General features: G+C 73.7%; 93 protein-coding genes, 2 pseudogenes and 2 riboswitches (1 of these 97 running past the window's edge). Of the genes and pseudogenes, 46 read left to right on the forward strand and 49 right to left on the reverse strand.

Going from position 1 to position 115,343, the window contains the following annotated elements; translation table 11 throughout:
• Window positions 1-1,291: pseudogene (locus tag AB0J24_RS15135) on the reverse strand (LuxR family transcriptional regulator); the annotation flags it as partial.
• 38 nt (window positions 1,292-1,329) lie between these two features.
• Here AB0J24_RS15135 and AB0J24_RS15140 point away from each other — a divergent pair.
• Complete coding sequence (locus AB0J24_RS15140; protein ID WP_358681097.1) at window positions 1,330-1,608, forward strand: transposase; 279 nt, start codon at window positions 1,330-1,332, stop codon at window positions 1,606-1,608.
• A gap of 87 nt (window positions 1,609-1,695) precedes the next feature.
• On the forward strand, window positions 1,696-2,346 hold the full coding sequence (locus tag AB0J24_RS15145; RefSeq protein ID WP_358681100.1) for a 2OG-Fe(II) oxygenase family protein: 651 nt from the start codon (window positions 1,696-1,698) through the stop codon (window positions 2,344-2,346).
• On the opposite strand, the gene AB0J24_RS15150 is transcribed toward AB0J24_RS15145, so the two are convergent.
• The 4 genes from AB0J24_RS15150 to AB0J24_RS15165 form a co-directional block, all read right to left on the reverse strand.
• Window positions 2,322-2,576 carry a hypothetical protein gene (locus AB0J24_RS15150; protein WP_358681103.1) on the reverse strand — a complete coding sequence of 85 codons (255 nt, stop codon included), beginning with the start codon at window positions 2,574-2,576 and terminating at the stop codon, window positions 2,322-2,324. The genes AB0J24_RS15145 and AB0J24_RS15150 overlap by 25 nt on opposite strands.
• Window positions 2,577-2,671: 95 nt before the next feature.
• A complete protein-coding gene (locus AB0J24_RS15155) occupies window positions 2,672-3,343 on the reverse strand; it encodes a DUF4386 domain-containing protein (protein WP_358681105.1) in 672 nt (223 codons plus the stop codon).
• A 59-nt stretch (window positions 3,344-3,402) separates the two neighbouring features.
• A complete protein-coding gene (locus AB0J24_RS15160) occupies window positions 3,403-3,636 on the reverse strand; it encodes a helix-turn-helix transcriptional regulator (protein ID WP_358681108.1) in 234 nt (77 codons plus the stop codon).
• Window positions 3,629-4,102: a hypothetical protein gene (locus tag AB0J24_RS15165; protein ID WP_358681111.1), complete on the reverse strand. Its 474-nt coding sequence runs from the start codon at window positions 4,100-4,102 to the stop codon at window positions 3,629-3,631. The genes AB0J24_RS15160 and AB0J24_RS15165 overlap by 8 nt, the downstream gene beginning before the upstream one ends.
• A gap of 666 nt (window positions 4,103-4,768) precedes the next feature.
• On the opposite strand from AB0J24_RS15165, the gene AB0J24_RS15170 reads away from it, so the two are divergent.
• Together AB0J24_RS15170 and AB0J24_RS15175 are read left to right on the forward strand one after the other, a co-directional pair.
• Window positions 4,769-5,509, forward strand: coding sequence for an ANTAR domain-containing protein (locus tag AB0J24_RS15170; RefSeq protein WP_358681114.1), 741 nt, complete (start codon window positions 4,769-4,771; stop codon window positions 5,507-5,509).
• A 144-nt stretch (window positions 5,510-5,653) separates the two neighbouring features.
• Window positions 5,654-9,097 (forward strand): ABC transporter ATP-binding protein, encoded by a 3,444-nt coding sequence (locus AB0J24_RS15175; RefSeq protein ID WP_358681117.1) that lies wholly within the window; start codon window positions 5,654-5,656, stop codon window positions 9,095-9,097.
• A 153-nt stretch (window positions 9,098-9,250) separates the two neighbouring features.
• Here AB0J24_RS15175 and AB0J24_RS15180 read toward each other — a convergent pair whose 3' ends face one another.
• The 6 genes from AB0J24_RS15180 to AB0J24_RS15205 all read right to left on the reverse strand — a co-directional run bounded on the left by AB0J24_RS15180 (window position 9,251) and on the right by AB0J24_RS15205 (window position 17,544).
• On the reverse strand, window positions 9,251-10,057 hold the full coding sequence (locus AB0J24_RS15180; RefSeq protein WP_358681120.1) for an alpha/beta fold hydrolase: 807 nt from the start codon (window positions 10,055-10,057) through the stop codon (window positions 9,251-9,253).
• Window positions 10,058-10,088: 31 nt separating this feature from the next.
• Window positions 10,089-10,997, reverse strand: coding sequence for a cation diffusion facilitator family transporter (locus AB0J24_RS15185; RefSeq protein WP_358681123.1), 909 nt, complete (start codon window positions 10,995-10,997; stop codon window positions 10,089-10,091).
• A gap of 75 nt (window positions 10,998-11,072) precedes the next feature.
• Window positions 11,073-13,565: an ATP-dependent Clp protease ATP-binding subunit gene (locus AB0J24_RS15190; protein ID WP_358681126.1), complete on the reverse strand. Its 2,493-nt coding sequence runs from the start codon at window positions 13,563-13,565 to the stop codon at window positions 11,073-11,075.
• Window positions 13,566-13,641: 76 nt separating this feature from the next.
• Window positions 13,642-14,820 (reverse strand): hypothetical protein, encoded by a 1,179-nt coding sequence (locus AB0J24_RS15195; protein ID WP_358681129.1) that lies wholly within the window; start codon window positions 14,818-14,820, stop codon window positions 13,642-13,644.
• A 77-nt stretch (window positions 14,821-14,897) separates the two neighbouring features.
• On the reverse strand, window positions 14,898-16,169 hold the full coding sequence (locus tag AB0J24_RS15200; RefSeq protein ID WP_358681132.1) for an FAD-dependent monooxygenase: 1,272 nt from the start codon (window positions 16,167-16,169) through the stop codon (window positions 14,898-14,900).
• Window positions 16,170-16,299: 130 nt separating this feature from the next.
• Window positions 16,300-17,544: an FAD-dependent monooxygenase gene (locus tag AB0J24_RS15205; protein WP_358681135.1), complete on the reverse strand. Its 1,245-nt coding sequence runs from the start codon at window positions 17,542-17,544 to the stop codon at window positions 16,300-16,302.
• Window positions 17,545-17,748: 204 nt separating this feature from the next.
• On the opposite strand from AB0J24_RS15205, the gene AB0J24_RS15210 reads away from it, so the two are divergent.
• Entirely contained in the window at window positions 17,749-19,218 is a 1,470-nt protein-coding gene (locus AB0J24_RS15210) for an oligosaccharide flippase family protein (protein ID WP_358681138.1), read from the forward strand.
• A gap of 4 nt (window positions 19,219-19,222) precedes the next feature.
• Here the strand turns inward: AB0J24_RS15210 and AB0J24_RS15215 are convergent, their stop codons facing one another.
• Complete coding sequence (locus AB0J24_RS15215) at window positions 19,223-20,113, reverse strand: ATP-grasp fold amidoligase family protein (protein ID WP_358681141.1); 891 nt, start codon at window positions 20,111-20,113, stop codon at window positions 19,223-19,225.
• A gap of 239 nt (window positions 20,114-20,352) precedes the next feature.
• Between AB0J24_RS15215 and AB0J24_RS15220 the strand changes: the two genes are divergently transcribed.
• The 5 genes from AB0J24_RS15220 (at window position 20,353) to AB0J24_RS15240 (ending at window position 26,780) form a co-directional block, all read left to right on the forward strand.
• Entirely contained in the window at window positions 20,353-21,363 is a 1,011-nt protein-coding gene (locus AB0J24_RS15220; RefSeq protein WP_358681144.1) for a glycosyltransferase family A protein, read from the forward strand.
• A 34-nt stretch (window positions 21,364-21,397) separates the two neighbouring features.
• On the forward strand, window positions 21,398-22,624 hold the full coding sequence (locus AB0J24_RS15225; RefSeq protein WP_358681147.1) for an MFS transporter: 1,227 nt from the start codon (window positions 21,398-21,400) through the stop codon (window positions 22,622-22,624).
• A gap of 127 nt (window positions 22,625-22,751) precedes the next feature.
• Entirely contained in the window at window positions 22,752-24,056 is a 1,305-nt protein-coding gene (locus AB0J24_RS15230) for an MFS transporter (protein WP_358681150.1), read from the forward strand.
• 100 nt (window positions 24,057-24,156) lie between these two features.
• Window positions 24,157-25,227, forward strand: a complete 1,071-nt coding sequence (locus tag AB0J24_RS15235) for a tartrate dehydrogenase (RefSeq protein WP_358681153.1) — start codon at window positions 24,157-24,159, stop codon at window positions 25,225-25,227.
• Window positions 25,224-26,780 carry an acetolactate synthase large subunit gene (locus tag AB0J24_RS15240; RefSeq protein WP_358681155.1) on the forward strand — a complete coding sequence of 519 codons (1,557 nt, stop codon included), beginning with the start codon at window positions 25,224-25,226 and terminating at the stop codon, window positions 26,778-26,780. The genes AB0J24_RS15235 and AB0J24_RS15240 overlap by 4 nt, the downstream gene beginning before the upstream one ends.
• 4 nt (window positions 26,781-26,784) lie before the next feature.
• Here AB0J24_RS15240 and AB0J24_RS15245 read toward each other — a convergent pair whose 3' ends face one another.
• Together AB0J24_RS15245 and AB0J24_RS15250 are read right to left on the reverse strand one after the other, a co-directional pair.
• Complete coding sequence (locus tag AB0J24_RS15245; protein WP_358681158.1) at window positions 26,785-27,678, reverse strand: hypothetical protein; 894 nt, start codon at window positions 27,676-27,678, stop codon at window positions 26,785-26,787.
• Complete coding sequence (locus AB0J24_RS15250) at window positions 27,675-28,337, reverse strand: hypothetical protein (protein WP_358681161.1); 663 nt, start codon at window positions 28,335-28,337, stop codon at window positions 27,675-27,677. The genes AB0J24_RS15245 and AB0J24_RS15250 overlap by 4 nt, the downstream gene beginning before the upstream one ends.
• A 116-nt stretch (window positions 28,338-28,453) precedes the next feature.
• Between AB0J24_RS15250 and AB0J24_RS15255 the strand changes: the two genes are divergently transcribed.
• Window positions 28,454-29,821: an MFS transporter gene (locus AB0J24_RS15255; RefSeq protein ID WP_358681164.1), complete on the forward strand. Its 1,368-nt coding sequence runs from the start codon at window positions 28,454-28,456 to the stop codon at window positions 29,819-29,821.
• A gap of 170 nt (window positions 29,822-29,991) precedes the next feature.
• The gene (locus AB0J24_RS15260) at window positions 29,992-31,104 is read left to right on the forward strand and encodes an alpha/beta hydrolase fold domain-containing protein (RefSeq protein ID WP_358681167.1); all 1,113 of its coding nucleotides are present in this window, start codon (window positions 29,992-29,994) and stop codon (window positions 31,102-31,104) included.
• On the opposite strand, the gene atzF is transcribed toward AB0J24_RS15260, so the two are convergent.
• The 11 genes from atzF to AB0J24_RS15315 form a co-directional block, all read right to left on the reverse strand.
• Window positions 31,083-32,807, reverse strand: coding sequence for an allophanate hydrolase (gene atzF / locus AB0J24_RS15265; protein WP_358681170.1), 1,725 nt, complete (start codon window positions 32,805-32,807; stop codon window positions 31,083-31,085). The two genes, AB0J24_RS15260 and atzF, sit on opposite strands and share 22 nt — an antisense overlap.
• Window positions 32,804-36,394, reverse strand: coding sequence for an urea carboxylase (gene uca / locus AB0J24_RS15270; RefSeq protein ID WP_358681172.1), 3,591 nt, complete (start codon window positions 36,392-36,394; stop codon window positions 32,804-32,806). Before uca ends, atzF begins: the two co-directional genes overlap by 4 nt.
• A gap of 10 nt (window positions 36,395-36,404) precedes the next feature.
• Window positions 36,405-37,139, reverse strand: a complete 735-nt coding sequence (locus tag AB0J24_RS15275; RefSeq protein ID WP_358681175.1) for a GntR family transcriptional regulator — start codon at window positions 37,137-37,139, stop codon at window positions 36,405-36,407.
• A 16-nt stretch (window positions 37,140-37,155) separates the two neighbouring features.
• Window positions 37,156-37,860: an urea ABC transporter ATP-binding subunit UrtE gene (gene urtE / locus AB0J24_RS15280; RefSeq protein WP_358681178.1), complete on the reverse strand. Its 705-nt coding sequence runs from the start codon at window positions 37,858-37,860 to the stop codon at window positions 37,156-37,158.
• A complete protein-coding gene (urtD, locus tag AB0J24_RS15285; protein ID WP_358681181.1) occupies window positions 37,860-38,636 on the reverse strand; it encodes an urea ABC transporter ATP-binding protein UrtD in 777 nt (258 codons plus the stop codon). Before urtD ends, urtE begins: the two co-directional genes overlap by 1 nt.
• The gene (gene urtC, locus AB0J24_RS15290) at window positions 38,633-39,730 is read right to left on the reverse strand and encodes an urea ABC transporter permease subunit UrtC (RefSeq protein WP_358681184.1); all 1,098 of its coding nucleotides are present in this window, start codon (window positions 39,728-39,730) and stop codon (window positions 38,633-38,635) included. Before urtC ends, urtD begins: the two co-directional genes overlap by 4 nt.
• Window positions 39,727-40,611 carry an urea ABC transporter permease subunit UrtB gene (urtB, locus tag AB0J24_RS15295; protein WP_358681187.1) on the reverse strand — a complete coding sequence of 295 codons (885 nt, stop codon included), beginning with the start codon at window positions 40,609-40,611 and terminating at the stop codon, window positions 39,727-39,729. The genes urtC and urtB overlap by 4 nt, the downstream gene beginning before the upstream one ends.
• A 66-nt stretch (window positions 40,612-40,677) precedes the next feature.
• Window positions 40,678-41,928, reverse strand: a complete 1,251-nt coding sequence (urtA, locus tag AB0J24_RS15300; RefSeq protein ID WP_358681190.1) for an urea ABC transporter substrate-binding protein — start codon at window positions 41,926-41,928, stop codon at window positions 40,678-40,680.
• Between the two features lie 777 nt (window positions 41,929-42,705).
• Window positions 42,706-43,953 carry a formamidase gene (gene fmdA / locus AB0J24_RS15305; protein ID WP_358681192.1) on the reverse strand — a complete coding sequence of 416 codons (1,248 nt, stop codon included), beginning with the start codon at window positions 43,951-43,953 and terminating at the stop codon, window positions 42,706-42,708.
• Between the two features lie 26 nt (window positions 43,954-43,979).
• On the reverse strand, window positions 43,980-44,264 hold the full coding sequence (locus AB0J24_RS15310; RefSeq protein WP_358681194.1) for a zinc ribbon domain-containing protein: 285 nt from the start codon (window positions 44,262-44,264) through the stop codon (window positions 43,980-43,982).
• Between the two features lie 53 nt (window positions 44,265-44,317).
• Window positions 44,318-45,391, reverse strand: coding sequence for a substrate-binding domain-containing protein (locus tag AB0J24_RS15315; RefSeq protein WP_358681197.1), 1,074 nt, complete (start codon window positions 45,389-45,391; stop codon window positions 44,318-44,320).
• Window positions 45,392-45,479: 88 nt separating this feature from the next.
• Between AB0J24_RS15315 and AB0J24_RS15320 the strand changes: the two genes are divergently transcribed.
• Window positions 45,480-45,905 carry a MarR family transcriptional regulator gene (locus tag AB0J24_RS15320; protein ID WP_358681200.1) on the forward strand — a complete coding sequence of 142 codons (426 nt, stop codon included), beginning with the start codon at window positions 45,480-45,482 and terminating at the stop codon, window positions 45,903-45,905.
• A 244-nt stretch (window positions 45,906-46,149) separates the two neighbouring features.
• Entirely contained in the window at window positions 46,150-46,401 is a 252-nt protein-coding gene (locus AB0J24_RS15325) for a hypothetical protein (protein ID WP_358681203.1), read from the forward strand.
• Window positions 46,402-46,408: 7 nt separating this feature from the next.
• Here the strand turns inward: AB0J24_RS15325 and cobN are convergent, their stop codons facing one another.
• Window positions 46,409-50,053 (reverse strand): cobaltochelatase subunit CobN, encoded by a 3,645-nt coding sequence (gene cobN, locus AB0J24_RS15330; protein WP_358681206.1) that lies wholly within the window; start codon window positions 50,051-50,053, stop codon window positions 46,409-46,411.
• Window positions 50,054-50,141: 88 nt separating this feature from the next.
• Window positions 50,142-50,207, reverse strand: a riboswitch (cobalamin riboswitch).
• Window positions 50,208-50,386: 179 nt separating this feature from the next.
• Between cobN and AB0J24_RS15335 the strand changes: the two genes are divergently transcribed.
• On the forward strand, window positions 50,387-51,421 hold the full coding sequence (locus tag AB0J24_RS15335; protein ID WP_358681209.1) for a DUF4073 domain-containing protein: 1,035 nt from the start codon (window positions 50,387-50,389) through the stop codon (window positions 51,419-51,421).
• Between the two features lie 14 nt (window positions 51,422-51,435).
• Here AB0J24_RS15335 and AB0J24_RS15340 read toward each other — a convergent pair whose 3' ends face one another.
• Window positions 51,436-52,701, reverse strand: a complete 1,266-nt coding sequence (locus AB0J24_RS15340) for a DUF222 domain-containing protein (protein ID WP_358681212.1) — start codon at window positions 52,699-52,701, stop codon at window positions 51,436-51,438.
• 212 nt (window positions 52,702-52,913) lie between these two features.
• On the opposite strand from AB0J24_RS15340, the gene AB0J24_RS15345 reads away from it, so the two are divergent.
• The 6 genes from AB0J24_RS15345 to AB0J24_RS15370 all read left to right on the forward strand — a co-directional run bounded on the left by AB0J24_RS15345 (window position 52,914) and on the right by AB0J24_RS15370 (window position 59,145).
• A complete protein-coding gene (locus AB0J24_RS15345; RefSeq protein WP_358681215.1) occupies window positions 52,914-53,936 on the forward strand; it encodes an NlpC/P60 family protein in 1,023 nt (340 codons plus the stop codon).
• An 80-nt stretch (window positions 53,937-54,016) separates the two neighbouring features.
• Window positions 54,017-55,222 (forward strand): precorrin-3B synthase, encoded by a 1,206-nt coding sequence (locus AB0J24_RS15350; protein ID WP_358681218.1) that lies wholly within the window; start codon window positions 54,017-54,019, stop codon window positions 55,220-55,222.
• Entirely contained in the window at window positions 55,219-55,857 is a 639-nt protein-coding gene (locus AB0J24_RS15355; protein WP_358681531.1) for a precorrin-8X methylmutase, read from the forward strand. Before AB0J24_RS15350 ends, AB0J24_RS15355 begins: the two co-directional genes overlap by 4 nt.
• Window positions 55,854-57,404, forward strand: a complete 1,551-nt coding sequence (locus AB0J24_RS15360; protein WP_358681221.1) for a precorrin-2 C(20)-methyltransferase — start codon at window positions 55,854-55,856, stop codon at window positions 57,402-57,404. The genes AB0J24_RS15355 and AB0J24_RS15360 overlap by 4 nt, the downstream gene beginning before the upstream one ends.
• Window positions 57,405-57,447: 43 nt before the next feature.
• Window positions 57,448-57,921, forward strand: a complete 474-nt coding sequence (locus AB0J24_RS15365) for a GNAT family N-acetyltransferase (RefSeq protein ID WP_358681224.1) — start codon at window positions 57,448-57,450, stop codon at window positions 57,919-57,921.
• A 132-nt stretch (window positions 57,922-58,053) separates the two neighbouring features.
• Window positions 58,054-59,145 carry an alanine racemase gene (locus tag AB0J24_RS15370; protein ID WP_358681227.1) on the forward strand — a complete coding sequence of 364 codons (1,092 nt, stop codon included), beginning with the start codon at window positions 58,054-58,056 and terminating at the stop codon, window positions 59,143-59,145.
• 21 nt (window positions 59,146-59,166) lie between these two features.
• On the opposite strand, the gene AB0J24_RS15375 is transcribed toward AB0J24_RS15370, so the two are convergent.
• The 8 genes from AB0J24_RS15375 to AB0J24_RS15410 form a co-directional block, all read right to left on the reverse strand.
• Complete coding sequence (locus tag AB0J24_RS15375) at window positions 59,167-59,916, reverse strand: cobalt-precorrin-6A reductase (protein WP_358681230.1); 750 nt, start codon at window positions 59,914-59,916, stop codon at window positions 59,167-59,169.
• A 25-nt stretch (window positions 59,917-59,941) separates the two neighbouring features.
• Complete coding sequence (locus AB0J24_RS15380; protein ID WP_358681534.1) at window positions 59,942-61,123, reverse strand: ROK family transcriptional regulator; 1,182 nt, start codon at window positions 61,121-61,123, stop codon at window positions 59,942-59,944.
• Entirely contained in the window at window positions 61,123-62,490 is a 1,368-nt protein-coding gene (locus AB0J24_RS15385; protein WP_358681537.1) for an ABC transporter permease, read from the reverse strand. Before AB0J24_RS15385 ends, AB0J24_RS15380 begins: the two co-directional genes overlap by 1 nt.
• A 157-nt stretch (window positions 62,491-62,647) precedes the next feature.
• A complete protein-coding gene (locus tag AB0J24_RS15390) occupies window positions 62,648-63,421 on the reverse strand; it encodes an ATP-binding cassette domain-containing protein (protein WP_358681233.1) in 774 nt (257 codons plus the stop codon).
• Window positions 63,422-63,537: 116 nt separating this feature from the next.
• Window positions 63,538-64,608, reverse strand: a complete 1,071-nt coding sequence (locus tag AB0J24_RS15395) for a substrate-binding domain-containing protein (RefSeq protein ID WP_358681236.1) — start codon at window positions 64,606-64,608, stop codon at window positions 63,538-63,540.
• Between the two features lie 244 nt (window positions 64,609-64,852).
• Window positions 64,853-65,590, reverse strand: a complete 738-nt coding sequence (locus tag AB0J24_RS15400) for an ABC transporter ATP-binding protein (protein ID WP_358681239.1) — start codon at window positions 65,588-65,590, stop codon at window positions 64,853-64,855.
• Window positions 65,587-66,339, reverse strand: coding sequence for an ABC transporter permease (locus tag AB0J24_RS15405; RefSeq protein ID WP_358681243.1), 753 nt, complete (start codon window positions 66,337-66,339; stop codon window positions 65,587-65,589). Before AB0J24_RS15405 ends, AB0J24_RS15400 begins: the two co-directional genes overlap by 4 nt.
• Window positions 66,336-67,343, reverse strand: a complete 1,008-nt coding sequence (locus AB0J24_RS15410; protein ID WP_358681246.1) for an ABC transporter substrate-binding protein — start codon at window positions 67,341-67,343, stop codon at window positions 66,336-66,338. Before AB0J24_RS15410 ends, AB0J24_RS15405 begins: the two co-directional genes overlap by 4 nt.
• 8 nt (window positions 67,344-67,351) lie before the next feature.
• Window positions 67,352-67,441, reverse strand: a riboswitch (TPP riboswitch).
• A gap of 92 nt (window positions 67,442-67,533) precedes the next feature.
• Here AB0J24_RS15410 and AB0J24_RS15415 point away from each other — a divergent pair.
• Window positions 67,534-68,430 (forward strand): GAF domain-containing protein, encoded by an 897-nt coding sequence (locus AB0J24_RS15415; protein WP_358681249.1) that lies wholly within the window; start codon window positions 67,534-67,536, stop codon window positions 68,428-68,430.
• Window positions 68,431-68,448: 18 nt separating this feature from the next.
• On the opposite strand, the gene AB0J24_RS15420 is transcribed toward AB0J24_RS15415, so the two are convergent.
• Window positions 68,449-68,868: a hypothetical protein gene (locus tag AB0J24_RS15420; protein WP_358681252.1), complete on the reverse strand. Its 420-nt coding sequence runs from the start codon at window positions 68,866-68,868 to the stop codon at window positions 68,449-68,451.
• A 141-nt stretch (window positions 68,869-69,009) separates the two neighbouring features.
• Here AB0J24_RS15420 and AB0J24_RS15425 point away from each other — a divergent pair, with 141 nt between their 5' ends.
• The gene (locus AB0J24_RS15425; protein ID WP_358681255.1) at window positions 69,010-70,719 is read left to right on the forward strand and encodes a choline dehydrogenase; all 1,710 of its coding nucleotides are present in this window, start codon (window positions 69,010-69,012) and stop codon (window positions 70,717-70,719) included.
• Between the two features lie 90 nt (window positions 70,720-70,809).
• On the opposite strand, the gene AB0J24_RS15430 is transcribed toward AB0J24_RS15425, so the two are convergent.
• Complete coding sequence (locus AB0J24_RS15430) at window positions 70,810-70,995, reverse strand: hypothetical protein (RefSeq protein WP_358681258.1); 186 nt, start codon at window positions 70,993-70,995, stop codon at window positions 70,810-70,812.
• 366 nt (window positions 70,996-71,361) lie between these two features.
• On the opposite strand from AB0J24_RS15430, the gene AB0J24_RS15435 reads away from it, so the two are divergent.
• The 4 genes from AB0J24_RS15435 to AB0J24_RS15450 all read left to right on the forward strand — a co-directional run bounded on the left by AB0J24_RS15435 (window position 71,362) and on the right by AB0J24_RS15450 (window position 76,404).
• Window positions 71,362-72,219 carry an EamA family transporter gene (locus AB0J24_RS15435; protein ID WP_358681540.1) on the forward strand — a complete coding sequence of 286 codons (858 nt, stop codon included), beginning with the start codon at window positions 71,362-71,364 and terminating at the stop codon, window positions 72,217-72,219.
• 864 nt (window positions 72,220-73,083) lie between these two features.
• The gene (locus tag AB0J24_RS15440) at window positions 73,084-74,340 is read left to right on the forward strand and encodes an acyl-CoA dehydrogenase family protein (RefSeq protein WP_358681261.1); all 1,257 of its coding nucleotides are present in this window, start codon (window positions 73,084-73,086) and stop codon (window positions 74,338-74,340) included.
• Window positions 74,341-74,382: 42 nt separating this feature from the next.
• Window positions 74,383-74,787 (forward strand): nuclear transport factor 2 family protein, encoded by a 405-nt coding sequence (locus tag AB0J24_RS15445; RefSeq protein WP_358681264.1) that lies wholly within the window; start codon window positions 74,383-74,385, stop codon window positions 74,785-74,787.
• 285 nt (window positions 74,788-75,072) lie between these two features.
• Window positions 75,073-76,404 carry a helix-turn-helix domain-containing protein gene (locus tag AB0J24_RS15450; protein WP_358681267.1) on the forward strand — a complete coding sequence of 444 codons (1,332 nt, stop codon included), beginning with the start codon at window positions 75,073-75,075 and terminating at the stop codon, window positions 76,402-76,404.
• A 458-nt stretch (window positions 76,405-76,862) separates the two neighbouring features.
• Here the strand turns inward: AB0J24_RS15450 and AB0J24_RS15455 are convergent, their stop codons facing one another.
• Window positions 76,863-78,587 carry a DEAD/DEAH box helicase gene (locus AB0J24_RS15455; RefSeq protein WP_358681270.1) on the reverse strand — a complete coding sequence of 575 codons (1,725 nt, stop codon included), beginning with the start codon at window positions 78,585-78,587 and terminating at the stop codon, window positions 76,863-76,865.
• Between the two features lie 156 nt (window positions 78,588-78,743).
• Window positions 78,744-79,340, reverse strand: coding sequence for an SAM-dependent methyltransferase (locus AB0J24_RS15460; protein WP_358681273.1), 597 nt, complete (start codon window positions 79,338-79,340; stop codon window positions 78,744-78,746).
• Window positions 79,341-79,459: 119 nt separating this feature from the next.
• Here AB0J24_RS15460 and AB0J24_RS15465 point away from each other — a divergent pair, with 119 nt between their 5' ends.
• Together AB0J24_RS15465 and AB0J24_RS15470 are read left to right on the forward strand one after the other, a co-directional pair.
• On the forward strand, window positions 79,460-81,205 hold the full coding sequence (locus AB0J24_RS15465) for a hypothetical protein (protein ID WP_358681276.1): 1,746 nt from the start codon (window positions 79,460-79,462) through the stop codon (window positions 81,203-81,205).
• Window positions 81,205-82,041 (forward strand): alpha/beta fold hydrolase, encoded by an 837-nt coding sequence (locus AB0J24_RS15470; RefSeq protein WP_358681279.1) that lies wholly within the window; start codon window positions 81,205-81,207, stop codon window positions 82,039-82,041. The genes AB0J24_RS15465 and AB0J24_RS15470 overlap by 1 nt, the downstream gene beginning before the upstream one ends.
• Here the strand turns inward: AB0J24_RS15470 and AB0J24_RS15475 are convergent.
• Both AB0J24_RS15475 and AB0J24_RS15480 read right to left on the reverse strand, forming a co-directional pair.
• A complete protein-coding gene (locus AB0J24_RS15475) occupies window positions 81,963-82,295 on the reverse strand; it encodes a hypothetical protein (protein WP_358681282.1) in 333 nt (110 codons plus the stop codon). The two genes, AB0J24_RS15470 and AB0J24_RS15475, sit on opposite strands and share 79 nt — an antisense overlap.
• A 385-nt stretch (window positions 82,296-82,680) precedes the next feature.
• Window positions 82,681-84,039 carry a dicarboxylate/amino acid:cation symporter gene (locus AB0J24_RS15480; RefSeq protein ID WP_358681284.1) on the reverse strand — a complete coding sequence of 453 codons (1,359 nt, stop codon included), beginning with the start codon at window positions 84,037-84,039 and terminating at the stop codon, window positions 82,681-82,683.
• Window positions 84,040-84,426: 387 nt separating this feature from the next.
• Between AB0J24_RS15480 and AB0J24_RS15485 the strand changes: the two genes are divergently transcribed.
• Both AB0J24_RS15485 and AB0J24_RS15490 read left to right on the forward strand, forming a co-directional pair.
• Window positions 84,427-84,834, forward strand: a complete 408-nt coding sequence (locus tag AB0J24_RS15485; RefSeq protein WP_358681287.1) for an Lsr2 family protein — start codon at window positions 84,427-84,429, stop codon at window positions 84,832-84,834.
• 256 nt (window positions 84,835-85,090) lie between these two features.
• Entirely contained in the window at window positions 85,091-86,569 is a 1,479-nt protein-coding gene (locus tag AB0J24_RS15490) for an alkaline phosphatase D family protein (RefSeq protein ID WP_358681543.1), read from the forward strand.
• Here AB0J24_RS15490 and AB0J24_RS15495 read toward each other — a convergent pair.
• Window positions 86,526-87,572: pseudogene (locus AB0J24_RS15495) on the reverse strand (acyl-CoA dehydrogenase family protein); the annotation flags it as partial. The gene AB0J24_RS15490 and the pseudogene AB0J24_RS15495 sit on opposite strands and share 44 nt — an antisense overlap.
• On the reverse strand, window positions 87,565-88,776 hold the full coding sequence (locus AB0J24_RS15500) for an acyl-CoA dehydrogenase family protein (RefSeq protein ID WP_358681290.1): 1,212 nt from the start codon (window positions 88,774-88,776) through the stop codon (window positions 87,565-87,567). The pseudogene AB0J24_RS15495 and the gene AB0J24_RS15500, both read right to left, overlap by 8 nt.
• Before the next feature lie 168 nt (window positions 88,777-88,944).
• On the opposite strand from AB0J24_RS15500, the gene AB0J24_RS15505 reads away from it, so the two are divergent.
• Both AB0J24_RS15505 and hrpB read left to right on the forward strand, forming a co-directional pair.
• Window positions 88,945-89,082 (forward strand): hypothetical protein, encoded by a 138-nt coding sequence (locus tag AB0J24_RS15505; RefSeq protein WP_358681293.1) that lies wholly within the window; start codon window positions 88,945-88,947, stop codon window positions 89,080-89,082.
• 22 nt (window positions 89,083-89,104) lie between these two features.
• Entirely contained in the window at window positions 89,105-91,603 is a 2,499-nt protein-coding gene (gene hrpB / locus AB0J24_RS15510) for an ATP-dependent helicase HrpB (RefSeq protein ID WP_358681296.1), read from the forward strand.
• 13 nt (window positions 91,604-91,616) lie between these two features.
• On the opposite strand, the gene AB0J24_RS15515 is transcribed toward hrpB, so the two are convergent.
• Entirely contained in the window at window positions 91,617-92,363 is a 747-nt protein-coding gene (locus AB0J24_RS15515) for a class F sortase (protein ID WP_358681299.1), read from the reverse strand.
• Between the two features lie 13 nt (window positions 92,364-92,376).
• A complete protein-coding gene (locus AB0J24_RS15520) occupies window positions 92,377-92,751 on the reverse strand; it encodes an excalibur calcium-binding domain-containing protein (RefSeq protein WP_358681302.1) in 375 nt (124 codons plus the stop codon).
• Window positions 92,752-92,885: 134 nt separating this feature from the next.
• Between AB0J24_RS15520 and AB0J24_RS15525 the strand changes: the two genes are divergently transcribed.
• Window positions 92,886-93,872: a threo-3-hydroxy-L-aspartate ammonia-lyase gene (locus tag AB0J24_RS15525; RefSeq protein ID WP_358681305.1), complete on the forward strand. Its 987-nt coding sequence runs from the start codon at window positions 92,886-92,888 to the stop codon at window positions 93,870-93,872.
• Between the two features lie 94 nt (window positions 93,873-93,966).
• Here AB0J24_RS15525 and AB0J24_RS15530 read toward each other — a convergent pair whose 3' ends face one another.
• Complete coding sequence (locus tag AB0J24_RS15530) at window positions 93,967-94,803, reverse strand: type II CAAX endopeptidase family protein (protein WP_358681308.1); 837 nt, start codon at window positions 94,801-94,803, stop codon at window positions 93,967-93,969.
• Between the two features lie 182 nt (window positions 94,804-94,985).
• Here AB0J24_RS15530 and AB0J24_RS15535 point away from each other — a divergent pair, with 182 nt between their 5' ends.
• On the forward strand, window positions 94,986-95,345 hold the full coding sequence (locus AB0J24_RS15535) for a DUF6319 family protein (protein WP_358681546.1): 360 nt from the start codon (window positions 94,986-94,988) through the stop codon (window positions 95,343-95,345).
• 4 nt (window positions 95,346-95,349) lie between these two features.
• Here the strand turns inward: AB0J24_RS15535 and AB0J24_RS15540 are convergent, their stop codons facing one another.
• Complete coding sequence (locus AB0J24_RS15540; RefSeq protein WP_358681311.1) at window positions 95,350-96,096, reverse strand: IclR family transcriptional regulator C-terminal domain-containing protein; 747 nt, start codon at window positions 96,094-96,096, stop codon at window positions 95,350-95,352.
• Window positions 96,093-97,499 (reverse strand): APC family permease, encoded by a 1,407-nt coding sequence (locus AB0J24_RS15545; protein WP_358681314.1) that lies wholly within the window; start codon window positions 97,497-97,499, stop codon window positions 96,093-96,095. Before AB0J24_RS15545 ends, AB0J24_RS15540 begins: the two co-directional genes overlap by 4 nt.
• A 277-nt stretch (window positions 97,500-97,776) precedes the next feature.
• Between AB0J24_RS15545 and AB0J24_RS15550 the strand changes: the two genes are divergently transcribed.
• The 10 genes from AB0J24_RS15550 (at window position 97,777) to AB0J24_RS15595 (ending at window position 113,968) form a co-directional block, all read left to right on the forward strand.
• The gene (locus AB0J24_RS15550; RefSeq protein WP_358681317.1) at window positions 97,777-99,672 is read left to right on the forward strand and encodes a primary-amine oxidase; all 1,896 of its coding nucleotides are present in this window, start codon (window positions 97,777-97,779) and stop codon (window positions 99,670-99,672) included.
• A gap of 191 nt (window positions 99,673-99,863) precedes the next feature.
• A complete protein-coding gene (locus AB0J24_RS15555) occupies window positions 99,864-100,325 on the forward strand; it encodes a GreA/GreB family elongation factor (protein ID WP_358681320.1) in 462 nt (153 codons plus the stop codon).
• A gap of 12 nt (window positions 100,326-100,337) precedes the next feature.
• Window positions 100,338-101,561 (forward strand): helix-turn-helix domain-containing protein, encoded by a 1,224-nt coding sequence (locus tag AB0J24_RS15560; RefSeq protein ID WP_358681323.1) that lies wholly within the window; start codon window positions 100,338-100,340, stop codon window positions 101,559-101,561.
• A gap of 57 nt (window positions 101,562-101,618) precedes the next feature.
• On the forward strand, window positions 101,619-102,104 hold the full coding sequence (locus AB0J24_RS15565; RefSeq protein ID WP_358681326.1) for a peroxiredoxin: 486 nt from the start codon (window positions 101,619-101,621) through the stop codon (window positions 102,102-102,104).
• A 40-nt stretch (window positions 102,105-102,144) separates the two neighbouring features.
• The gene (locus AB0J24_RS15570; protein ID WP_358681329.1) at window positions 102,145-102,753 is read left to right on the forward strand and encodes a TetR/AcrR family transcriptional regulator; all 609 of its coding nucleotides are present in this window, start codon (window positions 102,145-102,147) and stop codon (window positions 102,751-102,753) included.
• 92 nt (window positions 102,754-102,845) lie between these two features.
• Window positions 102,846-103,520, forward strand: a complete 675-nt coding sequence (locus tag AB0J24_RS15575) for a biliverdin-producing heme oxygenase (RefSeq protein WP_358681331.1) — start codon at window positions 102,846-102,848, stop codon at window positions 103,518-103,520.
• A 16-nt stretch (window positions 103,521-103,536) separates the two neighbouring features.
• On the forward strand, window positions 103,537-104,985 hold the full coding sequence (locus AB0J24_RS15580) for an SDR family NAD(P)-dependent oxidoreductase (RefSeq protein WP_358681333.1): 1,449 nt from the start codon (window positions 103,537-103,539) through the stop codon (window positions 104,983-104,985).
• A gap of 45 nt (window positions 104,986-105,030) precedes the next feature.
• Entirely contained in the window at window positions 105,031-108,402 is a 3,372-nt protein-coding gene (recC, locus tag AB0J24_RS15585) for an exodeoxyribonuclease V subunit gamma (RefSeq protein ID WP_358681335.1), read from the forward strand.
• Window positions 108,399-111,869 carry a UvrD-helicase domain-containing protein gene (locus AB0J24_RS15590; protein WP_358681337.1) on the forward strand — a complete coding sequence of 1,157 codons (3,471 nt, stop codon included), beginning with the start codon at window positions 108,399-108,401 and terminating at the stop codon, window positions 111,867-111,869. Before recC ends, AB0J24_RS15590 begins: the two co-directional genes overlap by 4 nt.
• Window positions 111,866-113,968, forward strand: coding sequence for an AAA family ATPase (locus AB0J24_RS15595; protein ID WP_358681339.1), 2,103 nt, complete (start codon window positions 111,866-111,868; stop codon window positions 113,966-113,968). Before AB0J24_RS15590 ends, AB0J24_RS15595 begins: the two co-directional genes overlap by 4 nt.
• A gap of 15 nt (window positions 113,969-113,983) precedes the next feature.
• Here the strand turns inward: AB0J24_RS15595 and AB0J24_RS15600 are convergent, their stop codons facing one another.
• Window positions 113,984-114,763, reverse strand: coding sequence for a VTT domain-containing protein (locus AB0J24_RS15600; protein ID WP_358681341.1), 780 nt, complete (start codon window positions 114,761-114,763; stop codon window positions 113,984-113,986).
• A gap of 311 nt (window positions 114,764-115,074) precedes the next feature.
• On the opposite strand from AB0J24_RS15600, the gene AB0J24_RS15605 reads away from it, so the two are divergent.
• A protein-coding gene (locus AB0J24_RS15605) for a GNAT family N-acetyltransferase (protein WP_358681343.1) crosses the window boundary here: on the forward strand, window positions 115,075-115,343 show its 5' end (the start). Its footprint extends 343 nt past the window's final position; 269 of the gene's 612 nt are visible here — the first part of the coding sequence; its start codon is at window positions 115,075-115,077; its stop codon lies off the right edge, out of view.

Raw genomic sequence — 115,343 nt, forward strand, 5'->3', positions numbered from 1 at the left:
GGCCATGGTGCTGACCGGCAAGCACTCGCTGGACTTCTCCGGCGGTGTCTCCGCCGAGGACAACTTCGGCATCGGTGGCTACGACCGGATCATGGCTGGCGTGGGCCCGCCCGCTGAGCCGTTCGGCCGCGGCGGCGGCCCGGTCCGGTTCTCCCGAGCGGACGGCCGCCTCGACCAGCTCGGGCAGGGCGACGCTGCTGTAGGCCAGCTCGTCGTACTCGCACGCCGCCGTCGCGGCGGCCAGCGCGGCGTCGTAGTCGCCCACGCCGTTGTACAGGTACGCCAGCGCCACCTCGGCCATGCCGACCGTCGCACCCTCCCCCCGTGCCGTCGCGTCGGCGATCACGGTGGCGTACAGCTCGCGGGTCTCGCTCCGCCGGCCGGACCAGGAGGCGAGCGTGAGCCGGGCGTTGGGCAGGCGCGGGGCCCCCGTGATCTCGGCTATCGCCTGCTCCTCGGCGATCAGCTCGGCGGCGCGGGCGAACTCCCCGGTCAGCACGAGCGTCGAGGACAGGGCGTTGACCGCGGCCGGGAGCGTGGCCAGCGCGCCCGCAGCACGACCGAGCCGGACATCGCGCTCGGCCAGCGCATGGATCGCCTCGTCGTCCCACAACGTCGCCGCGACGTGGCAGGCCAGCCACAGCCAGCGGCGGTTGTCGTCGTCGGTGTCGGCGTGCAGCATCGTCAGCGCACGCTGGAGGACGGGGACACCGGCCTCGTAGCCGTGCCGGAACGTCGTCGCCAGTCCCTCGATCAGGACGTCGACCGGCCGTGGCGGCGTCGCGGCCGTCGGAGCGGCCAGGCCGGCCTCTGCCGCCTCCAGCAACCCGCGGTCGCGACCGAGTCGGCCCGCGTGGAAGGACGCTTCGATCGCCTGCAGGTAGGTCTCCCGGGCCAGCGCGGCATCCAGCGGCACCAGCGTCGCGGCGGCGTCCATCAGCATCGCCGGGGCGTCGCTCCCGCGCGTGGTCCGGAACGCGATCTGGGCGCGCAGCAGCTGGAGGCGGGCGCGGCGCAGGGCGTCGAGCGGTCCGGCCGCCGCCATCGCGGACAGCTCCCGGGCCGCATCGGTCGCGCCGGCCTCGTGCGCGGCCTCCAGCGCCCGCCCGGCACGGGCGGCCGGCTCGGCGGAGATCTCCGCGGCGCGCCGGAGGAACGCGGCCGCGGCCGCGGACCCGCCGCGGGCGCGGGCCCGGGCGGCCGAGCGCTCCAGCTCCGCCGCGGCTGTCTCGTGCCGGGTTTGATGGAGGGCAGCAACTCCAGCGAGGATGAGAAGCGATGGCTGCCCCACGGAAGTACCCCGACGAGCTGCGGGAACGAGCGGTCCGGATGGTCCGCGACATCAAGGTCGAGCCCGGCGGTAGCGCCAAAGGCGCCTGCCGGCGAGTCGGCGACCAACTCTGCATCGACCCCGAAACGCTGCGGGGATGGGTCAACCAGGCCGAGATCGACGACGGCGACCGGCCGGGGGTGGGCACCGATCAGGCCACCCGGTTGGCCGAGCTCGAACGCGAAAACCGCGAGCTGCGTCGGGCGAACGCGATCCTGAAATCTGCGTCCGGCTGTTCTTCGCGCTACCTCTCGAACAGAAGCGCCGGGTCGCGATGACCAGCGACAACTACGGTCGCGGTTACGAGGAAGTCGGCGGCCAGACCCTCGAGGGGTGCCCCTCCGGACCTCAAGGAGGGCTACTACATGGGCCGCGAGTTCCGGACCGACGGCACCGTGCCCGAGGGCGACGCGGGTATGGGCTTCGGCCCGAACCTGTGGCCGGAGCGGGCCGAGTTCCGGGAGGTGCTCACCGAGTACCACCGCCGGATGACAGCGGTCGCCACGCTGTTGATGGAAGGCCTCGCCCTGTCGCTGGACCTGCCCGCGGACTGGTTCCGCGACTTCTGCTACGACGCTGCGCCGTCCCTGCGGATCCTGCACTACCCCCCGCAGCCCGCGAACCCGCAACCCGGCGAAAAGGGCGCGGGTGCGCACACGGACTGGGGCGGTATCACCCTGCTCGCCCAGGATGCCAACGGCGGCCTGCAGGTCCTCGGCAAGGACGGCTGGATCCACGCCGATCCCATCCCCGGCACGTTCGTGGTGAACCTCGGTGACCTCATGGCGCGCTGGACCAACGACCGCTACCGATCCACACTGCACCGGGTCGTCAACACCTCGGGCGCTGAGCGCTACTCGATGCCGTTCTTCTTCTCCGGGCGGCCCGACGCCGAGATCGTCACTTTGCCGACCTGCCGCACCGAGGGCGAGCCGGACCGTTACCCGCCGACCACCCCCGCCCAGCACACCCGGGAGAAGCAGCAGGAGACCTACGTGGTGAACGCGGGCGGATGAGGCAAGGTCACTCCGCGCTCCGGCCGCGAGGCACGCCAGTCGTGTGCGGCCGGGCTTCCGTCGACGGCGATCTCGGCCCCAAACATGCCCAGGAAGCTGAGCGAACTGCCGTCGTCCAGCGCGGCGAACGCGACCATGCTGGATGGGTCACCGATCCGCCTGCCCGCCCGGATCGCGGCGGGCAGGCGGATCGGGTCCGGGCCACCCTCACCGGCGCGACCTCCACCCACGAACTACCACAGATGAAGTCGCGGTCGATCCCGCAGCTGGGTCACCAGTCCACACACGATCTTTCTGACAGGTCCACCGGCATGATGCTCAGCGCCTATGTCAAGGCGGGTGCGTTCGCACGTTGCTCGGGTCGTCGTAGTCCTCTGGAGATGAGGTAGACGCCGAGATAGATCTCGTTGGCGATGATGGGGAGGACGAGGATCGGTTGGATCGCGGGTTCGGAGACGAAGACGTTCGCCATCACTCCTGCGGCGCCGATCAGTCCCCAGATCGTGATGTATCGGGGGACCAGGGCGGATCGGTGCAGCAACAGGTAGAGGAGCGCGGCGCCGATGCCGAAGAAGATCGGCACGGCGTAGCTGACCATGCTGCTTCGCACGATGCTCAGCAGCTCGACGGCGCTCTCCGCGCCGCTGTGATCGGGCTGTCCGGCGAGTGACAGTTGCGTCAGAGGGAGGAGCGCGGCAGCGGCGCAGACCGTCGCCTCGATGATCCGCACCCCCAGGTATCCGACGGTCGTGGCGGGGTGGGAGCGGCTCAGCGGCGTCCACAGGGCAGCGACGATGCCGATCACCGCTAGGGCGTTCACGAGCTCGAGGACGATCCCTGCGATGACGGTCGAGCTCTCGTCCGTGAGCCGGCTCAGGACGTCGGGCTGGTCGAGGACCGCCTGGATGAGAGTGCCGCCGGTGAGGCTCGACGTCATCGCCACGAGGAACATGACGCCGGCGAATCTCGCGTTGCCGCGGTGGAGGGTGGCTGACATGGGACGACTGCCTTCCAGCGGCGGGCGCCGCATAGCGGGGGTGGGCGACCTCGGTGCTGTCAGGCGTCTTCGCTGTCCTCGGTGCGGTGCTCGAAGACTTCCCCGATGGGCACGCCGAAGGCATCGGCGAGCCGGAACGCCAGCTCGAGGGAGGGGGTGTACTTGCCGGCCTCGATGTTGAGGATGGTCTGCCGGGAGGCGCCGACCTTCTCGGCGAGCTCCAGCTGGGTCATCTCGCTGGCGAAGAACCGGAGCTTCCGGATGTTGTTGGTGATCGTCAGCTTCTTATCCATTGCGGACGCCCCGCTCGTACCCGTGGACGCTGACAGCGCCGGCGACCAACGACCCGAGGGCGAACGACCCGAGCAGGACATGGAGCGCGAGCACGGCCGACCCACCGAATGCCAGGGTCGCGAGCATCCCGACGAGACCGACCCCGGCGCAGGCGTATCCGACGCGCGCAGCTCGCAGTCCGAGCATCCTGTCCATCTCGTCCTCCGCCATGGCGGAGGACAGCATCCGCTTGACCCGCCGCGGATCGTCTTCGCGGGCCGCGAAGCTCGCGGCCAGCACGATCCGGAAGACGATCTGGACGAGGATCAATGCGACCACGGCGATCCCGAGGAACGCGAGCGCCGTCGAGGCCCACCATCGCAGGCTCTCCGCTCCGCCTTCCCGGGCCGCGTAGACCGCGTACCCGACGAGGATAGCGAGACCTACGACCATGCTCGCGACGGCGTTCTTGCTCTTGGGTGACATCTGCTCGACTCTCTAGTCCAGTCTGTTCTACTCACAGTACAAAAGACTATACATAAAGTACAGACTACTACACACTCGACCAACTAGTACTCCAGCCGCACTTCGTGATGTTGGCGTGCGCTGGGCTTCGATCTTGTGCAGGTGGAGGAGGATCTCGAGGCGTGGGCCGGTGGCCTGGACGGGTTGTTCGGGCTGGTGGCGGGGCGGTTCTTCCGGACGGAGCCGCGGCGGCGGGCGCGGGCGTATGTGCGTGGGCTGTTGGCGCCGTTGGCCGGTCGGGTCGAGGCGGGTGATCGGGCAGCTGGGGTCACATCAGTTATCGGTGCAGGTCACCGCGTGATAGACGCGCTGGGGCCAGCTCACCCCGCACCCTCCACCGCGGCAACGCGAGATTCGGGTCGGATCGATACTGGAGGGCGCGGTCATCGCGTGGTCGTCCTTCTTGATTGCTGTGAGAGGTGTTCAAGAAGATCACGCGGTGGCCGCCCTACCCAGGCCCCGCCCGTCACCGGGCCGGTCACACACCACTCTGGTGGACGCCACTCCCGGTGTCGCTGACCAGCTGTGGGGCCGCGCCGGGCCACCGGCCTGGCTTGCACCACAACTTGTCCGCACGCTTGACTGACCGTGCTGCCCGTCATGTCCGTTTCCACCGAGGTGAGCCCGATGCCAGCCGGTCCCTACGAGCATCTCGTCACCGGGTTGCGAGCCGCTGCCCAGCACTACATGTCCGACCCGGCGAGCGACTCGTTCGCTGCCGAGGGGCTCGCGCAGATCCTGGAGACGACGGTGAAGACCACCCCCGGGGTCGCCGTCGGCGGGATCTCGGTGACGGCCAAGGGAACCGTCACGGCGCGGGCGGTCACCGGTGAGGACGTCCGCGCCCTCTACGACCTGCAGACCGAGGCACAACAGGGGCCCTGCCTGACCGCGGTGGAGCACCCGTCACCGGACGGGATCGTGGTCGCGCACGACCTCGCGTCCGCGCCCGACGCCGATCGCTGGCCGATCTTCGCCCGCGCCGCGGTCGACCACGGTTACCGGTCGCTGCTCTCGACCGACCTGGCCGTCAACTCCATGGGCCGCGTCGGGATGACCCTGTACGCCCACGCGGCGGGTGTGTTCGACGACGCCACCCGCACCGTCGCGGGCCTCTCCGCGGTGCAGGCCGCGCTGGTGCTCGACGGTGCCGAGCGCACCACCCACCTGCAGCGGGCGCTGCACGGGCGTGACCTGATCGGCCAGGCCAAGGGCATCCTGATGGAGCGCCACGGCATCGACGCCGACGAGGCGTTCCAGATGCTGGTGAGCGCCTCCCAGGACACCAACGTCCGGCTCCCGGCCGTCGCCCGCTTCGTCACCGACGAGGCCACCGCGGCCCGGCGCGACCCCCCGCGCACCGGCTGAACCCACCGGGCGCGGACACCGCGACCGTCCCTCCACGACGGACCCGGAAAACCGGCGGCGACCACGGGCCCGTCCCGGCTAGCGTCGATCACCGACCGGCGCCGGAGATCCCGGGCCCGCCCGGTCGGACCCGAGGGGTGACTGGTGCGCGCGCTGACCTGGCGGCGACTCGGCGGGCCCGCCTCCGCCGTCGCGATCGGGGCGGCCGTGGTCGCCGCGGCGGCCGAGGCCGTCGCCGCGACGGTCGTCGGGCAGGTCGCCGCCGGCCCGACCGGCACCCTCGTCGTGCTGCTCGCCGGTCTGCTGCTGGGTGCGGCCGTGCTGGACACGCTCGGCCGGGTGCTGTTCGCCGGGGTCGTCGGCCGGGCCGAGGGCCGGCTGCGGGCCGACCTGCTGGACTCGGCGTTCGCCCAGCCGCTCCCCCGGCTCGAGGACCAGGCCGTCGGTGAGCTGCTGGACCGGGTCGACGACGACGCCCGGCAGCTCGCGCAGCTCATCCGCCGGATCGGCTGGGAGACCGGTCGTGCGCTGATCCGCTCGGTGCTGGCCTGGATCGCCGCCGGAGTCGTCTTCTGGCCTGCCTGGATAGCCTTCCCGGTGGTCGCGGCCCTGGTCGTGCTGGTCGTCCGGCCCCTGACACCGCTGCTCGCCCGCTGCAAGGTCGCCGAGGAGGTCGCCTGGTCCGACCACTCCGCACAGCTGGAGGAGGCGATCGCAGGGCAGGACGACGTCCGCACCTCGCTCGGGCAGCCGCACGTCGTACGCGGGTACGCGGCCCGGGCCGCCGCCGTCATCGCCCGCGTGCACGCCACGAGCATCGCCGCCACCCAGGTCGGGCTGCGCGCCGGGTTCGTCGCGCACGCGCTGCTGGGGGCCGTCGCGATCGGCGGGGTCTGGCTCGTCGCGGGAGACCCGGGCGGGATCGCCGCCCTGGTCACCCTGTGGATCCTGGTCACCGCCTTCGTCTCCCAGGTCGACGCGGTCGTCGACCGGATGCCCGACATCCAGGCCGGCATCGGAGCGCTCACCCGGGTCCGTTCGTTGCTGCTCGCGGAGCGTGAAACGGACGGTGGGCTGCCGCTCCCGGACGGCCCCGCCGCGGTGGAGCTGCGCGGCCTCACCGCCGGGTACGACGGCGGGTTCCGGCTCGCCGGGATCGACCTGACCGTCCCGGCCGGAACGACCTGCGCGCTCGTCGGACGCACCGGGTCCGGGAAGTCGACGGTGGCGAAGGTGCTGTCCCGGGCGATCGAGCCGCCGTACGGGCAGGTGTTCGTCGGCGGACGAGACGTCCGGACGATCGCCCTCGACGACCTGCGCCGCGGGATCGGGGTCGTCACCCAACGCACCGAGATCCTGGCGACGACGCTCGCCGGGAACATCGCGCTGCTCGACCCGGCGGTGCCCCGCGACGCGATACGGGCGGCGGTGTCGGCGCTGGGCCTGGACGGCTGGGTGGACGCGCTGCCGGACGGGTTGGACACCCGTCTGGGCACCGGCGGGATCACCCTGTCCGCCGGGGAGCAGCAGCTCGTGGCGTTCGCCCGGCTGCTGGTGCGTGACGTCGCCGTCGTCGTGCTGGACGAGGCGACCGCCCGGATGGACCCACGGACCGAGGAGCGGGTGACCCGAGCGTCGCGGGCGCTGCTGGCCGGCCGGACCGGGATCGTCGTCGCGCACCGGCTCTCGACGATCCGGCGGGCCGACACGATCGCCGTCCTGGAGGACGGCCGGCTCGTCGAGCACGGCGACCGGGCCGTGCTGGCCGCCGGGACCGGGCACTACGCCACGCTGCTCGCCGCCACCGGTTCCGGGGACGAACCGGAGGCCGGCTCCGGGGACCCGTCCGAGGACGGTCTGCTGCACCGTTCGGCCCGCCGCCCGGTGCCGGCGCCCGCACCGGTCCCCGCACCGAAGCTGTGGCGGGCCACGCTGCGCCTGGCGCTCGCGCACCCGCAGTGGGGCCTCGTGGGCGGGTTCATGTTCACCGTCGCGACCCTGGCCAGCGCGACCGGCGTCGTCACCGGCTGGCTGTGGGGGGAGGTCGCCGCGGCGCTGCAGGCCGGCGGTGCCCCGTGGACCCCGGCTCTCGTGCTCACCGGTGTGCTGCTGCTGTTCCCGGTGTGGATCGCGATCGCGTTCCGCACCTACCCACGCTGGTGGACGGCGACCACCCTGCGGTTGCGGCTGGCGGTGCTGCGCGGGCAGACCATGCAGCACCGCGGCAGCCGCGCACCGGCCGGGGAGGTCGTGGCGCGCGCGCTCGACTCGGACCGGATGGTGCTCTACGTCGACCGCTGGGTGGACGTCGCGAACTCGGTGATCGTCGTGGTGGTCGCCGGGTTGGTCGCCGGTGACGTGCGGGTGGCCGCCGTGATCGGCTCGTTCCTGTTGCTGTGCGCCGGGGCCGCCGCGGTCGGTGCGCCGTTCGCCGGGCGGGCCGGGCGGGCCGCCGCGGAGGCCCGCGCCCGGTTCGGCACCTCGCTCGGATCGGCGCTCGACGCGGCCCGCACCGTGAAGCTCGCCGCCGCGACCGGGGTGCTGGCCCGCCATCTCGGCGAGGTCGACGGCCACCGGGTGCGGGCGACCGTGCGCGAGTACCGGATCCGGGTGCTCCTGGAGGGCGTGCCGGGCGTGCTGATGCAGGCCGCCGTCGTGCTGACCTGGGCCCTGTACCTGACCGGACACTGGGATCTCGCGATCGCGCTCCTGGTGTCGACGACGCTCAACGGCGCCGGGTTCCTCGGCCAGGTCTGCGCCGCCGCCGTCACCGAGGCACCGATCGCCCGGCGCTGGCTGCACGCGATCACCCCGTTCGCCGCACCCGCGGACCCGACCCGGCTCCCGGCCGGTGTCGACATCGTCGCCGGGACGGCACCGGACCCGCAGCCGGTGCCGCGTGAGCCGCTGCGCCGGCTGACCCTGGAGAAGGTCACCGCGGTGCACGACGACGGCACCGTCGGTGTGGAGGGCGTCGATCTCGACGTCGACGCGGGCGAGCTGGTGCTGGTCACCGGTCAGGTCGGGTCCGGGAAGTCCAGCCTGCTCGCGGGCCTGGCCGGGCTGGTCGGGCACGAGGGCGTCATCCGGTGGAACGGGCGCACCGTGGAGGACCCGCAGCAGTTCCTGCGCCCCGGCCAGGTCGGTTACGTGGGACAGCTGCCGCGGGTGCTGTCCGGCACCTTCGACGACAACATCGCCCTGTCCCATCCACGGCCGGTGGCCCCCGCCGTGGACGACGCCCGGCTGGCCCGCGACGTCACCGCGGCGGGCGGACCGGACGCCGTCGTCGGGCACCGGGGCATCCGGCTCTCCGGGGGTCAGGTGCAACGGCTGGCGATGGCCAGGGCACTGGCGACCGGAGCGGAGCTGATCGTCGCCGACGACGTGTCGTCGGCGCTGGACGTGCGCACCGAGGTCGAGCTGTGGGCCGCGCTGCGGCGCCGGGGCAGCACCGTGATCGGCGCGAGCACCAAGCGGGCCGCGCTGGCGCGGGCCGACCGGGTGGTCGTGCTCGACCGGGGCCGGGTCGCCGACGAGGGTCCGTGGGACGAACTCTCCGCGCGCTGGTCACACCTGGCGGGCTGAGTCCGCCGCTCGGCCGAGCACGAGCGGGCGGGCCCGGCCGAGCACGAGCGGCTGCGCCCGGCCGACCGGGAGCGGCTGCGCCCGACCGACCGCGAGCGGGTGCGCTCAGCAGACTGCGAGCGGGTGCGCTCAGCAGACTGCGAGCGGGTGCGCTCAGCAGACTGCGAGCGGGTGCTCGGTGAGGAACCGGTGGACCTCGGCGGAGGCACGCTCCCGCTGCTCCAGGAAGTACGCGTGCCGCGCACCGGGCAGGACCACCAGCTGGGCCGCCGGGATCCGCGCCGCCAGCAGCCTTCCGTTGGCCACCGGGGTGTACTCGTCGGCGTCACCGTGCAGCACCAGGACCGGTGCGGTGACGCCGGGCAGCGCGTCCCAGGCATCGTGCCGGGCACTCGCCCGCCGGTGCCCGGCCCGGGCTCGGGTGCTCATGGTGTCGTCGCCGAGGACGGGCAGCGGACCCTCCCACCCCGGACCGACCATCAACCGGACCAGCTCGCACCGCGCGGGCCCCGGCGGCCCGGCGAGCGTCCGCAGGACGCCCCGGTCCGCAGGCACGGTGCCCGCCCCACCGGCGCTGGTGCAGCCCAGCACGAGGGCCCCGACCCGGCCCGGGTGGTCGGCAGCGATCCACTGCGCGACCCGGCCACCCATCGACGTGCCGTAGAGGTGTGCCCGCCCGACACCGAGCGCGTCGAGCACGGCCACCGCGTCCCGTGCGAAACGCCGGGTGCTCCACTCCCCGTCGACCACGTCGTCGCCGGCCCCGGTTCCGGCATGGTCCACAGCGATGGTCCGGAAGCCGGCCAGGTCCGGGCGGACGGGGCCCCACCAGCTCCGGCTGTTGGCCTGCCCGGCGAGCAACAGCAGCGGCTCACCGTCGCCGACCACGTCGAAACCGATCCGGGTGCCGTCGTGTGCGATCGCCCACCTGCCGGCCGGCCCGGGCACTGGGGTGCTCACGGCGCCCACCGTAACCACCGTGCGATCGTGCTCAGCCGCAGTGGTTCTCGTGCGCGACGTGGGCGTGATGCTCCACCTGCAGCGTCGAGTGCTCCAGCCCGAACCGCTCACGCAGCGTGTGCGAGGCCCGGTCCAGCACCGACCCGGAGCCGCAGTGCAGCTCGATCTCCTCCTCCACCACGAGATGGGCCGACATCGCGGGGGTCCGGTCGTTGATCGCCCACAGGTGCAGGTCGTGCACCTCCCGCACGCCGATCACGGCGAGCAGCTCGGCACGCACCGCGCCGACGTCGACACCCTTCGGCGCACCCTCCAGCAGCACGTGGGACGCCTCGCGGAGCAGCGTGACCGCCCGGGGCAGGATCAGCGCCACGATGAACAGCGAGGCGATCGTGTCCGCGTACGGCCACCCGGTGGTCATGAGCACGACCGCGGCGGCGAGCACACCCACCGAGCCGAGCGCGTCGCCGAGCACGTGCAGCATCGCGCCGCGCATGTTCATGTTGCCGCGGTCGCCACCGGAGAGCACGACCAGCGCGGCGATGTTGCCGAGCAGGCCGAGCGCACCGATGACCAGCAGCGGCAGGCCCGGGATCTCGACCGGCTCGAAGAACCGCTGGACGCCCTCGACCGCGACCCACACCACGACGGCGACCAGGGTGAGCGCGTTCAGCGCCGCGACCAGCACCTCGGCCCGCCCCATGCCGTAGGTCCGCCGGTCGGTCGCCGGCCGGGCGGCCAGGATCGAGGCGATCAACGCCGCGAACAGTGCCCCCGCGTCGGTGAGCAGGTGACCGAGATCGGCGAGCAGCGCCAGCGATCCGGTGACCAGGGCACCGACGGCCCCGAGCACCGCGGTGGCCAGCGTGATGACGAGTGCGATCGTGAGCCGCCGCCGGTCGCCACCGGCGTGCCCGTGTCCTCCGTGTCCGTGACCCATGCCGTCAGCCTACTCATGCATGTATTCGCATGTCTAAACGGATTGGCCTCCGGTCCGGTGGCCGGGACCCGCCGCTCACCCCGCTTCGATCACCAGCTCGCCGTCCACGGCACCGACGCGGACCGTCCGGCCCGGCCCGATCCGGCCGTCGAGCAGCATCGCCGACAACGGATTGTCCAGCTCGCGCCGGATCGTCCGGCGCAGCGGCCGGGCACCGAAGTCGGGCTGGTGACCGTGCTCGGCGAGCAGGCGCACCGCGTCGTCGTCGACGTCCAGGCCGATCTCCTTGCGGGCCAGCCTGTCCCGGGTGTCGTCGAGCAGCAGCCGGGTGATCCGGGCCAGCTGCTCGGTGTCCAGCCTGCGGAACACGATGGTCTCGTCGATCCGGTTCAGGAACTCCGGCCGGAACACCTCGCGCAACCGCGGCAGCAGGCGGTCGGCGAGCACCGCGTCCTCCCGCTCGGCCGGTGTGGCCTCCTGGGTCGCGGCGGGGCCGAAGCCGAGCGTCATGCCGTGCCCGGTGATCAGCTCGGAGCCGACGTTCGACGTCATGATCACGACGGTGTGCCGGAAGTCGACCGTGCGGCCCTGACCGTCGGTGAGCCGGCCGTCGTCGAGCACCTGGAGCAAGGTGTTGAACACGTCCGGGTGCGCCTTCTCGATCTCGTCGAGCAGGAGCACCGAGTACGGGCGCCTGCGGATCGCCTCGGTCAGCTCGCCGGACTCGCCGTAGCCGACGTAACCCGGTGGCGACCCGACCATGCGGGCGACGGTGTGCTTCTCGCCGTACTCGCTCATGTCGAGCCGGACCATCCGGTCCTGCTCACCGAACAGGGCCACCGCGAGTGCCCGGGCGAGCTCGGTCTTCCCGACACCGGTCGGTCCGAGGAACAGGAAGCTGCCGACCGGGCGGTCCTCGTCACCCAGACCGGAACGCGAGCGGCGGATCGCCTCGGCGACGGCCGTCACCGCGGAGCCCTGGCCGACGACGCGCCGGTGGAGCTCCTCCTCCAGCTTCAACAGCCGGTCCCGCTCCGCCTCGGTGAGCTGGGTGACCGGGATCCCGGTCGACCGCGACACGACCTCGGCGATCTCGTCGGTCCCGACGACCGGGGCCTTGCCCTCCTGGCCGGCCGGGTCCGCCGGGTCGGCCGCCAGCCGAGCGCGCGCCTCGGTGATCTGGTCACGCAGCTGCGAGGCCCGCTCGTAGTCCTCGTGCGCGACGGCCTGGTCCTTGTCCCGGACCAGCTGCTCGATCCGCTGCTCGATCTCGCGCCGGTCGAGAGTGGGGGTGCGGGTGCGCAACCGCACCCGGGCACCCGCCTGGTCGAGCAGGTCGATCGCCTTGTCCGGCAGGAAGCGCTCGGTGACGTAACGGTCGGACAGCTCGACCGCGGCGCGCAGCGCGTCGGGCGTGTAGCGGACCTGGTGGTGCGCCTCGTAGCGATCCGCCAGCCCGCGCAGGATCGCGATCGTGTCCTCCACCGAGGGCTCCGGCACCAGGACCGGCTGGAACCGCCGGGCCAGCGCGGAGTCGGTCTCGATGTGCCTGCGGTACTCGTCGAGCGTCGTCGCACCGATCACGTGCAGCTCCCCGCGCGCCAGCGCCGGTTTGAGCAGGTTGCCGGCGTCCATCGCGCCACCGCCCTCGCCACCGCCGGTGCCCGCGCCGACCATCGTGTGCAGCTCGTCGACGAACACGATCAGGTCCTGCGAGTGCTCGCGGATCTCCTCGATCAACGTGCGCATCCGCTCCTCGAAGTCGCCACGGAACTTCGTCCCGGCGACGACACCGGCCAGGTCGAGCTGCACGACCCGGCGCCCGCGCAGGGTGTCGGGCACCTCCCCGTCCGCGATCCGCTGGGCGATGCCCTCCACGACCGCCGTCTTGCCCACGCCCGCCTCACCGATCAGCACCGGGTTGTTCTTGGTGCGGCGCGACAGCACCTCGACGGTCTGCTCGATCTCGTCGCCGCGCCCGACGACCGGGTCCAGCCGACCACCGCGCGCGGCGGCGGTCAGGTCCTGGCCGTACCGGTCCAGCGTCGGGGTGGGCGAGTCCGCTTGCTCGGCGGCCGGGCCGGCCTGGGGCGGCCGTCCGTCGGCGGTCATCGAGTCCGGCGTGAAGCGGGAGCGAGCGAGCAGCCGGCCCGCGGCGGACTCCTCGTTGGTCGCCAGCGCGAGCAGCAGGTGCTCCGGGCCGATGTAGGTCGACCCCAGCGAGCGGGAGATCTGGTGCGCGTCGAGCAGGGCGCGCTTGGCCGAGGGGGTCAGCGACGGCGGGCGGGGGTCCGTGCCGTCACCGCGCGGCAACCGCTCGTCGAGCGTCCGCGCGATCGCGTCCGGGTCGGCGCCGGCGCGGGTGATCCACTGCCGGGTCGTCTCGCTGCGCGCGCAGGCCAGGAGGATGTGGGTGGCGTCGAGGTCGGTGTCACCGCGTCCCGAGCGCTGCACGGCCTCCTGCGCCGCGTGGGCCATGATCTCCCTGGCACCGGCGCTCATCAGCCGGGTCAGGTCGATCCGGTGCACCGGTCCGCGGGGATCGCCGGGACCGAAGAAGCCGGTCATCAGTCACCTCTCGGTTGGGATTCGCCGCTGGTCGGCGTTCCCGCCGCTGCGGTGGGCGAAACCCACGCGGTGGAGCTCAGCCGCCGTCGGCCGCCGGTACGTGCGAGGCCGCGCCGACGCCGTCCGCGGCGAGCACGTCGGAGGCGACGTCGCGGCAGACCGCCCAGCCGAACTCGGCGTCGCGCTCGGCCGGGTAGGTCGTGAGCACCGCGAGTGCGCGGCCCTCCCAGGCCAGCACGCAGTTGACGTTCCAGTAGCCGGCACCGTGGCGGGTCCAGCCGTTCTTCTCGGCGACGGCGCCGGGGAGCATGCCGTGGATCCCGGACCGGCCGTCGGGCGTGATCGAGGCCAGGTCGGTGAGCAGCTCGGACCCGCCGGGCCATTCCTCGGCGCGGTCCCGGACGCAGGCAAGGATCGTCGCCGCGTCCACCGCGGTGATCTGGGTGTAGGACCACCATCCCGGACGTGACGTCGTCACCGAGACCCCGCACTCGGTGGCCAGCCGGTCGATCGTCGCCTGCCCGCCACCGCGCCGGTAGAGGCGTTCCGCCGCGGAGTCGCTGCTGGCGCGGACGGCGGCGGAGATGTCGGCCCGTTCGGTCGCGGTGAGCGGGCGCTGCGCCTGCGCCGCGGCGCGCAGGGTGTCCGCGGCGAGCCACGCCTTGATCGTCGACTCGGCCTCGGTGCGGGTGGTGTCGGCGTCCGCGGAACCGGTCCAGCGACCGGTGTCGCTGTCCAGCAGTGCCCAGGAGAGCCGGAGGTCCTCCTCGTCCTCGCGGGCGACCGGGATCGTGCCCGGAGGCAGGGAGACGGCCTCTCGCGGGGCGATCCCGGCGGCGGCACCCGGTTCGATCATCGCCAGGAGCAGCTCCCTGGTCGTGCCGGGGAGCACCGACGCGGCCGGGTCCGGCGGTGGCGCCGGTGCGACGGCGACCGGGTCACCGGCCCCGGAGGTCGGTGGTGGGTCCGCGACCGCCGCGGCGACCGGTGGTCCCGGGAGACCCGTCGGCACCGGCGGGGCGGTCACGTCCCGCCCGAGCGGGTCGGGCCCGCGCGTCGGCATCCCGGCGCCGAGAGCGACGGGCGCGCAGACGACGGCGACCACGACGAAAGCTCCGGCCCAGCGGTACAGGCGTCGTCCGGGCACCGCTCCCCCGTCCCGGGGCCGGCGGGCGACCGACGTCGCGACGGGAACCGGCCCGGCCCGATCCTCACCGACGACGACCGGTCCGGGGCAGATGTCGTCGAACGTCACACCGGATTATCCGGATCGACCGCCGATTCCGGGCACCGCGTGACGAGCCGGGCACAACGCGTCCCGGTCGGATCCGGTCACGGACAGCCGGTGAGCGTCCCCACCGGGCTGACCTCGCCGCGGCGCAGCGCCCGGCGCAGCCGCCGGGCGAACGTCAGCTGTTTGCGGACCTGACGGACCGGCTCGATCTGGGTGGCCTCGTGGAGTCGACGGTGCAGCGGGCCCTGGTCGCCCCGCCGGTCGAGCAGCGACCAGGAGAACTCGACGGCGTCGACGCCGTCGAGCCGCTGCGGCACGGTCTCGAACCACCGCATGCTGCGCCGCGCCATCTCCTGCACCGGCGCCGTCGCGGTCCGGCGGCGCGCGTCGTAGGCGGCCAGCGCGGCCTCGACGTCGGCGGCCGGCTCGTACCCGCCTTCGGGGCCGTGCGCCGGGTAGAGCTCCTCGGCGAGCGCGATCGCGTCGGCCACCGCGAGCACGGTGCCGGACCCGATCGCGAAGTGGGTGGTGTGGGCGGCGTCGCCGGCGAGCACCACGTTCCCGGAGCGCCACGAGGTGTTGCGGACCTCCCGGAACTCCAGCCAGGGCGCGGCGCCGGCGCCGGGGGGCGCGATCAGCGACTCACCGTCGAGCGAGCGCTCGAAGATCCCCTCCAGCAGCCGCATCGCCGGCCCGGCCGGCATCGCGTCGAGTCCCAGTCCGCGCCAGGTCTGCGGGGTGCACTCGACGATGCAGGTGCTGAGGCAGTCCGCCGCCGGGTAGGCGTGGAACCAGATCCACCCGGCGTCGGTGCGGACGAAGGCGAAGGTGAAGGTACGGAACGGCTTCGAGGTGCCGAACCAGACGTAGCGGTTCGCGCCGTGGGCGACCCGGGTGCCGAAGTCGTCCTCGCGCGCGGTGCGGATCGCGCTGCCGATCCCGTCGGCGGCGACGACGACGTCCGCGTCCGCGGTGAGCGGGTCGGCCGCGAGATCGCCGTCGGCCGCGACGGTGGTGGAGAACCGCAGGTCGACACCGACCTGCCGGGCCCGTGCGGTCAGCACCTCCAGCAGCCGGGACCGTCCGATCGAGTACCCGTAGCGGCCGCCGAGGTGGACGGTCTCGTCCCCGACCTCGACCACCTGTTCACCCCAGACGTGCGCGGCGGCGCGGACGCCCTCGGCACCGACCGGGTCGGTCCGGTACAGCTCGTCCAGGATGTCCTCACCCAGAGTGACCGCGAAACCGGACGCCGTGCCCGGCGCCGCACGCTCGGCGACGACGACCTCGTCCCGGCCGCCGCTGCGCAGCCGGGTTAGGACGGCGGTGTAGAGGCCGGCCGGGCCGCCGCCCACGCACACGATCTTCACAGCACGTCCCTTCCGCGGGCCGTCGGGGAGCGGGCCCGCCGTCAGGGTAGGTCACAAACCGGACAACGGCGCCACAAGGGGTAACCGGTTCCGTTCCGGGCCGTGCCGGATCAGGTGGTCCGGGGCCTCGTCAGCCGGTCGCCCCCCGCTCGCCGCGCCGGGCGGCGCGCCGGACCCGGCGGGCGCTGGTCAGCGTGCGTCGGACCTGGCGGACCGGGCCGATCTGGGTCGCCCGGTGCAGCCGGTAGTGCAACCGGCCCATGTCACCGCGGCGGTCCAGCAGCGCCCAGGAGAACTCGACCGGGTCCTCGCCGCGGTCCAGCCGCTGCCCGGCGTGCTCGAACCACTGCATGTTGCGGCGGGCCATGTCCTGGACCGGGGCGAGCTGGGCGCGGCGCCGTGCGTCGTAGGCGGACAGGGCGGCGATCCGGTCCCGCGCGTGGGCCGGCCCGCCCGCCGTCCCGTAGAGGGCGTCGGCCAGCGCCACCCCGTCCTGGACGGCGAGCACGGTGCCCGAGCCGATACCGAAGTGGGTGGTGTGCGCGGCGTCGCCGGCGAGCACCAGGTCACCGTCGCGCCAGGTGCGGTTGCGGACCTCACGGAACCGCAGCCACGGCAGCTCGCCGGATGCACCGGCACCGCCGGCCGCGGGCGCGAGGAGCCGGTGCCCGTCGAGCGCGTCGGCGAAGATCGACTCGAGCAGGCGCAGCCCGTCCGGTGCCGGCGCGGAGTCCAGCCCGAGCCCGGCCCAGGTCTGCGGTGCGCACTCCACGATGCAGGTGCTGGCGCCGTCGGCCGACGGATAGGCGTAGAACCAGATCCAGCCGGCGTCGGTGCGTTCGAACGCGAAGGTGAACACGTCGACGCTGCGGTCGGTGCCCAGCCAGACGTAGCGGTTCTCCCCCGGCTCCACCGTGGTGCCGAAGTGCTCGGTGCGGGCGCTGCGCAGCCGGCTCCCGACGCCGTCGGCCGCCACCACGACGTCGGCGTCGATCTCGTCGCGGCTCCCGACGTTGCTGCCGAACCGCAGGTCCACGCCGAGCTGCTCGGCGCGCTCGGTCAGCAGCGCCAGCATGGTGACCCGGGCCATCGAGTAGCCGTACTTGCCGCCGAGGTGCACCGGTTTGAGGTGGCCGATGCGGACCATCTGGTCGCTCCACAGCCGCGAGGCCCGGCGCAGCGCGGGCGCGCCGGCGGGATCGTTGCGGAAGAAGTCGTCGAGCAGGTCCTCGCCGAAGGTGACGCCGAAGCCGTGCGTCCAGCCGCGCGCATTGCGCTCGTGGACGACCACCTCGTCGCGGCCCCCGGACCGCAGCCGGGCGAGAATCGCCAGGTAGAGGCCGGTGGGCCCCCCTCCGACGCACGCGATACGCAACCGAAGCCCCCTCGGTTCAGGCATTCACCCCAACGGAGTGGCACGGTAGCGCAGCGACGACGGGGCCCGATCGGGTGTGCGACCGGCGGGGAACCACCCCGGCCCTCGACGGCGACGGCTCGTCGTTAGCGTGGTCGCCGTGTTCGCTGCGAGCGCCGCCGGGAGCGGCACCGGCCGGATCACCGCGCGCCGTGCGGGCGCGCGGTGAGCGGGGGCGGAATGCTCGCCGGGCGGGTCCGGTCGGCGCGGCGCGAGATGGGCAACCCGCTCTACCGCAACGCCTACGCGCTCATGCTGAACACGGTCGTCAACTCCGGGTTCGGCCTGCTCTACTGGATCTTCGCGGCGCGCACCTACAGCCCCGAGGAGGTCGGGCGCGGCTCGGCGCTGGTCAACCTGATGATGTTGATCTCGGTGCTGACCACGCTGAACTTCGGCCAGGCGCTGATCCGGTTCCTGCCGACCGCGGGACACGACTCGGCCCGGCTGGTGCGGCTGGCCTACGCGGTCTCGGCCGGGCTCGGCACCGTCGCCGCCACCGGTGTGATGATCTACCTGCACCTGGCCCACTCCCCCGGCGACCCGCTGTGGGTCTCGCCGGGTTTCGCGCTCTGGTTCGTGGTCTCGACGGCCGCGTGGTCCATCTTCAACCTGCAGGACCAGGTCTTCACCGGTCTGCGCTCGGCGATGTGGGTGGCCCTGGAGAACGGCCTCTACGGTGTGGTGAAGCTGGTGCTGCTGGTCGTCGTGTCCTTCACCTCGGTGTCGGACGGGGTGTTCACCTCCTGGTCGGCGCCGGTGCTGGCGCTGCTGGTGCCGTTCACGCTGTTGATCGCGCGTCGGCTGCTCCCCCGGCACGCGGCGGCGTCGGCCGCGGAATCCGGCGCCGGGGCACCCGCGCCGGCGACGCTGCGGCGTTACATGGCGGGCGACTACGTCGGCCAGGTCTTCAACCAGGCGACGTCGTCGTTCCTGCCGGTCCTGATCATCCAGCTGCTCGGCCCGCAGCAGAGCGCCTACCTGCTGCCCGCCCAGACCGTGTTCGTCGCGATGAACATGCTGTCGGTGGCGATCACCTCGTCGCTGGTCGTCGAGGGCTCGCGGGACCCGGCGCGGGCGCATCTGCTGGCCCGCTCGATCCTGCGCCGGATCGCGGTCATCGTGCTCCCGGCGGCGCTGCTGGTGGCCCTGGCCGCCCCGTTGCTGCTGCTGCTCTACGGCCGCGAGTACTCCGAGAACGCCTCGCTGCTGCTGCAGCTGCTGATGCTGTCGATGGTCCCGCGGGTCGTGGTCACGCTGTGGATGACCCGCTCGCGGCTGGCGAACCGGACCGGTCCGCTGGCCGTGCAGCAGCTCGTGCACGCCGTGGTCGTGCTCGGCGGGACGCTGCTGCTGTCGCCGTCCCTGGGGCTCGACGCCGTCGGGTGGTCGTGGCTGGCGGCGGAGCTGCTGCTGGCGGTGTTCCTGGCGCCGGTCGTCGTACGGTGGCTGCGCGGGACCCGTCCGGTGCCGGTCCGCGCGGCGGCGGTGGACCCGGGGGCCGGCGCCGTCACCGAGGTCATCGGCCGGATCGAGGACAGCGGGACGAGCAGTGACGGCCGGGACGGCCCGCACGACCCTGACGGCCCTGACGACACGGCCCCGACCCGCCGGATCCCGCGCGTGCGGGAGTGAGGCGTCAGCCGCGGTCGATGAACCGCTCCGGGATCGGGGTCCCGTTGCGCCACAGGTTGCCCAGCGCCCGGTCGAACGCGCGGGGGCGCAGCCGGACCAGGCCGCCCCCCGGGTTGTGCGTGATCTCGCCGAAGTAGACGTGCCCGTCGACGTCGTAGAGGTCGATCCGGGCGAAGGTGAAGTCCTTGCCCAGCGCCCTGGCGATCTCGAGCATCCGCTCGTAGCCCGCCGGCTTCTCCGGCAGTGTCCGCGCCTGGGAGAACCGCCCGGAGATCCGGAACGGCACCCAGTCGGGATGCATCATGGTGGAGGTGTGGGCGACGAACCGGTCCTGGTCGACGACGACCATGGCGGGCTCGCCGTGGAAGACGAAGAACTTGTAGTCGTTCGGCGCCGTGGTCCCGTCGCCGATCATCTCCTCGACGACCACGCGGGGCGTCAGGCCCTCGTAGGGCCGCTCCCGCCAGCCGTGCCGGAAGAAGTCGGTGCGCAGCCAGCGCGCGGCCGTCGCCCGGATCCGGGCGTGGTCGGCGGCCGCCGGGTGCGGGACCAGGATCGTCATGTCGCAGCCGTGCGTCCCCTTCACCACGTAGGGCCGCTGCAGGCTCTGCAGGTCGAGGTCCTCGGCCCGCTCCACCACCTGGATCAGCGGGATGAGGTGCTCCGCGCCGATCCGGTCGGCTACGTGCGCGCGCACCCGGTACTTGTCCGCAGTGACGTGCACCAGTTCGGTCTGCTCACCGAGATTCTTCTTCGCCAGCAACTGCGCGTAGGTCTTCGGCTTCCGGAGCGTCGTGATCTCGCCCTGGAACAGGGCGTGGTGCATGATCGCGAATGCACGGTGCGGCAGGAATCGGAGCCGCCGGGACAGCATCACCCGAGCGTCGAACGACATTCTCCGGAGGATAGAGGAGCCCACCGGTCCCCCCGCCCCGGGCACGTCCCGTACGCAGGTGGTGACGCCGAGGCATCATCGAACGAGTACCCCTTCGAATCCGGAGCCGTTCCGGTTCGCAGACCATGATCACACTGTTGGAGCAACGGCCTTGTGGTGCAAGGCCAGCGATAACCCCTCCGGGCGAATGCCGGTGGGTGTGTGATGCGCCGCGCACACCCGGAAGGAGCCTTGCTAACGTGCCGTTCGTGCGGAACAACAACGTTCTGGTGACTGTGATCACCCCGGCCTACAACGTCGGTCCGTGGATCGCCGAGGCCATCGACTCGGTCCTCGCACAGACCGAGTCGCGCTTCGAGTACCTGGTCGTCGACGACGGCTCGACCGACGACACGGCCGAGATCGTCCGCGCGCGGGCGCAGGCCGACCCCCGGATCCGGCTGATCCAGGTCGAGAACGGCGGCTCCGGTGCCGCGCGCAACCGGGCGCTCGCCGAGAGCTCTGCGCCGTTCGTGGCGTTCCTCGACGGCGACGACCGCTGGCACCCCCAGTTCCTGCGGCACATGCTGGAGACGCTGCACACCGCCCCGCCCGGGGTGGGCATGGCCTACTGCCACAGCCGCGTGATGCTGGAGAGCGGGCAGGTGGTCGCGCTGCGCTGGCAGCCGGCGGGCAAGGTAGACGTGGACAAGCAGCTGGTCGAGAACAACCCGCCGCACAACGGGAGCTCGCTGCTGGTCCGGCGGGCCTGCTTCGACCAGGTCGGCGGGTTCGACTCGTCCCTGCCCTCGGCCGTCGACTTCGAGATGTGGCTGCGGATCGCGACCGGCTCGAACTACCCGCTGATGTGGGGCACCCGCCGCTACCTGCTCGACATGCGGCTGATGCGCACCGGATCGATCAGCTCGAACCGGCAGCGCCGCTTCGAGTGCCTGGACAAGGTGATCTCCGACTACGCGCCGCGCATGCGTCGGATGCACCCGGGGATGGCCTACATCCGGCCCGCGGTGTTCGCCTACCGGGACGGCCTGGACGACTTCGGGGACCGCTGGTCGCTGCTCGCCCGCGAGGCGGGCACCGCGGCGTTGGCCCGCGACCCGTGGGGCCGGTCGTTGCTGGCCTGGAACAGTGCCGGGCGGGAGCGCCGCGCCCAGCTGCGCAGCCTGCGCGACGGCGCCCGCCGCAGCGCCTACCGCGGGATGTCCGGCGCGCTGCGGACCGCCGGGAAGCTGAACGCCCTGCGCGGCTGAACGGTGCTGCGGGGCCGTCGGGCATGCTCGCGGCGTGGGCGAGCGAGCGACGGCGACACGGCCTGACCGGACCGAGCGGCGGGCTCGCGTCGGGGTCGGCCTGGTGTTCGCCACCAACGGCCTGGTCTATGCGAACCTGCTCCCCCGCTTTCCGCAGCTCAAGCACGATCTGGGACTGAGCAACGCCCAGCTCGGCCTGGCCGTGGCGGCGATGCCGTTCGGTGCGCTGCTCGCCGGGCTGACCGCCGGCGCGCTGATCGCGCGCTTCCGGTCGTCCCGGGTGGCATCGTTCGGGATGGCGGCCATCGCGCTCGGCGTCGTGCTGGTCGGCTTCGCCCCGGGCTGGGGCCTGTTCGCAGCCGCGATGTTCCTGGTCGGCGCGGCGGACGCGGTCGTGGACGTCGCGCAGAACGCGCACGGCCTGCGGGTGCAGCGCCGTTACGGCCGGTCGATCCTGAACTCCTTCCACGCCCTGTGGTCGGTCGGCGCCGTCGCCGGCGGGCTGATGGGCTCGGCGGCCGCCGGGATCGCGCTGCCGCTCCCGCTGCACCTGGGCCTGTCCTCGGCGCTGTCGGTGCTGATCGCGGTCGCGGTGTACCCGCTGCTGCTGTCCGGGCCCGAGGACGCCGAGCGTTCGGCGGAGCGCCCGGACACCGGCGAACCGGATCCGGCTCGGCGGCGCCCGTGGGCCGGGCTCGGGTTCCGCGCTGTGCTGTTGCTGCTGGCGTTCGGGTTGGTCGCGAACTCCGGCACGATCGTCGAGGACGCCGGCTCCACCTGGGCCGCCGTGTACCTGCAGGACCTGGGCGCCGGGGCGGCCGTCGCCGGGCTGGGCTTCGTCGCGCTGCAGGGCTGCCAGTTCGTGGGCAGGTTGCTCGGCGACCGGATGGTCGACCGGTTCAGTCAGCGCACGGTGACCCGGGCCGGCGGTGGCCTGGTGCTGGCCGGGATGGGGACGGCGCTCGCGTTCCCGACGGTGCCGGGCACAGTGGCCGGGTTCGGGATCGCCGGCTTCGGGGTGGCCACCCTGGTCCCGGCCGCGATGACCGCCGCCGACCGGATCCCCGGACTCGCGCCGGGGGCCGGGCTGACCGTGGTGACCTGGCTGATGCGGGTCGGTTTCCTGGTCTCCCCACCGGTGGTCGGGTTGATCGCGGACGCGGCCGACCTGCGGACCGGGCTACTCGTCGTCCCGCTGGCCGGCCTGGTCGTGCTGTTCCTCGCCGCGATCCTCCCCGGCCGCAGGGCCCCGGCCGGCTGAGCCGCGATCCGGTCCGCCAGGGCCAGGGGTTCCGCCGGTCAACGCTGCGTCTCGACACGAACCGATCGATCGTTTAGCGTCGGCCGCCATGTCGTCATCCGTCCCGTCGGCGTCGCCGGGACGAACCGTGGCACCCACGCTCCGGTCGTCCCGCAAGGTCGCCACCGCCAGCCTCATCGGCACCACCATCGAGTGGTACGACTTCTTCATCTTCGGCACCGCCGCGGCACTCGTGTTCGGCCAGGTGTTCTTCCCATCGGTGGATCCGCTGGCCGGAACGCTGGCCTCGTTCGGAGCGTTCGCCGTCGGCTTCATCGCCCGCCCGGTCGGCGGCGCCGTGTTCGCCCACTTCGGCGACAAGATCGGCCGCAAACCGATGCTGGTCTACTCGCTGCTGCTGATGGGGGCCGCGACCGTCGGCATGGGCCTGCTCCCCGGGTACGACTCGCTCGGCATCTGGGCGCCGATCCTGCTGGTCACCCTGCGGTTCCTGCAGGGATTCGGGGTCGGCGGGGAGTGGGGCGGCGCCGCGCTGATGGCGGTCGAGCACGCGCCGGAGCACCGGCGCGGGTTCTACGGCAGCTGGCCGCAGGTCGGGGTGCCGCTCGGGCTGGTCATGGGCACCGCCACGTTCGCGGTGCTGTCGGCGGTGCTCAGCGACGAGCAGTTCCTGTCCTGGGGCTGGCGGGTGCCGTTCCTGGCCAGCGTCGCGCTGATCGGTGTCGGCATGTGGATCCGGCTCGGCGTGCACGAGTCGCCGGTGTTCCAGCAGACGATGGACGCCAGGACCGCGAACCGGATGCCGGTGCTCGAGGCGCTGCGCACCTACCCGAAGCAGATCGCGCTGGCCGCGGGGTCGTTCCTGGCGACCAACTCAACGTTCTACGTCGGTTCGGTCTGGCTGGTCACCTACGCGACCCAGGAGCTCGCCTACGACCGGACGACGATCCTCACCGCGAACGCCTTCCTGTCGCTGTCCGACATCCCGATGATCCTCGCGTTCGGTCTGCTCTCGGACCGGCTCGGCCGCCGCCCCCTGTTCCTGGCCGGGATGGGCCTGCTCGCGCTGTTCGCGGTGCCCTACTTCTGGCTCGTCTCGACCGGCAGCGTGTGGTTGTTCGTCCTCGGTGGTCTCGTCGTGCAGGCCTGCCGCTCGGCGGTCTACGGGCCGCAGTCGGCGTTCTTCGCCGAGCAGTTCTCCACCCGGATGCGGTACTCGGGGGCGTCGCTGGCCTACCAGATCGCCTCGATCCTGGGCGGGATCGCACCGCTGCTGTGCACCGCGCTGGTCGCCTGGACCGGGTCGCTCTACGCGGTCGCCGGTTACGTCGCGTTCATCGCGCTCGTCTCCATGGGCTGCTCGTATCTGATGGCCGAGACCCTGCGCTCCGGCCTGCGCGACGACACCGGTGTCCCCGCCACCCGCGGCTGACGTCCGACCACGGACCACCCCGCGACCCGGGGGCGGGGGTGAGCAGCGCAACCCGGCCCCCGGGTTCTGCGGAGCGGGTCCCACCGTGTCCACTGGGACGATGACGACGTCGCTGCGCATCGCGCTGATCCCGGGTGACGGGATCGGCAAGGAGGTACTCCCGCCCGCCACCGCCGTGCTGGACGCCGTCGGCAGGCGGCACGGCCTGAGCTTCGACTACGACGACTTCGACTGGTCCTGCGAGCGCTACGCGCACACCGGCGCGATGATGCCCGAGGACGGTCTGGACCGGATCCGGCACCACGACGCGATCCTGCTCGGCGCCGTCGGCTGGCCCGGCGTGCCCGATCACGTGTCGCTGTGGGGGCTGCTCATCCCGATCCGCCGCGCCTTCTCCCAGTACGTGAACCTGCGTCCGATCACGGTGTTCGACGGAGTGCGCTCGCCACTGTCCGCGGCCCGCCCCGGGGACACCGAGGGCGGCGTCGACCTGGTGATCGTCCGGGAGAACTCGGAGGGGGAGTACTCCGAGATGGGCGGCCGGTTCGGACGCGGTACCGACGGCGAGTTCGCGGTGCAGGAGGCGGTGTTCACCCGCCGCGGGGTCGCCCGGATCGCCGACTTCGCGTTCGACCTCGCGTCGCGGCGGAAGAACCGCCTGGTGTCGGCGACGAAGTCGAACGGGATCGTGCACACCATGCCGTTCTGGGACGAGGTGGTGACCGAGCGGGCCGCCGGGTTCAGCGGCGTCGGGTGGCGTTCCGAGCACATCGACGCGCTCGCCGCGAAGCTGGTCCTCGACCCGTCGGCGTTCGACGTGGTGCTCGCCTCGAACCTGTTCGGGGACGTGCTGTCCGACCTGGCCGCGGCCGTCGCAGGGTCGATCGGGATCGCGCCGTCGGGGAACCTCGACCCGAGCCGGGAGCACCCGTCGATGTTCGAGCCGGTGCACGGTTCCGCCCCCGACATCGCGGGTCGCGGGGTCGCCAACCCGCTCGGCGCGATCTGGTCGGCCGGGCTGCTGCTCGACCACCTCGGGTACCCGGAGGCGGGTGCCGAGGTGCTCGCCGCGATCCGCTCCGCGCTGCTGGAGGTGCGCACCGGGGACCTGGGCGGGACCGCGGGCACCGACGAGATGACCGCCGCCGTGCTGAAGCGGATCGACGGGTGAGGGGCGCCGAGGCGCTGGTCGGCTCGCTGGTCGAGGGCGGGGTCGAGGTCTGCTTCATGAACCCGGGCACCTCCGAGATGCACTTCGTGCAGGCACTGGACGCGGTGCCGCGGATGCGCGGAGTGCTGGCCCTGTTCGAGGGCGTCGCCACCGGCGCCGCCGACGGGTACGCCCGGATCGCCGGGAAACCGGCCGGGGTGCTGCTGCACCTCGGCCCCGGGTTGGGCAACGGCCTCGCGAACCTGCACAACGCCCGCCGGGCCGGTACCCCGCTGCTGTGCGTGGTGGGCGCGCACGCCACCGACCACGTCCGGCGCGACGCGCCGCTGGAGTCCGACATCACCGCGGTCGCGCGGACCGTGTCGGGCTGGGTGCACACCTCCGGCGACGCCCGGGACGTGGCCGCCGACGCGATGCGCGCGCTCGCCGCCACCTCCGAGCGCGGCGGGCAGATCGCGACGCTGGTGCTGCCCGCGGACGTGTCCTGGTCCGACGGGGCGACGCCCGCTCCCCCGCTGCCCGCGTCGCTGCCGTATCCGCCCGATCCCGGGCGGGTCGCCGCCGCGGCGGCCGCGGTCCGAGCGCCCGGGGCGGTGCTGTTGCTCGGCGGGCCCGCGCTGACCGGGCGCGCGCTGGACGCGGCGGGCCGGATCGCCGCCGCGACCGGGACCCGGCTGCTGGTCGAGACGTTCCCGCGGTGCTGGGAGACCGGCGCCGGACGACCGCGGATCGACAAGCTCGGCTACTTCGCCGAGCAGGCGCTCGCCCAGCTCGCCGGTGCGTCGTCGCTGGTGCTGGCCGGTGCCCGCGCGCCCGTGTCGTTCTTCGGGTACCCGGGTGTGCCCGGTGACCTGGTGCCCGACGGCTGCCCGGTGGTCGGGCTCGCCGACACCGCGTCCGACGCGTGTGCCGCGCTGGAGGAACTGGCCGCGGCGGTGGCGCCGGGTGCCGTCGCGGCGGTGGCGCCCCGCGAGGCGGCGGAACCCCCGCCGGGACCGTTGGACGTCCGCTCGATGAGCGCGGCGATCGCGGCGGTGCTGCCCGACGACGCGATCGTCGTCGACGAGTCGCTGACCGCGGCGGCGGCGCTCGCCCCGGCACTGCAGACGGCGGCCCCGCACACCCAGCTGGCGCTGACCGGTGGGGCGATCGGTCAGGGCCCGCCGGCCGCGGTGGGCGCGGCGATCGCCGCGCCGGACCGGCCGGTGGTGGCGGTGCAGGCCGACGGCAGCGCGCTGTACACGTTCCAGGCGCTGTGGACCCAGGCCCGCGAGCAGCTCGACGTCACCACGGTTCTGATCAACAACTCGGCGTACGCGATCCTGCGGGTCGAGCTGACCCGGACCGGGGCGGGCGAGGCCGCCCGCTCGGGGCGGGCCGGGCGGATGCTCGACCTGTCCGACCCGACCCCGGACTTCGTCTCGCTGGCGACCGGCCTCGGTGTCCCCGCCCGGCGGGTGGAGACCACCGAGGCACTGCTCGACGCCCTGCGGTGGGCCCGGGACGAGCCCGGGCCGCACCTGATCGAGGCGATCGTGCCCGCCGTGGGCTGAGCCGCTACAGCGACAGCAGTCGGTCGAAGAACTCCCGGTAGCGGCCGAGGGCCTGACGCAGGTCCTCGGTGGACGCGTCGCTGCGGGAGAACTGCCGTTCCAGGTCCTCGCGCTGGACGCGGAAGAGGTTCTCCAGCTCGTCGAGGACCTCGCCGACCAGTTCGTTCGCCCCGTGCACGGCCCGGCGGGGCTCGTCGACGAACTCGCCCTTCAGGACGTTCCAGCGTTCCCGGTAACGGCCGGCCCGGTCCGGCGGGATCAGCGACGATCCGCCGGGGGCCGGATCGGGTGTCCCGGTCCCGGGCGCCGGGCCGGGTGTCCCCGGCTGCCCGCCGGGTCCGGCGGTGCCCGGGCCCGCCTCGGGGTGGGCCGGTCGCGGCACCACCGGCGCCCCGGGCGGGTCCGACGCGCCGCCCGGCGCGCGCGGGGGCGGAGCGACTCCCCCGGGGCCGGGTGGTGGTGGGCCGCCACCCGGCCCCGGGGTCCGTGGCCCCGGAGGCGGACCACCCACCGGTGGCGGTGCCGCCCCGGGCGGCGGCAGCGGCGGATCCTCGGCGTGCCGGCCGTGCGGCGCGGCGCCGGCGCGCGGGTCCGCACCGGGGCCTCGCGGGTCCACGCCGGCCGGTGGCGGCGGCTGCGCGGGACCATCGGCCGGGTAGCGGCCGGGCTCACCGGGCCGTGGCTCGCCGAGCGGGTCGGCAGGATCGAGCGGGTCGGCAAAACCGGGCGGGTCGGTCGGCCCGGTCGGCCCGGCGTCGCGCCGCGCGGTGACGGCGGCGTCGGCGCCGTCCCAGCCGGCATCGCGTTCGTCGTCGCTGCGGCCGACGATCCGTTCCTTGATCTCACCGGCCAGCCGGGCCGCGCGGCTCTCCGGCCGGTGTCCGGAACGGTCGCTCATGCGCTCGTCTCCCGTCGTGTGTGGTGTCCGGTCGGTCGCTGCTGCGGTGACCGTTGCGGTGGCTGAGGTGGCGGCCCGGCCGGGGCGGCGATGGTGGCCGGGCGGTCGCGGTCGTCACCGGTGTCGTCGAGCAGCGCGTCGACCAGGGCCCGGTAGCTGGTCACGGCATGGCGCAGGTCCTCGGTGCCGGCGCGGCCGGCGGCGTGCTCGCGGGAGATCCCGCGCGCCTCGCGGAAACGCTGGGTCAGCACCGGGTACGCGACCGAGAGGTCCTCGGCCTGCTGCTCGAAGTCCTCGACCGGGTAGCCGCGGGCGGACATCACCTCCGCGACCAGGCGGTCGGCCTCCCGGACCGCGGTCGCCGGATCGTCGACGAAGCCCTGCTGCACCTGGGTCCACCGGCCACGGTAGCCCGCCCGCTCCTGCGGTCCGAGGTCCCGCAGCCGCAGCGAGTGGTGGCGCCTGCGCCGCTGCGCCAGGTCCTTCTCGGCGTCGCGCGGGTCGTCGGCATCGCGCACCGCACGGTCGTACTCCGGCCCGAACTGTGCGCGCAGCGCCGCCGACCGGCGCCGGCGGGCCGCTGCCAGCACGACGACGGCGATCGCCAGCAGGACGATCACCACCACCGCCACGACGATGATCGGTGTGATGTCGGTCATAACGATCCGTACCCGTTCGTGCAGGGCGGAAACACATCCGGTCCGACCGTGATCACCCCAGGTGATCATCGACACCCGGTTGACCTGAACCGGGGTGCAGGTCGCAGGCTGGACGCGTGGTGGAGACCGTCCGAGGACGTGGGGCAGCGAACGAGCCGGGCGTGTGGTCCCAGGGCCGGGCCCCGACCACCGTCGGCATCCTGCTGCTGATCAGCCTGACCGCGTTCGAGGCGATGGGGGTCGGCACGGCGATGCCGGCCGTCATCGACGACCTCGGCGGGCTCGCGCTCTACGCCTGGCCGTTCGTCGCGTTCCTGGCCGCGGCCGTGTTCGGGACCGCGTTCGGCGGCCGCTGGTGCGACGCCCGTGGTCCGCGGGCGCCGCTCGTCCTCGCACCGATCGTGTTCGGGGCGGGCCTTCTGGTCGCCGGCTCGGCGACGACGGCCGCCGAGCTGCTCACCGGCCGGGTGCTGCAGGGCCTCGGGGCCGGGGTGCAGGGCGTCGCGGTGTACGTGCTGGTCGCGGCGGTCTACCCGAGCCGGCAGCGGCCCGCGGTGTTCGGGCTCATCTCCTCGGCGTGGGTGCTGCCCTCGCTGGCCGGGCCGCCGCTGGCGGCCCTCGTCACCGAGCGGTACTCCTGGCACTGGGTGTTCCTCGGGCTGCTCCCGGTCGTCGGGCTCGCACTGGTGCTGATCACGCCCGCGGTGCGTCGGCTGGGGCCGCCCGCGGAGCGCACGGCCGGGGGCGGCACCGGGTTGGTCGTCGCCGCGCTCGGGGCCGCGCTCGGGGTGGCCGGACTGAGCTGGGCACTGGAGAACCTCGACGCCCGCGGTGCGGTCGTGGGCGTGGTCGCGGTGCTGGTCCTGCTCCCGTCGCTGCGCCGGTTGCTGCCGGGCGGTGTGTTCACGGCGCGGCCGGGCATCGCGACGGTGGTCGCGGCCCGCGGCCTGGTGGCCGGGGCCTTCTTCACCGTCGTGTCGTTCCTGCCGCTGATCCTCACCGTGACGCACGGATGGTCGCTGACCGCAGCCGGTGTGCCGCTGATCGTCGCGTCCCTGGGGTGGTCGGGCGCCGCCGCCTGGCAGGCCCGCCGTCCCGACATGGACCGGTCGGTGATGCTGCGCGCAGGCTTCGCGACGATCGCGGTGGGCCAGCTCGGACTGTTGCCGGTCGCCGCGGGCTGGCTGCCCGGGTGGCTCTCGGTCGGCTTCTGGGGGCTGGCCGGGCTCGGGATGGGTGTCGCGTTCTCCGCGATCGCCTTCCTCACGCTGGCCCACTCCGCGGCGGCGGACGTGGGCTCGCACTCGTCGGCGGCACAGCTGCTCGACCAGCTGGCGACGGCGGCGTTCGTCGGGTTGGGCGGGGCGCTGGTGACGCTGTTCACCTCCCCGGCGGTCGCGATGCCGGTGCTGCTCGCGGTGGTGGCGGTGCTGGCGCTGACCGGTACGGCGACCGCGCCTCGCACCCGGCTGCCGGCGTCCTGACCGGCGACGCGCGGGGCGGCTGTGCACGGCCCCTCGGCCCGTACCGACCCGCACAGCACGGCGAGCGGGCGTCGACCGACCGGATGACCCTGTATCGCACCTACCGTTTGTCGGTAACGTCCCGGCCCTGCACGTCCAGGGGTGCGACCGAGCTCAACGAGGAGCAGGACATGACCGACATCACGACCCACCGGCCGGCAGGCCGGCTGGGGGACCCCGCTCTCAGCCTCGCGGACGACCCGCGCGCCGATCCCCGGATGGTCGCCGTGTTCAGCGCCCTCGGGATCGCCGGGCACGCCGACGACGCACCGATGGACCGCACCGCGGGGCGGGAGAACCTGCTCGGGTTCGTCGCCGCGGTCGAGGAGGGGTTCGAGGGCCTCTTCGCCGCGCTGGCCGGGTCGTGGGCGCCGGTGCCGGGGGTCGTGCGGGAGACCCGCGAGGCGGCACCCGGGGTCACCCTGCACGTGCACCGCCCGGACGGCGTCCAGGGGCCGCTGCCGGTGATCTACCAGATCCACGGTGGTGGGATGGTCATGCTGTGCGCGACCGGCCCGGTGTACGTGCACTGGCGGGACGAGCTGGCGGCGGCCGGGGCGGTCGTGGTCGGTGTCGAGTACCGCAACGGTGGCGGCCGGCTGGGCCCGCACCCGTTCCCGGCGGGCCTCGACGACTGCGCCACCGGACTGCGCTGGGTCCTCGACCATCTCGACGACATCGGTGGTACGCACGCCGTCGTCACCGGTGACTCCGGCGGGGCCAACCTCGCGCTCGCGGTGGCGATCAAGGCCCGCCGGGAGGGCTGGAGCGACCGGATCGCCGGTGTGCACGCGCACTGCCCGTACGTGCTCGGCACCTGGGACCAGGCCCCCGAGCACCTGCACTCGCTCCGGGAGAACGACCGGTACTGGCTCAACCGGGAGCTCTTCCCGCTGCTCGCCGAGGTCTACGACCCGGGATCCGTGCACGTCGACGAGCCGACCTGCTGGCCGGCCAGGGCGACGGCGGACGACCTGCGCGGCCTCCCGCCGCACCTGATCTCCTGTGCCGAGCTCGATCCGCTGCGCGACGAGGGCATCGCCTACCACCGCGCGCTGCTGGCGGCAGGCGTGCCGTCGGCCGGGAAGGTCGACCTGGGGCTCTGCCACGTCGGGCAGATCCTGTTCCGCGAGGCGATGCCCGAGGTGTACGCGGCGGCCGTCCGCGAGGTGGTCGGGTTCGCCGCGTCGGTCCGTCCCCGAGCCGGGAGCGGGGCGGGCACTCACCCACCGGCGGCCAGATAGTTGCGCCACCCCCCGTGACCGGTGATGTCGGTACCCCGTGCGTCTGCGGCGCAGCCGAACCCGACGACCCACCGCCCGTCCGACAGCTCGACCCGCCCGAGGTTCATCGGCGTCGGAAGGCCTGCGAGGAACGTCCCCAGGCCCGCGTGGGAGATGTCCCAGAGCTCACCGGCGATGGGGGCACCGTCCCCGGTACGGACGAGTCCCGGCTTGGCCGGTTCGGTCTCGAGAGCGACGAGCCGATAGGCGGCGGAGGTCGTGACCTCGGCCCGGAACCGGGCTCCGAGCGCCTGGAGCTGGTGGTTCAACGGCTGCCCGCGCAGGTGCGCACCGACGACCAGGACCGCGGTGGTGGCGTCGGTGAGGAGCGGACCGGGGTCGGACCGGGTGATGCGCTCGGCCACGTCCAGGGCGACGTGGTCGTGCATGCCGGGGGCGAGCACCACCACACCGAACGGGCCGCCGTCGGCCTCCCCGGCCGGGACGGCGACCGCCGGCAGGCCGATGAGGTTGGCGAAGTTCGTGTAGGTGCCCAGGCGCCGGTTCACCTCGACCGGTTCGGCGGCGATCCGGGCCAGGGTCGGGTGCTCGGTCGTCGTGGGCAGCAGCAGCGCCGAACAGGAGTCGAAGATCACCTCGGCGTGGCGCGCCGCCCGCGCGACACGTTCCAGGTCGGTGGCGAACGTGTGGGCACGATGCGCGGCGGCGGCCCGGACGATCGTCGAGACCACCGGGTCGGCGCCGGGTGGTGCCGTGTCCAGGAACGCCCCGACGGCCGCGTAGCGCTCGGCGACGAGTGCGCCGTCGTAGAGCAGGGAGGCGGCGTCGAGCAGGGGCGAGACGTCCACCTCGACGGTGTCGATCCCGCGGTCACCGAGACTGCGGACGGCCTCGGCGAACGCCAGCCGGAAGCCCTCGGTGAGTGCGGTCAGCTCCTCGGCCCGCGGGATCGCGACGACCGGACGCTCCGGCGCGGCGAGCCGGACGTCGGCGGGCCACGTGCGACTTCGCAGGTCGGTCGGGTCGAACGTGGTGAGCACGGCCATGGCCCGGCGCGCCGTGTCGAGGTCGGCGGCGAGCACGGTGACGCAGTCGTAGTCGGCGCAGGCCGGGACGACGCCGCTGCAGGGCACGAGCCCCGGTGTCGCCTTGATCCCGACGATGCCCTGGAACGCGGCGGGGACCCGGCCGGAGCCGGCGGTGTCGGTGCCGAGCGCGAGATCGACCAGCCCGAGCCCGACGGCCGCGGCCGACCCGGACGACGAACCGCCGGAGATCCGTTCCGGGTCCCATGCGCAGCGCACTGCTCCGTACGGGCTGCGCGTACCGACGAGGCCGGTGGCGAACTGGTCGAGGTTGGTCTTGCCCACGACGATCGCACCGGCGTCGCGCAGTTGCGTGACGGCACGCGCGTCCCCCCCGGGCCGGTACGAGTACTCGGGGCAGGCCGCCGTGGTGGGAAGCCCGACGACGTCGATGTTGTCCTTGACCCCGACGACCAGCCCCGCCAGCGGCAGGTCCTCGCCCGCATCGAGCCGGCGCTGCACCACCTCCGCGTCCGCGACGGCGTCGTGCTCCGACCGCAGCGTGATCCACACCTCCGGCCGGTCCGCGGCCCGGATCCGGCGGTAGGCCTCGCGCACGCGCTCGACCGGTGCGAGCGCGCGGTCGATCCCGGCCACGACGTACTTGTCGGTTCTCATGCAGCCCCCTCCGCGATGACGGCCATGCACTGGCCGGGCCCGACCTGGGCCCCGGGCGCGACGTGGACCGATCGCACGGTGCCGCTGACCGGGGCAGGCACGGACATCTCCAGCTTCATGGCCTCCAGGGTGATCAGCGGGTCACCTTCGGTGACCCGGTCACCGGCGGCAACGTGCAACCGCCAGACCCCGGCGGCCATGGGCGCCTCCACCGCGTGCGCGCCCGGCGGGACGTCGACGTCGGTGACCTCGGCGGGCTCGGGCACGGTGGAGCGGCCGAGCTCACCGGACGCCCGCCACGCCTCCCGTTCGGCCGCGAACGCCGTGCTCTGGCGACCCTCGAACTCGGCGATGGCCCCGGCGTGGCGGTCGAGGAAGGCCCGGTGCTCGGCGATCGAGAACTCGCCGTGCGTGATCTCGGGCCGGAACCGCCCGGCGGCGAACGCTGCACGCTGCTCGACGAGCTCGTCCGGGCTGACGGGGTACCACCGGATCCGGTCGAAGAACCGCAGCAGCCAGGGCTTCGCCTCCTCGAACGGTGGGCGCTGGCGGTAACCGGACCAGATCGGGACCGTCCGCCCGACGAGCTGGTAACCACCGGGTGAGTCCATGCCGTAGACGCACAGGTAGGTCCCGCCGATGCCGACCGTGTCGGCGGCGGTCCAGGTACGGGCCGGGTTGTACTTGGTCGTGACGAGCCGGTGCCGTGGGTCGACCGGGACCGCGAGCGGCGCCCCGAGGTAGACGTCTCCGAGCCCGAGGACGAGGTACTCGGCGTCGAACATGATCTTCTCGACATCGGCGGTGCTGTCGAGCCCGTTGATGCGGCGGATGAACTCGATGTTCGACGGCAGCCACGGCGCGTCGGGCCGGACCCCGGCGGTGTACCGCTCGACGGCGGTGGTCACGACCGGGTCGTCGAACGACATCGGCAGCCGGATGGTGCGGCTGGACACCACGAGGTCACCGGTGTCGGGAAGGCTCTGCTCGATCTCACCCAGCAGGTCGGTGACCCGGCCGACGGGCAGGACGTCCGGGTCGACGTGGACGTGCAGCGACCGGACACCCGGGGTCACGTCGACGAGGCCCCCGGGGGCGTGGTCGCGCAGCGCCGTCGCCAGCGCGTGGATCCGCATCCGCAGGCCGAGATCGAGCACCATGTCGCCGTACTCGACGAGCAGGTTGTCGTCACCGCCCCTGCGGTAGGTGACGGCCGGGGCACCCGCGTCGGCGGGGCGGCGGGCGAGGACACCGTCGTCACCATCGGTCCCGGTCCGCAGCAGCGCGGGCAGCCTGGAACGCGCCCGGGCGCCGTCGTCACGCCGCAGCCGGTCCGCGGTCACGGCGGGGACGGGCACGAACCGCACCGAGTCGCCCGGCCGGATCTGGCCGAGCTTCCACCGGTGACCGGCGACGACGGTCAGCGGGCAGGCGAAGCCGCCCAGGCTCGGGCCGTCCGGGCCGAGCAGGATCGGCGTGTCCCCGGAGACGTTGAGCGCGCCGACGCTGTAGGCGTTGTCGTGCAAGTTCGACGGGTGCAGGCCGGCCTCACCGCCGTCGCTGCGTGCCCACTCGGGGCTCGGCCCCGACAACCGGATCCCGGTGCGGTTCGCGTGGCTCTGCACGGTCCAGGCGGTCGTGTAGAACTGCGCCATGTCACCGGGCGTGAAGTACTCGGGCGCCGGTTGCGGGCCCTCGGTGACCGCGAGCTCCCATTCGTGGGTCAGCTCGGGCGTGATCTCGCCGCGAACCGGCGCGCCGACCGGCGCGGAGCCGGGAACGAGCACGTCACCGGCGGCGAGCGCGCGGCCGGTGTAGCCGCCGAACCCGCCCGTCGTGAACGTCGAGGCGCTGCCCAGGAACGGGGGGACCTCCAGGCCACCCGCCACCGCCAGATAGGTTCGCAGTCCGGTGTCCCGCGGGGCACCGATGTCGAGGGTCCCGCCGGCCGGGACGTCGAGGACCTCCCACATCGCGACCCGCACACCGTCCAGCGTGACGGGTGCCTCGGCGCCGGTGACGCAGACCCGGGCAGGGTGCACGAACCGCAGGGCGGGGCCGGTGAGGGTGGCCTCCAGGCCGGCGGCCCCTTCGGGGTTGCCGAGGCGGCGGTTCGCGATGCGGAACGACAGGTCGTCCATCGGTCCCGACGGGGGGATCCCGACGTCCCAGAGACCGGTGCGCCCCGGCAGGTCCTGGACGGTGGTCATGGTTCCGCCGCGGACGACCTCGATCCGTGGCCCGGTGGCGGGAAGCCCGGACAGCGTGGCGGTGGTGTGCCGGGCCTCCCGGACCACGGGCTCGGCGACGGCGCCGCGCAGCTGGTCCAGGTTCGTGACGACCCCGTCGATCGAGGACGTGGCGAGCGCGTCGCCGAGCGCGTCGAGCGCTGCGGACCGGTCGTCGCGGTGGACGATCAGCTTCGCCAGTAGCGGATCGTAGTGGTGGCCGACCGTCGTTCCGGTCTCCACCCAGCCGTCGACGCGGACATCGGTCGGCAGGTCCACCCGGGTGAGCAGGCCGGTCGAGGGCCGGTGGTCGGCGGCCGGGTCCTCGGCGTAGACACGGGCCTCGACGGCCACCCCGTGGACGGGCGGGCCGATCTCCGGGATGCCGTCCAGGACGTCGTCGTCGCCGCGGGCGAGCCGCAGCATCCAGGCGACGAGATCGACCCCGGTGACCGCCTCGGTGACCGGATGCTCGACCTGCAGCCGGGTGTTGACCTCGAGGAACGCCGCCTCCTGCCGGTCGACGTCGTACACGTACTCGACGGTGCCGGCCGACCGGTAGGCCACCGACCGGGCCAGCTCGCGGGCGGTTCCGGTCAGCGTCGCCTCGACGTCGGGGGGAAGCCCCGGTGCCGGAGCCTCCTCGATCACCTTCTGGTGCCGACGCTGCAGGCTGCAGTCGCGGGTGCCGAGGCTGACGACCCGTCCGGTGCCGTCGCCGAACAGCTGGACCTCGACGTGCCGGGCGCGGGTGACGTAGCGCTCGCAGAACACCCCGGCCGATCCGAAATGGGCGGTCGCGGTCCGGGCGACCGAGTCGAACGCCGCAGGTACCTCCGCAGCGGTCCGGCAGATCCGCATGCCGATCCCGCCACCGCCGCCGACCGCCTTGAAGATGACCGGGTAGCCGATCCGTTCGGCAGCCGCGACCGCCTCGCCGGCGGATCCGAGCAGGTCGGAACCGGGCATCAGCGGCACACCGACCGCTCGCGCGGCCCGCCGGGCGGCGTGCTTGTCGCCGAACGTGCGGAGCTGGTCGGGGGTCGGGCCGACGAAGACGAGCCCGGCCTGCGCGCAGGCGTCGGCGAACCCGGCGTTCTCCGACAGGAAGCCGTAACCGGGATGGATCGCCCCGGCCCCGGTGGACCTCGCCGCGTCCAGAACGGCGTCGACGCGGAGGTAGGACTCCGCTGCCGGGGCAGGGCCGATCCGGACCGCGGTGTCGGCGTCGAGGACGTGCAGCGAGTCGGAGTCGGCATCGGAGTGAACGGCGACGGTGCGCAGTCCGAGGTCACGTGCCGAACGGATGATGCGGCGGGCGATCTCACCACGGTTGGCGACGAGCAGGGTGTCGAACACGGTTCTCCCGTCAGGTGATCAGAGGTGGCAGCGCGCCGGACTGGTGGGCGGTCATCGCGACGAGCGCACGGGTCGCGCGCTCCATGACGATCTCCAGCGACGCGCCGATGTGTTCGTGCAGCAGGCGGTGGGCGGTCTCCAGCCGGCCGTCGAGGATCCGTTCGACGATCTCCACGTGCTCGTCGATGGAGGTCTCGATCCGGCCGGGGACGATGAAGTCGTACATGCGGATCCGGCGGATCCGGCTGTTCACGTCCACGAGGACGGTCACCAGCTCGGCGTTGCCCGACGCCGTGAGCAGCGCGGCGTGGTAGCGCTCGTCGGCCAGCACGAACTCGGGCGAGGGTGCGGGCGGGTCGTCGCGCAGGCCGTACCAGAACTGCAGTTCCTTCTCCAGCAGCGCCACGTCATGATCGACGCCGGGGTTCTCGATGCAGCGGGCGATCCCGCGCAGCTCGACCGCGATCCGGACCTCGTAGAGGTCGCGGACCCGGGACAGGCTCGGGACGACCACGGAGTATCCGTAGTCCTCGCGCTGCAGCAGACCGTCGGCCACGAGCCTGGTCATCGCGTCCCGGACCGGGGTACGGGACATCCCGTACCGCTTCGCGAGCTTGGGCTCGGTGAGCCGTTCGCCCGCGGGGACGTCACCGTTCAGGACGGCGTCCCGCAGGGCCGCGTAGACCTGCTCGCGCAGCGGAGCCGCCGGCTCGGCGGGGGGCATGGCAGCGTCGTTCTCATCCACCCGTCCATGATCTCGCTCAGATCGCCATCGCGGTCCGTACGTCGCGTGCAGCACCGGTCCCCCCCGTCCCTTCGGAGGCCACCCGCCCGGACGCGAGCACGTAGTAGCGGTCCGCGACGTCGAGGGCGAAACCGACGTGTTGCTCGGCCAGGAGCACGGCGAGACCGCCGCGCCGGGTCAGCTCGACGATCGTCCGCTCGATCTCGGTGACCACCGAGGGCTGGATGCCCTCGGTCGGTTCGTCCAGGACCAGCAGCCGCGGCCGGGTGATCAGGGCACGGGCGATGGCGAGCTGCTGGCGCTGGCCTCCGGACAGGAGACCGGCCTGACGACCCAACAGGTCCTTCAGGGCGGGGAACAGATCGAGCGCCTCGTCGGTCGCAGCCCGTCCGTCACGGCGGCCGTCGGCGACGACCTGCAGGTTCTCACCCGCCGTCAGCTGGCCGAACGACTGCTGCCCCTGGGGTACGTAGGCGAGGCCACGGGCGACCCGCCGGTTCGGCGGCAACCTCGTCACGTCCTCGCCGTCGAGCAGAATCCGGCCGCGCGCGGCCGGGAGCAGTCCCGCGGCGGCCGCGAGCAGGGTCGTCTTGCCCGCGCCGTTGTGGCCGAGCACGGAGGTCACTCCGTCGGCGGGGACCGTGAGGTCGATCCCGTGGACGACGGTCGTCCGGCCGTACGCCACGTCCACGTCCACGACGGCGAGCATGGCCTCCCCCATCAGGTCACGTCCTTCCCGAGCACGATGGCGGCCGCCTCGGCGGACCGGTGCCCCGGGCCGAGGTACACCTCCTGGACCCTCGGGTCCGCCTGGACCTCGGCGACGGTGCCTGCGGAGAGGACCTTCCCGGCGTGCAGGACGGTCACCGAGCGGGCGAAGGAGCGCATGAAGTCCATGTCGTGCTCGACGACGACCACCGTCCGGTCCCCGCTGATGCGCTGCAGCAGCCGGCCGGTCTGGGTCTTCTCCTGCGAGCTCATCCCGGCCACCGGCTCGTCGAGCATGAGCAGCCGGGCGTCCTGCACGAGCAGCATGCCGATCTCGAGCCACTGCTTCTGGCCGTGGGCGAGGATCCCGGCGGGTGCGTCCGCGAGACCGGTGAGGCCGATGGTGTCGAGCGCATCGGCCACCGCGGCCGGGGTGTCGCGTCGCCGTCGCAGCAGCGTCCGCACCGAGCGCCCGGCGCCGGCCGCGATGTCCAGGTTCTGCAGCACGGTGAGCTGTTCGAACACGGTCGCGGTCTGGAAGGTGCGGCCCACCCCGTGACGGGCGATCCGGTGCACCTTGCTCCCCAGCAGTTCGCGGTCGCCGAACCGGGCCGACCCGGTCGCCGGCACCAGCCCGGACACGGCGTCGATCAGGGTGGTCTTCCCGGCTCCGTTCGGCCCGATCAGGAACCGCAGGTCCCCGGCGTCGACGGTGAGGTCGACATGGTCCACGGCGACGAAGCCGTCGAAGCTGACGGTCAGCCCCTCGATGGTCAGGTCGTCGGTCATGTGCTTTTCCCTCCCTTGGTGGGGGCGAGCTCGGGTCCGGGTGCGGTGCCCCGGCGGCGCCGGATCGCGACCAGCGAGGCGACACCGCCCGGCAGGAAGGCGATGACCAGCATGAAGAGCAGCCCCTGGACGTAGGTCCACCCGGACGGGAACTGCTCGGACAGGGTCGTGCCGGCCCAGGCCACGGCGATCGCGCCGAGCACCGGCCCGGCGAGCGTGGTCCGCCCGCCGATCGCGACACCGATCAGGAACCCGATCGACGGGACCACACCGACGTCGTTCGGCGAGATGATCCCGACGATCGGGACGAACAACGCACCACCGACGGCCGCGGTCACCGCGGCGACGGCGAACGCGACGGTCTTCACGGTCGCCGGGTCGTAGCCGAGGAACCGCACCCGCTCCTCGGCGTCCCGGCAGGCGACGAGCAGCTCGCCGTACCGGCTCACCATGAGCTGGCGGATGATGACGAGCATCCCCAACAGGACTCCGGCGGCGAGGAAGTAGAGCATCAGCCGGTTCGCCGGGTCGCGCAGGGAGAACCCGAGGAAGCCGACGAAGTTGTTCAGTCCGGTCGAACCGCCGGTGGTCGCGGGATTACCGATCAACAGGATCGCGAACGCGGCGGCCAGCGCCTGGGAGAGGATCGCGAAGTAGGCGCCGCGGACCCGCCTGCGGAACGTCGCGAGCCCGAGCAGCGTCGCGAGCAGGGCGGGCAGCACGAGGATCGCTACGACCGTGACCGCAGGCGAACGGAACGGCTCCCACCACCACGGCGGTCCGTCGGAGCTGATCAAGGCCATGAAGTCCGGGGTCTCGCCCGGACCGGCGTCGGCGAGCTTCAGGTGCATCGCCATCAGGTAGGCGCCGATCCCGAAGAACACGCCCTGCCCGAGGGTCAGCATGCCCCCGCGCCCCCAGGCCAGTCCGATGCCGACCGCGACCATGGCGAAGCAGAGGTACTTGGCGAGCAGCCCGAGGCGGAAGTCGGACAGAACTGCCGGGGCCACGACGAACAGGACGACGGCGGCGGCCAGGAAGCCGAGGCCGACGGAGTAGCGGCTGCGCAGCATCCTGGTCGTGAATGTGGTCATGCGAGGCTCCTCGTGCGGAGGGAGAAGATCCCCTGCGGCCGGAACTGCAGGAACGCGACGACCAGCACCAGGACCAGGACCTTCGCGATCGACGCCGACGTCGAGTACTCGATCCAGGACTGGGCGACGCCGAGCGCGAAGGCGGCGATGATCGCCCCGCGGAGCTGGCCGAGACCGCCGACGATGACGACGAGGAAGGCGTCGACGACGTAGCTCGTCCCGAGGTTCGGGGAGATCGACCCCATGAGGGTCAGCGCGACACCGGCGACGCCGGCCAGGCCGGAGCCGATGAAGAAGGTCATCATGTCGATCCGGCGGGTGGAGATGCCGGAGGTCTCGGCGAGCTGCCGGTGCTGCACGGTGGCGCGGATCCGGCGGCCGAGCGACGTGTGGCGCAGCACCAGCAGCAGGGCCACGACGGCGGCCAGCGACAGGGCCAGGATCAGCAGCCGGGACCGGGGGAAGGAGAAGCCGAGGATCTCCACCGGCCCGGACAGCCATCCCGGGGCGGGGACGTCGACACCGGCCGTGCCGAAGACGTCGCGGGCCGCCTGCTGCAGGATGAGCGAGACCCCCCAGGTGACCAGCAGGGTGTCGAGCGGCCGGTGGTACATCCGGCGCAGCAGGGTGACCTCCAGTAGCACTCCGAGCAGGCCCCCGATCGCGAAGGCGAGTGGCAGCGACAGGAGCAGCGACACGCCCGCCGAGCCGAGCGTCTGCTGCACGACGAACGCCGTGTAGGCGCCGGCCATGATGAACTCGCCGTGCGCCATGTTGATGACGCCCATCTGGCCGAAGGTCAGGGTGAGCCCCAGCGCGGCGAGCAGCAGGATCGAGCCGACGGACAACCCGTTGAAGATCTGTGTGACGAGGATTTCCATGTGGATGCTCCCGACCTCCGGCGACCCGGCAACGGGTCGCCGGAGGTGCGATCTGCCAGGTGGCCGTCAGCCGGCCAGGCCGGTGGCCCAGGGGTAGGTCGTCAGGTACGGGTCCGGTTCGATCGGCGTGCCCGAGGACCACTCGGTGTAGATGAGCCCGTCCGGTGCGACCTTGCCGATCAGCGCGGTCTTGGCGAGGTGGTGGTTCTCGCCGTTGACGGTCACCGCCCCCTCGGGAGCCTCGAACGTGACGCCCCCGGCCGCGGCCCGGACGTCCGGCACCGCGAACGACTCGGCCTTCTCCACCATCGCCTTCCACAGGTACAGCGACGTGTAGGCGGCCTCCATCGGGTCGGAGGTGACCTTGTCCTGGCCGTACCTGGCCTTGAAGGCGGCGACGAACTCCTGGTTCTGCGGGGTGTCGAGGGTCTGGTAGTAGTTCCAGGCCACCGGTTGACCGACGATGTTGTCGACGCCGATCCCGCCGACCTCCTCCTCGGCGATCGACACGCTGAGCACCGGCATCGCCTCCGGGGTCAGGCCGAGGTTGCGGTACTCCTTGAAGAACGCGACGTTGGAGTCGCCGTTGAGGGTGTTGAAGACCGCGTCGGCACCGGCATCCCGGACCTTCGACGTGATCGTGGAGAAGTCGGTGTGACCGAGCGGGGCGTACTCCTCGCCCTTGATCTCCATCCCGTTGGCCTCGGCGTACGCCTTGATGATCTTGTTCGCGGTCTGCGGGAAGACGTAGTCGCTACCGACCAGGAACAGGCTCCTCGCACCCTGCTCCTTCAGGTAGTCCAGCGCCGGGATGATCTGCTGGTTGGTCGTCGCACCGGTGTAGAAGATGTTCTCCGACGACTCCAGCCCCTCGTACTGGACCGGGTAGAACAACAACGCGTCGTTGGACTCGAAGACCGGCAGCATCGCCTTGCGCGACGACGAGGTCCACCCCCCGAACACCGCCGCGACACAGTCCGACCGGATCAGCTTCTGGGCCTTCTCCGCGAACACGGTCGGCTCGGACGCCCCGTCCTCGGCGACGACCTCCAACTGTTTTCCGAGCACCCCTCCGCTCGCGTTGATCTCCTCGGCCGCCATCGCGAGGCTGTTGTAGACGGTGTTCTCACTGATCGCCATCGTGCCCGACCGCGAGTTCAGGAATCCGATCTTCACGGCGTCACCCGACGTATCCACGCAGGACGCCGCCGCCTGCCCGCCCGATCCGGTCTCGTCGACCCGGGCGCCGCATCCGGCGACCCCCAGGCCGACGGACAGCAGCGCCAACCCTGCCAGCACACGTCGCGCTCGCCTCATGCTTCTCACCACTGCGCCTCCGTCACGCGCACCGGCCGACCACCCGCCGGGGTCGTCGACTCTCCGTGATCCCGGGAGCCGATGTGCCCCCTGAGCTGCTGGATACACCCTTGGATCCGGCTTGCGAGACGCTAGGGACCTGTTGTTGCGCGGACGGCACGCGCGGCGTTTCCCCGACGTTGCGGCAGACCGCACGCGGGCGCGATCCGTGACATCCGACAGAAACATCGCGGCCGCGAGCCGCGGGGCACCCGGGATCGGGTCACTCCACCCGCACCGGATTCGCACAGGTCGAGGCCATGGTGCTCGTCGAGCCACAGCCGGCGTGCACCTTCACCGATACACCCGCGCCCGAGCGCGAGCGCGGACCCGGACCTGCCGACGGGCGGGAGCCCGACACCGCTACGGGGACGGGTGCCGGGGCTCCCCGCGGGGACCGCCCGGGCGGGCCGGGCGCGTGACCCTGGTCATGGACAGGTATCGGTGGGGCTGCACCCGGTGGTCGAACGAGATCGCCGACGGGCGCGACTGCGGCATTCCACCCACACAGCTGCAGCAGCTGGTCGCTGTCGCGCTGTCACGGCTGACGAGACCACCGGGTACAGCTCGACGAACGTGCACACCTCTCCACCGAGATCGGCGGACGGTGCTTCTGGTCGTGCGCACCCGCTCGGCGGAGCCGGACGCGGCCGCGCGACCCTCGCTCACGAGGGCCGGGAAGGTGCACGCCATGCGTCTCCCCTCCCGGCCGTGGTAGGTCAGGACGGCGCCGGAAACTCAGGACGACACCGCACAGCTCCCACGATCCTTGCGCACCGGACCGGACGCCGAGGGGCGGATGTCGTCGTCGAAGATCGCGGTGGGCAGGTAGAGCGAGCAGCAGGCGTTCGGGATGTCGACGACGCCGGACACCCGGCCCTCGATCGGCGCCGACCCGAGCAGCAGGTAGGCCTGCGGACCGGAGTAGCCGAACTTCTCCAGGTAGGTGACCGCGTTCAGGCAGGCGTTGCGGTAGGCGACCGTGGCGTCGTTGTAGAGGTTGGTGTCGGTGGTGTGGTCGACGCCGATCCCGATGAAGGTGACGAACTCCGAGTATCGGGGTTCGACGTTGCCGGGCATCAGGATCGGGTTGGTGGTGACGCCGTAGGTCGCCATCCCGCCCTTGATCAGGTCGACGTGGAAGTCGATGAACCCGCCCATCTCGATGGCGCCGCAGAACGTGATCTCACCGTCGCCCTGCGAGAAGTGCAGGTCACCGCCGGAGAACAGGGCGCCCGGCACGTGCACGGGATAGAAGACTCGGCTGCCCCGGGTGAAGTTCTTGATGTCGTGGTTGCCGCCGTTCTCCCGGGGCGGGACAGTGCGCGCACCGTCCCGGCCGATCGCGGCCAGCACGTCACCGGTGGCGGTGCCGCCGAGCACCTCCTCGTCCAGTGGGGGCAGGGCGAGCGCGGGGACCCGGTCGGGGTCGGTGGCGATCAGCGCGCGCTCGCGGGCGTTCCAGCGGGACAGCAGCTCCGGTGACGGCGCCGTCCCGAACAGGCCGGGGTGGGTGATGCCGGTGTAGGAGACACCGGGGACGTGCCGGGAGGTCGCCTTCTGGCCGGAGAAGTCCCAGATCGCCTTGTAGGCGTCGGGGAAGGTGTCGGTGAGGAAGCCGCCACCGTTCTGCTTCGAGAAGATCCCGGTGTAACCCCAGCCCTGACCGGGCGCCGGTCCGGTCTCCTGGGGCACCGGTCCGAGATCGAGGATGTCGACGACGAGCAGGTCGCCCGGCTCGGCGCCCTCGATCGCGATCGGTCCGGAGAGCATGTGTGCGCCGCGCAGGTCGACGTCGCGCACGTCGTTCGCGGAGTCGTTGTTGCCGATCTGCCCGTCGGTCCACTCGCGACACTCGACTCGGATCGAGGTGTCCGGGCGGACGGTGACGGCGGGCGGGATGTCGGGGTGCCAGCGGTTGTGGCCGGGCACGGCCTGCTCGCGCATGGACTTGGCCTGGTCGACGGTGAACACGACGTCGGGCACGGGGGCTCCTGGGGTTCGAGGGATGGTCAGGGGCGGGGCAGGCGGGCGTGCCGCGGGTCCCGGGTGACGGGCGTGGCGCGCCGGGAGCGCCCCGGGACCGACGAGACGACCTGTGGTGCGTCCGCGCTGGCGCCCGAGGCGTCCAGTGCGCGGCGCAGGCCGGGGTCGACACCGCGCAGGGCGGGCGCGCCGAAGACCCGCGGCGACGCCGACCCGCAGTCCGGACAGGAGATCGCCTGCGCGGCGGCCGACATCGGGCGGATCTGGTCGAACTCGCCGCAGCGGACGCAGCGATGCGTGTAGGTGGGCACGAGCACCTCCGAAGTACTGTCAGATGGAAATATGTCCATCGAAAGTAGAGGTGTCAAGCCAGCCGGGCGAGGACGTCGAAGGACAGACCGTCGGCGCGCGCCACGTAGACGGCCTGCCGCAGGTGCCCGTCGTGCAGCGAGACCGCACCCCGCGGACCGTCGAACCCGGTGTCCTCGGCGACCGCGAGCAGCTCGGCCGGCTCCACCGACCCCGCCCGGCCCGCCAGCCTGCCGAGCAGCGTGATCGCCTCGAAACAGGACTCGGCGAGCGCACCCGGCACCGGGCCGTGCACCCCGAACCGGGCCGCGTAGCGGGCCGAGAAGTCCAACGACGACGCCGTCGCCAGGGTCTCGAAGTACCCGGCCGCCGCGTACAGCTCGCGGGTGGCGTCGGCACCCGTCGCGAGCAGCATGTTCTCCTCCATCAGCGGGGAGAGCCGGACCCGGCTGCGGTCCATCCCGGCCGCGGCGAAGGCCCGGTTGAAGCGGACCGCGTCCGAGCCGACCAGGAACATCAGCACCCCCTGCGCACCGGAGCGCTGCATCCGGGTGATCATCGGACCGAAGTCGTCGGTGCCCAGCGGCACGAAGACCTCGTCGAGCACCCGGACGTCCGGGCTGCTCCGCGCGAAGCGGCGGACCGCCCGGGCCGATCCGCGCGGCCACACGTAGTCGTTGCCGACCAGGCACCAGGTCCGCACACCCAGCTCCGCAGCCATCCAACGCAGCGCGGGCAGCACCTGGTTCTCCGGTGTCTCACCGGTCAGAAACACCCCGGGGGTGGTCTCGCCACCCTCGTAGAGCGGGGCGTAGACGTAGGGCACGCGTCCGGCGACGGCCGGGGCGAGCGCCTGCCGGACCGCTGAGATGTGCCAGCCGCTGACGGCGTCCACCCGGCCGGCGTCGAGCAGCGCGCCGACCTCCGCGGCGACCTCGGCCGGCGCCCGGCCGCCGTCCACCGGGACCAGCCGGACCTCGCGACCGAGCACCCCGCCCTCGTCGTTCAGTTCGGCGGCGGCCAGGTCACCGCACGCCTCACAGGCAGGACCGAGGATCCCGGCGGGGCCGCTGCGGGGGACGACGAAGGCGACGTCGAGCACGGCGGGAGCCGTGGACACTGTCAGCACAGTCACCTCCCCATCGGTTGGAGATGACAGTGTTTACGATGACAGCGATCGCGTCACTACCCCGAACGCCCGGACCGGAGGATGCCCCGTGACCGCCGCCGAACCCCGCACCGGCGCCCCGGCCGCCGCGGCCGCGCTCGGCCGCGCCGCGTATCGGGTCGAGCGGCGGATCGAGGAGATCGTCCGGGCGCCGGACGGGCCGGGCCTCGACGGCTGGCGGGTGCTCGACCTGCTCGCCGACGGCGAGGGGCACCCCATGTCGGAGATCGCGGCGTACGCGATGGTCCCGGCCCCGACCCTGACGAAGATCGTCGACCGGCTGGTGGACCGGGGACTGGTGCACCGGCGCCCCGACGACGCCGACCGGCGGCGCGTGCTGGTCTTCGGCACCGACCGGGGGCGCGAGCTGCACGCGGCGCTGCGGCCGCGGATCGCCGGGGTCGAGCGCGAGATACTGGAGGCGCTGGGCGCCGACGCCGGCACGGTGCTCGCGGCGCTGGCCCGGCTGGACTGAGGACGAGACACCGAGGTGTCGACGCCCGGCGGCGCCGCGCCGGTTGCTCGTCGCAACCGACACGGCGCCGCCCCGGAGCTCGCGAACGAGCCGCGGGTCACTTCTTCTTCTTGCCCTTCTTGTCCTTCTTCTTGTCCTTCTTCTTCGCCATGGATGATCACCTCCGTTCCTCAGGTCGTAAACTGACGTTCACCTGAGTCAACGTAGCCTTGACCCAGGGCGCGGTCAAGGAGGTGTTGACGACATGCACGGTAAGTCGAGTCGTGCGGCGATCAGAGCCGCTCTGGAGGAGGTCGAGTCCGCCGACACCGTCCAGGCGCGGATCTCGGCGGGCCGGCGGCTGCGCCGGGCCGCCGAGCAGCTCGAGCTCGACCTCGTGCAGGAGGCCCGGGAGGCCGGCCTGCGGTGGAGCGACATCGGGGAGCTGTACGGGACCACCAAGCAGGGGGTCCAGCAGCGGTTCCGGCGCCGCGACAAGGAGACCCCCGCGCCGTAGCGGTGGGCTACTCGCCCTCCAGGTCGCCCTCCGACTCCAGGTAGGCCTGCCGGAGCGCGTCCAGCGTGGCGGGCTCCGGCGACTCCCACAGCCCCCGGTCCACGGCCTCCAGCAGCCGCTCGGCCATCCCGTGCAGCGCCCACGGGTTGGACTCGGTGAGGAACTTGCGGTTGTCCGGGTCGAGGACGTACTCGGCGGTCAGCGTCTCGTACTGCCAGTCGGCGATGACACCGGTGGTGGCGTCCCAGCCGAACAGGTAGTCGACCGTGGCCGCCATCTCGAACGCGCCCTTGTAGCCGTGCCTGCGCATCGCGGCGATCCACCGCGGGTTGACCACCCGGGCCCGGAACACCCGCGCCGTCTCCTCGTGCAGGGTGCGGGTACGCACCGACTCCGGCCGGGTCGAGTCACCGAGGTAGGCCTCCGGCGAGCTGCCGGTCAGCGCGCGGACGGTGGCGACCATGCCGCCGTGGTACTGGTAGTAGTCGTCGGAGTCGGCGATGTCGTGCTCGCGGGTGTCGATGTTCTTCGCCGCCACGGCGATCCGCCGGTAGGCGTTCTCCATGTCGTCCCGGGCGGGCACACCGTCGAGGCCGCGGCCGTAGGCGTAGCCGCCCCAGGTCGTGTACACCTCGGCCAGATCGGCGTCGCCCCGCCAGTCCCGCGAGTCGACCAGCTGCAGCAGACCGGCGCCGTAGGTGCCCGGTTTCGACCCGAAGATCCGGGTGCGGGCCCGGCGCTCGTCACCGTGCCGCTCGGCGTCGGCGAGCACGTGCGCGCGGACGTAGTTCTGCTCGGGTGTCTCCTCCAGCTCGGCGACGAGCTTCACCGCGTCGTCGAGCAGGGCGAGGACGTGCGGGAACGCGTCCCGGAAGAACCCGGAGATGCGCACCGTGACATCGACCCGGGGCCGGCCCAGCTCGGCGAGGTCGATCACCTCCAGATCGCGGACCCGTCGCGACGCGTCGTCCCACACCGGGCGGACACCGAGCAGCGCGAACACCTCGGCGACGTCGTCGCCGGAGGTCCGCATCGCGCTGGTCCCCCACACCGACAGGCCCACCGAACGCGGGTACTCGCCGTGGTCGGCGCGGTAGCGCTCGACCAGCGACTCGGCCATCGCCTGCCCGGTCTCCCAGGCCAGCTTCGACGGCACCGCCTTCGGGTCGACCGAGTAGAAGTTCCGCCCCGTGGGCAGCACGTTGACCAGGCCGCGCAGCGGCGACCCGGACGGTCCGGCCGGGATGAACCCGCCGTTCAGGGCGTGCAGCACCCGGTCCAGCTCGTGCGCGGTGGCGTCCAGCCGGGGTACCACCTCGACGGCGGCAAAGCGCAGCACCGCACGCACCGCGCCGTCGTCGACGCCGGGGAGTGCCGCCACCGCAGCGGGCCGGACGGCCGTACCGGCAGCACCGCCAGTACCCAGGTGCTCGGCGGCGACGTCGTCGACCGCTGCCGGATCCCAGTCCCGGGCCTCCATCCCGGCGACCAGGGCGCGGGCGACGGTCTCGACGGCGTCGGTGCGGGCACCGGTCTCGGAGCCGTCCTCGACGAGCCCGAGTGCCTGACGCAGACCGGGCACGGACTGCTCACCGCCCCACATCTGCCGGGCCCGGAGCATCGCCAGCACCAGGTCGATCCGCTGCTCGCCGGACGGTGCGAGGGCGAGCACGTGCAGACCGTCCCGGATCTGGACGTCCTTGATCTCGCACAGCCAGCCGTCGACGTGCATCAGCATGTCGTCGAAGACGTCCTCGTCCGGGCGCTCCTCCAGGCCCAGGTCGTGATGCATCTTCGCGGCCGTCATCAGTGTCCAGATCTGCTGGCGGATGGCGGGCAGCTTGGCCGGGTCGAGCGCGGAGATGTTGGCGTGCTCGTCGAGCAGCTGTTCCAGCCGGGCGATGTCGCCGTAGCTCTCGGCACGCGCCATCGGCGGGATGAGGTGGTCGACCAGGGTGGCGTGCGCCCGGCGCTTGGCCTGGGTGCCCTCCCCCGGGTCGTTCACCAGGAACGGGTAGACCATCGGCAGGTCGCCGAGCACGGCGTCGGTGCCGCACGAGGCCGACATGCCCAGGGTCTTGCCCGGCAGCCACTCCAGGTTGCCGTGCTTGCCGATGTGCACGATCGCGTGCGCGCCGAACCCGCCGTCGGACGCCGGGGCGGCCAGCCACCGGTACGCGGCCAGGTAGTGGTGCGAGGGCGGCAGATCCGGGTCGTGGTAGATCGCGACCGGCTTCTCGCCGAACCCGCGCGGTGGCTGGACCATCAGGGTCACGTTCCCGCTGCGCAGCGCGGCGACGACGATGTGGTCGTCGTGCACATACAGCTCGCCCGGCGGCTCGCCCCAGTGCTCGACGACGCCGTCGCGGAGGTCCTGCGGGAGCGTGTCGAACCAGCTGCGGTAGGTCGAGGCGGAGATCCGGATCGGGTTCCCGGCGAGCTTCTTCTCGGCGAGCCAGTCCGGGTCCTGCCCGCCGGCCTCGATCAGGGCGTGCATCAGGGCGTCGCCGTCACCGGCCTCGACGCCCGGGAAGTCCCCGGTGGTGTACCCGGCCTCGGCCATCGTGCGCAGCAGCGCGATCGTCGAGGCCGGGGTGTCCAGCCCGACCGCGTTCCCGATCCGGGCGTGCTTGGTCGGGTAGGCCGACAGCATCAGGACGATCTTCTTGTCCGCGTTCGGGATCCGGCCCAGGTTGGCGTGGTTCACCGCGATCCCGGCGACCCGGGCGGCGCGCTCGTGGTCCGGGACGTAGACCGACAGGCCGTCGTCGTCGGTCTCCTTGAACGAGAACGGCACCGTGATCAGCCGGCCGTCGAACTCGGGGACGGCGACCTGGGTGGCGACGTCGAGCGGGGACAGGCCGTCGTCGTTGGCCTCCCAGGTGGCACGGGAGGAGGTCAGGCACAGCCCCTGCAGGATCGGCACGTCGAGCGCGGCGAGCTCGGTGACGTCCCACTCCTCGTCCTCGCCGCCTGCCTGCGCGGACGCCGGCTTGGTGCCGCCCGCGGCGAGCACGGTGACCACCATCGCGTCGGCCCCGCGCAGCGTCTCCAGCAGGCCGGCCGGGGCCTGGCGCAGCGAGGCGCACCAGATCGGCAGCGGCGTCGCGCCCTTCGCCTCGATCGCGGCGCACAGCGCCTCGACGTAGGCGGTGTTCCCGGCCAGGAACTGCGCCCGGTAGAAGAGCACCGCCACGGTCGGCCCGGCGGCGGTGTCCGCCCCGGCGGCACGGTCCAGCACGCCCCACTCGGGCAACTCCACCGGCGGGTCGAAGCCCTCGCCGGTCAGCAACACCGTGTCGGACAGGAACGCGTGCAGCTGCCGCAGGTTCTCCGTGCCGCCCTGGGCCAGGTAGGTGTGCGCCTGCGCCGCGACACCGGCGGGCACGGTGGACAGCTCCATCATCTCCGCGTCCGGCGCCATCTCACCGCCCAGGCAGACCAGCGGCGTGGACCGGGCCCGCAGCAGATCCAGGCCCTCCTCGAAGTAGCGGTAGCCGCCGAGCACCCGGACGACGACGACGTCGGCCTCGTCGGCCATCGCCCCCAGCTCGTCGAGCAGCACCCGGTTCGGGTTCGCGAGGCGGTAGTCGGCCCCGCCGGCACGGGCGGAGAGCAGATCGGTGTCGGAGGTCGAGAGAAGCAGGATCACCGGGCGACCCCGGTCGTGGCGCGCGTCATCGACGGACCTTTCCTCGGGATCCTCGTCCCGTACGGAGGTGGCGCGGCGGGCAGGTCGAGTGTCTGGCTCTCCCCGGGTCCGGGGATCACAGTGGCGGGACCGCGCCGGACTCGCACCGGCTTCCTGCTCCCACCCGCCGTCTTCGGTTGTCCGATCACCTTCCGCAACGAGCTGCTCCCCCGTCAAGCGGCCGCGCACCGGCGTGGTGAGCGGCACGGGCGGGTGGTGGCCCGGCGCCCGTCGGGCACGACGCCGCCGACCCGTACCGTCCGCGTCGCCCGATCGTGACCCTGCGGACGGTTGGTGATCATTTCTACGGACAAGGGTGGGTGCCCCGACGTCCCGGAGGTCGCCGTGTTCCGCCCGTCCCGCCGTGCCCGCCTGCTCGGGGCAGGTGTCCTCACCCTGCTCCTGGTCACCGCCCCGGCGGCGACCGCGACGCCCGCACCCCGACCGGCGCCGGGGACCACCTTCGACATCATCTCCGACGTCCAGGGCGACCTGACCGACCTCGGACACGCGCTGGGTGACCTGGCGGCGGCGGGCGCCGCACCGGGTGGTCTCGGCCGGGCGCACGCCCTCGTCGTCAACGGCGATCTGGTGCCCTCCGGCACGGAGGTGGAGTACGCCGCCTACACCGCGGCGCTGGCGGGCGCACCGCGTCCGCCCCGGACGCTGTCGGCGATCGGCAACCACGAGTACTACACCGGGGAACCGGCCGAGGTGCTCACCGCGCGGTTCCTGCACCACACCGGGATGCCCGCGCCGTACCACCGGTCCGACGTGAACGGTGTTCCGGTGCTGTTCCTCGGCAGTCTCACCGCACCGGACGACACGGCGTACTCCCGGCTGGGCGCCGAACAGCTCGACTGGTTCGACCGGGAGCTGGACGCGGCGTCGGCACTGCCCGGCCCGGTGCTGGTGTTCTCCCACCATCCGCTGCTCGACACGGTCTCCGGCACCCGGGGGCCGGCCGGCGCGGAGAACTACTGCTGCCAGTACCCGCGCGACGAGCACGACCGGCTGCTGCAGATCATGGGCGACCACCCCGACGTCGTGTTCCTGACCGGGCACACCCACTACGACCTGGGCCGCGACGACTGGGCGGTGCGCCGCACCGTGCCCGGTGGCCACCCCGACGGGTTCACCGCCGTGAACACCGGGTCGTTGCAGACCGAGTGGTGGACCGACGAGAGCGGCACGGAGGTCAGCGCGCCGACCGGGGCGATGAACCAGGGCTTGCGGCTGCGGGTCACCGGCGGGCACGCGGTGATCGAGGCACGCGACTTCCGCACCGACGAGATCGTGAACCGGTTGGAGATCACCACCGCGCGTTGATGCGGGACGCGCCGTCATGCCGGCGCCGAGTAGACGTGGCCGGTCGGCGTGGTGGTCCGGACCCGGCCGTCCGGACCGCGGGCCACCCGCCAGCCCGGCTGCTCGCGCACCTGGTTGTGGAACTCGCACACCGCACGCCCGTTCTCCAGCACCGTCGCCCCGCCTTCGGCGGCCCTCCGGATGTGATCGAGATGGCGGACCGGCGCATCGCAGTACGGCTCGGTGCACCGGCCGCCCGACCGCGCCCGCACCCACCGGGCCAGCAACCCGGTGAACGCGCGCTGCCGCGAGTCACCCCCGACCACGACGCCCTCCGAGGTCAGCAACCGCCGCACCATCGCACGCCCTCCAGCGCAGGCCAGTAGCTCGAGCGGCACCGGGCCGTGCCCGGGGATCTCCGCCGGCAACGGCGACGCCGGATTCAGCAGCGCCTCCACCGGCACCACGACCTGCACCTCGACGTCGACATCCGTCGCGACCGCACGACCGGTCACCCGCTCGACCACCGTGTCGGCCATGACCTGCCCACGCGAACGCGTCAACGGCTCCGGGCCGACCGACACGTCCACGAATGCCCTGCTCAGCGCCGCCAGACATGCCACACCCTGCTCCACCGGCAGGTACGCGGTCAGATACGTCATCGCGTCCTGCGCCGGGCGCAGTGTCACCCGCCGCTGCGCACGAGCCGCGTCGACCCGCGCCCGGAACTTCTCCGGTGCCACCTCGGCCGCATACCGGCGGGCCAGATCACGCAACCGCCCCACACCCAGACACAGCAGGTCGTGCTCGGCGAGCCGAGCATCGACCGCCGCACGCTCCCCACGATCCAGATCCGTGCACGCAGCCACCACCGCGGCGACCTTCGCAGTGCTCAGCTCCCCGGCGACGAACAGCCCGCGGACATGGACGAGCCCCTCGTGCAGGTCGCGGGCCGTGACCACCCGGCGACGAGCCTCGGCCGGTGAGACCCGGCAGGCCAACCCGACCTGGGCCACCACCCCACGTTGCAGCCGATCCGGGTCGGTCCGCCCGGCGGCGACGGCGTTCTCGACGTGCAACCGGGCGAACGCCCGCACCCGCGTCGCCTGCAACGCGGCCAGCGAGTGCTGCAGGGCCTCCAGCTGCTGGACCTGGTCGATCAACTCGGCTTCGGAGGCTCCCGACGGATCCGCCTCCGCTGCCTGTTCAGCGGCCAGCTGGACCAGCGCCAGGTCGACCTGCGGGAACCGGGGATCACCGGCGGCGACGCCGGTGTGTGCACGTTCCTCCACCGTGAGCATGAGGTCGACCCTACTCGAACGCATGTTCGCTTCGCGAGGAAACGGTTGCGCTCGCAAACAGCGATAGGGGAAGGCCTGCCGGAGGTGCCACTCCAGCGGTCCGGGCGAACCCGGAACCCGACCGGGTGAGCGGCCGGTGCGTCACGCCGTCACGGGCGTCCTCGACCCCGACCCTGGACGCGGACGTGTCCGGCCGATCCCGAGGAGGCCCCGTGCCCGTGCGAGTGCCGTCGCCCGGCCGTCGCCGCCTCCTCGCCGGCGCCGCGCTGTTGCTCACCGCCGCCGTCGTCACGACCATGGCTGCCCCGGGCGCGGTCGCGGCATCACCACCGGTCACCGACCGGGCGTTCGTCGACGTCTCGGTGGCCACCGTGTGGACCTCCCCCACCAGCCCGCGCGAGATGGACCGCTCCGCCCTCGCCGCGCCCGCCGACCCGGCGGGCTGGCTCGGGTCGATGACCGCGGCCGACCGGCGCGAGCTGACCACGGCGTCGCGCACCCAGACCCAGGTCCTCTACGGAGCCCCCGTGCAGGTGCTGGAGCGCCGGGAGGGCTGGACGAGGGTCGCGGTGCCCGGCCAGCCCAGCGCCAAGGATCCCCGCGGCTACCCGGGGTGGATCCCGTCCGCCCAGCTCACCGCGGGTGTCGCGTTCGCGGGGCTCGCCGGGGCGCTCCCCGCGGGCACCGTCGACGGGGTCGCCACCACCTGGCTCTACGGCGACGAGACCCGCACCGACCGGTTGCGCGAGGTCAGTGCGGGCACCCGGCTCCCCGTCCTGGCCGGTGACCCCGGCGGTGTGCAGGTCTCGCTGCCCGACGGCGGCACCGCCTGGGCCGACGCATCGGACCTGCGGATCGGCGACGCCGAACCGGCGTCCGGGGAGGACCTCGTCGCCACCGCCCGGTTGTTCCTGGACCGGCCCTACCTGTGGGGCGGCCGCTCCGGGTTCGGGCCGGACTGCTCCGGGCTGACCGGGCTGGTGCACGAGCTGCACGGGATCACGATCGGCCGGGACGCCGCCGACCAGGCGAGGACCGGCCGGCCCGTCGCGAAGGACGGCCTGCGACCCGGCGACCTGCTGTTCTGGAACTCCCCCGCCACCCACGTCGCGATCTACGCCGGTGACGGGCAGATGATCGAGGCGTTCGACGCGTCCACGCCGGTGCGGGTCACCCCGGTCCGGTTCGACGCGACCTACTCCGGCGCCCGCAGACACCTGCCCGATCCGGCGTGACGCGGCCGCGACCGGCGTGTGACCGAGGCCGCCGGGCCGCGTGGGGCCCCGCACGCCCGGGTGTGCCTACAGTGACCGGCGTGCCGACGACCGCCCGCACCCGCGCCGACGCCTGCCCGGGCGTCGTGTCTCCGCACCTGGCGGCGGACGGTGCGCTGGCCAGGGTCCGGCTGCCCGGCGGCGTGATCACTGGGCCGGCGCTGCGCGCGGTCGCGGCGCTCGCCGAGTCCGCGGGCGACGGCTCGGTGCACCTGACCTCACGCGGGAACCTGCAGCTGCGCGGCCTGGACCCGGCCGACCCGCGACCGGTCCGCACGCTGCGTGCGGCCGGGCTGCTCCCCTCGACCACCCACGAGCGGGTCCGGAACGTCCTGGCGTCACCGCTGTCCGGGATCAGCGGCGGGCTCGCCGACGTGCGCGGCCTCGCCGCGGTGCTGGACCGCGGCCTCTGCGCCCGTCCGGGGCTCGCCCGCCTGTCCGGCCGGTTCCTGTTCGCCCTCGACGACGGCCGCGGCGACGTCGCCGCGGAGCGGCCCGACCTGTGCTGGCGGGCGACCGGGCGGGACGAGGGCGAGCTGTTCGTCGCCGGAGACCGCACCGGGCTGCGTCGCGCGCCGGCCGACGCCCCGGCCCTGCTGCTCGACGCCGCGCAGGCCTTCCTCGCCGTGTGCGGCGACGCCTGGCGCGCCGGCGACCTCGACGACGCCGCCGCCCGGATCGTCGCACTGCTCGGCGCCACCGACGGCCGGCCGTCGCGAGACAGCACTGCCGATCGGGCGTCGCGCGACGGTGCCGGTGCCGACCAGCACGCGACGCTCGCTGGCGAGCCTGCCGTCGGGGAGCTCGGTGGCGGCGCGGTGGGCGTCGCGCCGGAGCTCGGCGAGCTGTCCGGCGTGGCGCTGCGGGAGCTCGCCGGCACCGCACCGGAGCTGGTCGTGACGCCGTGGCGCACGCTGGTGCTGCCGGCGCCGGCGCCCGGGGCGCTCGGGCGGTTGCGCGCGGCCGGGCTCGTCGTCGATCCCGGGCACCCGGCGTTGCGGGTCAGTGCCTGCGCGGGCGCCCCGGGCTGCGCGAAGTCCCTCGCCGATGTCCGTGCCGACGCCCGGATGCTGATCCGGCACGGCGTCGGGCGGCCGGTGCACGTCGTGGGGTGCGCCCGGCGCTGCGGCGCACCGCACACCCCGCACGTCGACGCCGTCGCCACCGGCGCCGGCGACTACCAGATCGACGGCGCGCCCGGCGCGCTCACCGCACCATCGCCTGACCGACCGAGGAGCACCCGCTGAGCGGCCACGACTACATCACCGACGGCGCCGAGATCTACCGGCGCTCGTTCGCGACGATCCGCGCCGAGGCGGACCTCACCGGGCTCCCGCCCGGAATCGCCGACGTCGCCGTGCGGATGATCCACGCCTGCGGCCAGGTCGACCTGACCGCCGACATCACCGCCTCGGACGGCCTGGTCGACGCCGCGCGGCGGGCGCTGAAGGCCGGCGCCCCCATCCTGTGCGACGCGACGATGGTCGCCTCCGGGGTGACCGCGGCGCGGTTGCCCGCCGGGAACGAGGTGCTCTGCCTGCTGCGCGACCCGCGCGTCCCGGAGCTGGCGGCGCGGATCGGCAACACCCGCTCGGCGGCCGCGCTGGAGCTGCTCGCGGACCGGTTCGACGGTGCCGTGGTGGCCGTCGGCAACGCCCCGACGGCGCTGTTCCATCTGCTGGATCTGATCGACCGGGGCGCCGGACGCCCGGCCGCCGTGCTCGGGATCCCGGTCGGGTTCATCGGCGCGGCCGAGTCCAAGGCGGCGCTCGCCGCCCGCACCGACCTGGAGTACCTGGTGGTGCACGGTCGCCGCGGCGGCTCGGCGATCACCGCGGCCGCGCTCAACGCGCTGGCTCACGAGCAGGAGATCATCGCGTGACCGGCACCCTCTACGGCGTCGGCCTCGGGCCCGGCGATCCCGAGCTGACCACCATCAAGGCGGCGCGGCTGATCCGCGACGCCGACGTCATCGCCTACCACTCGGCCCGGCACGGCCGCTCCATCGCGCGCCGGATCGCCGAGCCGCACCTGTCCGGCACCGCCGTCGAGGAGGCGCTGGTCTACCCGGTCACCACCGAGACGACCGATCATCCGGGCGGGTACCAGGGCGCGATCGACGAGTTCTACGCCGAGGCCGCCGCCCGGCTGGCCGCGCACCTGGACGCGGGCCGCGACGTCGTGCTGCTCGCCGAGGGCGACCCGCTCTTCTACGGCTCCTACATGCACATGCACAAGCGCCTCGCCGGGCGCTACCGGACCGAGGTCGTGCCCGGTGTCACCTCGATCAGCGGGGCCGCCGCCGCACTGGGCCGCCCGCTGGTCGAACGGGACGAGGTGCTCACCGTGCTGCCGGGCACGCTGCCCCGCGAGGAGCTGGCGCGCCGGCTCGCCGACACCGACTCGGCCGCGGTGATGAAGCTGGGCCGGACCTTCGGCACGGTGCGCGACGCGCTGGCCGACGCCGGGAAGCTCGACCGCGCGTACTACGTGGAGCGGGCCACGATGGAGGGGCAACGCACCGGCGCGGTCGGCGAGGTGGACGCGGGCGGGGTGCCCTACTTCGCGATCGCGCTGCTCCCCGGCGACGTCGCCTCCTCGGTCCCCGACCAGGACAACGACGACCACCGGGTCGCCCTCGACCCGGCCGACCCCGCGTCGGTGCGCGGGCCGGGCGAGGTCGTCGTGGTCGGCACCGGCCCGGCCGGCCGGGACTGGCTGACCCCGCAGGTCGCGGCCGCGCTGTCGGTCGCCGACGACCTCGTCGGGTACGGGCCCTACCTGGACCGGGTGCCGGCCAACCCGCGCCAGACCCGGCACCCGTCGGACAACCGGGTCGAGGCGGAGCGGGCCGCGCACGCGCTGGACCTGGCGGCGTCCGGCAGGCGGGTGGCGGTCGTCTCCGCCGGGGACCCGGGGATCTTCGCCATGGCCGCCGCGGTGCTGGAGGTGGCGTCCGAGCCGAAGTACCGCGACGTGCCGGTCCGGGTGCTGCCCGGGCTGTCGGCGGCGCAGGCGGTGTCCGCGGCGATCGGCGCCCCGCTCGGGCACGACCACGCGATGATCTCGCTGTCGGACCGGCTCAAGCCGTGGGACGTCGTCGCCGCCCGGCTGCGCGCGGCGGCGTCGGCGGACCTGGCGATCGCGATCTACAACCCGCGGTCGAAGGCCCGGCCCTGGCAGATGGGCGCCGCCCGCGACGTGCTGCTGGAGCACCGCTCGCCGGACACCCCGGTGGTGCTGGGCCGCGACGTCGGCGGCTCCGGGCAGCGGATCACCGTGACCACCCTCGGCGAGCTGGACCCGGAGCTGGTGGACATGCGCACGCTGGTGATCGTCGGCTCGTCGACCACCCGGGTGGTCGAACGCGGCGACGGGCCGGTCGTCCTCACCCCCCGCCACTACGAGACCCCGACGACCACCGGTTGAGCCCGCTACCGTCACCCCGGAGGGGTGGGTGGGAGGACTCGGCATGACGACGACGGTGCACCGGCTGGGGCCCGACGACTGGCGGCTGGCCCGCGAGGCCCGCCTCGCGTCGGTCCGGGAGGGTTTCGGCGCGGACAGCGCGTTCCTGCGCGAGGAGGCAGGCCTGGAGGAGGCAGCCTGGCGCGACGTCCTCGCCCGGCACGTGCGGTTCGCCGCCCGGTCTGACGACGATCCGGTCGGGACGGCGTGCTGGCGCCCGACCGGCGACCGGGACGAGGGTCAGCTCTACGGGATGTGGGTGTGCGCGCGGGCCCGCGGCACCGGGCTCGCGGACACCCTGGTCGACGCCGTCGTCGCGGTCGCCCGCGAGCACGGCAGGCATCGCCTGTCACTGAAGGTGGAGCCGGGCAACGCACGGGCACTGGCGTTCTACCGGCGGATAGGTTTCCGGCAGGTCCCCGCCGGCGACGGCCCGGCCGCGCTGGTGGTGATGACCCGGGACCTCGGCCCGCGCTGAGCCGGGCGCGGCCGCCGACCCGCCGGTGGCTGATGCGACGACGCGGTGCGGCCGTCGGGCGCCGCTGTCCGGGGTCGACGTGATCGGCGAGCGGTTCGGCCCGTTCCGGCCGGGATGCGACGATCACCGGCGATGCACACCGAGGCTCTCGACACCCCGTTCCTCGTCGTCGACGCCTGCGTGCTGGAACGCAACCTGGCCGAGGGTGCGGAGCGGGCGCGGCGGCGCGGGCTGGCCTGGCGCCCGCACGCCAAGACGCACAAGAGCATCACCGTGGCCCGCCGTCAGCTCGCACACGGTGCCACCGGCCTGACCCTGGCGACCGTCGGCGAGGCCGAGGTGTTCGCCGCCGCCGGCATCGACGACCTGTTCCTCGCCTACCCGGTGTGGGCGGCGGGTGGTCGCGCGGACCGGTTGCGTGCGCTGGCCGGGCGGGTCCGACTGCGGATCGGCGTCGACTCGGCCGCGGGCGCCGACCGGCTGGCCGCCGCGTTGCGCGGCGCCCCCGCGCAGGTCCTGGTGGAGATCGACTCCGGACACCACCGCACCGGCGTCGCCCCCGGTGACGCGGGCGGTCTCGCCGCGGCCGCCCGGGCCGCCGGGCTGGAGGTGGCCGGGGTCTTCACCTTCCCCGGGCACGCCTACGCCCCCGGTGCGCGCACCGCCGTGGCCGCGGACGAGGTCGCGGCGCTGTCCGCGGCCGCGGCCGGCCTGGCCGCCGCCGGGATCGAGCCCCGGGTCCGCAGCGGTGGGTCCAGCCCGACCGAGGGCATCGCGCCGGATCTCCCCGGCCGGTGGGCACCGACCGAGACCCGGCCGGGGGTCTCGGTGTTCGGCGACGCCCAGCAGGTCGAGCTGGACGCCATCGGGTTCGACCGGTGCGCGCTGAGCGCGGTCGCGACGGTCGTGCACGCCCGCCCGGGTCACGCCGTGCTGGACGCCGGCAGCAAGACCCTCGGCGCCGACCGGGCACCCTGGGCCACCGGGTACGGGCGGCTGCCCGACCACCCCGAGGCCCGGGTCATCGCGCTGTCCGAGCACCACGCCACCGTCGCGTTCGGTGACGGGCCGGTCCCGGAGCCGGGCAGCCGGGTGCGGGTGGTGCCCAACCACGTGTGCTCGGCGGTGAACCTGGCCGACCATCTCGTCGTCGTCGAGGGCGGTGCGGCCGGGGACACGGTCGTCGACCGCTGGCCGGTCGACGCGCGCGGGGCGAACACCTGAGCGGCCGTGCTCGACGGGCGGTCACAGCAGCAGATCCAGGCCCTCCCGGACGGTGCCCGCCACCCGCACCCCGGCCGGCACCGCGGGCCGGTCCACCACGACGACGGCGATCCCCCGCTCCCGCGCCGCGACCAGCTTCGCGGCGGTCGCGTCCCCTCCCGAGTCCTTGGTCACCAGCACGTGCGGGCGCACCCGGTCCAGCAGTTCCCGTTCGGCGTCGAGGGTGAACGGGCCGCGGTCGAGCAGCAGCGTGTGGCATCGCGGCAGCGGTGGATCGGGCGGGTCGACGGCCCGGATCCAGCAGGTCGCGTCGATCCCGGCGAACGCGCCCAGGCCGCCGCGCCCGATGGTGAGCAGCACTCGGCCGTCCGCTGCGGGCAGCAGCCGGGGCAGCACGGCGGCGGCCCCGGCGACCGATCCGACCCGGTGCCAGCGGTCCCCCGGCGCCGGCGTCCAGCCCGGCCTGCGCACGACGACCAGTGGGACGCCGGTCCGCGCGCAAGCCGCGGCCGCGTTGGCGGTCATCACCGCGGCGAACGGGTGCGTCGCGTCCAGCACCGCGGAGACCCGCTCGGCGCGCAGGTACCGGGCCAGCCCCTCGGCGCCGCCGAAACCGCCTAGCCGTACCTCGCCCTCGGGCAGCCGGGGACTGCGCACCGCCCCGGCCAGCGAGGAGATCACCCGCACGCCGGCCCGGGCGGACAGCTCCGCCGCGGCCGCACGGCCCTCGGTGGTGCCGCCGAGGACGAGCACCGTGCGCGGACCGGTCACGGCGCCAGGCTAGTGCCCGGCCCGCTCACAGCGCCTCGAGCACCGGTTCGAACGCCAGCTCCGCGGCACCGATCAGCGCGCCGTCCCGGCCGAGCGGGGACGCCACGATCCGGGTCCCGCCGACGGCCCGGCTGACCAGGCTGCGCCGCTCGACGTCGGCGCGGACCCGGTCCACCACGACCGGGGGCAGCGCACCGAACAGGTCGCCCAGCACGACCAGTCCCGGGGCGAGCATGTTGACCACGGTGACCAGCCCGGTCCCCATCCAGCCCGCGAACCCGGCCAGCTGCTGTTCCGCGCGGGCGGGGTCCGCCGCCAGTGCGCGCAGCTCGGCGACCAGCACCCCGCGCGGCGTGCCCTCGGGCAGGCCGAGCGCCCGCCCCAGTGCGGGCTCGCCCACCTCGGTCTCCCAGCATCCGCTGGCGCCGCAGAAGCAGTCCCGGCCGTCCGGGCGGACGATCATGTGCCCGATCTCCCCGACGTAGCCGCCGGTGCCGCGCAGCGGGGTGCCCGCGGACACCACGCCACCGCCGACCCCGACGTCCCCGGCGAGGTAGACCATGTCGTCGGCGTCCCGGCCCGCGCCGCGCAGGTGCTCGGCCAGCGCCCCGGCCTCGGCGTCGTTGGCCACCTGCACCGGCTGCCCGAGCACCGCGGCCAGGCGCGCGCCGAGCTCGACGTCGCGCCAGCCCAGGTTCGGTGCCTCCCGGACCAGCCCGTCGGCCCGCCGGACGGCACCGGGGACCGACACCCCGACCGCCTGCTCGGTGACCGCCAGCTCGTCGCGCAGCAGCTCCGCCGACTCGGCGACGTGTGTGATCACCTCACCGGGCAGCCGGGTGGCCCGGTGGATGTTCCAGCTGTGCCTGCCGAGGATCTGCCCGCCGATCCCGACCATCGCCATCGCGACCTGGTCCACCCGGACGTCCACGCTGAGCACCACCGCGGCCTGCGGGTCGGGCACCACCAGCAACGAGGGTCGACCGGCACCGGAGCGCCGGGTCGGGATGGCCTCGGTGACGATCCCGGCGCCGGCGAGCCCGTCGACGACCGCCTTGATGGTGCTGCGGTTGAGGCCCAGCTCACCAGCCAGGGTGGCCCGGGTGCACGGGCCGTCGACGTGCAGCCGGCGCAGCAGGGCCGCGCGGTTGTGCCGGCGGGCGTCGTCCGGGCGGGTGCCGGAGGCCGGTCCGGGGGGCTGGGGGATCACCGTCCGGTGGCCGCCGCCCGCCGCCGCGACGCCGCGTCGACCCCGGCCGCCAGCAGCAGCACCAGTCCGGTCACCACGAACACCACGGCGGCAGGCTGCTTGAGCAGGCCCAGACCGTTCTGCACGGTGGCCAGCACGGTGCCGCCGATGACCGCGTTGCTGATCCGGCCGCGCCCGCCGAACAGCGAGGTGCCGCCGATCACCGCGGCACCGACCGCGAACAGCAGGGTGTTGCCCCCGCCCGCCGCCGGGTTCACCGAACCGATCTTGGACGAGTAGACGATCGCCCCGATCGCGGCGAACGCGGTGGAGATCACGAACACCGACGCCCGGATCCGGACGACGTCGATCCCGGCGCGCCGCGCGGCCTCCCGGTTGCCGCCGACGGCGTAGACGTGCCTGCCGAAGCGGGTCCGGTCCAGCACCCAGGTCCCGAGCACCAGCAGCACCAGCACGATCGGGACGACGTAGGGCACACCGGCGATCGCGACGACGCCCGGCGAGCGGTCCTGGACGAGTGCGACGGTGACCAGCCCACCCAGCACGACCACCGCCCCGATCTTGATCAGCACCAGCCCGGTGGGCCTGGCCACCAGCCCGCTCCGCAGCCGGGCCCGCTGGCGGACCAGCTGGACAGCGGCGTACCCGCCCGCCGTGACCACGAAGAGCCCCCAGGACGCGGGGACCGACAGATTACCGTTCGCCACCGCGTTGATCATCGGGTCGCGCAGGGCGAGGGTGCCGCCGTCGCCGATGAGCTGGAGGATCACCCCCTGCCAGGTGATGAACAGGGCCAGGGTGACGACGAAGGCGGGCATCCCGACCCGGGCGACGAGGAAGCCGGTCAGGCACCCGATGACCACGCCGACCCCGACCGCGAACGCCATCACCACCCACGGTCCGGTCGGGACGCCGATCACCAGCACCGCGGCGGTGGCCAGGCTGACGACGGTGCCTGCCCACACCCGGACCAGCGCGGCGAGCACCGCGGCGGCGACCATCACCAGCACGAGCAGCACGAACACGACGGTGCCGGTGGCGCCGAGCATGTTGCCGCCGGAGACCAGGTGCAGCGCCATCATCGCTGCGGCCAGGCCGGACGCGGTGCCGGCGGCCAGGTCGATCTCACCGGTCAGCAGCACGAAGACCAGGCCCATCGCGATGATCGTCGGGCCGGCTCCCTGCTGGAGCAGGTTGGCCAGGTTCAGCAGGCTGCCGAAGGTGCCGCCCTGGTCGAGCACGGTGAACAGGACGAACAAGGCGGCCAGCCCGAGCAGCGCGGGCAGTGAACCGAGGTCACCGCTGCGCAGCCCGCGGAGGTAGCCGGCGACCGCCTCCCGGGTGGTCTGCGCGGTGGTGTCGATGCCGAAGTCGGCCGCCCGGCTGCCCGGGTTGGCGCGCTGCGCGGCACTCGTGGGCGACGTGGCACCGTCGGTGGTGGTTCCGCTGGGTCGGGGGTCGGTCACGGTCGGTCCTCCCGGAACGGCACGGCGGGCAGCGGCGCGGGGGTCGGGGCCGGCATCAGACGGTGGCCGACTCGGGGCGGGCGAGGCCGAGCTCACCGGACCGGCCCGCGGTGATGAGCTGGACGACCTGGGCGTGGGTGAGGTCGCGGGTCGGCACCTGGGCCACCATCCGGCCCAGGTACAGGCAGGCGATGCGGTCGGAGACCTCGAAGACGTCCGCCATGTTGTGACTGATCAGCACGACGGCCAGACCCTGCTCGGCGAGCCGCCGGACCAGGTCCAGCACCTGCCGGGTCTGGGCGACGCCGAGCGCGGCCGTGGGCTCGTCGAGCAGCACCACCCGCGAGTCCCACAGCACCGCCTTGGCGATCGCCACGGTCTGCCGTTGCCCCCCGGACAGCGAGGCGACCGGGGTCCGGACCGAGGTCACCGTCCGCACCGAGAGCGCCGCGAGGGTGTCCCGCGCGGCCTGCTCCATCGATCCCTCGTCGAGCATCCAGGGCCGGCCGCGCTCCCGGCCGAGGAACATGTTGGCGACGACGTCGAGATTGTCGGCCAGCGCGAGGTCCTGGTAGACGACCTCGATGCCGAGCCGGGCGGCGTCGGCGGGCGCGGTGAGCGACACCGGCTCACCGGCGAACCGGATCTCGCCACCGTCGATCGGGTGGATCCCGGCGACGCACTTGACCAGCGTCGACTTCCCGGCGCCGTTGTCACCGACGAGCGCGGTGACCTCCCCGGCGCGGACGGTCAGATCGACGTCGTGCAGCACCCGCACGGCGCCGAAGCTCTTGTTCACCTGGTGCAGGGCCAGGATCGGTTCGGTCACGAGACCGCCCCTTCGCGGTCGGTGCCCGGGGGGGGGGGGGGGGCCCGCCCCCCCCCCCCCCCGGGGGGGCGCGGCCCGGGGCGGGGGGGGCGCCCCCCCCCCCCGGGACGGGGTGGTCAGCTGATGCCGAGCTCGCTGCACGCGTCGGCGGTCTCCGCGGTGCAGACCTCGGCCGCGGTGACGTAGCCGGCGTCGATCACCGTCTTCACGTTGTCCCGGGTGATCAGCTCCGGGGTGAGCAGTACCGACGGCACGTCCCGGTCGCCCTGCGGGTCGCGGACCGTGTCGGTGGCGATGGCGTCCGCGGCGGCGGTGTCACCGTTCGCGAGGGCGGCGGCCAGCTGCGCGGCGGCCTCCGCCTCCTGCTCGATCGGCTTGAACACCGTCATGTACTGGTCGCCGCGCAGGATCGCGGCGAGCCCGTCGGCGGTGGCGTCCTGCCCGGTGACCGGCACCGTCCCGTTGAGCCCGTACTTGGCGAGCACGGTGATCACGGCCCCGGCGAGACCGTCGTTGGCGGCGACGACGCCGTCCACCCGGCCGCCGTTGGCGGTGAGCAGCTGCTCGAAGGTGGTGCCGCCGACCTGGTTGTCCCACCGCTCGATGGCCTGGCTGCCGGCCAGGACCAGCGACCCGTCGTCGTAGAGCGGCTTCAGCACCGTCTGCTGACCGTTGTAGAACAGGGTCGCGTTGTTGTCGGTCGGCGCGCCCTCGATCTCGATGACCTGGGCGCCGGGCTTGTCGCCGATCCCCTGGACCAGGCCCTCACCCTGCAGGGCGCCGACCCGCTCGTTGTCGAACGAGACGTAGTAGTCGCTGGTGCCGCCGAGGTTCAACCGGTCGTAGTCGATCACCGGGATGCCCTGTGCCTGCGCCTTCGCGGCGACCGTGTTGCCGCCGTCGCTGCTGATCGAGGCGATGACCAGCACCCGCACCCCGCTGGAGATCATCCCGTCGGCGAGGGTGGAGAACTTCTGCTCGTCACCCTGGGCGTTCTGGATGTCCGGGTCGAGCCCCTCGGCCCGCATCGCCCGGTCCAGCATCGGCTTGTCGAAGCCTTCCCACCGGGCCGAGCTGTCGGTCTCGGGAAGGATCACGCCGACCTTGATGCCGCCCTCCCCGCCCGCCGCCGCGCCGTCGCCGCCGTCGCCCGCGCTGTTCTGACCGCAGGCGCTCAGCGTGAGCATCAGGCCGAGGCCCGCCGCCGTCACCGCCCGCCGTAGCCGGGATCTGCGTCCCGTCCCCTGCATCCCCATCGGACTTTCCCTCCACGACGCTGTGGTGACCTGGAACTCGATCAGGTGAATGTTGTGAGCGCCAACGTATTGGTCGATACAGGGTGACCGACAGCATACTGAATCGAGAAAGTCTGGCCGTTGAGTCACAATCAGATAACGACGGGGTGCATTTGTTGCCCGGCGGGCGGCTCGGTCAGGAGCGCAGGACGTCCAGCAGTTCGGCCTCGACGGCGGCGATCCCGGGATCGGTGAGCATCGACCGGGTGCGCGGGCGGGGCAGGTCCACCGGCACCACCCGCCGGACACCGGCCGGCCGTGGCGAGAGCGCCACGACCCGGTCGGAGAGGAACGCCGCCTCCCGCACGTCGTGCGTGATCAGCAGCGTCGTCCAGCCGTAGCGCTCGCGCATCGACTCCAGCCACTCCTGCATCGCGGTGCGGGTGAGCGCGTCCAGTGCACCGAACGGCTCGTCGAGCAGCAGCACCTCACGCCCGCCGACGACCGTGCGCAGCAGCGCCGCCCGCTGCCGCATCCCGCCGGACAGCTCGCCCGGCCGGGCCTGCTCGAACCCACCCAGGCCGAACGGCTCGAACAGCGCCCGGGCCCGCTCCCGTGCCTCGCGGCGCGAGACCCCGGCCACCTCCAGGCCGAGGGTGGTGTTGTCGAGCACGCTCCGCCACGGGAACAGCAGGTCCTGCTGCGGCATGTAGCCGAACGGCGCCCCGCGCACCGGTTCGCCGTCGACCTGGATCGTCCCGCTCACCGTCGCGCCGTCGAGTATCCCGGTCAGCGCACCGAACAGGGTCGACTTGCCGCAGCCGGACGGGCCGACGAGCGACACGAACTCCCCCGTGCCGACCTCCAGCGAGACCGAGTCCAGCACCGGGCGGTCGCCGTAGGCCACCGAGAGGCCGCGCACCGAGACCTTCATCGGTGGTCCTCCCTGTACCACGGCGTGACCAGGCGCTGCACCAGGTAGGTCGCGCCGAACAGAGCCACCGACAGGGCCGCCGTGACGCCGACCGCGGCCAGTACCAGGTCGGTGCGGAACTGGTTGCGCTGCAGCTGCATGAAGATCCCCAGGCCGGCCCGGGCGCCGACGAACTCGGCGAAGATCGCGCCGGTGACGGCGTAGGTGACCGCGATCCGCAGCGAGGTGAAGAACGACGGCATCGCCCCCGGCAGCCGGACGAGGCGGAACCGCTGCCAGCGGCTCGCGCCCATGCTCCGCAGCAGCGCCGTCGCCGACCGGTCGGTCGCCGCGAACCCCTCGATCAGGCCGACCGCCACCGGGAAGAACGTCACCAGCGCGATGACCAGCACCTTCGGCAGCAGCCCGAACCCGAACCAGATGATCAGCAGCGGCGCGATCGCGATCACCGGCAGGGTCTGCGAGGCGACCAGCAGCGGGGTCAGCGCGCGGCGCAGCCACGGCGAGAAGTCCACCGCGACCGCCGCCGCCCAGGCCACGGCCAGCGACACCGCGAACCCGATCGCGGTCACCTGCAACGTGGGCACCGTGTTCGCCCACAGCTCCGCACGGAAGGCCCAGCCCTGCTCCACCACCCGCAGCGGTGAGGGCAGCACCTGCGGAGCGACACCGGTCACCGTCACCGCCACCTGCCAGGTCACCAGCAGCCCCAGCACCAGCGACAGCGACGGGGCGAGCCGGCGGATCACGGCGTCAGGAGGTCGTTGGTGAACCACGTGGAGAAGTCCGGCTTCTCGCGCACCGGCCGGCCGTCGGGACCGGCCACCGTGCCGGTGTCGTAGAGGAACCCGGAGAACCCGCTCCACCGGTCGAGGGTCTGGTGACCGACACGCCCCTGCTCGTCGAGCAGGAACCGCTCGGCGAGCATCACCGCGCCGCGGTCGACGAGCTCGTCGGAGGTGAAGGCACCCGGGTTCGCCTCCTTCAGCATCTGCGCCGCGGCCGCCGGGTCCGCAGCGGCGAACCGGTAACCGCGCTGCACCGCGCCGACGAACGCGCGGGCCCGCTCCGGGTCCTGCCCCAGCAGCGTGGAGTTGCCGATGAGCAGCACGTTGTAGGCGTCCGGGAAGCCGTAGTCGGTGTAGCGGAACGTCCTCAGCGGCTCGTTCCGCAGCTCGGCCTCGATACCCTCGACGTTCACGAACGGTTCGGTGAAGTCGGCCCGGCCCGCGTAGAGCGCCTCGTAGGCGGCGGTGTTCAGCACCTCGGTGGTGAACTCCCCGACGCCACCGTCGGCCCGGATCACCGTCTGCATCTTGGGGATCTCACCCGGCCCGCCGAACCCGGCGTACACCATCCCGTCGAGGTCACGTGGCGAGCGGATGTCGTCGCGGTCCGCGCGCACCGCGATCTCGGTGGCCCAGTGCTGCAGGATCGCCATCACCGAGGTGATGTCGGCCCCGGCGGCCTTCGAGTAGGTGAACGAGTCCTGGAAGCTGATCCCGAAGTCCGCGGCGCCGGAACCGACCAGGGTGTCCGGCGACGTCGAGTTCCACGGCAGGAACTCCACCTCCAGTCCCGCCTCGGCGAAGTACCCGGCCTGCTGGGCGACGAAGAGCCCGATGTGGTTGGTGTTCGGCGTCCAGTCCAGCGCGACCCGCACCGGCCCGCCCCCGGAGCCACCACCTCCGGAGCAGCCGGTGAGCACGAGCAGCAGCAACGCCCCGAACAGGGACAGGACACGAGCACGCACGACGGCGGCCTCCCTACGCCGGTGTCAACCGGATCAGGTTCGAACGGTCGGCGGCCGGTCCTGCCGCCCTCTCAGCCTCGGTGCGCGGGCTCCCGCGGTACCTCAGGACGATAACCCAGCGGCGCCGGCGTCCGGCATCGTCACCCGGTCGATATCCTCGGTCCCCACCGGCGGCACACGGAAGGACGAGATGGCGGCCTCGCTCTGGACCCCAGACGCCCCCGGGCGGCCCGCGCCCGATCCCGGCCCTGCACTCGTCCAGGTGGCACTGCGGGCCGGGGCCACGTCCGTCGCGCACGTCGACGTCGCCGCGATGCTGTCCGGTCTGTGTGTCGCGCTGGTCCCGGCCGCCGGGGTCGCCGGGGCGGTGCTGGTGCTGCACGAACCGGCCGACGCCCGCGATCCGGAGCGGCGCCGCGTGTTCGGCTCGGACACCGCGGCCACCCGGATCGGTCAGCTGCAGGACCGCTCCGGTGCCGGCCCCGCGATCTCCACCGCACACGACGGCCGGGTGTGTCTCACCCCTGATCTCACCCGGTCCGATCCACCCGGCCTCGCCGCGGTGGCTGCCGGTTGCGGGCTGGTCCGGGCCCTGACCGTCCCGGTGGTCGTGGGCGGGCGCACCGCGGGTGCGCTGCAGCTGCTGGGCCGCCGGGACTGCGGGGCCCCGCTCGGTGAGCGGCTCGCCGCAGCTCTGCAGGTGGTGACGGCGGCGCTGGCCGCCCGGATCCGCGACGTCCGCGAGCTGACCCGGCTGGAGCAGCTCACCGCCGCCGGCGCGGCGACCGACCCGCCGTTCATGCCACCGGCCCGGCAGGCTCCGGCGGGCAGGCTCCCGGCCCCGCAGCTCCCGGCCGGGTCCCGCGGACGCGCCGAGCCGCCGGCGGGCCCGCCGCAACCCGGGACCCGGCGTCCGGCGACGCCCTCGGCCCCGGCGGGCGGTCCCGCCGAGCCCGGCCCGTCCCACAGCGGGCGGTCGCCGGACCGGACGACGCTGATACCGGCCGCCCGCCGCTCGGACGGGCCGCCCGTGAGCCCCCGGGTCCCGGCCCAGCGACGGGCCCGGCACCGGCGCAGGGACGTCTGAACCTCGGCCTCCGGCGGCTCAGGGCTCAGAAGGGGCCCGGTCGCTACCGGCACCGGTCCGCAGCGACTGCAGCTGGACATGCTCCTGCAGGTAGGCCGACACCCGCTGCCTGCTGACCCCGAACAGCCGGCCGATCCCGGCGATCGTCTCGCCCTCGGCGTGCAGCGCGACCGCCTCCTCACGACGAAAGCGTCCGCCGATCGCACCAAGCCCGTCCAACGCACGGGTGATGGACTCTACGATCAACGGACGATCCTCCCGCGGTACGATCTCCCTCCAGCCGAGCCCTCGGGCACGCAGTTCCTGGAGTTCGCGCACCCGTCGGCGGGCGGATTGCAGGTCGGCGACGGAGGCGTCGATCTGCGCGCCCAGCGCAGCCAGCGCCCTGTCCGCGTCGTCGGCCCCGGCCCTGTCCGTGTCGTCCCCCGCCGTCGTCACACGGGTGAGGGTACGGGCCGGTGCGGCCCGCCAGGAGCCACGGCGTACCGTGAGTCTCCGCAAGGGGGGTTGCTCACTCGAACGGGTCAATCCGTTCAGGTGGGTGCCAACAGTGCCAAGTTCGGAAACGGGAGAATCGGTATGGCGCGGTACGACGTCGTCATCGTCGGCGGTGGCTCGGCGGGTGCCGTGCTCGCCCATCGCCTGAGCGAGGACCCCGCGCGCACGGTGCTCGTGCTCGAGGCCGGGCAGCCCGACCACCGCTGGGACCCGGTCATCCGGATGCCCGCCGCGCTGGCGCACGCGTGGGGCAACCCGCGCTACGACTGGTGCTACACCTCCGAGCCCGAGCCCGGCCTGGCCGGTCGCCGGGTCGCCGTCCCCCGGGGGAAGGTGCTCGGCGGCAGCAGCAGCATCAACGGGATGGTCTACCAGCGCGGGAACCCCGGCGACTACGACCGGTGGGCCACCGGTCCGGGGCTGCAGGAGTGGAGCTCCGCGCACTGCCTGCCCTACTACAGGCGGCTGGAGCGCAGGCTCTCCGAGCACCGGATCGCGCTCGACGCCGACGGGGCGGGCCCGCAGATCCTGGAGCGCGCCCCCGCCTCCGGCCCGCTGAACGACGCCTTCCTGATCGCCGCGGGCCAGGCCGGGCACGCCGTCGTCGACAACGTCAACGGGCCGCGCCAGGAAGGGTTCTCCCGGACCGAGCGGACCATCTTCCGCGGCCGCCGCTACTCCGCGACCGACGCCTACCTGCACCCGGTCTCGGCGTCCCGGCCGAACCTGCAGGTCCGGACCGGGGTGACCGTCCACCAGCTGCGGTTCGACCACACCGGGAGCCGGGTGATCGGCGTCCGGTACCGGGCCGCCGACGGCACCTTCCGCGACGTCGACGCCGGGGACACGATCCTCGCCGCCGGCGCGATCGCCAGCCCGCAGTTGCTGCAGGTGTCCGGGATCGGCGACCCGGAGCACCTCGCCTCCATCGGGATCGGTTCCGGCGACGTCCGCGCGGCACTGCCCGGGGTCGGGGCGAACCTGCAGGACCATCTCGCGATCCACCTGCAGCACGCCTGCGTCCGGCCGGTGTCGCTGGCCACCCACCGCCGGGTGCACAAGCTTCCCGGTGCGGCGGCGCGCTGGCTCGTCTCGGGCACCGGCATCGGTGCCAGCAACCACTTCGAGATCGGTGGTTTCGCCTCCACCTCGCTGGCCAGCGGCATCCCGGACGTCATGATCCTCTTCGCGCCGGTCGCGATGCGCTTCGCGCCCGACGTCCGGCCCGCCGGGCACGGCTACGAGATGCACGTGAGCGTGATGACCTCGGACGCCCGCGGGACCGTGCGCGCCACCTCCCGCGACATCGGCGTGCCGCCCGGCATCCGGCTCAACTACCTCAGCAGCGAGCGGGACCGCCGGCGCTGGGTGGAGGCGATCCAGATCGGGCGGACGCTGCTCGACCAACCGGCCTTCGCCGGGCTGGACGGGGGCGAGACCTTCCCCGGCCCGAGCGTCCGCACCCCGGAGCAGGTGCTCGACTGGGTCGGCCGACGCGCCCAGAACGGCCTGCACCCGACCAGCACCTGCCGGATGGGCACCGACGCGGGCTCGGTCGTCGATCCCGCCACGATGCGTGTGCACGGCGTCGACGGGCTGCGGGTGGTCGACGCCTCGGTGTTCCCGGACGTTCCGAACTCCAACACCTACGCGCCGGTCCTGATGGTCGCCGAGCGGGCCGCGGACCTCATCCTCGGCAACACGCCCCTGCCCCCCGACCCGCGCCCGGCCCGGCCGGCCTCGCGGACCGACGGCGACCAGGTCCTGACCGGTCGGCTCGTGGAGGCCTGAGCCGCACACGCGAACGGGGCGGGGACCGGTGACCCGGTCCCCGCCCCGTTCGGTCGGGTGTGTGGGACGTGACGAGCACGCCCGCGGCAATCACTCCCCGCCCTGCACCTCCACACCGGACTCACGCAGCTTCTCGGCGTGGGCACGGCCGTGGTGGTTGCAGAAGAGGAGCTCCCCACCGGAGGGAAGGATCGCGCGCACCTTCGCCGCCGCACCGCAACGGTCACAGCGGTCGGCGAGGGTCAGTTCTGGCCGGGTCAGCGTTTCGGGCTGCATGGCGGTCTCCCTCCGTCGCGGCGGTGGGCCTCGGGCGGCCCTCCGCCGTATCACTGTGACGACCGCACCAGGCGGGTCGCCCACACTAAAGCAGACGCTCGAAGCCCCTGCACGTGTTCCCGGGGCGAGTCGCGACGCCCATCACGTCCGGACCGTCTCCGGATCGGTGGGTGACGCCGCGATGTACCCGCGGTGACCGATTGCGTATGAAGTTGACTGCCTGTGAATCATGCGGGGCCGGGAGCCACCCGTGCAAGCGGCGGTCGGTAAACAGGGTGTATCCGGGGTTACCGTGCCCCGGTGAGTGCACGACCGTTCGCCGAGCGCGTACCCGCTCCGCTGCTGTTCCTCGCGGGCGGCACGTCGATGTACGTCGGCGCGGCGCTCGCCGTCGGCCTGTTCGACCGGCTCGCGCCGTCCGCGGTCGCCGAGCTGCGGCTGATCGGGGCCGCGCTGGTCCTGCTGGCCTGGCGGCGCCCCGGGCGCGGCGCGTGGCGCGGCGTCCGGCTCGTCCGCGCCGGGTTGTTCGGCCTGGCCACGGCGCTGATGAACGTCGCCTACTACGAGGCGATCGCCCGGCTCCCGCTGGGCACCGTGGTAGCCATCGAGTTCACCGGGCCGGTCCTCGTCGCGGCGCTGGCATCGCGCCGCCTGCGCGACTTCGGTGCCGTCGGGCTGGCCGCCGCCGGGGTACTGCTGATCGCCGACGTCCGGTGGTCCGGCAGCCCGTCCGGGGTGCTGTGGGCGCTCGCCGCTGCCGCCATGTGGGCGGCCTACATCCTGCTCGGCAAACGGGTCGCCCGGGCCGGGACCGGGATCGACGACCTCGCGACCGGCTTCGCCGTCGCCGCGGTCGTCCTGCTGCCGCTGCTCCTGGTCGGGAGCGACGGATCGTTCGGTGTGGCGAACCTCGCACCGCTGGTCGACCCGGGTGTCCTCGCCCTGACCGTCGGGCTGGGGGTGCTGTCCTCGGTCGTCCCCTACGTCCTCGACCAGATCGTGCTCCGCCGGGTCGGCCAGGCCCGCTTCGCGGTGCTGCTGGCCCTGCTGCCCGCCACCGCGACCGGGATCGGGGTGGTCATGCTCGGACAGCTGCCGGGCGTGCCGGAGGCCGCGGGGATCCTGCTGGTCGTCCTGGCCGTCGCGGTGCGGTCCCGGGACGGCGACGAGCCGGTACCCGGCCCGGTCGGCACGGGCGGAGGCGTTCCCGGCCGACCGTCCTGAGACCAGGGCACTCCGGCTCGCCCCGGTGCCCGCCGGATCGAGCCACGCCATCGGGGCATGCCAGCACGCTCAGCGAGACCGTCCCGGATGTCCTCCGCACATGGGAACCTCGTCCGGGTTCAGCGGCCGGGGGGTTCCACTGCGCCGAGGGTCACGCTGCGTAGCGCCCCGCACCGTCCGTCGACGGCCTTGGTCGGGGTCGTAGGAGGGATCCGGCAGCTGACGTGGATCCCGTCGTCGTCGCGGCGCCGGTGCAGGGTCCGTCCGGGAGTGGCCGGTCCATCGAGCCCGGCTGGTGGGCCGGGGTCGATCCGGTGTCGATCACCCAGGTCAGAGCGGTCTGCCGCGCCCGGCGACCGGGGTCGGCCTAGGCGATGACCTGCCGGCCGGCCCACCAGGTGTGGTCCCGCCGGGGCGGTGACGTGCCACCGAGATCTTCCGTTCCTGTCCGCGTGCAGCGACCAGGGCACCGCCGTCGCCCCGGTCCACGTGGCTCGGGCGCCGGTGTCGACCTCGAACCGGCGGCGCGGCCCGGACGGGCCGCCCGGGACATCGGGCTGGAGCGCGATGCGCTGTCACGCCCCGATACAGCGGACCTTGATCCGCTGTATCGGGGCCGGCGCGAGGTACCCGGACGGCCCGGAGGACGTGCCACGCTGCCCCTCACCGGAGCTCCGACATCGCTGCCGGACCACGCCACCACGCCTGAGGCCGCCCTCCGGCCCGCGACCACCTACAAGATCGTCTGATGAGCGGAGCAGTTGGTCTACAGACCAACGGATTCCGCGCAATCCTAAGATCCGGACCAATGCCGTCCACGGTCATTTGGACTCTACTGGTCCCTGCTGGACGCCGACTACGGCAATGGCCGGTGCAGGTCACAGCAACTGCGACTCGATGCTCAACGGAGAGGACGAGATGACATCAGATGCGTATACGCATGCAGCAGCCTTCGACAGGATCGAGAAAGATCTCGTCGATCGCGCGGAGGCTTTACGGCCGGTCCTCCGTGAGCGTCAAGCTGAAACCGAGAGCCAGTCACAGTACTCGGAAGAAGTTCACGAGCTGTTTGTCGACGCGGGCTTCTACCGAATGCTGGTCCCGCGGCGATTCGGCGGCCTCGAGGTCGGCGTGGACACCTTCATGCAGGTGGTCACCGCACTGGCGAGGGGGTGCGCTTCGACCGGATGGGCACTCTGCCTGGGCGCCTCTCATGCCCTCCAGGTGGGGACCCTGTTCGACGAGGCGACGCAGCGTGAGATCTTCGGCGACGGACTCTTCATCTGCCCCACCACCGTCGCCCCGCAAGGAAAGATGGTCCGGGACACGACAGGTGAATGGATCATCAACGGCACGTTCAACTACTGTTCGGGCTCGGCCTATGCAACTCACTACATGGGCCATGCCATCGAGGAAGCTGACGGGCCCAACCCTCCCGAGATTCATCTGTTCGTGGCACCCCGGAAGATCTGGACCAGGCTCGACGACTGGCGCGACACCCTCGGCCTGAAAGGGAGCTCCTCGAACAGCATCAAGATCGAGAACGGTCGTGTTGCTTCGAACTGGGTGCTTCCGAATACCTGGTTCACGACGGTCGACGTCAGTTCCGGTACCGTCGGAGAGCAGGTTCACAGCAATCCGATGTATGCTGGGCCGCCGCTGTCGTTCGCCCTCCTGGAGATTGCTTCACTAGCCCTTGGCATCGTTCAGGGCGCGCGCGATGAGTATCGCGAGCTGATGGAGAGCAAGATGACACCGGCCCCTCCGCTCGTTCCTCGCACGCAGGACCCGACTTATCAACGTTGGTACGGGACGGCAACCGCGGCAGTGGACTCGGCAGAAGCAATAACCCGGCACGCGTCCAGCCTTTGGATGCAGTACTGCCGGGCAGGCAACTTCACCCACCGGAAGGATGTCGAGATAATCGGCATGGCGACCGAGGCGATCGAGCTCTGCTGGAATGCACTGCATCAAGTACTCCTGCGCACAGCCGGTTCGAGCGTCCTTCGATCTGGCTCACGCCTGGAACGCGCCTGGCGCGACATGTCGATGGTGAGAAGCCACAACGGAGTCGTCGCCTACAGCGAGCGCTCCCGGATCGAACTCGGGCAGTACCCGTAAAGCCACCACAGAAGTCTTGACAATTACACGAAGGGAAAGATGATGAGTACGACGCCCGACGCCAGGACCGTAGCACAGAGCTATTTCGACGCATTGGAGGCCGGCGACTTCGAAGCAGCCATTTCCTGCCTGTCGGAGGACATTGTGCTCACCGAGGCAGAAAGCCTGCCCTACGGTGGCATCCACCATGGCCGGGAGAAGTTCAAGGACGCACTCGGCCAGGCGGCCAAGTTGGGAGGTTCAAAGATGACCTTGGAGCACCTGCTGGTCGACGGAGAACGCGTCGCGGCTCTCGTTCGGCTTGAGGCGCCGTCCGGCTCGGACAGCCCCCCTACGTATCTCGTCGACTGGCAGCTCATCCGGGACGGGAAGATCGTCGAACTGACCCCGTTCTATTACGACACGGCCTCGATCCTGGCCGGTAAGGGAACGCCGCCTCTCCGCTGACCGACCGACCCGACGGCGCTGTCCACCAGGTCCCAGCGCGGCGGATCGAGCCGAATCCGCGTGACTCCCGCGGGAAGGAAGTGCCTCCCTCGGCCGACCGGAACAATCGTTCCGGGGTCCATGTGGGCCTCGGCCGAGGAGGCACTGCTCCCTGCCACGCCAGATCCTGCTGCCCCGAGTCCCTCGATCCGAATGTGCTCGGCACGGACCGTTGGCTTCACCGCCGATCCTGGTGTGCAGGATGCTCTGCTCCCCTACCAGTCCGGCATGTTATCGTCGAGCGACGTGACGGTTCCCACTGGGGTGAGGTGTCACTTGCGCCATTGGACGCAGCAACTGACCGGGGCGCGAGCGCCACAATCAGTTGCGGAATGGCTGACGGACGACGCGGCACGCGTACGTAGCGTTCTCGGATGCGGTGCTCTGACCTGGGCGGTTGAGGTCGGAGAGGACGTTGCCGCCTGCGTCGCCAAGCGAATTCCGGTGCTCGCCACCGACGCGAGCTTCATGGCTTCCGTGAGACGGGCCACTACGTCGACCCCGCTCCGGATCCTCATGCTTCTCGCTGAAATCGATGGATGCGAGGAATCGCTGGCCAGTACGGAGCTGAGTGACATCGCGCGGGAGTTCGCTCGACGTGGGTTGAAGCTCGACGATCTGCTCAAGGCGATTCGGGTGGGGTACGCGGTGCTGGCCGCGGCGTTCCTCGACGCAGCAGACACTCTCCTGCCGCCGGCGCAGAGCGCGGCTGAGCTCCGGCGAATCTCTGTCATGCTGTTCGAGATGAACGACGACTTCACCGCCGAGGCGGTGGCATCGTTCTTGCGGGAGCAGAGCGCTTGGATCGCCGGAATCTCCGCCGCTCGCCTTGAGGTCGTCAACCAGATCCTCGACAATGCCGAAGTCAGTCGTGCACACGCGGAGGATGTCCTCGGGTATCCGCTCGACGGCCCGCACGTGGCAGTTGTCGCGTGGGGTTCACCCAACTCCCGGCGAGATTTGAGACCGGTCGTGAACGCTGTGTTGCAGCATCGGGGCGCTCAATCGGCGTCCCTCGTACTTCCGGTGGGCCTCCGGACAGTGTGGGCGTGGGGCACAGCCAATGCGCCACAACGACGAGACCTACCAAGCTTCGAGGACGTCCACGTCGTCGTGGGCCAAACGAGTATCGGTGTCGACGGTTTCAGGCAGAGTCACCGGGAAGCAAAATCGGTGGAGCGGTTGATCCGGCTACGTCCGACTTCCTCCCCTCGGACAGTGGCGCACGCCGACGTGGCACTCGAGGTGTTATTGATGGCTGAGCCAGAATCGGCGCGCACGTTTGCCGAAAGGATCCTCGGAGAACTTGCAGGCGGCGGGGAGAGAATGAGAGTACTTCGCTCCACCCTCGGTCACTACCTGGATCTGGACCACAGCCTGTCGAAGGTCGCAGCAGTCGAGCAAGTCTCCAAGAACACGGTGACCTACCGGATCAACAAGGCGTTGAGACTATGCGGGTACGACGGGGCGACCAGCACCGATCTGCGTGCCGCGCTCAGGATCCACAACTGGCTCAGTGATCCCGCAGCAGATGGAGATCGTGCCGGCAGCGCGGAAGTTCAGCGACGAGATGTGTGAGCGCGAGAATCGGATGGCCCGCCCGGGAAACCCGCGTGGGGTGAGAGCCAGCTCGACTCGGTAGTGAGCCCGGCCGGGCGCAGGGTGGTGAGCGCACGTTCACGCGACGCGGCCACAATCTGCCAGCGGTGACCGGAGCGGACCCGGGAGCGGTCCTCGCCGAAGGAATTGTCACGACTCCGTGCAGCCGGTTCTCGAACTCCTGGCGCCCGCAGGTCGATCCGGCGAGCAGGGCCGGGTCTACCTCCGACGCGCTTCGGCGCGTCGGGCAATGCGGAGCCGATCCCGAGCAGGTCGAGCGCGCGGCCGGCGTCGTAGGTGTGCTCGGCCATCACGACCGCCCGGCCACGTCCGGCCGCATCGACGTGCTGGGCGAGCAACGGCGCCGGAGCCGGGTGTCGTGGCCGCGGACGAGACCTACGGTCGCCACGTCCGGACGCGCAGTGAGACGTCCGGTTTCAGCGCCAGGAACGCAGGGTCGCGATCCGCTCCTCGAGCTGCTCGATGGTCGCCATCGCCACCGGCGGCCCGCCGCAGTGCGCCCGCAGCTCGCTGTGGATCTTCCCGTGCGGCTTGCGGGTCTTGTGGTTGTGCAGCGCGACCAGGGTGTTGAGCTCCTTGCGCAGGGTCTGCAACCGTTCCCGGACGCTCTGCCCGCGCTGTGCCTGCGGGGGCGGCGGCGGCTCGGTCGCCGGGGTCGCCCGGGCCTGCGCACCGGTCCGCGGCGAGCCCTTCTTGATCCACTCCGCCTGCCGCTGGGACAGCAGCGTCCGCACCTGGTCGGGTTCGAGCAGCCCGGGCAGGCCGAGGTAGTCCTCCTCGTCGGCGGAGTAGGTGGCGCCCTCGTAGATCAGCTGGTCCAGCTCGGCGTCCGCACCCAGCGAGGTGAACGCCTTGTCGTCGTCGGGTTCGTCGCGCTGCTTGTTCGCCTCGTTCAGCTCGGCGTCGTTCCAGATCTCCTCCGGACGCTGCGGCTTGCCCAGGACGTGATCGCGCTGTGCCTCCAGCTCGCTGGCCAGCCCGAGCAGCACCGGAACGCTCGGGACGAACACCGAGGCCGTCTCCCCCGGCCGCCGCGACCGCACGAAGCGGCCGATGGCCTGGGCGAAGAACAGCGGTGTCGACGCCGAGGTCGCGTAGACCCCGACCGCCAGGCGCGGCACGTCGACCCCCTCGGACACCATCCGGACGGCGACCATCCAGCGTTCCTGCGAGCGGGCGAACTCGGCGATCCGGTCGGAGGCACCCGCCTCGTCGGACAGCACCACCGCGGGCTGGTCACCGGTGATCCGCCGCAGCAGCCCGGCGTAGGCGCGGGCCGCGGCCTGGTCCGAGGCGATCACCAGGCCACCGGCGTCGGGCATCCCGCCGTCACGGTGGCTCTGCAACCGCCGGTCGGCGGCGGCGAGCACCGCCGGCATCCAGTCGCCCGCCGGGTCCAGCGCCGTCCGCCACGCCATCGCGGTCTGCTCGCGGGTCAGCGGCTCGCCGAGCCGGGCGGAGATCTCCTCGCCCGCGCTCGTCCGCCAGTTCGAGGTGCCCGAGTACGCGAGGAACACGACCGGCCGGACGACGTTGTCGGCGAGTGCCTCGGCGTAGCCGTACTGGTGGTCGGCCCGGCTGCGGGGTGCACCGTCGGAGTCCGGCACGTACTCCACGAACGGGATCGGGTTGTCGTCGGAACGGAACGGGGTACCGGTCAGCGCGAGCCGGCGGGTCGCGGGTTCGAACGCCTCGTAGACGGCGTCGCCCCAGCTGCGGGCGTCGCCGGCGTGGTGGATCTCGTCGAGGATCACCAGCATCCGGCGGTTCTCGGTGCGGTTGCGGTGCAGCATCGGGTGCGCGGCGACGCCGGCGTAGGTGACGGCGATGCCGTGATAGTCCCGCGACGTACCGCCCGCGGAGTTGCGGAACTCCGGGTCGATCGCGATGCCCGCGGCGACCGCGGCCTCCGCCCACTGGTACTTCAGGTGCTCGGTCGGGGTGACCACCGTCACCGCGTCGATCACCCGGTCGCGCAGCAGCTCTGAGGCGACCCGCAACGCGAACGTCGTCTTGCCCGCACCCGGCGTCGCCACCGCCAGGAAGTCCTGCGGTGAGGTGGCGAGGTAACGGGCGAGTGCGCTGCGCTGCCACGCCCGCAGCGGGCGGGTCTCCGGCGACACGAGCTGGGTCTCCGACACACGTCTCCCCTGGTCCGTGGGTCGTTCCCGGGCGGGAACCTGCGATGCCCCACAGGGTTTCTCGGTCGGCGGCGACCCGGCCGCGGGGCGCCGATCAGGGTAGCCCGGCACCTCCCCGCCGATCCCGGGTGGGCGCTCCGGCCCGGTCGGTCCAGGTCAGCGGTGACGCGGGCCCCGGGCGGTCAGCACGAATGCCGGAGGCACGTTCGAGAGCACCGCCCGTCCACGCTCGACGTGGGCGAAGACGTCACCGATCTGGCGCCGCAGCCGTCGCGCGGGCGGCAGCTGGCTGGTGAAGGCGTAGCCGAACTGGGTGAACGTCCCGTCCGGTCCGAGGGTCGCCGCGATCATCTCGGGCAACGTCCGGCCGGATGCGGGGTAGGCTGCCCAGGGCAGCCCGGAGACCACGACGTCCACCCGGTCGAGCCCGCGCTCGGCGAGCAGCTCCGGCAGGCTCCACGCGTCGGCGACGGCGACGTCGAGACCGGGGTGCCGCCGCGCCACGTGCTCCGCCAACCGCGGGTTCAGCTCGACGGCCAGGTGATGCCCACGGCCGCCGAGGCGCTCGACGATGACGTCGGTGCAGGCGCCGGTCCCGGGACCCAGCTCGACGACGACCGGGTCCCCGGTCGCCGGCACCGGAGCGGTCGCCTCCCGGGACAGCGACCGGGAGCTCGGGATCAGCGACGCGGTGTGCAGCGGGTCGCGGAGGAACTCCCGCAGGAAGGTGACGCCGGACGCGGTGACGGTCATCGGACTCCACGGAACAGGTGTTCGGACGGGACGGGGTCACCATGCCGGGACCGGGTGACCGGGTGACGGCCACGGGGTGAACGCGCCGCGGCCGGTCCGGGTGAGGATGATGGTGACCGATGAACACGAGCGACCGGGACGGGCAGCCCGGTGGGAACACGCCGGGGAACGGACCGCTGGCGCTGCCCGCTGCCGGACTGCGACTGGCGGCGGCGCTGACCGCGCGGCCGACGCTGCTGTTGCGCCGCGGTGGCGGCTGGATGGTCGAGCTGGGGCGGGTGGGGCTCGGCCTGTCCGACCGCACGCCACCGGCGGGGTCACCGGCCGACCCGATCGGTCAGCGGGTCGCCCAGCTCCGGTCGGTCACGGCCGAGGCGGTGTCCGGGCTGCTCCACGACGCCGCCGCCGAGGGGTCGCCACTGCCCGTCGAGGACGCCGCGCGCCTGCGGACGCTGCTGCTCGGGCCGGTCGCCGGCCCCGCCCCGGAGGGCGACCCCGGGACGGAGCCCGACACCGGGGGCGACGGTTTGGCCGCAGCACCGCCCGGGACGGCACCGGACACCGACCCCCAGGACGGGCTCGGAGCCCGCGACCGGGTCTTCACCGAGCCAGGTCCGGGTGACCCCGGCGTCCCGTTCGACACCGGGGCCCGGGACACCCGCGGCGGCCCGGTCGCCGGACGCGATGTCGCCGCCACCCCCGGTGCGGTCGTCCTGCGGACACCGATGTTCGAGCTCCTGCAGTACCTCCCGGTCACCGAGCGGGTGCACGACGCGCCGGTGCTCGTCGTCCCGCCGCTGATCCACCGGTACTGGCTGGCCGACCTCGCCCCCGGCTTCTCACTGGTCGAGCACCTGGTCGGGCGCGGCCTGCAGGTGTTCGCCCTCTCCTGGCGGCCCGCCGGGCCCGCGGACGCGGGCCGCGACCTCGACGCGCACGCCGCCGCCGTGCTCGACGCGCTGGAGGCGTGCACCCGGATCGCGCGCGCGCCGCGGGTCTCGATGCTCGGCGTCCGCACGGGCGGGCTGCTGGCCGCGGCGGTACAGGCCCACCAGGCCGCGATCGGGCTGGACGACCGGGTCGCCGGGGTCGGTTACCTGGCCACCGTGCTCGATCAGTCGGACGCACTGCCCGGGTTCCGGCCGGATCGCGACGTCTCCCGGGCCGCGGCGGAGCGCGCCGCCCGCGACGGTGTGCTGGACGGCCCCTCGGCCGTCGCCGCGTGGGCGTGGCGGCGCGGGCCGGACCGGGTGCTGCCGTGGGCGGTCCCGGACCGCACCGGCAGGGTCGTGCCCCACGGGCGCGCCGCGCGGGCGATGCGGGCCTGGACCGTCGACCTGCTCCCGCTGCCCGCAGCCCTGCACCGTGACCTCGCTGCCCTGGCCGATGCCGCGGTCGACGCGGGTGACGCAGGCGGTGTCCGGGTGCTGGGCACCCCGGTGCGCCCCGCCGAGCTGCGCCGGGACGGCTACCTGGTCGCCGCCGCCGACGACCCGGTCCAGCCGTGGACCGGTGGCTACCGCACCGCCCGGATGCTGGGGGGTTCCTGCCGCCTCGTGCTCGCACCCGGTGACCAGGCGGGTGTGCTGATCGCTCCGGCCCTGGCCGGCACGTCGTACCGGGTGGCGGACTGCGGGGCGGGCGACGGCGACCCGCAGGCCTGGCTGGCGGCTGCGGCGCGGGTCGAGGGGTCGTGGTGGGACGATCTCGTGGGTTGGCTCACCGAGCGGTCCGGAACGCTGCGCGACGCGCCGCCCGAGCTGGGTGGGCGCAGGCTGCGGCCGCTGTTCCCGGCGCCGGGGACCTACCTGACGGGTGATTCTCACACCGTCGGCGCCCCGGCACGGGCTTACGCTCGCCCCTGATGTCCGGATCAGCTCCCCACCCCGCGCCGCTCGAGGAACACGACGTCGTCGTCGGTGGCCGCTCGTTGCGCGTCGTCCGCCGTCCCGCGTCGGGGCCGGGGTTCCGGCGCACGCCGCTGCTGCTGTGCAACGGGATCGGGGCCGCGACCGACGTTCTCGACCCGTTGGTCGCCGCGCTGCCGGCGGATCTGGACGTCATCCGGTTCGATCCGCCGGGGATCGGTGGTTCACCGGCGCCCCGGATGCCCTACCACCTGTCGTGGATGGCGCACCGGGTCGGTCAGGTGCTGACGAAGCTGGGGGTCGGCGAGGCCGACGTGCTCGGCTTCTCCTGGGGCGGCATGCTCGCCCAGCAGCTCGCGATCAGCCGCCGTCGGCGGGTCCGCAAGCTCATACTGGTCGCGACCGGTCCCGGCGCCCTGATGGTGCCCGCGTCGCCCCGGGTGATGGCGGTGCTGACCTCGCCGAAGCGGCACCAGGACCCGTCCTACGTCGACGCCGTCGCCGCGCGGATCTACGGCGGGTCGCTGCGCGACCACCCGGAGCGGGCCGCGGAGGCCCTCGGCTCGGGCTCCCGGCGGGGCCCCCTGCGCGGGTACTACTACCAGCTGCTCGCGCTGTCCGGCTGGACCAGCCTGCCGTTGCTGCCCGCGATCACCGCGGACACCCTGATCATCGCCGGTGACGACGACCCCATCGTGCCGCGCGGCAACGCGACGATGCTCCACCGGGGGATCCGCCGGTCCCGGGTGCACCGCTATCCCGGCGGACACCTGGAGATGCTGCTGGACCCGGAGCCGTTCGCCGCGGAGATCGACCGCTTCCTGTCGTCCTGACCGCGCGGACCGAGCGCGACGACGGCCAGGCCGAGCAGCAGGAAGCCGATCCCGAGCTGGACGACGGTGAGAACCAGCCCGGTGGGGCCCAGCACCCGCTCGTCGAGGAGGTAGTAGGGCGCGCCGTCCAGCACCAGCTGCACGAACGCCAGGTGTGCGGCCGGGTAGGCCAGCCACAGCAACGGCTGCCACCGGCCCGGCCCGGGTCCGGCCCGGCCCGGGTCCGGCCCGGCCGGTGAGCAGCCAGTCGGCAAGCGCCAGCGCGGGGACGACCAGGTGCAGCAGCACGTTCGCCGGGGTGAACCCCGTCGTCCGGTCGACCAGGAACACCAGCCAGACCAGGCCGGCACCGAGCAGGTAGAGCACGACGGCCCCGCGCAGGCCCGGCCGGTCGTCCAGCCTGCGGGTCCGCAGGGTCGCCCCGTAGAACACGGCGGCGAGCACGTTGGCCTGGTAGGTGAAGGTCGTGAACCGCCAGGCCACGCCCGAGCGGGAGGTCAGCTCGACGGCGACCACCGCGGCCACGACACACAGGACGATCGCGGCCCGCAGCAGCACCGCGAGCGCCGGACGCCCAGCTCGTCTCACTCCCGTACAACTCCCGGCGCCGGCCGCCGGGTTCCCGAGGGACGGTCGTCGTCACGCACCGCCGACGGCCTGCTTCCCGGCCGCGGTCGAGCCCTCGCCGGCCGAGCCGGGCCGGTCCGGTTCGTGCTGGTCGGTCGTGTCCCGGCCCAGGATGCCCTCCTGGGCCGCGACGAGCGTCGGCACCGTGATCTGCCCGCCCACGTTGGTGGCGGTCCGCATCATGTCCAGGATCGGGTCGATGCCGATGATCACGGCGATCCCGGCAGCGATCACCTCGGGCGGCATCCCGACGGCGGCCAGGGTCAGCGTCAGCATCGTGAACCAGCCGGTCGTCCCGGCGGTCGCGAGCGCACCGAACACCGCGACGACGACGATCACCAGGTACTGCCAGGCGACCAGCTGGATGCCGGACAGGTGCGCGATGAAGATCGTGGCCAGCGCCGGGTAGACGGCGGCGCAGCCGTCCATCTTCGTCGTCGTGGCGAGCGGCACCGCGAAACCGGCGTAGTTCCGTTCGACACCCAGGTCGATGGCGGCCTGCCGGGACAGCGGCAGCGACGCACCGGACGAGCGCGACACGAACGCGAACTGCAGCACCGGCCAGGTGATCGAGAAGAAGCGGCGCGGGCCGATCCCCGCGACCACCTTCAGCAGCAGCGGGTACACCCCGAACAGCACCAGCGCGCAGCCCAGGTACACGGCCGCGACGAGCCCGATCAGCGAGCTGAACACATCGCTGCCGTAGCTGGCGAAGGCGTTCCCCAGCAGCCCCACGACACCGATCGGGGCGAGCACGATGATCCATCCGATGATCGTCAGGACGATCTCGAACGCGGACCGGCTGAACGCGACGAACGGCTCGGCGCGGTCCCCCAGCGCGTAGGCGGCGGCTCCGATCAGCAACGCGGACACGACGACCTGCAGCACCTCGTTCCCGGCGAACGCGGCGACCGGGTTGTCCGGTACCAGCCCGGACAGCAGCGCCTGCCAGGAGCCGGGGGTGCGTTCGCCGACGGCCTCGACGTCCGCCGGGTCGGCGGTCAGCGTGATGCCCTCACCCGGCCGCCCGATCAGCCCGATCGCGAGCCCGATCAGAACCGCGACGAGCGAGGTACCGGCGAACCAGGCGACGGTCCGGCCGCCGAGCCGGGCCGCGGCACGCCCACCACCGAGATCACGCAGGCTGACGATGCCCACGACGATCGCCAGGAACACCAGCGGCACGACGGTGAACTGCAGCAGCCCGGTGAACAGGCCGCCGAGGGTGTCCAGTCCGGAGGCCAGCCACTCCTGGCCGGTGACCCGGGCGACGAGCCCGAGCAGTGCACCGAGCAGCAGCCCGGTGAGGGTGAGCACGGCGAAGACGCGCGGCCTGCGCCAGGCGCGCGCGGCGCGGACGACGAGTGACACGGGGGTTCCTTCCGGTACGGCTGTGCGGGTGATCGCTGCGCTCGTCAGCGGCGACAACCACTCGTCGGCCGGCGGCACAGGTCGATCACCCGGCGCCACACCAGGAACACACCACTCCCCCGCACGTGGGACGCCAACGCAAGGGGCGCCCGGAAACTTCCCGGATGCGCCGGTGACTACCGTACGTGTTCGACCCCTGATCGGAATCACGTTGCGCTGGGACACCCGGGGCATTGGTCACCGACTACGGCCACGGCCCCCGTCGGGCGGTGATACTCGCGAGCCGACCGCATGACATCGCGGTCGCGGAGTATGCCCCGATCCACGCCGCTGCTACCATTCGGTAAACCACTTCGCAGTGCGGGCCGACCCGTTCCGGGAGAAGCAATGGCGAAAATAGAAGCGGTTGCCTTGGTGGATGATCTCGACGGCGGTCGCGCCGACGAGACGATCCAGTTCACGATCGGCGGGCGGACCTATGAGATCGACCTGAGCAAAGCCAACGCCACGCGCCTGCGGGAGGCGTTCGCACCCTACATCGTCGCAGGTCGCTGCCGCGACACGACGGACTCGGGAGCGGCACCGCACATGCCGGCGCCACGGTCGCCGATGACTGCCGAGCGGCGGCGGAATAACACCGCGGTACGCGTCTGGGCGCGCCGTCACGGATACTCGGTCGGGGATCGCGGACGTATCCCCGCCACTGTTCTCGGCGCCTACGAGAGGGATGCCGGGCGCACCGCGGGCCCACCGGCCGTACGGGCCACGTCCCCGCATTTCCAGGAGGCCGGCTGACCCGTGCGCATACCTGGGGAACCCACTGTGCGCGGGCCATTAATCACAATTCAGCTGACTTTCCTCGACGGCGGTCGCGAAACCGTGTGCGGCGGCCCGCGGGCGCATGTTCACCCGCACGGGCGGGCCGTACCGGCGCGTGCAGCCGGGCCGGGGCGGGACCGCGACGCATCATGGGCGGGCCCGAACCGACGTGAGGAGCCCCGTGCCCGGCCCCACCCGCCGCACCGTCCTCACCGCCGTCGCCGGGACCGCGCTGAGCGGGCTCCTGCCGCAGCTGCCCGCACCGCAGCGGCGGACCACCGACCCGTTCACCCTCGGCCTCGCCTCCGGCGATCCCGCGCCGGACGGTGTGGTGCTCTGGACCCGGCTCGCCCCGCGCCCCGGTGCCGAGGACGGGCTGGGCGGGATGGCCGGGCGACCCGCCGTCGTCGACTGGGAGATCGCTGAGGACGAGCGCTTCACCCGCGTGGTCGGTCGCGGCAGCGAGACCGCGGTGCCGGAGCTCGCCTACAGCGTCCACGCCGAGCCCACCGGGTTGCGGGCCGGCCGCGAGTACTTCTACCGGTTCCGCTCCGACGGGCACCTCTCCCCCGTCGCCCGGACCCGCACCGCCCCGACCGCCGGCGCCGCGGTGCCCGCACTGACGGTGGCCGCGGCGTCCTGCGCGAAGTTCGGCGCCGGGCACTTCACCGCCTACCGGGCCCTCGCTGCCGACGAGCCCGATCTCGTCCTGCACCTGGGCGACTACATCTACGAGACCGACGAGGGCGAGGTCCGCGACCCCGGTGGGCCGGAGCCGACCGACCTGGCCGGCTACCGACGCACGCACGCCCACCAGAAGACCGACGAGGACCTGCAGGCCGCGCACGCCGTGGGCCCCTGGCTCGTGGTGTGGGACGACCACGAGCTGGTCAACAACTGGGCGGGCGGTGACCGCGGACGCGACCCGGACCGGCGGCGTGCCGCGTTCCAGGCGTACTACGAGCACATGCCGCTGCGCCGGGCCTCGGTCCCGCGCGGGCTGGACCTGCAGCTCTACCGGCGGGTGCACTGGGGGTCGCTGGCGAGCTTCCACATGCTCGACACCCGCCAGTACCGCGGTGGCGACTCGATCACCGGTGCCGAGCAGGAGCGTTGGCTGCTCGACGGGTTCCGCAGCTCCACCGCCGGCTGGGACGTGCTGGGCCAGCAGGTCTTCTTCGCTCAGCGCAGCGGCGGGCGCAAGTCCGGGGACAGCTGGGCGGCGTACCCGCGGTCCTGGGAACGGATCGTCCGTGGCTGGACCGACGCCGGTGTCCGGAACGCGGTGGTACTGACCGGTGACGAACACGTCCACCACGCCAACGAGATCCTGACCGGCGACGGCGCCCGCCCGGTCGGCGTCGAGCTGGTGACCACCTCGGTGACCTCCGGTGGCGACGGCAGCGGGGACGGCAGCGACGCCGGCGGTGGCGAGAACCCGCACATCCGCTACCGGGAGGACCGGCGCGGCTACCTGCTGACCCGGTTCGAGCCGACCGCGCTGCGCGCCGAGTTCCGCGTGGTGGAGCGGGTCAGCAGCCCCGGCGCGGCTGAGGTCAGCCGATCGCGACCCGCGGTACCGCGAGATCGGCGGGCAGGGCGTCCAGCACGGCGGCGGCGATCCGCTCCCGGTACTCCTCCGCCGAACCGAGCAGTGCCGCATCGGCGACCGCCCGCTTGTAGTACAGGTGCGCCGGATGCTCCCAGGTGAACCCGATACCGCCGTGCAGCTGCACGGCGTCCGCGGCGACCCGGTAGGCGACCTCCGAGCAGGTGGCCTGCGCGATCGCCACGGCCAGGTCCGGGTCGTCGAGCTCCGGATCGCTGACCGCCCACGCGGCGTGCAGGGCCGCGGTGCGCGCCTGCTCGACACCGACCAGCATGTCCGCGAGGCGGTGCTTGACCGCCTGGAACGATCCGATCGGCCGGCCGAACTGCCACCGCTGGCCCGCGTACGCGACGGTCCGTTCGAGCAGCCGCGCCGCGATGCCGACCTGCTCGGCGGCGAGCAGCGCCCCCGCCGTGCGGAACGACCGGCGCAGCGCCCGGTCGGCGTCGTCGCCGGTGGCGAGCACGGTGCCCGCGGCGCCGTCCAGCTCGACCCGGGCGATCCGCCGGGTCGGGTCCAGCGAGCCCCGGCCGACCACGGTGACGCCGGCCGAACCGGGTTCGACGAGAGCCAGCACCGGGCCCTCCGGCCCGTCCGCGACGACCAGCAGGACGTCGGCGGCGGCCGCGTCCGGCACGTGCCCGGCCACGCCGGACAGGACGCCGCCCTCGGCACTGACCGCGGCCGCCGTCGCGCCGTCGTAGGGCGCGAACAGGCCTGCCACCAGGGCCGCGGTGCGGGTGCCCGCGGCGAGCTCGGGGAGCAGCGCGTCCCGCGGGCCGGAGGCCGGTGCGGCGACCAACGCCGGGACCGCCAGCCCGACCGTGCCCAGCAGCGGCCCGGTGACCAGCGCCGCTCCCAGCTCCTCGGCGGCGACCGCCTGGTCGACGACGGTGCCGCCGGCCCCGCCGAGATCCTCGGGGACGGCGAGCGCCAGCGCACCCAGCTCGGTGCCGAGCCGGGCCCACAGCGCCCGGTCGAACCCGTCGTCGGAGTCCATCAGCCTGCGTACGGTCGCCTCGTCGTGCGTCCGCTCGCAGAACCGGCGCAGCGCGGTGCGCAGCTCCTGCTGCTCGGAGGTCACGGTGAACTCCGCATCAGCCACGGGGCACCTCCTTCCACGGGCGGTCCGAGTCGGACCGCGGCTCTCCGGGCAGGCCCAGCACCCGCTCGCCGAGGATGTTCCGCATGACCTCCGACGTTCCGCCCTCGATGGTGTTCGCCCGCGAGCGGAGGAACCGTTGCTGCAGGGTGGAACCGGGATCGGCGTGCACGCGGCCGCCGGTGGCGTCGTCGCCGCGGCGGAGGTCGTAGCCGTCGTAGAGCAGGGCGTCCGGGCCGAGCAGGTCCATGCAGAACTCGTAGACGTCCTGGTTCAGTTCGGCGCCGACCAGCTTGGACACCGAGCCCTCCGGGCCGGGCTGGCCCGCGGTGGCGGTCCGCCGGGCCCGGGCGAGGGTGAGGCGGTGGGTCTCGGCGCGGGTCCAGAGCCGGGCGAGCCGGTCGCGCAGCACCGCGGTCTGCCGGTCCGGGTGCGCCCGCCACAGACCGAGCGCCTCGCCGATCGGGCCGCTGCCCCGGCGCCCGGTGACCCCGCCGATCGCGCTCCGCTCGTTCATCAGGGTGGTGATCGCGACCCGCCAACCGGCACCGACGTCGCCGAGCCGGTACGTGTCGGGGACCCGGGCGTCGTGCAGGTAGACCTCGTTGAACTCGGCCTGTCCGGTCATCTGGCGCAAGGGGCGGACCTCCACCCCCGGCTGGTCCATGTCGATCACGAAGTAGGTCAGGCCGCGATGCTTGGCCACGTCGGGGTCGGTGCGGGCGACCAGCATGCCCCACCGGGCGACGTGCGCCAGCGTCGTCCACACCTTCTGCCCGTTGACCACCCAGTCCTCACCATCGGGGACGGCGCTGGTGGCGAGCCCGGCGACGTCGGACCCGGCGCCCGGCTCGCTGAACAGCTGGCACCAGATCTCCTCGCCGGTGGCGATCGGGCGCAGCCAGCGGGCGACCAGTTCACGGTCGGAGCCGTACTCGACGACCGTGGGCGCGCCCATCCCGTAGCCGATCGGGTTGACCGCGAACATCTGATCGCCGCCCGCGTCGGTGACGACGGCGTCGACCACCGCCTGCAGACCGCGGGCGAGCCCCAGCCCGCCCAGGCCCACCGGGTGGTGCACCCAGGCCAGCCCGGCGTCGTAGAGCGCGCCGAACAGTTCCGTGCGCGGGACGGTGCGCGGATCGTGCCTGCGGACCACCTCCCGGGTGGCTTCCTCGACCTCGTCGGCTGTGACAGGCGGGCTCATCGCACCTCCGGGAACGGGTTCCTCGCGGGTCGCTCCCGAACGTAGCCGAGATCCGGGCGTCCTTCGTTCCGACGACCGGTGGTAACGCCGGCTGGCCCGTCCGCGACATGCCGTTCGTCCGAGCGGTGGTGTCCCACCACTGCCCCACCACGGTCGACGGAGCCCGACATGATGCCCCTGCACCGCCCGCACCCCGCGGTCCTCGACGACCGGGGGCTCCCGACCTGGGTGGTCCTGCTGATCACCACGCTGCTGGCGCTGGCGGTCGGGTCGCTGCTGGTACTGCCGTTCACCGGGATCGGCTGAGCGGGGGTAGACACTGGGGGTGATGGTTCCCCCGCTGCCCGACCTCCCGGTCACCGCCGTCCTCGACGACGTGCGACGGGCGCTGCACGAGCACGGCTCCTGCGTGCTCGTCGCCCCGCCCGGCACCGGCAAGACCACCCTGGTCCCGCTCGCCCTGGCCGGGCTCCGGGACGGTGCCGCCCCGGCCGGGAAGGTGCTCGTCGCCGAGCCGCGCCGGGTCGCCGCCAGGGCCGCGGCCGCCCGGATGTCGGCGCTGCTGGGCAGCCCGGTCGGCGGGACCGTCGGCTACCGGGTCCGCGGTGACTCCCGCACCGGGCCGGACACCCGGATCGAGGTGGTCACCTCCGGGCTGCTGCTGCGCCGGCTGACCGCCGATCCGGAGCTGGCCGGGGTGTCCACCGTGATGCTCGACGAGGTGCACGAGCGCCATCTCGACGCGGATCTGCTGCTCACCCTGCTGCTCGACGCCCGGGACGGGCTGCGCCCCGACCTGCGGCTGCTCGCCACCTCCGCGACCCTCGACGCCTCCCGACCGGCCGCGCTGCTCGGCGGTGCCGACGGACCGGCGCCGGTGCTGGAGGTCGCCGCCCGGACCCACGACGTCGCGCTCACCCACGTGCCGCCGGCCCGCGGCGAGCGGATCGAGGCGACCGTCGCGCGGACCGCGGTGCGGGCGCTCGAACACGGCAGCGTGCTCGCGTTCCTGCCGGGCGTCGCCGAGATCGGCCGGGTCGCCGCCGCGCTGCGCGGACGTGATCTCGGTGCTGACGTGCTGCCGCTGCACGGCAGGCTGCCCGCCGCCGAGCAGGACACCGCGCTGCGGGAGGGGTCACGGCCGCGGATCGTGCTGTCGACCGCCGTCGCCGAGTCCAGCCTGACCGTGCCCGGGGTGCGGGCCGTCGTCGACTCCGGGCTGACCCGGGTCCCGCACGTCGACCATCGGCGCGGGCTGTCCGGGCTGGTCACCCGGCGGGTGTCCCGGGCGGTCGCCACCCAGAGGGCCGGGCGGGCCGGACGCGAGGCACCCGGCGTGGCCTACCGGTGCTGGCCCGAGGGCGAGGGCCTCGCCGACGCCCCGGAACCCGAGATCCGCACCGCCGACCTGACCGGCCTCGCGCTGGACCTCGCCGTCTGGGGTACCCCGGACGGCAGCGGCCTGCGCTGGTGGGACGAGCCGCCGCCCGGTCCGCTGGCCGCCGGGCGCGCGGTGCTGAGCGCCCTGGGCGCGCTCGACGCCGCGGGGTCGGTCACCGCCCGCGGTCACCGGATCGCCGCGCTCGGGCTGCATCCGCGGTTGGCCAGGGCGCTGCTCGACGGCGCGGGCGCGGGGGATCCCCGCGCCGTCGCGGGGATCGTCGCGGTGCTCGACGACGACACCCTCGCCGGCCCCGCCGACGACCTCACCGCCGCGCTGATCCGGCTGAGCTCCGGGGAGGCTCCGGGAACGCGGCGCTGGCGCGGGGAACGGGACCGGCTGGCCCGGACGCTGCGGCGCACCGCCCCCGGCCGTGCCACACGCGCGGGCCGGGTCACCGGTTCCGAGCTCGCCGCGCTGGTCACCGGGCTCGCGCACCCGGAACGTCTCGCCCGGCGGCGGGACACCGGATCGGGGGTGTACCTGATGGCGGGCGGGACCGCCGTCGAGGTCCCGCCGGGGCCGCTGCGCGACGCCGAGTGGCTCGCCGTCGCCGTCGCCGACCGGCGCCCCGGTGAGGCGCACGGGCGGGTCCGGCTGGCCGCCGCCGCCGACCGGGAGACCGCCGAGCGGGCCGGCGCGGCACTGCTCACCTCCGGCTCCGAGGTCGGGTGGGAGGGCGGAGACGTGCGCGCCCGCTCGGTGCACCGGCTCGGCGCGATCGTGCTCACCGAGTCCCCCGATCCGCGTCCCGCACCCGACGCCGTCCGCGCCGCCCTGATCGCCGGGTTGCGCGCCGAGGGCACCGGGCTGCTGCGCTGGACGGCCTCGGCGTCGGCGCTGCGGGAGCGGCTCGGGTTCCTGCACCGGGTGCTCGGCGGCCCGTGGCCGGACGTGAGCGAGCAGGCGCTGCTCGACTCGGCGCAGGACCCGGCCGGCTGGCTCGCCGGACCGCTGGCCACGGCGCGCCGACGCGCGGACCTGGCCCGGATCGACGCCGGGCAGGCGCTGCGGGGGTACGCCGCGGCCCACCTCGGCGGGCTCGCCGGGCGGATCGACGAACTCGCCCCGGAACGCCTCGCGGTGCCGTCCGGGTCGCGGATCGCACTCGACTACTCGGGGGACGCCCCCGCGCTGCCGGTGAAGGTGCAGGAGGTGTTCGGCTGGACCGCGTCGCCGGCCGTCGCCGGGGGGCGGGTGCCCGTCGTGCTGCACCTGCTGTCCCCGGCCGGGCGGCCGGCGGCGGTGACGGCGGACCTGCCCTCGTTCTGGGAGACCGGTTATCCACGGGTACGGGCCGAGCTGCGCGGCCGCTACCCGAAGCACGCCTGGCCGGAGGACCCGCGTACCGCCGTCCCGGTACGCGGCTCCGGCCGGCGGCGGTGAGTCCGGCGGTGAGTCACGCGATCCGCTCGGCGAACACGACGACGTTGTCGCTGTAGCTGTCCGCTGCCCGGTCGAACACACCGCCGCAGGTGATCAGGCGCAGCCCGGCATGATCGAGATCGCCGTACACCTCGGCCGTCGGGAACTCCTCCTTCGGGTACTGGCCGGTCCGGGTCACCGCGAACACCACGGTGCCGCCGTCGGCCCGGTCGACCCGGATCTCGTCACCGGGCTCCAGGGTCGCGAGGTCGGCGAACGCGCCCGGGAGGCCCTTCCAGTCGACGTGTGCGGCGAACACGGCGGGCCCCAGCTCGCCCGGTGTTGGCGCCCCGGTGAACCAGCCGACCGTGCCCGCGGAGTCGGGCACCTCCATCGCCCCGTCCGGGTGCAGGCCCAGCGGTACCGGCTCGGTGTCCAGGCCGAGCCGGTCCACCTGCAGCCGCACGGGCTCGGCGCGCAGCAGTGTGCCCGGGCCGTCCGGCAGCAGCGTCGATCCGGCGGGTGCACGGGCGGCGGTCGCGGACCCTGCCGTCACAGACCCTGCCGTCACGGACCCGGCCGTCACGGACCCGGCGGACGTGGGAACGGCGGGCGGTGCCGCGGCCGGGGTGGCGAGCGCGAGCAGCGCGGCCGCCGCGAGCGCCGGGACGGCGGCCCGCAGCGCCCGCCGTGCGACCGCCGGGCGACGCCGGGGGCGCACCGCGGCCCGCCGCCCGGCCGGGCCGCGCACCGGCCGGGTGGTGAGCGGCGCAGCGGTCACGGCCTGCGCACGCTCAGCCGCGGCGGGCGACGACCATCCGGCGGGCGGCGAGCGCACCGACCCCGCCGGCGGCCAGCGCGCCGAGCGCCATCGGGAGCACGTCGGCTGCGCCGCCGCCGGCCTCCACGCCGCCGACCGGCGTCGCGGTGACCTGGGTGGCGGCCTCACCGGTGGTGGTCGACGCCGCACCGTAGTCGTAGCTCTCGCACGCCACGCCGTCGTTGTCGGCGTCGAGCCGATCCGGGTCGCCGGGCAACAGCGCGGCCTGCGCGTCCGCCTGGGAGGCGAAGTCGGCGCAGTCGCGATCCTGGGCGAACGCGGCTCCGGCGAGCGGCACGGTGGCCGCTACCGCGAGCAGCGCAGCGGCAGGGAGGGTACGAAGACGCATCGGGGTGGTCCTTCCGGGGGAACGTGACGATCGGGTTGGGGAGCCCATGTTTCTGTCGAGTGTCATGTGCCTTGTGTTACACCCGATCGTGCGCCGGCTTGATCCCTACGATGCGCGAGGCGGAGGCTGAGGCGGTGCAACCGACCGCCGAGCTCCCCACCCCCGACGACGTCCGCGCCGCCGCACGGATCCTGCACGGGACGGCCCACCGCACCCCCGTGCTGACCTCCCGGCTGACCGACGCCGAGCTCGGCGCCACCGTGCTCGTCAAGGCGGAGAACCTGCAGCGCACCGGGAGTTTCAAGTTCCGGGGGGCCTTCCACACGCTGGCCCGGCTCGACGACGCCCGGCGCCGGGCCGGGGTGGTCACCTTCTCCTCCGGCAACCACGCGCAGGCGCTCGCGCTCGCCGCGCGGCTGCTGGAGGTGCCGGCGACGATCGTCATGCCGCACGACGCACCCACCTCGAAGGTCGCCGCCACCCGCAGCTACGGCGCCCGGATCGTGCGCTACGACCGCTACGGCGAGGACCGGGCCGCGATCGCGGCCGAGCTCGCCGCCCGCGACGGGCTCACCCTGGTGCCGCCCTACGACCATCCGCACGTGATCGCCGGTCAGGGCACCGCGGTGCTGGAACTGCTGGAGGACCACGGCCCGCTGGACGCGCTGTTCGTCTGCCTGGGTGGCGGCGGGCTGCTCTCCGGCTCACTGCTCGCGGTCCGGGCCCTGTCACCGGGCTGCGCCGTGTTCGGGGTCGAGCCCGAGGCGGGTGACGACGGCAGGCAGTCACTGCGGGCGGGCCGGATCGTCACCATCGCCGCGCCGCGCACGCTCGCCGACGGCGCCGCCACCACGCACCTGGGGGACCACACGTTCCCGATCATCGCCGAGCACGTCGAGGACGTGCTGACCGTCCCGGACGACGCGCTGGTGGCGACGATGGCGCTGTTCGCGTCCCGCTACAAGGTCGTCGTCGAGCCGACCGGGGCGCTGGCGTTCAGCGGCATGCGATCGGCACTCGCCGCCGACCCGGAGCGGTTCAGCGGGAAGCGGATCGGGGTGACGGTGTCCGGCGGGAACGTCGACCTGGACCGGTTCGCGGCCCTGCTCGGCCAGCTCTGACACCCCGCCGCCCCCCGACGGCGACCCGGTGCGACGGCCCCGGTCCGTCGAACGCCCGGGACCGGACCCGGGATCACGTGCCGGGTGGCACCGTTCAGACGGCCGGCGCCGCGGCGGTGGAGCGGCGCCGGTGGTGCAGCCCGGCGGCGAGCGCGGCGAACACGAGCAGCACCCCGGCCGTCACCCATCCGGCGTTCGGACCGGGGCCGTCGGCTCCCTCGCCCGGTCCGGAGCCGGCGGCGACGAGCGCCGGGATCAGGTTCCAGACGGTGTGGAAGGCGCACGCCACCCACAGCCCGCCGCGGCCGAGCGCGAGGAAGCCCAGCAGCAGTCCGAGCGCGGCGGTGCTCACCACGTAGGCGGCGGTGACCCCCGGGTTCAGGCTGTGACACAGGCCGAAGACCACAGCGGTGAACAGGACCGCCCCGTAGGTGCCGAGATCGCGGCGAACGGCCTGCAGCAGGTAACCACGGAACAGGATCTCCTCGGTGGAGGCCTGCACCGCGACGGCCACCAGCAACACCGGCACGGCGAGGCCGCCGGGCAGGAGCGGACCGGCCTCGTCGCCGGCACCGGCCGGTGCGGGGGCGAGTACCGAGACCAGCACCTGCATCACGAAGAACAGGACGACCGCCGCCAGCACACCGGTGAGCACGCCGACCGCCGGGCGCGGCACCCGGAAGCCGAGATCGGCGAGGCCGCGCCCCTCGCGGAACCGCAGCCACAGCCACAGCACGATCAGCGGTGGCAGGAACGCGACCAGGTTCCCGATCGCCTGCGCCTGCCAGCCGCTGTCCTCGAACCGGGTCAGCCGTGAGACGCCGACCCAGAGATACGCGCCGGCGAACACGAGGGCGACGATCCCGGCGGTGGGCAGCGCCACCCGCCGGACCCGGGCACCGGCCGTGCTTCCCGCAGTGGAGTGAGCCATGCGCGGAAACCTAGAGCGCAACCCCAGTTCGTTGTTGCCCGACAACGGTTTCGCACCCGGACGGGTGGACCGGGCACGGCCATCGGGGGCGCATCGACCGACCATGCGTTCGAACTTCACCCTTGGGCCTGGCACAGCCGAGCTGTCGACGAGGGAAGCGGGGGACGCACGTGGACGAGGACCTGACCACCGGGGCCGACACGCAGGTGACCGGTGACGAGGCGCCCAGGCGCAGGCGCGGACGCCCGAAGGGCTCGTCGACCGCCCGCACGACCCGGGTGGTGACGATGACGCTGACGGTCAGCGGTTCCGCCGACGGTGAGTGGCAGGCCGAGCTGAAGCACGGCACCAGCTGGGTCGCCCGCGGCCTGACGGTGAGCGCGTCGGCGGTCTCGGCAGCGGCCGCCGCACTGCACGCCGACCTCGCCGGGCCGGTCACCGAGGTCATCGAGAGCGCGAAGGCCGCCCGGGCGGCACGGGTCGCCGAGCTGGAGGCCGAACTGGAACAGGCCCGCAAGGCGCTCGCCGAGCTGGAGGCGTGACCGGTCAGCCCAGCAGCGGCCCGAGCGATCCGGCATGCTCCCGGAGCAGCGCGACCAGCTCGGGATCCGGGTCCGCGACCCGGGCGGACGGCCCGGACAGCGCCAGCCCGGCGACCAGGCGGCCGTCCGCCGGTGAGCGCACCGCGGCGGCGAGACATCCCCGGTCCGGACGCAGCTCACCGGTCTGGCGGGCCAGGCCGTGCTCGGCGACCTCGTCGAGGACCGCGGACAGCCGGTCCGGGTCGGTCACCGTGTGATCGGTGACCGGCCGCAGCTCCCGCACCAGCGCCCGCCAGTCCGGCTGGTCGGCCAGCAGCAGCCTGCCCAGCGCCGAGGCCTGCGGCAGCCGTGCCAGCAGGTCCGGGTCGCTCGGCGGGTGGTCCGGATCGGGATCGAGCAGGTGCAACCGGCCGCCGTCGAACACCGCCAGGTGCACCCCCCACCGGACCCGGCTGCGGAGGTGGTCCACCACCCCCCGGGCCGCCGTCGGCAGCCGGGGCACGGCCACCGGGGCCAGCCGTGCCGCACGCCGGCCGAGTGCGAACCCGCGCAGGTCGGGCAGCCGCACCAGGTACTCCTCACCGACCAGCAGGTTCAGCACCCGGTAGGTCGTCGCCGGCGGGAGCCGCAGCGCCGCGGAGATCTCCTTCGCGGTCACCCCCGGCCCGGCGGCGACGACCTCCTCCAGCACGGCCAGTGCGGTCCGCACCGCGCGTGGCTGGCGGCCGCTCAGCGGGGGCGGGCTGCTCACCGGGCACGATGCCAGACGTCGGAGGCGACCGTCTCGTCGTAGACCCCGAGTGCCGCGACGACGCCCCGGCGGCGCGCCACCACGAACCAGCCGCAGCCCGCCAGCACGACGGCCAGGACCAGACCGGACGTCGGTGCCGCCACGACGAACGCCACCAGCGCCGCGAACAGTGCCGGCACCGCGAACGCGGCCGTCGCCACCGCGGCCGGGGTGAGCTCCCCGATCCGGCGCAGGAACAGCGGCGCCGCCAGGCACACCAGCAGGTAGCTGACGAGGAACCCGACGGTCGCCGCACCGAGCAGCGCGACCAGCAACCCGCCGGCCGGGACGCCGGCCGCCAGCGGTACCGCCACCGCGGCCGCGGCCACCGGGACGGCGATCAGCACCGCCACGTGCGGCGTGCGGAACCGCCGGTGGGTACGCCCCAGGACCGCGGGAACCGCGCCGTCGCGGGCGAGCGAGAACAGCACCCGGGACAACGCGGTCGCGGTCGCGACCGCACACGCCAGGAACGACAGCACCAGTGCCGCGTGCAGCACCGGTGGGATCCACCACCATCCCCGGGTGGTCGCCAGCACCTGGACGGGCTGCACCTGGCCCGCGAGGCCCCCGGGCACCGCCGCGAACCCGGTCGTCTGCACCGCCGCGGCGAAGACGTAGAGAACGCCGGTGACCGCCGCCGTCGCGAAGACCGCCCGCGGCACGGTGCGGAACGGGCGCCGGGTCTCCGCCCCCAACGACGTCGCCACCTCGAACCCGATGAACGCGGCCAGCGCCGGCACCACCCCCGCGACCAGGCCCGCCGCTCCCGTGTCCGGAAGCGGCCCGGCGCCCGGCCCCGGCAGCGGCCCCCCGGCCAGCAACACGGCGAACACACCGACCAGCACCCCGACCGCGACCGCCTCCACCAGCAGCACCACCCGCGCGGCCGGACGGACACCGCGGACCACCAGCGCCGTCACCACCGACCCGCACAGCACCGCCGTCACCGTGGCGACCCAGGGCGCCCCGGCGGGCAGCGCGCCGAGCAGCGGCCGCAGGTACAGCACGGCGCCGGCCAGTGCCGCCGCGCAGAGCAGCAGGTACCCGAGCACTGCGGCGACACCCCCCGCGAACGCGGCACCCGATCCGAGCCCCTGGGCGGTCAGCGGGTAGAGCCCGCCCGGTGCCGCCATCCGGGTGGTGAACCGCCCGATGGAGGCAGCGACCAGCAGGGCGATCAGGGTCGCGGCGACGAAGGACCACACCGTCGCGGGTCCGGCCAGCCCGGCGACGATGACCGGGGTCGCGGCCATGGCCGCCGAGGGTGCGCAGCCGGCGATCGACTGCGCCACGACGTCGGCCGGACCGAGGCTGCGGCGCTCCAGGCCGTGTACGGGTGAGCGGTCGCGCAGTGTCGCCACTCGGGCACCCCCTCCTCGGCCGCTCGCCCCGCGCGATCGTCCCGCACCGACCCTAACCTCCGGTCACGTGGCCGTGACCAGCGCCGATGCTCCGAACGAGAAAACCGGTGCGGCGGTTCCCACACGACGGGAACGGATGGCAGGGTGATTCGCACCACTCGGGAGTCGCGGTTGTGCCGGTCGGTCCGACGCGTGACCGTCCGGTCCGTCCGTACCCGCGCCGGGCCGCCCGACGACGTCGCGGCCCCGGCACCGTCGACCGACACGAGGAGCGCCGATGACCGCCGTCCAGGAGCCGCGGGCCACCACCGGGCATCCGCTGGGGATGACCACGGAGGCCGAGGTCACCGCCGTCCGGGAGGTGCTCGACGCGGCCGGTCTGCTCACCGAGCACGTCCGGTACGCCTTCTTCGCCCCGGAGGAGCCGCCGAAGGACCAGGTGCTCTCCGGCGCCCCGGCCGACCGCCGGTTCCGGGTGGTGCTGCTGGAGCTGTCCACCGGCCGTTCCTGGGACACCGTCGTGTCGGTGACCACACGCGAGGTGGTGTCCTCGCGCGAGCTGGAACCCGCCCGCGAGGGCCAGCCACCGATCATCGACTCGGAGTTCGAGTTCATCGAGGACGTCCTGAACGCCTCCCCCGACTGGCTGGCCGCACTGGACAAGCGCGGCATCGACCCGTCGTCGGTGCGGGCGGTGCCGCTGTCGGCAGGGGTCTACGACTACCCCGAGGAGACCGGCCGCCGGTTGGCGCGCGCGTTCGGGTTCCGCCAGGACCACGAGGCCGACCACGCCTGGGCGCACCCGGTCGACGGGCTGGTCGCCTACGTGGACCTGACCGCGCGCACGGTCGACCGGGTCATCGACACCGGCGTGGTGCCGGTGCCGGCGACCAGCGGGAACTTCGACGACCCGGCGGTGCAGGGCCCACCGCTGGACTCGCTGCGCCCGATCGAGATCACCCAGCCCGAGGGACGCTCGTTCACCGTCGAGGACGGTCGGGTCCGCTGGGGCAAGTGGGACCTGCGGGTCGGGTTCAACGAGCGCGAGGGCCTGACCCTGCACCAGATCGCGTTCGACGACCGGCCGGTCTGCTACCGCGCCTCGGTCGCCGAGATGGTGGTGCCCTACGCCGACCCCGCACCGGTCCGGTTCTGGCAGAACTACTTCGACTGCGGCGAGTACATGTTCGCCCGCTACGCCGACTCCCTGCAGCTGGGTTGCGACTGCCTCGGCGACATCCACTACCTCGACGCCACCATCGCCGACGACCTGGGCAACCCCAAGACGATCCGCAACGCGATCTGCATGCACGAGGAGGACCACGGCGTCCTCTGGAAGCACACCGACATCTTCACCGGCTCGCGCGAGGTGCGCCGTCAGCGCCGCCTGGTGATCTCGTTCTTCACCCCGATCGGCAACTACGACTACGGCTTCTACTGGTACCTCTACCTCGACGGCACGATCGAGCTGGAGTGCAAGGCGACCGGGATCGTGTTCACCTCCGCCACGCCGGGGCAGTACGCCACCGAGATCGCACCCGGTCTGGGCGCCCCCTACCACCAGCACCTGTTCTCCGCTCGCCTCGACATGACCGTCGACGGCGTCGCGAACGCGGTCGAGGAGGTCGAGGCGGTGCGCGTCCCGATCGGTGACGCCAACCCCTACGGCAACGCCTTCGGCCGCTCGGCGACCCGGCTGACCCGCGAGTCGCAGGCCTGCCGCGACGCCTCACCGGGCACCGGCCGGGTCTGGCACGTGATCAACACCGAGAAGACCAACGCCCTGGGCCAACCCGTCGGCTACGTGCTGCACCCGCTCGGACAACCGACCCTGCTGGCCGACGAGGCGTCGTCGATCCACGCACGGGCCACGTTCGCCGCCAAGGCGCTCTGGGTGACCCGCTACGACCCGGCGCAGCGGTACTCCGCAGGCGACTTCGTCAACCAGAACCCGGGCGGAGCAGGCCTGCCCGCCTACATCACGGCCGACCGCGAACTCGACGGCCAGGACGTCGTGCTGTGGCACACCTTCGGCCTCACCCACTTCCCACGCCCGGAGGACTGGCCGGTGATGCCGGTCGACTACACCGGGTTCACCCTGAAGCCGGCCGGCTTCTTCGACCGCAACCCCGCACTCGACATCCCACCCGCGGAATCGAAGGGCTGCCACTGAGCGGCCCCCGGCCGGACACCGGCGGGGGCGCGGGAGGGCACCGCGCCCCGGCCCGGCCGGTCCGGGCAACGTCACGAACCGCAGGCCTGCCGGGACCCGGCAACGAGGAGGTCGTCGGGCGCCGCTCGTGGTAGGCCTGCCTGTGGGGGGTCCGGCACATCGCCGTACACCCGTCGTACGAGGAGTGGACGATGAGCGTGACCCGGGTGTGGCTGACCGAGCGGAGCCACCAGGAGCTGCGTGCCGAGCTGCACGCGTTGCTGCAGCAGCGGGAGGCGGTGGCCCCGGTCGACGGCCGCGAGCACGACGGCCCCGACGGGCCCGGTGCCGAGGAGCGCGACCGCGAGCAGCGCATCCGGCGGCTCCAGGAGCTGTTGCGCGATCCGGTGGTCGGCGACCGCCCGCCCGACGACGGCGTCGCCGAGCCCGGGATGGCCGTCACCGTGCGCTACGACGACGGGGAGACCGAGACGTTCCTGCTCTCGCACGACGAGAACCGGGTCCGCCCGGACGGGACCATGATCTGCTCGCCGGACTCCCCGCTGGGCCGCGCCCTGCACGGGGCCCACCAGGGTGACGTCGTCCGCTACCAGTTGCCCGACGGCGGGTGGGCGGAGTGCACGCTGCTGCGTGCCGTGCCCTTCGAGCACTGAACCGACCCGGGCGTGTACGGGACGGAACGGGGCGAGGTCCGCAACGGCGCCCGATGTCCGGACGCGCCGGTCTCCGAGGCCTGGCTGCGCCGGGTCGCCGAGGAGGCCGGGCGCGGGGCGGGCGGTGTCCCGCCCGAGCTGCTCGGTGGCTTCCTGCGGGTGCTGGCCGATGCAGCGGCGTCGGGCCGGTTGCCCTCGGACTCCGAGCTGGACGCGGTCCGGCGCAACGGCGGCCGGGCGGCCGAGCTGGGTGTGAGCGCGGGCAACGCGGTGCAGCTCTACCTCTCGGCCGCCTGGCGGCTGTGGCGGGAGCTCCCGGCGGACGCGCAGTTCCGGGACGCCGGGGCGACGGCCGACGCGGCCGAGGCCGTCATGCGGGCGGTGGATCTGGCCGTGGCCGGTCTGGCCGACGGCTACACCACGGCCCGGCGGGACCTGGTGCGCAACGAGGAGACCCTGCGTCGTGAGCTGATCGAGGACCTGCTGCGCGGTGACGGTGACGCCGGCGGGCTGGTCGCGCGGGCCGAGCCGTTCGGGATGGACCTCGGCCGGCCGCACCAGGTCGCACTGGCCGCACCGGACGGCCGCCCGGGTCGGGTGGACGCCGTACCGGCCGCCCTGGAACGTGCCGTCGTGCGCGGGGTCGGGGACCGGGACGTGCTGGTCGCCACGAAGGACGGCCGGATCGTCGTGATCGCCCCGGCGGGCACCGGCGGGAGCGGGCTCGGCGGCCTGCTGCACGGCGAGCTGACCCGCGCCGGACGCGGCCCCGGCTGGCGGGTGGCGGTGGGCCGCGCGCACCCCGGTTCCTACGGGATCGCCCGCTCCTACGAGGAGGCCAGGGAGGCGCTGACGACCGCGGGCCGGCTCTCGCTCCCGGCTCCGGTGCTGCGGGCCGAGGACATGCTGGTCTACCGGGTGCTGCTGCGGGACCAGCCGGCGATCACCGACCTGGTGCAGACCGTCGTCGTACCGCTGGCCAGGGCCCGCGGCGGCGCGGCACCGCTGCTGGACACCCTGGAGGCCTTCTTCGCCACCGGCTGCGTGGTGGCCGGGACCGCGCGCCGGTTGCACCTGTCGGTCCGCGCCGTCTCCTACCGGCTGGAGCGGATCGCGGAGCTGACCGGCCACGACCCGGCAGACCCTGCGCAACGCTTCACGCTGCACGCCGCCGTGCTCGGTGCCCGGCTGCTCGGCTGGCCGGACCGTGACCTGCCGCCCGGTGATGCGGGCTGAACCCGGGCCGGGCACTAGGCTCGGATCCGGTCCGATCGCCGATCAACAGGAGGATCCGTGGCACTCGCCGCAGGAGACACCGTCCCCGACGTCCAGCTCATGACCCCGACCGCCGACGGCCCGAAGCCGGTGCAGAGCGCCGACGTCCTGGGCAGCGGCACCGTCGTGCTGTTCGGCGTGCCGGGGGCCTTCACCCCGTCCTGCTCCGACACCCACCTGCCCGGTTTCGTGCTGCGGGCCGACGAGCTGAAGCAGAAGGGCGTCGACACCGTCGCCTGTACCTCGACCAACGACGCGTTCGTGCTCGGCGCCTGGGCGCAGGCCCGCAACGTCGGTGACGCCGTGCTGATGCTCGCCGACGGCAACGCCGAGTTCGCCGCCGCCGCAGGCCTGGAGATGGACGGTTCGAAGTTCGGGCTGGGCACCCGGTCGAAGCGCTACGCCGCGATCATCAAGGACGGTGTGGTGCAATGGCTCGGCGTCGAGGACGTGCCGTCCTCGGTCGACGTGTCCGGCGTCGAGTCGGTGCTCAAGCAGCTCTGACCCCACCCGTTCCGCGGCACGCGGGCCTAGACTGGCCCGCGTGCCGAAGGTGATCGGGGGTTCGCTCGCCTCGCATCGTGAGCAGGTGCGCGAGCGCGTGTTCGCCGCGCTGCGCGAGCAGCTCTACGGACGCGGGTTCGAGTCGGTGACGCTCTCCGGGGTCGCCGCCGCCGCCGGTGTCGGCCGATCGGCCCTCTACAACCATTTCCCGGATCGCCAGGCCCTGCTCGTCGCGTTCGTGGAGGCCGAGGCCGCCCGCTACGTCACCGATCTGGACTCCGCGCTCGCCGGCGCCGGCTCCCCCGCCGACCGGCTCGCCGTGTTCGCCCGGATGCAACTGCGCCGGCTCGCCGAGTTCCACCTGCCCCCCGGCCAGGCGCTCGCCGGTGCGTTGGACCCGCAGGCCTACCGCCGGATCGCCGCGCACGCCGACCCGATCGGCGACCGGCTGACCGCGATCCTCACCGACGGTGCGCTGGACGGCTCGATGTCCGGTGACGATCCGGCCGTGCTGGCCGGGCTGGTCACGGCCGCGCTGTCCAGCCGGAAGATCGTCGAGGTACCCGCCGGCGAGCTGGACGAGACCGTCGAGACGGCGGTGCGTGCGGTGCTGCGGATGGTCACGCCCTCGACGGCCCGACCCGACTGAGGCTAGCCTTACCCGGGTCGAGGCTCTACCATCGTGATCTGACACGGTGTCAGATCCCGGCGCCGTGACGCTCCGCTGCACGGGAGGGCCTGATGAGCGCCACGACCCCGATCTCCGGCACACCGGTCGACACCTCGCTCTCCGCCGAGCTGCGCCGGGCCACCTACGAGGTGCACGAGCAGGCACATCGGTCCACCTACATGGCCGCGCTGCTGGACGGCGCGCTCCCGCTCGACGGCTACACCCTGCTCGCGGAGCAGTACGTCGCGATCTACACCGCGCTGGAGGCGGCCTCCGACGCGATGGCCGACCACCCGGTGGCCGGCCGCTTCGTCATCGACGAGCTGCGCCGGCTGCCCGCGCTGCACGAGGACCTGGACGCGCTCGGCAGCGGCGTCCCGCGGATCCTGCCGGCCACCACCCGCTACGTGGAGCGGCTGCACACCGCCGCGACCGACCCGGAGCGGTTCGTCGCCCACCACTACATCCGCTACCTGGGCGACCTGTCCGGCGGCCAGGTGATCGGAAAGCTGTTGCAGCGCACCTACGGCCTGTCCGGTGGGGGCGTCCGGTTCTACGACTTCACCGCGCTCGGCGCGCCGCCGCGGTTCCGGGCCCGCTACCGCGAGCTGCTCGACTCGACCGGTTGGGACTCCGCGGCCCGCTCCCGGGTGACCGCCGAGGCGGTGCTCGGTTTCGAGCTGAACATCGCGGTCCTCTCCGAGATGGCCGACGAGGTCGGGCTGGATCAGCCGCTCGCGTCGTGACTCCTAGAATGGGGTCGTGAGCAGCGGTGTCGACGTTTCCGCCGGTCCGGGCGGCACCGGTATCGATCCCGGCGAGCTCGCGACCGCGCTGAAGGTCCTCGCCCAGGTCGACGAGCTGCCGCCGGAACACCCGGACGCGGTCCGGGTGCGCCGGGCGACCGCCGGGATCTGGAAGTCGGTGCGGCTGCGCCGGCGCGCCGAGAAGCGCGAGCGGGAACGGGCCTCCGACGCCGCCGTCACCGCGGCCACCGCGACCGGTGCCGAGGGCCGGACCGACGACGAGACGGCCGGCATCCCGCTGGTCTCCTCGGTCCGCGGGGCGACCGCGGGCGTCCTGCACCGGGCCCGCGGCTGCTACACCTGCAAGACCCGGTTCACCGTCGTCGACGCCTTCTACCACCAGCTCTGCCCGGACTGTGCGGCCGCGCACCACACCCACCGGGAGGCCCGCACCGACCTGACCGGACGCCGCGCGCTGCTCACCGGCGGCCGCGCCAAGATCGGCATGTACATCGCGCTGCGGCTGCTCCGCGACGGAGCGCACCTCACGATCACCACCCGGTTCCCGCGCGACGCGGCGCGCCGGTTCGCCGCGCTCGCCGACAGCCCGGAGTGGCTGCACCGGCTCCGGGTGGTCGGGGTGGACCTGCGCGATCCCGGACAGGTCGTCGCGCTGGCCGACGAGGTCGCCGCCGCCGGGCCGCTGGACATCCTCGTCAACAACGCGGCGCAGACGGTGCGCCGCTCCCCCGGTTCCTACGCCGCGATCGAGGCCGCCGAGTCCGAGCCGCTGCCCGCCGGTGAGCTGCCGGAGATCCTGTCGTTCACCAGCGCGGCGCGCGAGCACCCGGCGCTGCTCGCCGGGGCGCTTCCCGGTGCGGACCTGGCCGCGCTGGCCGTCACCGCCCGCTCGGCGTCGCCGGAACGGATCGCGGCCGGCACCGCGGTGGACGCGGGCGGGCTGCTGCCCGACACCGCCGCCGTGAACAGCTGGGTGGACCACGTGCAGCACGTCGACCCGGTCGAGCTGCTCGAGGTTCAGCTGTGCAACCAGACGGCCCCGTTCATCCTCGTCTCCCGGCTGCGCCCGGCGATGGCCGCGGCCGGGCCGCACCGCAAGTACGTGGTGAACGTGTCCGCGATGGAGGGCGTGTTCGGCCGCGGCTACAAGGGACCGGGACATCCGCACACGAACATGGCGAAGGCCGCGCTGAACATGCTGACCCGGACCAGCGCCGAGGAGATGTTCACCACCGACCGGATCCTGATGACGTCGGTGGACACCGGGTGGATCACCGACGAGCGCCCGCACCCGATGCGGATGCGGCTGGCCGAGGAGGGCTTCCACGCACCCCTGGACCTGTCCGACGGCGCCGCCCGCGTCTACCACCCGATCGTCGCCGGTGAGCGCGGCGAGGACCTCTACGGCGTGTTCCTGAAGGACTACGGCGTGTCCCGCTGGTGAGAGCCCGCGCGTTCGCTGTCGGTCCTCGCCGATAACGTGCCGGGCGTGCTGGAGCTGCATCGGTCCGAACGCGCGGACACCCTCGTCGAGGCGCTGGCCGGGCTGCTCGCCGATCCCGCACCCGGCGGTGCCGCCGACCCGTTCGCCCCGGAGATCGTCGCGGTGCCCGAGCGCGGTGTGGAGCGGTGGCTGGCACAGCGGCTCTCGCACCGGCTCGGCGCCGGCGGCGGCAGCGGCGGGGTGTGCGCCAACGTGCGGTTCCCGTCGCCCGCGGTCCTGCTCGGCGAGGTCGTCTCCCGGGTCACCGGCACCGATCCGGAGGCCGACCCGTGGGCACCGGGGCGCGCGGTGTGGCCGCTGCTGGAGCTGATCGACGGTGCGGTCGTCTCGGGGGCCTCCGGCGACGGCCGGTTCACCGGTCTCGCCGCGCACCTGGAGCAGGGCGGGCACGGTCGTCGTTACGCCCTGGCCAGGGCCCTCGTCGGGCTGTTCGGCTCCTATGCCACGCACCGCCCCGCGCTGCTGCACTCCTGGGCGCTCGGCGACGACGCGGTGCCGCCCGACCTGGCCTGGCAGCCCGAGCTGTGGCGGCGGCTGCGGGCCGCGCTGGCCGTGCCCGGCCCGGCGGAGCGCCTCGCCGAGGCCGTCACCGCGCTGCGCGACGGAGCCGATCCCGGTGAGCCGGCGGCGCGGATCTCGCTGTTCGGGCCGACCCGGCTGGCCGCCGAGCACCTCGCCGTGCTGGAGGCGCTGGCCGTGCACCGCGACGTGCACCTGTGGCTTCCGCACCCCTCCCCCGTGATGTGGGAGGCGGTGCGGACCGCCCGCCCCGCCGATCCGCCCGCCCGCACCGCCGACGGCAGCGCGGCGCTGGTCCGCAACCCGCTGCTGCGCTCGCTGGGCCGCGACGTGCGCGAACTGGCGCTGCGGTTGCCCGCGGCCGGACCGGGCGTCGTCGACACCCACCACCCCGCGGCCGGGCCGGCCGGCGCACCGAGCCTGCTGCACCAGCTGCAGGCCGCCCTGCGCGACGATGCACCGCCGCCCCGACCCGCCGACCGCCCGCCGCTCGACCCCGCCGACCGCAGTGTCGTCCTGCACTCCTGTCACGGCCCGGACCGGCAGGTCGAGGTGCTCCGGGAGGTGCTGCTCGGGCTGCTGGCCGCCGATCCGGAGCTCGAACCGCGCGACATCATCGTGATGTGCCCGGACATCGAGGTCTTCGCACCGCTGATCACCGCCTCGTTCGGGCTGGCCCCCGAGCCCGGCACCGACGGCGCGGACGCAGGCCCGTCGCGCGACGAGCTGCATCCCGGGCACCTGCTGCGGGTGCGGCTGGCCGACCGCGCGCTGCGCCAGGCCAATCCGCTGCTGGGCACGGTGGCCACCCTGCTGGAGCTCGCCGGGTCCCGGCTCACCGCGTCCCAGGTGCTGGACCTGATCGCCTCCGGCCCGGTCCGCCGCCGGTTCCGGCTCGACGACGACGCGCTGGAGCGGATCTCCGAGCTGGTCACCGCGGCCGGGGTGCGCTGGGGGCTCGACGCCGCGCACCGCGCCCCCTACCGGCTCGACGGGGTGGAGCAGAACACCTGGCGGGCCGGGCTGGACCGGCTGCTGGTCGGCGTCGCGATGGCCGAGACACCCGGTGCACCGGTCTGGCTGGGCAGTGCGCTGCCGCTCGACGAGGTCGACTCCTCCGACGTCGACCTGGTCGGCCGGTTGGCCGAGATCGTCGACCGGCTGGCCACCACCCTCGCCGCGTTGCACGGTCCGCAGCCGCTGTCGGCCTGGGTCGGCGCGCTCACCGACGGCCTGGCCGCCCTCACCGACACCGCCCCGGCCGACGCCTGGCAGGCCGGGCAGGCCCGCGCGGAGCTGGCCGACGTGCTGGCCTCGGCGGGCCCGCAGGCCGAGCGCGTCGACCTCGACCTGCCCGACGTCCGTGGTCTGCTCTCCGAGCGGCTGCGCGGCAGGCCGAGCCGGGCGAACTTCCGCACCGGCACGCTCACCGTCGCCACCCTGGTGCCGATGCGCGCCGTCCCGCACAAGGTGGTCTGCCTGCTCGGTTGTGACGACGGGGTGTTCCCCCGGGCCGGCGCCCCCGACGGTGACGACGTGCTCGCCCGCGACCCGGTGGTCGGCGAGCGCGACCCGCGCGGTGAGGACCGCCAGCTGCTGCTCGACGCGATCTGCTCGGCCACCTCGCACCTGGTGGTGGTCAGCTCGGGGGCCGACGAGCGGACCGGCGCGGACCGACCGCCCTCGGTGCCGGTGGGCGAGCTGTGCGACGCGATCGACGCCTGCGTACAGGTCCCGGGAGTCCGGGCCTCGCAGGCGCTGCGGGCCCGGCACCCGCTGCAACCGTTCGACCGGCGGAACTTCCGGCCCGGTGAACTGCTCGCCGACGGCCCGTTCAGCTTCGACCGGGCCGCGCTCGCCGGTGCCGAGGTGGCCGCGGGCCCGCGCACGGTGACGCCGCTGTTCGGGCCGGCACCGCTGCCCGACCCGGAGGTCACCGAGGACCCGGTGCAGCTCGACGACCTGGTCGCGTTCGTCGAGCACCCGGTGCGGGCCTTCCTGCGGCAGCGGGTACGCGTGCTCCCGCCGCAGGAGAACGCCGAACCCGACGACGCGCTGCCGGTCGAGCTCGACGGCCTGGGCACGTGGCGGATCGGCGACCGGTTGCTCGCCGACCGGCTCGCCGGCGCGCCCCCGCAGGCCGTCGCCCGGGCCGAGACGCTGCGCGGCGACCTGCCGCCGGGCGGGATCGGTCGCCGGGTGCTGACCGACGTCGGCGGGCGGGTGGAACCGCTGGTCGCACTCGCCGCGGCGGTCCGCACCGGGGAGGCCACCTCCCAGGACCTGGTGGCCGAGCTCGACGGGGTCGCGGTGGCCGGCACCGTCCCCGGGGTGCACGGCGACGTCGTCGTGCGGGTGGAGTACTCGCGGCTCAAGGCCAAGCAGCGGCTGCGGGCCTGGGTCCAGCTGCTGGCGCTGACCGCCGCACACCCGGGCCGGCGCTGGTCGGCGGTGACGATCGGGCGAGGCAGCGGCGGGCCGGCCCGCTCCACCCTCGGGCCGGTCGACCCGGCGCTGGCCCGCCGGGTACTCGGCGACCTGGTCGCGCTGCGCCGGGAGGGTCTGCGCGAGCCGCTCCCGCTGCCGACCGATGCGGCCGCCGTCTACGCCCGCAACCGGTCCCGCGGGGTGGTGCCGGCGAACGCGCTGGCCGCAGCCGACGCCGAGTGGTCCCGTTTCGAACGGGACGACGCCGCACACGTCTTCGTCCGCGGTGCCGGTGCCCCGCTGCTGCTGCGCGACGAACCCGGCGACGGCGCCGAACCGACCCGGTTCGGCGCGCTCGCCACCCGGCTGTGGGGCCCGCTGCTCGACCACGAGAGGCAGGACGCGCCGTGACCGCCGTGCTGGGGGCCCCGACCTTCTCCGTCGACGGGCCGCTGCCCGAGGGCACCGTCGTGCTGGAAGCCAGCGCCGGAACCGGGAAGACCTACACGATCGCCGCGCTCGCCACCCGCTACGTGGCCGAGGGGGTCGCCGGGCTGGACCGGTTGATGCTGGTCACCTTCGGCCGTGACGCCACCCAGGAGCTGCGGGAACGGGTCCGGGAGCGGCTGGTCGGCACCGAGCGGGCGCTCGCCGCGGTGCTCGACGGCGAGCCCGTGCCGGGAGGGGACCCGGTGCTCACCCTGCTCGCCGCGGGTGAGCCGGCCGACATCGAGCGGCGGCGGGCCCGGCTGGCCGAGGCCTCCGCGTCGTTCGACGCCGCCACGATCGCCACCACCCACCAGTTCTGCATGCAGATGCTGGCCGGGCTCGGGGTGGCGGGTGACAACGACCCGGAGGCCGAGTTCGTCGAACACGTCGACGACGTCGTCACAGAGGTCGTCGACGACTTCTACGTCCGCAAGTACGCGAACCCCGACGCCGGGCGGCCCGCCTTCACCCGCGCCGAGGCGCTCGCGCTGGCCCGTCGCGCCGTCGCCGACCCGCAGGCCGAGCTGGAGCCCCGCGACGCCGATCCACGTTCGGTCGCGGCGGTCCGGTACGGCTTCGCCACCGCCGTGCGGCGCGAGGTCGACGCCCGCAAGCGGCGGCTGCGGATCTACAGCTACGACGACATGCTGACCCGGCTGGCCCAGGCACTGCGCGACCCGGTGCGCGGCCCGGCGGCCCGGGAGCGGCTGCGGTCGCGCTTCTCGGTGGTGCTCGTCGACGAGTTCCAGGACACCGACCCGCTGCAGTGGGAGATCCTCTCGCTCGCCTTCCACTCGGTGCCCGGCACCACGCTGGTGCTGATCGGCGACCCCAAGCAGGCGATCTACGCGTTCCGCGGGGCCGACGTGCACAGCTACCTGCAGGCCGCGGCCGCCGCCGCCCACAAGCGCACGCTGTCGACCAACCGGCGCAGCGACCGGGCCCTGCTCGCCGCCCTGGAGCGGGTGTTCGACGGGAGCACGCTGGGCGACCCGGAGATCGTGGTGCACCCGGTCGAGGCTCACCACACCGCGGCCAGGCTCACCGCGCCGCGAGCCGCGCCGCTGCGGCTGCGCCTGGTCGACCGGGACCGGCTCGACCTCACCGGCCGCCGGCTGGGCCGGGCCCCCGGTGCACGGAAGCTCGTCGCCCGCGACGTCGCCGCCGACCTGTCCGAGCTGCTCGCCGGCCCGGCGACCTACCAGGGGGCGCCGCTGCGGCCCGGTCAGGTCGCCGTCCTGGTCCGGACGAACGCGCAGGGCGCCGGGGTCCGCGACGCCTGCGCCGAGGCCGGTGTCCCCGCCGTGCTGACCGGCAGCACCAGTGTGTTCGGCACTCCGGCCGCGTCCGACTGGCTCACCCTGCTGGAGGCCGTCGAGCAGCCGCAGCGGTCGTTGCGGCTGCGGGCGGCGGCGCTCACCCGGTTCGTCGGGCACACCGTCGCCGATCTCTGCGGGCTGGGCGCCGATCAGCTGGTCGACACGCTCGGCGCGAACCTGCGCAGCTGGCACGCGGTGCTCGCCGCGCGCGGCGTCGCCGCGCTCGCCGAGGCGGTGTTCGCCCGGTACGCGCCGGCCCGGCGGCTGCTGTCGCGGCCCGACGGCGAGCGCGACCTCACCGACCTGCGGCACGTCGGGCAGGTCCTGCACTCGGCGGCGCTGGAGCGCCATCTCGGCCCGACCGCGCTCACCGAGTGGCTGCGGCACCGGATCGGTGAGGCCGCCCGGGACACCTCCGCCGAGCGCAGCAGGCGCCTGGAGTCCGACGCCGACGCCGTGCAGATCGTCACCGTGCACCGGTCGAAGGGCCTCGAGTTCCCGGTCGTCTACCTGCCCTTCGCCTGGGACCGCTGGGTCAACGACACCCCCGATCCGCTGCTCTACCACGACACCGCCCCCGGTGGCGGGCCGCGGCGGCTGCTCGACGTCGGCGGTCCGACCGGTCCGGACCGGCCGGGCCGCACCGCGTCGCACCAGGCGGAGGAGGCGGGCGAGGACCTGCGGCTGCTCTACGTCGCGCTGACCCGTGCGTGCAGCCAGGTCGTCGCCTGGTGGGTCCCGGCGACCACGACCGCGGCGTCGTCGCTGCACCGGATCCTGTTCGGCAACGGCGGCCCCGGCGCCGAACCGGCGGGCACCGCGACGGTGCCGGGCGACGCGGCGGCCCTGCAGTTCCTGCGCGAACGGTTCGACGGCAGCGGGGCGACCGTGGAGACGCTGCACGACCGCGAGCCGGTGCGCCGCCCCGCCCCCACCGACGACGAGCGGCCCGCGGTCGCCGAGTTCCGGCGGAGCCTGGACACAGCGTGGCGGCGCACGTCCTACACCGCGCTCACCGCGGCCGCGCACGCCGCGCACCGGCTCCCGCTCGCCGACGAGCCGGAGGAGGAACCGGCCGGTACGCCGGGGGTGCTCACCGAACCCGAGGTCGAAGGCGTCCGCGACGAACCCGACCCGGGCGGGCCGGTGGCCGCGGGCGGCGCGCCCCGGCCGTCCGGCACGGCCACCGCTCCCTCCGGGCCGGACCCGGCCGCGGTGCCGTCGCCGATGGCGGATCTGCCGCTGGGCGCCGGGTTCGGCACCCTGGTGCACGCCGTGCTGGAGCATCTGGACACCACCGTCGCGGCGCGCGGCGACGACGCGCTGCGCGCCGAGCTGGTCGCCCACGTCGCCGCCGAGCTGACCCGCCAGCCGGCCGACGTCGATCCCGGGGCGCTGGCCGACGCGCTGGTCCCGGTGCTGCGCACCCCGCTCGGCCCGCTCGCGTCGGGCCGGGCACTCGCCGACGTCGTCCCGGCCGACCGACTCTCCGAGCTCGACTTCGAGCTGCCGTTGTGCGGCGGCGACACCCCCACCGGCCGGCTCACCCTGGCCGGGCTGGCCGCGGCCCTCCGCAGGCGGATCGGGCCCGACGACCCGCTGCACGGTTACGCCGACCGGCTCGACGGCCCGGACCTGGCCGGACAACCGCTGCGCGGTTACCTGACCGGCAGCATCGACTCGGTGCTGCGGGTCGACGGGCGCTACCTGGTCGTGGACTACAAGACGAACTGGCTCGGCCCGATGAGCGCAGCCGGGCGGGAGCCGCTCACCGCGGCGCACTACACCGCCGACCGGCTGGCCGAGGCGATGAGCGAGGCGCACTACCCGTTGCAGGCGCTGCTCTACGCGGTGGCGCTGCACCGTTATCTGCGCTGGCGGCTGCCCGGTTACGACCCGCAGACCCACCTGGGCGGCGTCGGCTACCTGTTCCTGCGCGGCATGTGCGGGCCGGCGACACCGGTCACCGGTGCCGGCCCGCTCGCCGCGCCGTGCGGGGTGTTCGCCTGGCGGCCACCCACCGCGCTGGTCGAGGATCTCTCCGAGCTGCTGGACGGAGGCCCCGCATGACGAGCGGAACGGCGACCGGGACGACGGCGGGACCCGAGCGGGACCCGTACGGCCCGCGGGCCGCGCGCACCGCGGACGGGGTGCTCGCCACGTTCAACGAGGCCGACGTCCTCGCCCCCGGTGACGTGCACGTGGCGCGACGGCTCGCCCGGCTCGGCGGGCGCGGCGACCCGACCGGTGCCGCCGACCCCGCGTCGGCGGAGCCGGAGCCGGTGGTGCTCGCCGCGGCGCTGGCGGTGCGCGCGATCCGCAACGGGTCGGTCTGCGTCGATCTCGGTTCGGTCGCGTCGACGACGTCCGGCGAGGGCGAGGTCGCCGTCGACGTGTCCGGGCTGCCGTGGCCCGAGCCGGGCCCGTGGCGGGCGGCCTGCGCGGCAAGTCCGCTCGTCGCCGAGGGCGACACCGGCCCGGCCGGGCGGCCGCTGCGGCTGCTCGGGGACCTGCTCTACCTGGAGCGGTACTGGCAGGAGGAGGAGCTGGTCCGGCGCGAGTTCGTCGCCCGTTCCGGCCCGGTCGCCGACGTGGACCCGCAGCGGTTGAACGCCGCACTGGACCGGCTGCTCGACGAGCCCGGCGCGGAACGTCAGCGGCTCGCCGCGGCGGTCGCCGCGCTGCGCCCGGTCAGCGTGATCGCGGGTGGCCCGGGCACCGGCAAGACCACGACCGTGGCCCGCCTGCTCGCCGTCCTGCACGACCTGCACTCCGCCCGGCCGGGTCTCCCGCCGCTGCGGGTGGCCCTGGCCGCACCGACCGGGAAGGCCGCCGCCCGGCTCACCCAGTCGGTCGCCGACGCCGTCACCCGCATGCCGCCCGGCGACCGGGCCGCGGTCGAGGGCACGACGGCCTCCACCCTGCACCGGCTGCTCGGTTCGCGCGGCGCGTCCGGCCGGTTCCGGCACCACCGCGGCAATCGGCTGCCGCATGACGTGGTGGTCGTCGACGAGACCTCGATGGTGTCGCTGACGATGATGGCGCGACTGCTGGAGGCGGTCCGGCCGGACGCCCGCCTCGTCCTGGTGGGCGACCCGGAGCAGCTCGCCTCGGTGGAGGCGGGAGCCGTGCTGGGCGATCTCGCGCAGGCCACCGGCCGTGCCGAACCGGTCCTGCAGGACGCGCTGCAGCGCTGCGGCGCGTTCCGGGACGAGCGCCGGGCCGCTCGCCCCGCCGGTGTCGACGACGACCCGGACACCGATGCCGTCGACGCACCGGCCGCCACCGGCGACGCGCCCATCGACGCCGCCCCGGCCGCCACCGAGGACGCAGCCGCCGGCGGTACCACCGACGGCGGCCCGCGACGTGTGCCCGGTACGCCGGTCGAGGTGCGCAACGGCGTCGTCCGGTTGCAGCGGAACTGGCGGTTCAGCGGTGCGATCGCCGCGTTCGCCGCCGCCGTCCAGTCCGGCGACGGTGACGCGGCGATGGCCCTGCTCGGCGACAACCCGGCGGAGCTGGCGTTCGTCCCGGCGGACCCGGCCGAGGTCGGCGCGGAGGGGCTGGCTGCGCTGCGGTCGCAGGTCGTGACCTCGGCGCTCGACCTGATCGGTGCGGCCGAGGCCGGAGAGGTCGGGCGAGCGCTGCGGGTGCTCGACGACCACCGGCTGCTCTGCGGGCACCGGCGAGGTCCGTACGGTGTGGCCCGCTGGACCGCGGAGATCGAACGGTGGCTCGCCGCGGCCCGCCCCGGGTACGACGCGCAGGCCCCGTGGTTCCCCGGGCGGCCGCTGCTGGTCACCGCGAACGACTACGACCTGGGCCTGTTCAACGGCGACACCGGCGTCGTCGTCCGGACCGGTGAGGGGCGGCGGGCGGTGTTCGTGCGCGAGGGCCGACCGGCCGCGTTCGAACCGGCCCGCCTCGGCGGGGTCGGCACCGTCTACGCGATGACGGTGCACCGCAGCCAGGGCAGCCAGTTCCGCCGGGTCACCGTCGTCCTGCCGCCCGCGGACTCCCCGCTGATGACCCGCGAGCTGCTCTACACCGCGGTCACCCGCGCCAAGGAGTCGGTCCGGATCATCGGCACCGAGGCCGCGGTCCGGGCCGCGATCGCCCGCCCCGCAGGCCGGGCCAGCGGTCTGCGCCTGCGCCTCGCTGCTCCCTGACCCCTCCGCATTCGGTCAATCGGCGGGGGTGGTGGGCCCGGGCGGTGGCGCAGACTTCTGCTTGCGGCTCGAGCTGTAGGCGACGAACACGACCAGCGCCAGGCTGATCCACAGCGCGTACCGGTCGATCATGAGCACCACGTCGACCGCCTGCTGGCCGAGGCCGTAGCCGAGACCGGCGACCAGGCCGGTGATCAGGGCCGCCCCGAGCGCGTCGAACACCAGGAACGTGCCGAGCCGCATCCGGCCCAGCCCGGCGAGGGCGTACACGGCCACCGCGGGCACGCCGGGCAGGGCGGCCGCGACGACCACCAGCGGCATCGCCCACCGCGGCCAGGCCCGGACCCGGGCGATGAACCGCTGCGCCCCGTCCCCGGGCGCGAAGAACTGCACGACCTTGGGGCCCCAGCGGCGCCCCGCCAGCCAGAACAGCCAGTCGAACTTGATCATCCCGAAGACCCCGGCGACGATCACCAACCACAGCGGGGCCTCGCCGATCCGGGCGAACGCCGCGCCGGCACCGATCGCCGAGAGGCTGCCGGTCACGGCGCTCAGCACGATCGGGTGGGAGGCCAGCAGGAACGGCCGCAGCGGCAGCGTCGCCAGCATCACGGCCATCACCCCGAGCGTCGAGAAGACCAGGATCTTGTCGCCGCGGTTCATCGGGGTCTCCCACGGCACCACGTCCCGCAACGCCTGCTTCCCGGCCTCGATCTCCTCCGGGGTGTACTCCCGCCGCGACCACCGGCTCCGCCCCGAGCGCGTCGCGGACCGCTGCTGCTCCTCGTCGCCCATCGTCTCCCCCTCCTACGGCGCACCCCGGTACGCCTCGTCCGTGACGACGCTAAACGGTCTCGCTCCCCGGCGCGTCGGCAGCGGGGACGAGGTCGACGAACCGGTGGCCTCGTCCCCGCGGACGAGCCGGCGTGCCCGGGCGGGCAGCGGGCGCACGCACCCGCTCGCGGCCGGGGCACCCGGGCGCGGGCTCGGGGCCCCAGCCGCGGGCGGGACGAGCCACACCGGCAGTGGGCCACCGGCAGCGGGCCACCGGCGCGGCCCGCGGATATCCGGCTGCCCGGCCCCGGCGGCGGCGCTACCGTCGTGCCATGGCCGACCGCCCGGCACCCGTCGACCTGACGACCGCGGGCGCCGCGGCACCCGAGGGTGCGGTCACCTTCCGCCCGCTCGGAACCGCCGACCTGCCGATGCTGGCGGCCTGGCTGGCCGAGCCACACGTGCGGCGCTGGTGGAACCACGAGACCTCGCCCGAAGCGATCGACCGGGACTTCGGGCCCGCGATGCGCGGCGAGGAACCGGCCGAGGATCTCGTGGCGTCGGTCGGCGGGACACCGGTAGGGCTGCTGCAGCGCTGCCG

Source organism: Pseudonocardia sp. NPDC049635, assembly GCF_040659795.1.
In the GTDB taxonomy this organism is placed as follows: Bacteria; Actinomycetota; Actinomycetes; order Mycobacteriales; family Pseudonocardiaceae; genus Pseudonocardia.

Excerpts from the sequence above, each read along its gene's own strand:
- AB0J24_RS15245 (WP_358681158.1), bottom strand. The coding sequence starts at position 27,678 with ATGAGCGACCGTTCCGGACACCGGCCGGAGAGCCGCGCGGCCCGGCTG.
- AB0J24_RS15415 (WP_358681249.1), top strand. The coding sequence starts at position 67,534 with ATGGCGGCCTCGCTCTGGACCCCAGACGCCCCCGGGCGGCCCGCGCCC.
- AB0J24_RS15365 (WP_358681224.1), top strand. The coding sequence starts at position 57,448 with ATGACGACGACGGTGCACCGGCTGGGGCCCGACGACTGGCGGCTGGCC.
- AB0J24_RS15325 (WP_358681203.1), top strand. The coding sequence starts at position 46,150 with ATGCACGGTAAGTCGAGTCGTGCGGCGATCAGAGCCGCTCTGGAGGAG.
- AB0J24_RS15170 (WP_358681114.1), top strand. The coding sequence starts at position 4,769 with ATGCCAGCCGGTCCCTACGAGCATCTCGTCACCGGGTTGCGAGCCGCT.
- urtC (WP_358681184.1), bottom strand. The coding sequence starts at position 39,730 with ATGACCACATTCACGACCAGGATGCTGCGCAGCCGCTACTCCGTCGGC.
- AB0J24_RS15250 (WP_358681161.1), bottom strand. The coding sequence starts at position 28,337 with ATGACCGACATCACACCGATCATCGTCGTGGCGGTGGTGGTGATCGTC.
- AB0J24_RS15530 (WP_358681308.1), bottom strand. The coding sequence starts at position 94,803 with ATGGCTCACTCCACTGCGGGAAGCACGGCCGGTGCCCGGGTCCGGCGG.
- hrpB (WP_358681296.1), top strand. The coding sequence starts at position 89,105 with ATGGTTCCCCCGCTGCCCGACCTCCCGGTCACCGCCGTCCTCGACGAC.
- AB0J24_RS15165 (WP_358681111.1), bottom strand. The coding sequence starts at position 4,102 with ATGTCACCCAAGAGCAAGAACGCCGTCGCGAGCATGGTCGTAGGTCTC.
- AB0J24_RS15140 (WP_358681097.1), top strand. The coding sequence starts at position 1,330 with ATGGTCCGCGACATCAAGGTCGAGCCCGGCGGTAGCGCCAAAGGCGCC.
- AB0J24_RS15260 (WP_358681167.1), top strand. The coding sequence starts at position 29,992 with ATGACCGACATCACGACCCACCGGCCGGCAGGCCGGCTGGGGGACCCC.
- AB0J24_RS15555 (WP_358681320.1), top strand. The coding sequence starts at position 99,864 with ATGAGCGTGACCCGGGTGTGGCTGACCGAGCGGAGCCACCAGGAGCTG.
- AB0J24_RS15370 (WP_358681227.1), top strand. The coding sequence starts at position 58,054 with ATGCACACCGAGGCTCTCGACACCCCGTTCCTCGTCGTCGACGCCTGC.
- AB0J24_RS15600 (WP_358681341.1), bottom strand. The coding sequence starts at position 114,763 with ATGGGCGACGAGGAGCAGCAGCGGTCCGCGACGCGCTCGGGGCGGAGC.
- AB0J24_RS15145 (WP_358681100.1), top strand. The coding sequence starts at position 1,696 with ATGGGCCGCGAGTTCCGGACCGACGGCACCGTGCCCGAGGGCGACGCG.
- AB0J24_RS15425 (WP_358681255.1), top strand. The coding sequence starts at position 69,010 with ATGGCGCGGTACGACGTCGTCATCGTCGGCGGTGGCTCGGCGGGTGCC.
- urtA (WP_358681190.1), bottom strand. The coding sequence starts at position 41,928 with ATGAGGCGAGCGCGACGTGTGCTGGCAGGGTTGGCGCTGCTGTCCGTC.
- AB0J24_RS15460 (WP_358681273.1), bottom strand. The coding sequence starts at position 79,340 with ATGACCGTCACCGCGTCCGGCGTCACCTTCCTGCGGGAGTTCCTCCGC.
- AB0J24_RS15155 (WP_358681105.1), bottom strand. The coding sequence starts at position 3,343 with ATGTCAGCCACCCTCCACCGCGGCAACGCGAGATTCGCCGGCGTCATG.
- AB0J24_RS15505 (WP_358681293.1), top strand. The coding sequence starts at position 88,945 with ATGATGCCCCTGCACCGCCCGCACCCCGCGGTCCTCGACGACCGGGGG.
- urtD (WP_358681181.1), bottom strand. The coding sequence starts at position 38,636 with ATGACCGACGACCTGACCATCGAGGGGCTGACCGTCAGCTTCGACGGC.
- AB0J24_RS15465 (WP_358681276.1), top strand. The coding sequence starts at position 79,460 with ATGAACACGAGCGACCGGGACGGGCAGCCCGGTGGGAACACGCCGGGG.
- AB0J24_RS15520 (WP_358681302.1), bottom strand. The coding sequence starts at position 92,751 with ATGCGTCTTCGTACCCTCCCTGCCGCTGCGCTGCTCGCGGTAGCGGCC.
- urtE (WP_358681178.1), bottom strand. The coding sequence starts at position 37,860 with ATGGGGGAGGCCATGCTCGCCGTCGTGGACGTGGACGTGGCGTACGGC.
- AB0J24_RS15395 (WP_358681236.1), bottom strand. The coding sequence starts at position 64,608 with ATGCTCACGCTGAGCGCCTGCGGTCAGAACAGCGCGGGCGACGGCGGC.
- AB0J24_RS15235 (WP_358681153.1), top strand. The coding sequence starts at position 24,157 with ATGACGACGTCGCTGCGCATCGCGCTGATCCCGGGTGACGGGATCGGC.
- AB0J24_RS15445 (WP_358681264.1), top strand. The coding sequence starts at position 74,383 with ATGAGTACGACGCCCGACGCCAGGACCGTAGCACAGAGCTATTTCGAC.
- AB0J24_RS15485 (WP_358681287.1), top strand. The coding sequence starts at position 84,427 with ATGGCGAAAATAGAAGCGGTTGCCTTGGTGGATGATCTCGACGGCGGT.
- AB0J24_RS15160 (WP_358681108.1), bottom strand. The coding sequence starts at position 3,636 with ATGGATAAGAAGCTGACGATCACCAACAACATCCGGAAGCTCCGGTTC.
- AB0J24_RS15215 (WP_358681141.1), bottom strand. The coding sequence starts at position 20,113 with ATGTCGTTCGACGCTCGGGTGATGCTGTCCCGGCGGCTCCGATTCCTG.
- AB0J24_RS15400 (WP_358681239.1), bottom strand. The coding sequence starts at position 65,590 with ATGAAGGTCTCGGTGCGCGGCCTCTCGGTGGCCTACGGCGACCGCCCG.
- AB0J24_RS15340 (WP_358681212.1), bottom strand. The coding sequence starts at position 52,701 with ATGCTCACGGTGGAGGAACGTGCACACACCGGCGTCGCCGCCGGTGAT.
- urtB (WP_358681187.1), bottom strand. The coding sequence starts at position 40,611 with ATGGAAATCCTCGTCACACAGATCTTCAACGGGTTGTCCGTCGGCTCG.
- atzF (WP_358681170.1), bottom strand. The coding sequence starts at position 32,807 with ATGAGAACCGACAAGTACGTCGTGGCCGGGATCGACCGCGCGCTCGCA.
- AB0J24_RS15595 (WP_358681339.1), top strand. The coding sequence starts at position 111,866 with ATGACGAGCGGAACGGCGACCGGGACGACGGCGGGACCCGAGCGGGAC.
- AB0J24_RS15185 (WP_358681123.1), bottom strand. The coding sequence starts at position 10,997 with ATGGGTCACGGACACGGAGGACACGGGCACGCCGGTGGCGACCGGCGG.
- AB0J24_RS15190 (WP_358681126.1), bottom strand. The coding sequence starts at position 13,565 with ATGACCGGCTTCTTCGGTCCCGGCGATCCCCGCGGACCGGTGCACCGG.
- AB0J24_RS15435 (WP_358681540.1), top strand. The coding sequence starts at position 71,362 with ATGTACGTCGGCGCGGCGCTCGCCGTCGGCCTGTTCGACCGGCTCGCG.
- AB0J24_RS15575 (WP_358681331.1), top strand. The coding sequence starts at position 102,846 with ATGAGCGCCACGACCCCGATCTCCGGCACACCGGTCGACACCTCGCTC.
- AB0J24_RS15470 (WP_358681279.1), top strand. The coding sequence starts at position 81,205 with ATGTCCGGATCAGCTCCCCACCCCGCGCCGCTCGAGGAACACGACGTC.
- AB0J24_RS15430 (WP_358681258.1), bottom strand. The coding sequence starts at position 70,995 with ATGCAGCCCGAAACGCTGACCCGGCCAGAACTGACCCTCGCCGACCGC.
- AB0J24_RS15550 (WP_358681317.1), top strand. The coding sequence starts at position 97,777 with ATGACCGCCGTCCAGGAGCCGCGGGCCACCACCGGGCATCCGCTGGGG.
- AB0J24_RS15440 (WP_358681261.1), top strand. The coding sequence starts at position 73,084 with ATGGCCGGTGCAGGTCACAGCAACTGCGACTCGATGCTCAACGGAGAG.
- AB0J24_RS15500 (WP_358681290.1), bottom strand. The coding sequence starts at position 88,776 with ATGAGCCCGCCTGTCACAGCCGACGAGGTCGAGGAAGCCACCCGGGAG.